At 59.4% G+C, this 113,179-nt stretch carries 112 protein-coding genes, 2 tRNA genes and 1 pseudogene (1 of these 115 cut by a window edge); 59 read left to right on the forward strand and 56 right to left on the reverse strand.

The window, feature by feature from the left end; genetic code table 11:
* The 5 genes from AC2FJ6_RS08815 to AC2FJ6_RS08835 all read left to right on the forward strand — a co-directional run.
* Positions 1-307 (forward strand): hypothetical protein (locus AC2FJ6_RS08815; RefSeq protein ID WP_496668847.1); only part of this gene is annotated, 307 nt, incomplete at its 5' end.
* Positions 308-531: 224 nt separating this feature from the next.
* Positions 532-1,287: a 5-oxoprolinase subunit B family protein gene (locus AC2FJ6_RS08820; RefSeq protein WP_496668849.1), complete on the forward strand. Its 756-nt coding sequence runs from the start codon at positions 532-534 to the stop codon at positions 1,285-1,287.
* A complete protein-coding gene (locus AC2FJ6_RS08825; RefSeq protein WP_496668852.1) occupies positions 1,284-2,282 on the forward strand; it encodes a 5-oxoprolinase subunit C family protein in 999 nt (332 codons plus the stop codon). The genes AC2FJ6_RS08820 and AC2FJ6_RS08825 overlap by 4 nt, the downstream gene beginning before the upstream one ends.
* A 13-nt stretch (positions 2,283-2,295) precedes the next feature.
* Complete coding sequence (locus AC2FJ6_RS08830; protein ID WP_170775806.1) at positions 2,296-3,057, forward strand: LamB/YcsF family protein; 762 nt, start codon at positions 2,296-2,298, stop codon at positions 3,055-3,057.
* Between the two features lie 150 nt (positions 3,058-3,207).
* A complete protein-coding gene (locus tag AC2FJ6_RS08835) occupies positions 3,208-4,455 on the forward strand; it encodes a hypothetical protein (protein WP_170789808.1) in 1,248 nt (415 codons plus the stop codon).
* Positions 4,456-4,540: 85 nt separating this feature from the next.
* On the opposite strand, the gene AC2FJ6_RS08840 is transcribed toward AC2FJ6_RS08835, so the two are convergent.
* Together AC2FJ6_RS08840 and AC2FJ6_RS08845 are read right to left on the reverse strand one after the other, a co-directional pair.
* Positions 4,541-5,920 (reverse strand): D-alanyl-D-alanine carboxypeptidase family protein, encoded by a 1,380-nt coding sequence (locus AC2FJ6_RS08840; protein ID WP_170775802.1) that lies wholly within the window; start codon positions 5,918-5,920, stop codon positions 4,541-4,543.
* Positions 5,921-6,201: 281 nt separating this feature from the next.
* Complete coding sequence (locus AC2FJ6_RS08845) at positions 6,202-6,903, reverse strand: HAD family hydrolase (RefSeq protein ID WP_170775800.1); 702 nt, start codon at positions 6,901-6,903, stop codon at positions 6,202-6,204.
* Positions 6,904-6,997: 94 nt separating this feature from the next.
* Here AC2FJ6_RS08845 and clpS point away from each other — a divergent pair, with 94 nt between their 5' ends.
* The 4 genes from clpS to hemF are packed head-to-tail and all read left to right on the forward strand — an operon-like array spanning position 6,998 to position 10,053.
* Positions 6,998-7,339 (forward strand): ATP-dependent Clp protease adapter ClpS, encoded by a 342-nt coding sequence (clpS, locus tag AC2FJ6_RS08850; protein ID WP_170775798.1) that lies wholly within the window; start codon positions 6,998-7,000, stop codon positions 7,337-7,339.
* A gap of 24 nt (positions 7,340-7,363) precedes the next feature.
* Positions 7,364-8,329 carry a class I SAM-dependent methyltransferase gene (locus AC2FJ6_RS08855; RefSeq protein WP_170775796.1) on the forward strand — a complete coding sequence of 322 codons (966 nt, stop codon included), beginning with the start codon at positions 7,364-7,366 and terminating at the stop codon, positions 8,327-8,329.
* Positions 8,330-8,366: 37 nt separating this feature from the next.
* The gene (locus AC2FJ6_RS08860) at positions 8,367-9,164 is read left to right on the forward strand and encodes an SDR family NAD(P)-dependent oxidoreductase (RefSeq protein WP_170775794.1); all 798 of its coding nucleotides are present in this window, start codon (positions 8,367-8,369) and stop codon (positions 9,162-9,164) included.
* A 4-nt stretch (positions 9,165-9,168) separates the two neighbouring features.
* A complete protein-coding gene (hemF, locus tag AC2FJ6_RS08865) occupies positions 9,169-10,053 on the forward strand; it encodes an oxygen-dependent coproporphyrinogen oxidase (RefSeq protein ID WP_170775792.1) in 885 nt (294 codons plus the stop codon).
* 2 nt (positions 10,054-10,055) lie between these two features.
* On the opposite strand, the gene AC2FJ6_RS08870 is transcribed toward hemF, so the two are convergent.
* The 5 genes from AC2FJ6_RS08870 to modA all read right to left on the reverse strand — a co-directional run bounded on the left by AC2FJ6_RS08870 (position 10,056) and on the right by modA (position 13,802).
* Positions 10,056-10,463 (reverse strand): hypothetical protein, encoded by a 408-nt coding sequence (locus tag AC2FJ6_RS08870; RefSeq protein WP_170775791.1) that lies wholly within the window; start codon positions 10,461-10,463, stop codon positions 10,056-10,058.
* Between the two features lie 31 nt (positions 10,464-10,494).
* Entirely contained in the window at positions 10,495-10,908 is a 414-nt protein-coding gene (locus AC2FJ6_RS08875; protein ID WP_170775789.1) for a hypothetical protein, read from the reverse strand.
* A 126-nt stretch (positions 10,909-11,034) separates the two neighbouring features.
* The gene (gene modC / locus AC2FJ6_RS08880) at positions 11,035-12,132 is read right to left on the reverse strand and encodes a molybdenum ABC transporter ATP-binding protein (RefSeq protein ID WP_170775787.1); all 1,098 of its coding nucleotides are present in this window, start codon (positions 12,130-12,132) and stop codon (positions 11,035-11,037) included.
* Positions 12,129-12,821, reverse strand: coding sequence for a molybdate ABC transporter permease subunit (gene modB / locus AC2FJ6_RS08885; protein ID WP_170775785.1), 693 nt, complete (start codon positions 12,819-12,821; stop codon positions 12,129-12,131). Before modB ends, modC begins: the two co-directional genes overlap by 4 nt.
* 3 nt (positions 12,822-12,824) lie before the next feature.
* Positions 12,825-13,802 (reverse strand): molybdate ABC transporter substrate-binding protein, encoded by a 978-nt coding sequence (modA, locus tag AC2FJ6_RS08890; protein ID WP_331252156.1) that lies wholly within the window; start codon positions 13,800-13,802, stop codon positions 12,825-12,827.
* Here modA and AC2FJ6_RS08895 point away from each other — a divergent pair.
* Complete coding sequence (locus tag AC2FJ6_RS08895; RefSeq protein ID WP_170775783.1) at positions 13,801-15,054, forward strand: aminotransferase class V-fold PLP-dependent enzyme; 1,254 nt, start codon at positions 13,801-13,803, stop codon at positions 15,052-15,054. The two genes, modA and AC2FJ6_RS08895, sit on opposite strands and share 2 nt — an antisense overlap.
* Positions 15,055-15,116: 62 nt before the next feature.
* Positions 15,117-15,192: transfer RNA gene (locus AC2FJ6_RS08900), tRNA-Val, on the forward strand.
* A 449-nt stretch (positions 15,193-15,641) separates the two neighbouring features.
* On the opposite strand, the gene AC2FJ6_RS08905 is transcribed toward AC2FJ6_RS08900, so the two are convergent.
* The 4 genes from AC2FJ6_RS08905 to AC2FJ6_RS08920 form a co-directional block, all read right to left on the reverse strand.
* Complete coding sequence (locus tag AC2FJ6_RS08905) at positions 15,642-17,525, reverse strand: amidohydrolase family protein (RefSeq protein WP_170775781.1); 1,884 nt, start codon at positions 17,523-17,525, stop codon at positions 15,642-15,644.
* 70 nt (positions 17,526-17,595) lie between these two features.
* Positions 17,596-18,774 (reverse strand): carbohydrate porin, encoded by a 1,179-nt coding sequence (locus AC2FJ6_RS08910; RefSeq protein ID WP_496668855.1) that lies wholly within the window; start codon positions 18,772-18,774, stop codon positions 17,596-17,598.
* Positions 18,771-19,535, reverse strand: coding sequence for a DUF3299 domain-containing protein (locus AC2FJ6_RS08915; RefSeq protein ID WP_496668858.1), 765 nt, complete (start codon positions 19,533-19,535; stop codon positions 18,771-18,773). The genes AC2FJ6_RS08910 and AC2FJ6_RS08915 overlap by 4 nt, the downstream gene beginning before the upstream one ends.
* A gap of 26 nt (positions 19,536-19,561) precedes the next feature.
* On the reverse strand, positions 19,562-20,959 hold the full coding sequence (locus AC2FJ6_RS08920) for an amidohydrolase family protein (protein ID WP_496668860.1): 1,398 nt from the start codon (positions 20,957-20,959) through the stop codon (positions 19,562-19,564).
* Between the two features lie 143 nt (positions 20,960-21,102).
* Between AC2FJ6_RS08920 and AC2FJ6_RS08925 the strand changes: the two genes are divergently transcribed.
* On the forward strand, positions 21,103-22,107 hold the full coding sequence (locus AC2FJ6_RS08925; protein ID WP_496668862.1) for an AraC family transcriptional regulator: 1,005 nt from the start codon (positions 21,103-21,105) through the stop codon (positions 22,105-22,107).
* A gap of 506 nt (positions 22,108-22,613) precedes the next feature.
* Positions 22,614-23,612 (forward strand): LacI family DNA-binding transcriptional regulator, encoded by a 999-nt coding sequence (locus AC2FJ6_RS08930; RefSeq protein WP_496668864.1) that lies wholly within the window; start codon positions 22,614-22,616, stop codon positions 23,610-23,612.
* Here AC2FJ6_RS08930 and AC2FJ6_RS08935 read toward each other — a convergent pair whose 3' ends face one another.
* Positions 23,613-24,746, reverse strand: a complete 1,134-nt coding sequence (locus tag AC2FJ6_RS08935; RefSeq protein WP_170772348.1) for a Gfo/Idh/MocA family protein — start codon at positions 24,744-24,746, stop codon at positions 23,613-23,615.
* Positions 24,747-24,782: 36 nt separating this feature from the next.
* Entirely contained in the window at positions 24,783-25,886 is a 1,104-nt protein-coding gene (locus AC2FJ6_RS08940; RefSeq protein WP_170772351.1) for a Gfo/Idh/MocA family protein, read from the reverse strand.
* Between the two features lie 127 nt (positions 25,887-26,013).
* Between AC2FJ6_RS08940 and AC2FJ6_RS08945 the strand changes: the two genes are divergently transcribed.
* From AC2FJ6_RS08945 to AC2FJ6_RS08955, 3 genes are read left to right on the forward strand one after another with little or no spacing between them, the layout of a single operon-like run.
* The gene (locus AC2FJ6_RS08945) at positions 26,014-26,982 is read left to right on the forward strand and encodes a PfkB family carbohydrate kinase (RefSeq protein ID WP_170773048.1); all 969 of its coding nucleotides are present in this window, start codon (positions 26,014-26,016) and stop codon (positions 26,980-26,982) included.
* An 8-nt stretch (positions 26,983-26,990) separates the two neighbouring features.
* Positions 26,991-27,827, forward strand: a complete 837-nt coding sequence (locus tag AC2FJ6_RS08950) for a 5-deoxy-glucuronate isomerase (protein WP_170772353.1) — start codon at positions 26,991-26,993, stop codon at positions 27,825-27,827.
* Entirely contained in the window at positions 27,824-28,663 is an 840-nt protein-coding gene (locus tag AC2FJ6_RS08955; RefSeq protein ID WP_170772355.1) for a class II fructose-bisphosphate aldolase, read from the forward strand. Before AC2FJ6_RS08950 ends, AC2FJ6_RS08955 begins: the two co-directional genes overlap by 4 nt.
* A gap of 2 nt (positions 28,664-28,665) precedes the next feature.
* Here the strand turns inward: AC2FJ6_RS08955 and iolB are convergent, their stop codons facing one another.
* The 8 genes from iolB to iolG all read right to left on the reverse strand — a co-directional run bounded on the left by iolB (position 28,666) and on the right by iolG (position 37,661).
* Positions 28,666-29,472: a 5-deoxy-glucuronate isomerase gene (gene iolB, locus AC2FJ6_RS08960; protein WP_170772357.1), complete on the reverse strand. Its 807-nt coding sequence runs from the start codon at positions 29,470-29,472 to the stop codon at positions 28,666-28,668.
* A 48-nt stretch (positions 29,473-29,520) separates the two neighbouring features.
* The gene (locus AC2FJ6_RS08965; protein WP_170772359.1) at positions 29,521-30,702 is read right to left on the reverse strand and encodes a phytanoyl-CoA dioxygenase family protein; all 1,182 of its coding nucleotides are present in this window, start codon (positions 30,700-30,702) and stop codon (positions 29,521-29,523) included.
* Between the two features lie 47 nt (positions 30,703-30,749).
* Positions 30,750-31,649 (reverse strand): myo-inosose-2 dehydratase, encoded by a 900-nt coding sequence (gene iolE, locus AC2FJ6_RS08970; RefSeq protein ID WP_170772362.1) that lies wholly within the window; start codon positions 31,647-31,649, stop codon positions 30,750-30,752.
* Complete coding sequence (iolD, locus tag AC2FJ6_RS08975; protein ID WP_170772364.1) at positions 31,646-33,478, reverse strand: 3D-(3,5/4)-trihydroxycyclohexane-1,2-dione acylhydrolase (decyclizing); 1,833 nt, start codon at positions 33,476-33,478, stop codon at positions 31,646-31,648. The genes iolE and iolD overlap by 4 nt, the downstream gene beginning before the upstream one ends.
* A 79-nt stretch (positions 33,479-33,557) precedes the next feature.
* Complete coding sequence (locus tag AC2FJ6_RS08980) at positions 33,558-34,376, reverse strand: ATP-binding cassette domain-containing protein (protein WP_170772366.1); 819 nt, start codon at positions 34,374-34,376, stop codon at positions 33,558-33,560.
* A gap of 1 nt (position 34,377) precedes the next feature.
* Positions 34,378-35,502, reverse strand: a complete 1,125-nt coding sequence (locus AC2FJ6_RS08985; RefSeq protein WP_170772368.1) for an ABC transporter permease — start codon at positions 35,500-35,502, stop codon at positions 34,378-34,380.
* A gap of 82 nt (positions 35,503-35,584) precedes the next feature.
* Positions 35,585-36,499 carry a sugar ABC transporter substrate-binding protein gene (locus AC2FJ6_RS08990; protein ID WP_237217418.1) on the reverse strand — a complete coding sequence of 305 codons (915 nt, stop codon included), beginning with the start codon at positions 36,497-36,499 and terminating at the stop codon, positions 35,585-35,587.
* A gap of 163 nt (positions 36,500-36,662) precedes the next feature.
* A complete protein-coding gene (gene iolG / locus AC2FJ6_RS08995; RefSeq protein ID WP_170772372.1) occupies positions 36,663-37,661 on the reverse strand; it encodes an inositol 2-dehydrogenase in 999 nt (332 codons plus the stop codon).
* Between the two features lie 173 nt (positions 37,662-37,834).
* Here iolG and AC2FJ6_RS09000 point away from each other — a divergent pair, with 173 nt between their 5' ends.
* Positions 37,835-38,026 carry a hypothetical protein gene (locus AC2FJ6_RS09000; protein WP_170772373.1) on the forward strand — a complete coding sequence of 64 codons (192 nt, stop codon included), beginning with the start codon at positions 37,835-37,837 and terminating at the stop codon, positions 38,024-38,026.
* A gap of 41 nt (positions 38,027-38,067) precedes the next feature.
* On the opposite strand, the gene AC2FJ6_RS09005 is transcribed toward AC2FJ6_RS09000, so the two are convergent.
* The 3 genes from AC2FJ6_RS09005 to AC2FJ6_RS09015 form a co-directional block, all read right to left on the reverse strand.
* Positions 38,068-38,144 (reverse strand) — tRNA-Arg (locus AC2FJ6_RS09005).
* Between the two features lie 21 nt (positions 38,145-38,165).
* Positions 38,166-38,642 carry a GNAT family N-acetyltransferase gene (locus AC2FJ6_RS09010; RefSeq protein WP_170773050.1) on the reverse strand — a complete coding sequence of 159 codons (477 nt, stop codon included), beginning with the start codon at positions 38,640-38,642 and terminating at the stop codon, positions 38,166-38,168.
* Position 38,643: 1 nt separating this feature from the next.
* Positions 38,644-38,955, reverse strand: coding sequence for an ETC complex I subunit (locus AC2FJ6_RS09015; RefSeq protein ID WP_170772375.1), 312 nt, complete (start codon positions 38,953-38,955; stop codon positions 38,644-38,646).
* A gap of 153 nt (positions 38,956-39,108) precedes the next feature.
* Here AC2FJ6_RS09015 and uvrB point away from each other — a divergent pair, with 153 nt between their 5' ends.
* Together uvrB and AC2FJ6_RS09025 are read left to right on the forward strand one after the other, a co-directional pair.
* Positions 39,109-41,295 (forward strand): excinuclease ABC subunit UvrB, encoded by a 2,187-nt coding sequence (gene uvrB / locus AC2FJ6_RS09020; RefSeq protein WP_496668866.1) that lies wholly within the window; start codon positions 39,109-39,111, stop codon positions 41,293-41,295.
* Positions 41,296-41,385: 90 nt separating this feature from the next.
* Positions 41,386-41,814 carry a hypothetical protein gene (locus AC2FJ6_RS09025; RefSeq protein ID WP_170772379.1) on the forward strand — a complete coding sequence of 143 codons (429 nt, stop codon included), beginning with the start codon at positions 41,386-41,388 and terminating at the stop codon, positions 41,812-41,814.
* A 121-nt stretch (positions 41,815-41,935) separates the two neighbouring features.
* On the opposite strand, the gene AC2FJ6_RS09030 is transcribed toward AC2FJ6_RS09025, so the two are convergent.
* From AC2FJ6_RS09030 to AC2FJ6_RS09050, 5 genes are all read right to left on the reverse strand, one after another.
* Positions 41,936-42,226 (reverse strand): antibiotic biosynthesis monooxygenase family protein, encoded by a 291-nt coding sequence (locus tag AC2FJ6_RS09030; RefSeq protein WP_170772381.1) that lies wholly within the window; start codon positions 42,224-42,226, stop codon positions 41,936-41,938.
* A gap of 210 nt (positions 42,227-42,436) precedes the next feature.
* On the reverse strand, positions 42,437-42,790 hold the full coding sequence (locus AC2FJ6_RS09035; protein WP_170772383.1) for an MmcQ/YjbR family DNA-binding protein: 354 nt from the start codon (positions 42,788-42,790) through the stop codon (positions 42,437-42,439).
* A gap of 17 nt (positions 42,791-42,807) precedes the next feature.
* Positions 42,808-43,233: an excalibur calcium-binding domain-containing protein gene (locus tag AC2FJ6_RS09040; RefSeq protein ID WP_170772385.1), complete on the reverse strand. Its 426-nt coding sequence runs from the start codon at positions 43,231-43,233 to the stop codon at positions 42,808-42,810.
* Positions 43,234-43,315: 82 nt separating this feature from the next.
* Positions 43,316-43,723, reverse strand: a complete 408-nt coding sequence (locus AC2FJ6_RS09045) for a universal stress protein (RefSeq protein ID WP_170772387.1) — start codon at positions 43,721-43,723, stop codon at positions 43,316-43,318.
* Positions 43,724-43,789: 66 nt separating this feature from the next.
* A complete protein-coding gene (locus AC2FJ6_RS09050) occupies positions 43,790-44,116 on the reverse strand; it encodes an antibiotic biosynthesis monooxygenase family protein (RefSeq protein WP_170772389.1) in 327 nt (108 codons plus the stop codon).
* A 123-nt stretch (positions 44,117-44,239) separates the two neighbouring features.
* Here AC2FJ6_RS09050 and AC2FJ6_RS09055 point away from each other — a divergent pair, with 123 nt between their 5' ends.
* Positions 44,240-44,923: a hypothetical protein gene (locus AC2FJ6_RS09055; protein WP_237215807.1), complete on the forward strand. Its 684-nt coding sequence runs from the start codon at positions 44,240-44,242 to the stop codon at positions 44,921-44,923.
* A 9-nt stretch (positions 44,924-44,932) separates the two neighbouring features.
* On the opposite strand, the gene AC2FJ6_RS09060 is transcribed toward AC2FJ6_RS09055, so the two are convergent.
* The 4 genes and pseudogenes from AC2FJ6_RS09060 to phhA form a co-directional block, all read right to left on the reverse strand.
* Positions 44,933-47,221 carry a glycosyl hydrolase family 28-related protein gene (locus AC2FJ6_RS09060; RefSeq protein WP_496668868.1) on the reverse strand — a complete coding sequence of 763 codons (2,289 nt, stop codon included), beginning with the start codon at positions 47,219-47,221 and terminating at the stop codon, positions 44,933-44,935.
* 129 nt (positions 47,222-47,350) lie between these two features.
* The gene (locus AC2FJ6_RS09065) at positions 47,351-47,752 is read right to left on the reverse strand and encodes a DUF4864 domain-containing protein (protein WP_170772393.1); all 402 of its coding nucleotides are present in this window, start codon (positions 47,750-47,752) and stop codon (positions 47,351-47,353) included.
* Positions 47,753-47,800: 48 nt separating this feature from the next.
* Positions 47,801-49,375 (reverse strand): lysine--tRNA ligase, encoded by a 1,575-nt coding sequence (locus AC2FJ6_RS09070; protein WP_170772396.1) that lies wholly within the window; start codon positions 49,373-49,375, stop codon positions 47,801-47,803.
* A gap of 131 nt (positions 49,376-49,506) precedes the next feature.
* Positions 49,507-50,313 (reverse strand): annotated as a pseudogene (phhA, locus tag AC2FJ6_RS09075) (phenylalanine 4-monooxygenase); the annotation flags it as partial.
* A 102-nt stretch (positions 50,314-50,415) separates the two neighbouring features.
* On the opposite strand from phhA, the gene AC2FJ6_RS09080 reads away from it, so the two are divergent.
* Positions 50,416-50,883 (forward strand): Lrp/AsnC family transcriptional regulator, encoded by a 468-nt coding sequence (locus AC2FJ6_RS09080; RefSeq protein ID WP_170772400.1) that lies wholly within the window; start codon positions 50,416-50,418, stop codon positions 50,881-50,883.
* An 83-nt stretch (positions 50,884-50,966) separates the two neighbouring features.
* Positions 50,967-51,389, forward strand: coding sequence for a tellurite resistance TerB family protein (locus AC2FJ6_RS09085; RefSeq protein ID WP_170772402.1), 423 nt, complete (start codon positions 50,967-50,969; stop codon positions 51,387-51,389).
* A gap of 2 nt (positions 51,390-51,391) precedes the next feature.
* On the opposite strand, the gene dacB is transcribed toward AC2FJ6_RS09085, so the two are convergent.
* From dacB to AC2FJ6_RS09100, 3 genes are all read right to left on the reverse strand, one after another.
* Positions 51,392-52,870 carry a D-alanyl-D-alanine carboxypeptidase/D-alanyl-D-alanine endopeptidase gene (dacB, locus tag AC2FJ6_RS09090; protein WP_170772404.1) on the reverse strand — a complete coding sequence of 493 codons (1,479 nt, stop codon included), beginning with the start codon at positions 52,868-52,870 and terminating at the stop codon, positions 51,392-51,394.
* 66 nt (positions 52,871-52,936) lie between these two features.
* On the reverse strand, positions 52,937-53,557 hold the full coding sequence (locus tag AC2FJ6_RS09095; protein WP_170772406.1) for a nicotinate-nucleotide adenylyltransferase: 621 nt from the start codon (positions 53,555-53,557) through the stop codon (positions 52,937-52,939).
* 32 nt (positions 53,558-53,589) lie between these two features.
* Positions 53,590-54,060, reverse strand: coding sequence for an MOSC domain-containing protein (locus AC2FJ6_RS09100; RefSeq protein WP_170772408.1), 471 nt, complete (start codon positions 54,058-54,060; stop codon positions 53,590-53,592).
* 137 nt (positions 54,061-54,197) lie between these two features.
* Here AC2FJ6_RS09100 and ettA point away from each other — a divergent pair, with 137 nt between their 5' ends.
* The 5 genes from ettA to AC2FJ6_RS09125 all read left to right on the forward strand — a co-directional run bounded on the left by ettA (position 54,198) and on the right by AC2FJ6_RS09125 (position 58,669).
* On the forward strand, positions 54,198-55,853 hold the full coding sequence (gene ettA, locus AC2FJ6_RS09105) for an energy-dependent translational throttle protein EttA (RefSeq protein WP_170772410.1): 1,656 nt from the start codon (positions 54,198-54,200) through the stop codon (positions 55,851-55,853).
* Positions 55,854-55,981: 128 nt separating this feature from the next.
* On the forward strand, positions 55,982-56,578 hold the full coding sequence (locus AC2FJ6_RS09110; RefSeq protein WP_170772412.1) for a hypothetical protein: 597 nt from the start codon (positions 55,982-55,984) through the stop codon (positions 56,576-56,578).
* A 129-nt stretch (positions 56,579-56,707) separates the two neighbouring features.
* Positions 56,708-57,337 (forward strand): hypothetical protein, encoded by a 630-nt coding sequence (locus AC2FJ6_RS09115; protein WP_170772414.1) that lies wholly within the window; start codon positions 56,708-56,710, stop codon positions 57,335-57,337.
* A 404-nt stretch (positions 57,338-57,741) separates the two neighbouring features.
* Entirely contained in the window at positions 57,742-57,948 is a 207-nt protein-coding gene (locus tag AC2FJ6_RS09120) for a cold-shock protein (protein WP_170378838.1), read from the forward strand.
* Positions 57,949-58,108: 160 nt separating this feature from the next.
* Positions 58,109-58,669, forward strand: coding sequence for a L,D-transpeptidase (locus tag AC2FJ6_RS09125; protein ID WP_170772416.1), 561 nt, complete (start codon positions 58,109-58,111; stop codon positions 58,667-58,669).
* Here the strand turns inward: AC2FJ6_RS09125 and AC2FJ6_RS09130 are convergent, their stop codons facing one another.
* Positions 58,670-59,329 carry an arylesterase gene (locus AC2FJ6_RS09130; RefSeq protein WP_170772418.1) on the reverse strand — a complete coding sequence of 220 codons (660 nt, stop codon included), beginning with the start codon at positions 59,327-59,329 and terminating at the stop codon, positions 58,670-58,672.
* 26 nt (positions 59,330-59,355) lie between these two features.
* Between AC2FJ6_RS09130 and AC2FJ6_RS09135 the strand changes: the two genes are divergently transcribed.
* Positions 59,356-60,051, forward strand: coding sequence for an ABC transporter ATP-binding protein (locus AC2FJ6_RS09135; RefSeq protein WP_170772420.1), 696 nt, complete (start codon positions 59,356-59,358; stop codon positions 60,049-60,051).
* Positions 60,048-62,576, forward strand: a complete 2,529-nt coding sequence (locus AC2FJ6_RS09140; protein ID WP_496668870.1) for an ABC transporter permease — start codon at positions 60,048-60,050, stop codon at positions 62,574-62,576. Before AC2FJ6_RS09135 ends, AC2FJ6_RS09140 begins: the two co-directional genes overlap by 4 nt.
* Positions 62,577-62,578: 2 nt before the next feature.
* On the opposite strand, the gene AC2FJ6_RS09145 is transcribed toward AC2FJ6_RS09140, so the two are convergent.
* Entirely contained in the window at positions 62,579-63,025 is a 447-nt protein-coding gene (locus AC2FJ6_RS09145; protein ID WP_170772425.1) for an RrF2 family transcriptional regulator, read from the reverse strand.
* A 94-nt stretch (positions 63,026-63,119) separates the two neighbouring features.
* On the opposite strand from AC2FJ6_RS09145, the gene AC2FJ6_RS09150 reads away from it, so the two are divergent.
* Entirely contained in the window at positions 63,120-63,689 is a 570-nt protein-coding gene (locus AC2FJ6_RS09150) for a gamma-glutamylcyclotransferase family protein (protein WP_170772426.1), read from the forward strand.
* Between the two features lie 143 nt (positions 63,690-63,832).
* On the opposite strand, the gene gltX is transcribed toward AC2FJ6_RS09150, so the two are convergent.
* Positions 63,833-65,158, reverse strand: coding sequence for a glutamate--tRNA ligase (gene gltX, locus AC2FJ6_RS09155; RefSeq protein WP_170772428.1), 1,326 nt, complete (start codon positions 65,156-65,158; stop codon positions 63,833-63,835).
* 218 nt (positions 65,159-65,376) lie between these two features.
* On the opposite strand from gltX, the gene AC2FJ6_RS09160 reads away from it, so the two are divergent.
* Positions 65,377-66,309: an MBL fold metallo-hydrolase gene (locus tag AC2FJ6_RS09160; RefSeq protein WP_170772430.1), complete on the forward strand. Its 933-nt coding sequence runs from the start codon at positions 65,377-65,379 to the stop codon at positions 66,307-66,309.
* A 3-nt stretch (positions 66,310-66,312) separates the two neighbouring features.
* On the opposite strand, the gene AC2FJ6_RS09165 is transcribed toward AC2FJ6_RS09160, so the two are convergent.
* The 3 genes from AC2FJ6_RS09165 to AC2FJ6_RS09175 form a co-directional block, all read right to left on the reverse strand.
* The gene (locus tag AC2FJ6_RS09165) at positions 66,313-67,641 is read right to left on the reverse strand and encodes an NAD(P)/FAD-dependent oxidoreductase (RefSeq protein WP_170772432.1); all 1,329 of its coding nucleotides are present in this window, start codon (positions 67,639-67,641) and stop codon (positions 66,313-66,315) included.
* A gap of 130 nt (positions 67,642-67,771) precedes the next feature.
* Positions 67,772-68,056 (reverse strand): hypothetical protein, encoded by a 285-nt coding sequence (locus AC2FJ6_RS09170; RefSeq protein WP_214646817.1) that lies wholly within the window; start codon positions 68,054-68,056, stop codon positions 67,772-67,774.
* Between the two features lie 231 nt (positions 68,057-68,287).
* Positions 68,288-69,946, reverse strand: a complete 1,659-nt coding sequence (locus AC2FJ6_RS09175; protein ID WP_496668872.1) for an NAD+ synthase — start codon at positions 69,944-69,946, stop codon at positions 68,288-68,290.
* 146 nt (positions 69,947-70,092) lie between these two features.
* Here AC2FJ6_RS09175 and AC2FJ6_RS09180 point away from each other — a divergent pair, with 146 nt between their 5' ends.
* A complete protein-coding gene (locus AC2FJ6_RS09180) occupies positions 70,093-71,550 on the forward strand; it encodes an MORN repeat-containing protein (RefSeq protein WP_170772438.1) in 1,458 nt (485 codons plus the stop codon).
* Positions 71,551-71,552: 2 nt separating this feature from the next.
* On the opposite strand, the gene AC2FJ6_RS09185 is transcribed toward AC2FJ6_RS09180, so the two are convergent.
* Positions 71,553-72,218, reverse strand: coding sequence for an SDR family NAD(P)-dependent oxidoreductase (locus AC2FJ6_RS09185; protein WP_170772440.1), 666 nt, complete (start codon positions 72,216-72,218; stop codon positions 71,553-71,555).
* 286 nt (positions 72,219-72,504) lie between these two features.
* Between AC2FJ6_RS09185 and AC2FJ6_RS09190 the strand changes: the two genes are divergently transcribed.
* The gene (locus tag AC2FJ6_RS09190) at positions 72,505-74,073 is read left to right on the forward strand and encodes a 2-isopropylmalate synthase (protein ID WP_170772442.1); all 1,569 of its coding nucleotides are present in this window, start codon (positions 72,505-72,507) and stop codon (positions 74,071-74,073) included.
* A 153-nt stretch (positions 74,074-74,226) separates the two neighbouring features.
* Here the strand turns inward: AC2FJ6_RS09190 and rlmJ are convergent, their stop codons facing one another.
* Positions 74,227-75,012, reverse strand: a complete 786-nt coding sequence (rlmJ, locus tag AC2FJ6_RS09195; RefSeq protein WP_170772444.1) for a 23S rRNA (adenine(2030)-N(6))-methyltransferase RlmJ — start codon at positions 75,010-75,012, stop codon at positions 74,227-74,229.
* Positions 75,013-75,167: 155 nt separating this feature from the next.
* On the opposite strand from rlmJ, the gene AC2FJ6_RS09200 reads away from it, so the two are divergent.
* From AC2FJ6_RS09200 to AC2FJ6_RS09225, 6 genes are read left to right on the forward strand one after another with little or no spacing between them, the layout of a single operon-like run.
* The gene (locus AC2FJ6_RS09200; RefSeq protein ID WP_039523195.1) at positions 75,168-76,214 is read left to right on the forward strand and encodes a rod shape-determining protein; all 1,047 of its coding nucleotides are present in this window, start codon (positions 75,168-75,170) and stop codon (positions 76,212-76,214) included.
* Between the two features lie 56 nt (positions 76,215-76,270).
* On the forward strand, positions 76,271-77,173 hold the full coding sequence (mreC, locus tag AC2FJ6_RS09205; RefSeq protein ID WP_170772446.1) for a rod shape-determining protein MreC: 903 nt from the start codon (positions 76,271-76,273) through the stop codon (positions 77,171-77,173).
* The gene (locus tag AC2FJ6_RS09210) at positions 77,166-77,702 is read left to right on the forward strand and encodes a rod shape-determining protein MreD (protein ID WP_170772448.1); all 537 of its coding nucleotides are present in this window, start codon (positions 77,166-77,168) and stop codon (positions 77,700-77,702) included. Before mreC ends, AC2FJ6_RS09210 begins: the two co-directional genes overlap by 8 nt.
* Positions 77,699-79,648 carry a penicillin-binding protein 2 gene (gene mrdA / locus AC2FJ6_RS09215; protein WP_170772450.1) on the forward strand — a complete coding sequence of 650 codons (1,950 nt, stop codon included), beginning with the start codon at positions 77,699-77,701 and terminating at the stop codon, positions 79,646-79,648. Before AC2FJ6_RS09210 ends, mrdA begins: the two co-directional genes overlap by 4 nt.
* A complete protein-coding gene (gene rodA, locus AC2FJ6_RS09220; protein WP_480900191.1) occupies positions 79,645-80,784 on the forward strand; it encodes a rod shape-determining protein RodA in 1,140 nt (379 codons plus the stop codon). The genes mrdA and rodA overlap by 4 nt, the downstream gene beginning before the upstream one ends.
* Positions 80,785-80,799: 15 nt before the next feature.
* Complete coding sequence (locus AC2FJ6_RS09225) at positions 80,800-81,732, forward strand: 2-hydroxyacid dehydrogenase (RefSeq protein ID WP_496668874.1); 933 nt, start codon at positions 80,800-80,802, stop codon at positions 81,730-81,732.
* On the opposite strand, the gene AC2FJ6_RS09230 is transcribed toward AC2FJ6_RS09225, so the two are convergent.
* From AC2FJ6_RS09230 to AC2FJ6_RS09255, 6 genes are all read right to left on the reverse strand, one after another.
* Positions 81,721-83,733: a M3 family metallopeptidase gene (locus AC2FJ6_RS09230; protein ID WP_496668876.1), complete on the reverse strand. Its 2,013-nt coding sequence runs from the start codon at positions 83,731-83,733 to the stop codon at positions 81,721-81,723. The genes AC2FJ6_RS09225 and AC2FJ6_RS09230 overlap by 12 nt on opposite strands.
* Positions 83,734-83,791: 58 nt before the next feature.
* Positions 83,792-84,829, reverse strand: a complete 1,038-nt coding sequence (locus AC2FJ6_RS09235) for a HesA/MoeB/ThiF family protein (protein ID WP_170772454.1) — start codon at positions 84,827-84,829, stop codon at positions 83,792-83,794.
* Positions 84,829-85,284, reverse strand: a complete 456-nt coding sequence (dut, locus tag AC2FJ6_RS09240) for a dUTP diphosphatase (RefSeq protein WP_170772456.1) — start codon at positions 85,282-85,284, stop codon at positions 84,829-84,831. Before dut ends, AC2FJ6_RS09235 begins: the two co-directional genes overlap by 1 nt.
* 15 nt (positions 85,285-85,299) lie before the next feature.
* Positions 85,300-86,496, reverse strand: a complete 1,197-nt coding sequence (gene coaBC, locus AC2FJ6_RS09245; protein ID WP_170772458.1) for a bifunctional phosphopantothenoylcysteine decarboxylase/phosphopantothenate--cysteine ligase CoaBC — start codon at positions 86,494-86,496, stop codon at positions 85,300-85,302.
* A gap of 63 nt (positions 86,497-86,559) precedes the next feature.
* A complete protein-coding gene (locus AC2FJ6_RS09250; RefSeq protein ID WP_170772460.1) occupies positions 86,560-87,375 on the reverse strand; it encodes a ChaN family lipoprotein in 816 nt (271 codons plus the stop codon).
* Positions 87,372-88,250, reverse strand: coding sequence for an RNA polymerase factor sigma-32 (locus AC2FJ6_RS09255; protein ID WP_170772462.1), 879 nt, complete (start codon positions 88,248-88,250; stop codon positions 87,372-87,374). The genes AC2FJ6_RS09250 and AC2FJ6_RS09255 overlap by 4 nt, the downstream gene beginning before the upstream one ends.
* Positions 88,251-88,350: 100 nt before the next feature.
* Between AC2FJ6_RS09255 and cobU the strand changes: the two genes are divergently transcribed.
* The 4 genes from cobU to AC2FJ6_RS09275 are packed head-to-tail and all read left to right on the forward strand — an operon-like array spanning position 88,351 to position 91,944.
* Entirely contained in the window at positions 88,351-88,872 is a 522-nt protein-coding gene (gene cobU, locus AC2FJ6_RS09260) for a bifunctional adenosylcobinamide kinase/adenosylcobinamide-phosphate guanylyltransferase (protein ID WP_170772464.1), read from the forward strand.
* Entirely contained in the window at positions 88,869-89,447 is a 579-nt protein-coding gene (locus tag AC2FJ6_RS09265; RefSeq protein ID WP_170772466.1) for a histidine phosphatase family protein, read from the forward strand. The genes cobU and AC2FJ6_RS09265 overlap by 4 nt, the downstream gene beginning before the upstream one ends.
* 58 nt (positions 89,448-89,505) lie before the next feature.
* On the forward strand, positions 89,506-90,387 hold the full coding sequence (locus AC2FJ6_RS09270; protein WP_170773054.1) for a glutathione S-transferase: 882 nt from the start codon (positions 89,506-89,508) through the stop codon (positions 90,385-90,387).
* Between the two features lie 45 nt (positions 90,388-90,432).
* On the forward strand, positions 90,433-91,944 hold the full coding sequence (locus AC2FJ6_RS09275) for a YifB family Mg chelatase-like AAA ATPase (RefSeq protein WP_170772468.1): 1,512 nt from the start codon (positions 90,433-90,435) through the stop codon (positions 91,942-91,944).
* Here AC2FJ6_RS09275 and gshB read toward each other — a convergent pair.
* From gshB to rsmI, 3 genes are all read right to left on the reverse strand, one after another.
* Complete coding sequence (gshB, locus tag AC2FJ6_RS09280; RefSeq protein WP_170772470.1) at positions 91,941-92,873, reverse strand: glutathione synthase; 933 nt, start codon at positions 92,871-92,873, stop codon at positions 91,941-91,943. The two genes, AC2FJ6_RS09275 and gshB, sit on opposite strands and share 4 nt — an antisense overlap.
* Positions 92,874-92,934: 61 nt before the next feature.
* A complete protein-coding gene (locus AC2FJ6_RS09285) occupies positions 92,935-93,306 on the reverse strand; it encodes a YraN family protein (protein WP_170772473.1) in 372 nt (123 codons plus the stop codon).
* 1 nt (position 93,307) lies between these two features.
* The gene (gene rsmI, locus AC2FJ6_RS09290; RefSeq protein WP_170772475.1) at positions 93,308-94,165 is read right to left on the reverse strand and encodes a 16S rRNA (cytidine(1402)-2'-O)-methyltransferase; all 858 of its coding nucleotides are present in this window, start codon (positions 94,163-94,165) and stop codon (positions 93,308-93,310) included.
* Between the two features lie 88 nt (positions 94,166-94,253).
* Here rsmI and AC2FJ6_RS09295 point away from each other — a divergent pair, with 88 nt between their 5' ends.
* Genes AC2FJ6_RS09295 through murJ form a run of 3 tightly spaced genes read left to right on the forward strand, consistent with a single transcriptional unit; the run spans position 94,254 to position 99,743 of the window.
* Positions 94,254-95,426 carry a penicillin-binding protein activator gene (locus tag AC2FJ6_RS09295; RefSeq protein WP_170772477.1) on the forward strand — a complete coding sequence of 391 codons (1,173 nt, stop codon included), beginning with the start codon at positions 94,254-94,256 and terminating at the stop codon, positions 95,424-95,426.
* Positions 95,386-98,205, forward strand: coding sequence for a [protein-PII] uridylyltransferase (locus AC2FJ6_RS09300; protein ID WP_496668879.1), 2,820 nt, complete (start codon positions 95,386-95,388; stop codon positions 98,203-98,205). Before AC2FJ6_RS09295 ends, AC2FJ6_RS09300 begins: the two co-directional genes overlap by 41 nt.
* Positions 98,202-99,743, forward strand: a complete 1,542-nt coding sequence (gene murJ, locus AC2FJ6_RS09305) for a murein biosynthesis integral membrane protein MurJ (RefSeq protein WP_496668882.1) — start codon at positions 98,202-98,204, stop codon at positions 99,741-99,743. Before AC2FJ6_RS09300 ends, murJ begins: the two co-directional genes overlap by 4 nt.
* Here the strand turns inward: murJ and AC2FJ6_RS09310 are convergent, their stop codons facing one another.
* The gene (locus tag AC2FJ6_RS09310; protein WP_496668884.1) at positions 99,744-100,430 is read right to left on the reverse strand and encodes a rhomboid family intramembrane serine protease; all 687 of its coding nucleotides are present in this window, start codon (positions 100,428-100,430) and stop codon (positions 99,744-99,746) included.
* 86 nt (positions 100,431-100,516) lie between these two features.
* Here AC2FJ6_RS09310 and trpS point away from each other — a divergent pair, with 86 nt between their 5' ends.
* The 13 genes from trpS (at position 100,517) to AC2FJ6_RS09375 (ending at position 111,986) form a co-directional block, all read left to right on the forward strand.
* Entirely contained in the window at positions 100,517-101,545 is a 1,029-nt protein-coding gene (trpS, locus tag AC2FJ6_RS09315) for a tryptophan--tRNA ligase (protein WP_170772485.1), read from the forward strand.
* Between the two features lie 59 nt (positions 101,546-101,604).
* Positions 101,605-102,468, forward strand: a complete 864-nt coding sequence (locus AC2FJ6_RS09320; protein WP_170772487.1) for a branched-chain amino acid aminotransferase — start codon at positions 101,605-101,607, stop codon at positions 102,466-102,468.
* A 60-nt stretch (positions 102,469-102,528) separates the two neighbouring features.
* Entirely contained in the window at positions 102,529-102,984 is a 456-nt protein-coding gene (locus AC2FJ6_RS09325) for a universal stress protein (protein ID WP_170772489.1), read from the forward strand.
* Positions 102,985-102,993: 9 nt separating this feature from the next.
* Entirely contained in the window at positions 102,994-103,587 is a 594-nt protein-coding gene (locus AC2FJ6_RS09330; RefSeq protein WP_170772491.1) for a 2-hydroxychromene-2-carboxylate isomerase, read from the forward strand.
* 69 nt (positions 103,588-103,656) lie between these two features.
* Positions 103,657-104,220, forward strand: a complete 564-nt coding sequence (locus AC2FJ6_RS09335) for a NifU family protein (RefSeq protein WP_170772492.1) — start codon at positions 103,657-103,659, stop codon at positions 104,218-104,220.
* Positions 104,210-104,797 carry a tRNA (adenosine(37)-N6)-threonylcarbamoyltransferase complex dimerization subunit type 1 TsaB gene (gene tsaB, locus AC2FJ6_RS09340; RefSeq protein WP_170772494.1) on the forward strand — a complete coding sequence of 196 codons (588 nt, stop codon included), beginning with the start codon at positions 104,210-104,212 and terminating at the stop codon, positions 104,795-104,797. Before AC2FJ6_RS09335 ends, tsaB begins: the two co-directional genes overlap by 11 nt.
* Entirely contained in the window at positions 104,794-105,207 is a 414-nt protein-coding gene (locus AC2FJ6_RS09345; protein WP_170784863.1) for a GNAT family N-acetyltransferase, read from the forward strand. Before tsaB ends, AC2FJ6_RS09345 begins: the two co-directional genes overlap by 4 nt.
* 158 nt (positions 105,208-105,365) lie before the next feature.
* Positions 105,366-106,364: a BMP family lipoprotein gene (locus AC2FJ6_RS09350; RefSeq protein ID WP_170772498.1), complete on the forward strand. Its 999-nt coding sequence runs from the start codon at positions 105,366-105,368 to the stop codon at positions 106,362-106,364.
* A gap of 86 nt (positions 106,365-106,450) precedes the next feature.
* Positions 106,451-107,980, forward strand: coding sequence for an ABC transporter ATP-binding protein (locus AC2FJ6_RS09355; RefSeq protein ID WP_496668887.1), 1,530 nt, complete (start codon positions 106,451-106,453; stop codon positions 107,978-107,980).
* Positions 107,981-107,983: 3 nt separating this feature from the next.
* On the forward strand, positions 107,984-109,078 hold the full coding sequence (locus AC2FJ6_RS09360; protein ID WP_496668888.1) for an ABC transporter permease: 1,095 nt from the start codon (positions 107,984-107,986) through the stop codon (positions 109,076-109,078).
* Entirely contained in the window at positions 109,078-110,046 is a 969-nt protein-coding gene (locus tag AC2FJ6_RS09365; RefSeq protein ID WP_170772504.1) for an ABC transporter permease, read from the forward strand. Before AC2FJ6_RS09360 ends, AC2FJ6_RS09365 begins: the two co-directional genes overlap by 1 nt.
* A gap of 249 nt (positions 110,047-110,295) precedes the next feature.
* Positions 110,296-111,216 carry a sulfite exporter TauE/SafE family protein gene (locus AC2FJ6_RS09370; RefSeq protein ID WP_170772506.1) on the forward strand — a complete coding sequence of 307 codons (921 nt, stop codon included), beginning with the start codon at positions 110,296-110,298 and terminating at the stop codon, positions 111,214-111,216.
* Between the two features lie 2 nt (positions 111,217-111,218).
* The gene (locus tag AC2FJ6_RS09375) at positions 111,219-111,986 is read left to right on the forward strand and encodes a TIGR02186 family protein (RefSeq protein WP_170772508.1); all 768 of its coding nucleotides are present in this window, start codon (positions 111,219-111,221) and stop codon (positions 111,984-111,986) included.
* Position 111,987: 1 nt separating this feature from the next.
* On the opposite strand, the gene AC2FJ6_RS09380 is transcribed toward AC2FJ6_RS09375, so the two are convergent.
* The gene (locus AC2FJ6_RS09380; protein WP_170772510.1) at positions 111,988-112,716 is read right to left on the reverse strand and encodes an SDR family oxidoreductase; all 729 of its coding nucleotides are present in this window, start codon (positions 112,714-112,716) and stop codon (positions 111,988-111,990) included.
* Positions 112,713-113,179: the end of an ATP-dependent DNA helicase gene (locus AC2FJ6_RS09385; protein ID WP_170353500.1), read on the reverse strand. The gene runs 1,066 nt beyond the window's last position; the window shows 467 of its 1,533 coding nt (coding positions 1,067-1,533); the start codon falls outside the window, past its right edge; the stop codon is at positions 112,713-112,715. Before AC2FJ6_RS09385 ends, AC2FJ6_RS09380 begins: the two co-directional genes overlap by 4 nt.

A 113,179-nucleotide genomic window follows, 5' to 3' on the forward strand; every position in this document is an offset into this window, starting at 1 on the left:
CCAGAGCCAAAAACCAGACCGTTGCGCCAATCCCTCAGCGCGCCCGCCTAAACCTCAACCTCAGATGCCCCCAGTCTATCCTGAGCGTCTCAACCGTCTTTCCAGTCCGTCAGCACCGTCTCCAGCGCCCCAGCACCGCCTCAGCAGCGCCGGTGAAGGGGGTTCTAAGGTTTACCGATGGCCTCTGCAACAGCAAAATGACAAAAAGCGAATTTTTTTTGCGAAACTCTTTTTCTTTTATATTTCACAAGCACTTAGGCTGCACTTCGATGACGGAAACCTGCGTCCACCCATCGCAATCACCTAAGTACGCAAACGGCGAACCTCCAATCCAGTCTATATATAGTGGATGATACCTGTTTGGCCACAATAACCCCCGAGTCGAAGGGTGGATTCGACTCGGAATCCGCCCACCCAAAACCAAGTGGACCGCGCCAAAAAAACCAATTTCAACAGAACAGCCCCAGCTTAACCTTGCGCAATCTGACCTAATGGGGTCAGGTCGCAGTCAGGATAAGCGCGCATCATGAAATGACCTCGAAATACGCTGACACTTTTCCCTGTATTCGCACCGTTGGCTTCGACGGGCTGCTGATCTCATTTGCAGATACCATGGCTGAACCTTCCAACAGGGCGGCATTGGCATTTCGGGGGGCAATCGATGCGTTAAACTGGGCCGGCGTTCTTGAGACATCGGCCTCATTGGCGTCGGCCTATGTTCGGTTTGATCCGGCCGTGCTGCCGCATTCTGACATCAAGGACTGGTTGACACACCTGTTAGCACAAAAGGACTGGTACAAAGCGGCGATGCCTGCGGGTCGCAGGCTTTGGACCGTCCCTACTGTTTATGGTGGTGAGCTTGCGCCGCAATTGGATGACGCCGCCCAGGCCGCTGGTCTGGAACCGGCCGAGGCTGTGCAGCGCCTCAGTGCCACGCGGGTGCGGGTACTGACCATTGGTTTTGCCCCTGGGCAACCTTACCTCGGGCCGCTTGGACCGGAATTCAACATTCCGCGCCTCAAGGATCTGACCCCTATGGTGCCTGAAGGTGCGCTGGTTCTGGCCATATCGCAATTCGTTCTGTTTTCGGGGGCTACACCCACGGGCTGGCGGCATGTGGGGCAAACGGCGTTCCGATGCTTCCGTCCAGATGCGCCCGACAGCTTTGCCCTAAGACCCGGTGACGAGATGCAATTCGTTCCCATATCTGCCGATGAGTTGAACGCCATCCGCGCAGTCAATGGAGACGGGATGGGCGGCGCGACGTGTCAGGAGATCGAAGGATGAGCCTGTCAGTTCTGCGCATCGGTCCCGCCTGCACCATACAGGATCAAGGCCGCACTGGATATCTGGATCAGGGCCTGTCGCGTTCGGGTGCCGCGGACATAACGGCCCTTCACGAAGCCGCGGCGCTGTTGGCGCAAAGCACGGATTTGGCCGCGTTGGAAATGGCCGGAATGGGCGGAGACTTCGAAGCCACTCTAGGCACTGATATCGCCCTGACCGGTGCACCGATGCAGGCCAGCATTGATGGCAGTCCGGCCATGTGGAACGCCTCGCACAGGTTGGAGCCAGGTCAACGTCTGTCCATTGGGGCGGCCACGCAAGGCACGTATGGCTACCTCCACCTGAGCGGCGGGATTGATACGCCTCTGTTTCTGGGGTCTCGCGCGGCCCATCTGACCGCCAAGGTCGGACGGGCCGTTCAGGCCGGTGATCAGTTGCCTGCCAAAGGCGGGGCTGGACGAGCGGGTATGAAGCTGCGGCCCGATGATAGGTTTTCCGGGGGGCGTCTTCGCGTTTTGGCCAGCTTCCAGACTTCTCTGTTCGATCAGGACACGCTGGATCGGTTCGCGCTGACCAGTTTCCAGCGGGGCGCGCGAGCGAACCGGATGGGGATGCAGCTTGAAAGCGCGGGCGAGGGCTTTGCCGCCAATGGGCAGCTCAATATCCTGTCCGAGGTTATTACTCCCGGAGACATTCAGATGACCGGCACGGGCAATCCTTTCATCCTGCTCCCCGAATGTCAGACAACGGGCGGTTATCCCCGTATCGCGACCGTACTGCCTTGCGACATTCCCCGCGCGGCGCAAACCCCGGCTGGGGGTGAGATACGGTTTGAGTTTGTGTCTCTGGAAGAGGCCATCACCCTGCACGCCGCCTATTTGGCCGATCTGGCGCAGCTGCCCGGCCGTGTTGAGCCGATGGTTCGCGATCCGCACGACATCCCGGACCTTCTGTCTTACCAGTTAATCGGCGGAGTGATCTCAGCCACCGAATAAAGGAGAATTGCCGATGCCCAGCGTCGATCTGAATGCGGATATGGGGGAAAGCTTTGGCCCCTGGAAGATGGGCGATGATGACAGCCTGCTGAAGATCATCACCTCGGCCAATATCGCATGTGGCTTTCATGCAGGCGACTGGGATGTGATGGCGCAGACGATGACGCTGGCCGCAGAAAACGGCGTTGGGATCGGTGCGCATCCCGGCTTTCCCGATCTACAGGGCTTTGGTCGCCGCAACATGAAAATACCACATGCGTCCTTGCGCAATCTGGTGCGCTATCAACTGGGGGCCGCGTTGGGTATGGCGCAGGCGGTTGGTACCAAAGTCCGGCATCTGAAATTGCACGGCGCGTTGGCCAATATGTGCTCGGTTGATGTGGATATGGCGCGCGCCTGCTATCAGGGTGCGTTGGACGTGGACCCCGATATCATCATCATGGTGCTGGCCGTCACCAAGCAAGAAGAGGCCGTGCGCGACCTTGGCTGCAAATGGGTCGGAGAGATTTTTGCCGACCGCGCCTATAATGACGACGGAACGCTGGTGGATCGAAGCTTGCCCGGCGCTGTCATCCATGACCCCGACCTAGCTGGCCCACGCATCCTGAACATGGTGCGCGAAGGGGCCATCATCACAGAATCCGGCAAACGGCTAGAAACTTCGATCGACACCATCTGCCTGCACGGAGATGGCCCAACGGCAGTGCAAATCGCAGCCTCGGCGCGCGAAAACCTGATTGCAGGCGGGGTCGAGGTGACGAAGTTCATCCGCTGATCAGATTGGCTTAAGACGAAGCGGCTACACCCTTAGTGTTGCCGGGGTCAGTTTCAGCCCCTAGCATGACCACAAGTCCATGTTCTGAATACCACAATCCCGGCAACACCCTGCGCCGCCTTTGAGGCGCAGGAGCAAGGAGATAGCTTAATGTCTTTCGACCTGATGTCTTACCAACCGCGCGGCGACAAGAAAAACTCGGATTTTTTCACCGAATATCTGCCCAAAATCTACGAACGCCGCACCAGCTCGGGCGTTGCCGATCTGGTCGGGGCGATGAAGGCAATCGTGATACAGGTGGAAACTGATGCGCTGTTTGACACTCTGGTCGAGCTCTACGTGATGACACCCTATCGCCACACGGCCAGCTATCTGGGGCACACACATAAATTCTCTGTCCTGCACTCGCATCCCGACTATCCGGCGCTGGTTGTGATGGCGCCACTCAATCCATCGTTCGAAGACTTTATCCCCCGCATCAACCGTATGTATCCGCTGGCGCGGAAGACCCCGCAGACCCGCTATGTCGGAGAGGTTTTTGCCGCTTCCGACCTGACTGCGCTGACCCAAACGCTACAGGATCAGAATATTCGATTCGAATATTCTGGGGACACCGAAAACCCGTTCTACACGCTGGATGGCCTGCGCTTCACAACCCCGTCGGATTTCACCTGCAACCGGGTGGGCTATTCGACGCTGGATTTCAACGACACCGACAGCCTGGGCCTAGGCGACCGGATTTTGCTGAGCGACGACGAAAAAGCCCGTCTGGATCAGGCCGCCGCATTTGGTGCGGACAGCAAGATTGCACCGCTGATGCTGGGCATTGACCACCTCGCCACGCGGGTTCTGGCCGGCGAGCGTGAGGACGCGATCCTCGAATTTCTGACCATGGTGCCCTACTATTTCTGGGGGGCGTACAACATCTCTGAGATGAATTCGTCCACCAATGTGAACCGAAACCCAAACGTAGATGACGACAAGAAATCGCCTGCCAAAGTGTTCACCGCCAACAACACGCCGTCCTTCGTGAATTCCTTCGCCAAGCTGCCGATGCCGACCGAGGATTTTGTCCGCAATTTCGGCCGTCGCCTGCATCACATGGCGGTCGAAGTTCAGGATGGCGATCACGGCGCGGGTGAAAAGAACGTGGATTTCGTGGTGAATACGCTCAAGGATAAGGGCGTGCCATTTCTGGCCCATGTGGTGGGTGAATGTAAGGATGATCCGAACCTTAAGCAGATCTTCTCGAAACACTCGAAAAACACGCTGCTGATCACCGAATATATCGAACGTTGCCACAAATATGATGGCTTTTTCACCAAGGATAATGTCGCCGCGCTGACCGCCGCGGCCGGGCAGGATGAGCAATATCAGCACGGCCATGTGTTCGACTGAAGCGCTGATGTCTTGTATAAAGCGCCAAAAAAAGGCTGCGAGTTTCCTCGCAGCCAAATCCAACCAGGAGAGAGAATGTCGGGTCTTATGACGGCCCGATCATGAAACAGGTGACGTTGCGGGCCTGCAGCCTGCGGCACGCCAGATCGGCCTGTTCGCGGGTCATGCCCTGAAACGTCGCATCGAAGCCGCGCGCGCTTTGGTTCACTTTGCGCAACGTGCCTTCCAGAGTGGTCATTTCCGCCAGAGCGGTTTTCAACAGCACCTTCTCGGCCTCGTATCGCGTGGTATAGCGGCCCACATTCACACCCCACAAATGTCCACCCGAGGTAGACAGACGGGTGACGATTTCGGGCTCGGGTTCTGGCTGAACATTCGGGTCGGTCGAGGCCAGAACCAGGCTATCCGGGCGCGCTGCGGGGCGCGGTGTGTCCCCCGTTGGAGCCTGCACATCCGCCTGCGCGATGGCTGCGGCGATCCCATTCTGGATGCGTGCATCATGCTGCGCAGCCGTGGCGGCGACGGCCCCGGCCAACTGCACAGTCGCCGCGCTTGGGCGTACAACCGGACGCAGGCTGGTGGTCGGGGCACCGACCAGACGGGCAACCTGCACATTCAGGCCCGCATTGCCCGCATAAGCCGGACGCGAAGGCTTGCGAATGGGCGCGCGCGACGGGGCGCGGCGGAAGCCCATATCCAGCAATTCTGCCACTTTGGCATTGCGCGATGCACCCGATTTGCCGCCAAAGACGGTAGCGATGATCCGTTCATCCTTGCGCTTGGCCGAGGCCACAAGGTTGAAACCCGCAGCCCGCGTGTAGCCGGTCTTGATCCCGTCCGCGCCTTTATAGGCGGCCAAAAGGCGGCGGTTCGTATTGGGCACCGTCTTGATCCCGGCATCGGTCGAACGACGTGAGAACAGGTTGTAATATTGCGGATAATCATACAGCAGATGCCGCCCCAGCGTGGTCATGTCGCGCGCCGTGGACAGGTGGCCCGACTCGGTCAGGCCATGGGCGTTCTTGAAGGTCGTGCGGCTCATACCCATCGCTTTGGCGGTCCGGGTCATGCGGCGGGCAAATGCCGCTTCGGAGCCGCTGATGGCGATCCCGATGGCCGTCGCCGCGTCATTTGCGGATTTCACCGCCGCCGCGCGGATCAGATACCGGAAAGCAATTCGCTGTCCCGAGCGCAAACCCAACTTGGACGGAGGCTCTGCAGCCGCCGCTTTGGTTATGCGAACCTGCGTGTCCAGCTCAATCTCGCCATTCCGAACGGCCTCGAACGCGATATAGAGCGTCATCATCTTGGTCAGTGACGCAGGGTGCAGCCGGGTGTCGGCATTGCGCGAATGCAGCACCTCGCCGGTGCGTGCGTCAATCACCATCGCTGCATAAGGCGCGGCGACAGATTGCACCGGCACCAAGGAAAGCAGCCATACGAATGCTATAAGAAATAAGCCCATTCGGGCCGGAACTGTCCGCCGAACCTGCACGATCTTTGCCTCTGTCTACCTCGGGCCGCCGGGTTTTCCCGGTCAGCAAATCATTTATTTTATTGCCCACCAGCGTAACACAGAGGTCGCGCGAAAGAAACCGAAAGCTGGCTAAATCGTCGTTTGTTTCAAGGCGTGTCGCACCACAATATGTAGAACAGAACCACCGCGCACCCACTAGATCAGCGCCTGACGCAGCGCCTCCACGCCCCTTGGCATCAATTTTTTGTAACTGGGGCCATTCGGCAACATCAGGAAAACGTGTTGATGAACCCCGACAGCTCCCCAAGATCCCGCAGTTCTTTGTAGCGCTGTGAGGTGGATGGGACCTCGGCTTCTTCGATCTCCCATATCAGCCCGTGGGGCACATAGACGCCCCAACACCCAGCCTGAATCGGGGCGACCACATCGGACCGCATCGAATTGCCAACCATCATCGCATGTTCCGGCCCATCCCCGTGACGCGCGAAAATTTCGGTGTATGTCCCCGCGGTCTTTTCCGAAACGATCTCGACCTCATCAAACAGTTCGCCCAAACCTGATTGGGCCAGCTTTCGCTCTTGGTCGATCAGATCACCTTTGGTGATCAAAACAACCTTGTGAGTCGTCGCGACAGCCTCGATCGCTTCGCGGGCATGGGGCAGCAATTCGATAGGGTGGGCCAACATCTCTTGCCCGGCTTCGATCAATTGGCGAATGACCGAGGCAGGCACTCGGTCTTCCGTCACCTCAATGGCTGTCTCGATCATCGACAAGGTGAAGCCTTTGATTCCATAACCATAATGGCGGATATTACGCTTTTCAGCGGCCAGAAGGCGGTCCATCAGATGATCCCGCTCGGCGTGATCTACCAGAAGGTCGGCGAAATGCGCCTGTGTCAGTTGAAAGAAACGCTCATTGTGCCACAACGTGTCATCAGCATCGAACCCGACGATGGTCAGCTTGTTTTCCATTGCATTTGCGTCCTGCTGGCTCTTTTCTCTGGCCCCTTGGACGTTATATAACCGCTCAGATAAACCGAAGCCTGAATCGGTATAGGTGCGCGCAATGTTTGAAAATCAATGGACAATGTCTGACAAATCGGATGACGAGGGTGGCTCGTCTGTCCTGGTCGAGACGCGCCCAAAGACCAAACGCCCACCGCTGTACAAAGTCCTTCTGCTGAATGATGACTACACCCCGATGGAGTTCGTGGTTCATGTGCTTGAACGTTTCTTCGGCATGACCCACGCGCAGGCGTTCGAGATCATGCTGACCGTGCATAAGAAAGGCGTCGCCGTCGTTGGCGTCTTCAGCCATGAGATTGCCGAAACCAAGGTGGGTCAGGTGATGGATTTCGCCCGCAGGCACCAGCACCCCCTGCAATGCACCATGGAACGCGAAGAGTAACCCTACTCTTCCCGTAAATCGCTGATGTCCCCTCGTCTTGATCTTGCCTTGAACAGCGGCCTTGCGCTGTCACAGCCGCTGACTGTGATCGGTCCGACACCTACCCACGACCTGTCCGCGATGCCGCGCGACGCGCAGGTGGTGCAGTCGTTCAAACCATTCCACGACCATTTTGAAGCGCAGGGGTTTGACGTCACACCCGAGGCCAGACATGCGTGTCAAGACGCGGTAATCTTTCTGCCCCGCGCCAAGTCACTGGCCCGCAGTCTTGTGCAACAAGCCTGTTTACGCGCCGAGGGCTTAATCGTTGTGGACGGAGCCAAAACCGACGGGGTGGACAGCCTGCTGAAGGACATTCGCAAACGCGTTCCAGTCGAAGGGCCGATTTCCAAGGCGCATGGCAAGATATTCTGGTTCACCTCCGATCCAGCGGCGTTCGCCGATTGGGCTGCGCCCAAGTCGCAAGTGGTGGACGGGTTTAAAACTGCCCCTGGTGTGTTCTCGGCGGACGGAGTTGACCCGGCCTCTGCGCTGTTGCTGGACGCATTGCCCGCTAAACTAGGCGCGCGGGTGGCTGATCTGGGCGCGGGCTGGGGCTTCCTGTCCGCAAACCTGCTGCAAAAACAAGGGCTGCGCAGTCTGTATCTGGTTGAGGCAGACCACATCGCCCTGACCTGCGCCAAGACAAACGTCACCGACGAAACGGTATCGTTCCATTGGGCGGACGCCGTGACGTGGCGTGCGCCCGAGGGGCTGGACGCGGTTGTTATGAACCCGCCCTTTCACACTTCGCGCAGCGCAGACCCCGCGCTGGGTCAGGGCTTTATTCAATCCGCTGCGCGCAATCTGGCGAAGCACGGAGAGCTGTGGATGGTGGCCAATCGCCACCTGCCTTACGAAACAACTCTGAACGACACATTCGCGCGTGTCGAAGAAGTGACCGGAGACAATCGGTTCAAGGTGTTCCACGCCTCTCGCCCTCGGCGATGATCCCGGTTAACCTGCGCGCAACTCAGGGAGGTTCCGCATGTCCTTTTCCATAACAGGCAAGACCGCCATCGTGACCGGCGGCGCCAATGGCGTTGGCCTGGCAATCGGTCGGCATTTTGCGGATGCAGGCGCCAATGTGATGTTCGCTGACATGGACGAGAAGCGCCTGGCCGAGGAACTGGGCGAACAGGCCGATGACAGCAACATCCGCTTCTTCGCGGGCGATCTGCGTGAAAAACTGACCATTGCAAACCTACTTTCGGCCACGATAGACGCCTTCGACCAAGTGGATATCCTGATCAATGGCTCACGGCAGGTGATCCCGTCGGACCCGCTGGATACCGATGATGACTCGGTCAAAACCTTGCTGAATCAGAACCTGATGCCTGCTCTGCGTCTCAGCCAGGTTGTGGCCAAGCGCATGATCAAACAGGCCGGTGACGGCGACGCGCCCGCCGGATCGATCATCAACCTTTCCTCGATTGCCGCACGCCGTACGCACCCGGACCTGATGGCCTATTCGGTCTCGACCGCCGCGTTGGATCAGATGACGCGATCGTTGGCCGTGGCCTTCGCCCCGCATCGCATCCGCGTAAACTCGATCGCGTTGGGGTCTGTGATGAGCGCCTCGTTGCAGTCCACGCTCAAGGAAAACCGCGATTTCCGCGATGATATCGAGAAACACACGCCGCTGGCACGCATTGCCGCCCCGACCGAATTGACCGAGACGGCGCAGTTCCTGGCCTCGGACGCGGCAGGGTTCATCACCGGACAAATCCTTACCATTGACGGCGGTCGCACCCTGCTAGACCCCGTCGCAGCCCCGGCCCACTAAGCTTATGTTCGAGATCGAAAAATCCACCGCCTCTGCCTGGTTCCGCCAACTGCGCGACGACATTGTAGTCGCGTTTGAAGCGCTGGAAGACAGCCACGACACCGGCCCCTTTGCCGCAGCTCAACCCGGCCGGTTCGAGGTCAAGGAAACCAAGCGCCATTCGGATGATGGGTCAGACGCGGGCGGAGGATTGATGTCGGTCATGCGCGGCGGTCGTGTGTTCGAGAAAGTGGGCGTCAACGTCTCGACCGTTTACGGCACGCTGGGCGAGCGAGCGCAGCACGCTATGGCAGCGCGCAAGGGCATTCCGGGCATGACCGAGGACCCGCGGTTCTGGGCTTCGGGCATTTCGCTGGTGGCGCATATGCAAAACCCACATGTCCCGGCGGTTCACATGAATACCCGAATGTTCTGGACCCCGCATGCCTGGTGGTTCGGCGGCGGGTCGGACCTGAACCCGTGTATCGAATATGAAGACGACACCGCCCATTTCCACTCCGTCCAAAAGGCGCATCTGGACCCGCATGGGCCGGGACATTACCCGCGCCTCAAAGAGTGGGCGGATGAGTATTTCTATATCCCCCACCGCAAACGCGCACGCGGTGTGGGCGGGATATTCATGGATGACTATTGCACCGGCGACTGGACGGCGGACTTTGCGTTGACTCAGGATATCGGCCGCGCGTTTTTGCCTGCCTTCCTACCGCTTGTTGAAAAGCGCCGGGTGCAGGGGTTTGATGACGCAGACAAAAACACCCAGTTGGTGCATCGCGGACTCTATGCGGAATACAACCTAGTCTATGATCGGGGCACCAAGTTCGGGCTGGAAACCGGCCACGATCCCGATGCTGTGCTGATGAGCCTGCCACCTTTGGCAAAGTGGGTTTGAGGTCAGAACCCAAACTCCAGGAAATTGTCAAAGCAATACCCCTGCGCCGAGGCTGCCGACAGATTTTCGCCCACACGTTTGACGGTGACGGAATAACTCGTGCTGGTATCCGCGCCCTCCGGCGGCGTTAGGGAGAACTGCACGGTGCGGGTCTGTTTTTCGTAGGCGCGGTAGATATAGATGCGCTGGGTCGCCTTGGTTCTGAGCGTCCGAATAGCATAATCGCCAATACCACACCAATAGGCCACCGGCGCCGACGTTCCCCGCGTCGAGACTTCGTAAACGCCATTGCCCTTGTCTGCCACATTGATCCGAATGGCCGGGTTCAACCTGAACCCCACCCCAACAGCCTGTGCCAGGCCCGGCACTACAATAGCGATTGCCACAATCGCCGCTTTCCATGATGTCATCTGCGTCCTTAATCGGGCCGAATTGGCCGCGCTATTTCTTCCTTCGGAAATCAATAACGCTATCATAGCACAGGTTTTCGGCCCGCGACGCAGATAAGTTTTCCCCCACGCGGTTAACAGTGAGCGAATAGCCAGGGGTCGTGTCGATGTCCGCCGGAGGATCGAACGAGAATTTGACGGTGCGCGCACCCGGCACATAGGCTTCGGCGATGTAGATACGCTGAGTTCTTGCCTTGCCCAAGGTCTGAACCGCGTAGTCCCCAATACCACACCAATAGACCGGGGCCGACGAAATGCCGACAGGTTCCACCCTGTAGACGCCACCCTCCTCAGGCGTGACAATCACTTGGAACGTGGGGAAAATCCCCACCCCCGGTCTGTTTGACTGCGCGGTCGCGGACCCTGCGACGACGACCAGAAAAATCGCGGCCAGAATAGCTTTCACGAAAATACCTCCGTCCTAAAGGCCTGATGCCACTGGGCTTAGGTCCATAAGACGAATTGAAATATTTAGTTACAAGCGCACGCTTGACCACGATTGCGTTACCCGATTGATAACAAAAGCCAGAGGTTAGCTTTGATTCACCCGTCCGCCCACGTCATGCGGGGCAAGCGCAACTGTCTTGATGACCGCATAACATTGCATCCCGGTTTGCAGACCCAGCGCATCGACCGAACGGCGCGTGATGCGGGCCAGAACCGGACCGGCAGTGGTTTGCAGCGACACGATAGCGCCCGGCCCGTCGCCTGCGCGGATCGTGTCGACCGTGCCAGACAGCACGTTCAGGGCCGAAAGCCCCTCGGGCGGTTTGTTCGACAGGATGACCTCTTGTGCTGGGATGCGGATACGCAGGGTCTCGCCAATTTGATGCGGAATACGCGGCAGAAACAGGCTGGCCCCACCCGCATCCAATTCCGTGAGGCCATCCACATGGTGCTTCGACACCCGAACCTGCAACACCGCGCCAACCGCCCGGATACCCGCAGGCGCAACCGACGGGTCGGCCAGAACCTCGGAGGCTGGTCCGTGGCGCACCGCCTTGCCGTCCTGCAAAGCAACGACCGACGTTGCCAGCCGCGCGACCTCAGCCGCAGAGTGGGTGACGTAGAGGATTGGGACCGAGACCTCATCCCTGAGCCGTTCGAAATAGGGCAGAATCTCACCCTTGCGCGCATCATCCAGAGCGGCCAGAGGCTCGTCGGCCAGAATAAGGCGCGGGCTGGCCAGCAAGGCCCGGCCAATCGCCACGCGCTGTTTCTCACCCCCCGACAGACCCGCAGGGCGGCGGTCCAGCAGATGGCCGATACCCAGCATCTCGATCACTTTGTCCGGGTTTTCACGCCGCGCGCCCTTGGGTGCGAACCAACGCCCGTAGGACAGGTTCTGGCGCACGGTCAGGTGGGGGAACAAGCGCCCTTCCTGAAACACATAGCCCAGGCGGCGTTTATGCGGTGGCAGCCACAAGCCCTGTTCGGTGTCAAACAACTCCCACCCGTCCACGGACACGCGGCCCGAGGCGGGCTTCAGCAACCCCGCCACGGCATTGACAACCGTGGTCTTACCCGAACCAGACCTCCCGAACAGAACCGTCACACCCGAAGGCGCATCAAAGCTGAGATCCAGCTTGATATGAGGCAGATCGTGCTGCAATCGAACGGATAAGCTCATGACCCGGCCACCCTTGCCGCAACGCGACGACCGATGAATTCCGACAGCAAAAGCGCGCCCATGGCGATGATGATCGAGATCACGACCAGTCGGGTCGCCGCCGCCTCACCGCCCGGCACCTGAAGGAAGGCATAGACCGCCGATGGCAACGTCTGGGTTTGTCCGGGGATGTTCGAGACGAAAGTGATCGTGGCACCAAATTCGCCCATCGCCTTGGCAAAAGCCAGAATAGCGCCCGCTATCACGCCCGGCAGGATCATAGGCAGAGTGACGGTTGCGAAAACCATCAGACGCGAGGCGCCCAGCGTTGCGCCGGCCTGTTCCAGCTTTGGGTCAACCGCTTCGATCGACAGACGGATCGCGCGCACCATCAGCGGAAAGGCCATGATGCCGGCGGCCAGCGCAGCGCCGGTCCAACGGAATGCGAAAACGATGCCGACCTCCGCCATCACGCGCCCTAGGGGTCCCTGCAGCCCAAAGGTCAGCAACAGCAAATACCCGGTGACAACCGGAGGCAAGATCAAGGGTAGATGCACCAGCCCGTTCAATACCTGCCGCCCCGGAAACCGCCAACGTGCCAGCGCATAGGCCACGAATATCCCAAACGGCAGCGTCACTAGCGTCGCCCAGAATGAAACGCGCAGCGACAGTCGCAACGCCTCAAGCTCATCTGGTCCCAGCCAACCCATGCGTTACTGGCCCGGCAGGGAAAATCCCTGCCTCTCGAACACCGCCTGCGCGGTCGGGGATTGCAAGTGATCCAGAAAAGCTTTGGCCTTTGATCCCGCTATTGCGGTCAACGCGGCTGGATAGATGATAGGAGGATGCAAGTCGTCCGGAAAAGTCGCCATGACGCGGGCCCGGTCCTCGACCGTAGCATCCGACCGATAGACGACACCCAAAGGCACCGCACCTGCCGCGACAAGGGCCAGCGCCGCGCGCACATTATCAGTCTGCGCCACCTTGCCCTGCACATCGTCCCACAGGCCCAAATTGGTCAGAGCCGCTTTGCCGTAAATCCCGGCGGGCACCGCATCGACCAGCGCCATGGCCAGATGCCCGTCTTCTAATGCCGCCAGCAGATCAGTCTCGACCGCGAACCCGTTCAGCCCTGGGACCGTTGGGCCACCAATCAGAACCAACCTATTGCCCAGCAGATCAACCCGTGATCCGGGCGCAATCAGGCTGCCCTCCTGCAACACATCCATCCACTCGGCATTCGCCGAGATGAACAGGTCTGCCGGAGCGCCCTGCTGAATCTGGCGCGCTAGAACCGAAGAGGCCGCGTAGGACACCGTGACCTCTTGCCCGGTCGCGTCCTCGTACTGGATGGCGATTTCGTCCAACGCGTTTTTCAGGCTGGCGGCAGCAAAGACCAGAACGCCGTCGGCCCCCGCACGCATCGGGGTCAGCATCAGGACGCAGAAAGTGAAAACCGTGACCAGCGCCCGGCGCAGATGTGACAGGATCATTCCCAGCCCGCCCGTTAGATCAACATCCCCTCGGGGATATCTGAGGCAACAGGGCGCACGCAAGTACCGATGCACTTCGACCCCGTCCAGACGCCCGAAATTACGCACAAAAAAGGCGGTGCCGTGTCGCAAAGAGGATTGATCTGCCCGACCGCTGGAAGGATGCTGCTCTGAGCCACAGAACAGGACCACCGTCATGCTGCACACTACTCCCGGTCTGATTGACGCGATCCGCGCGCGCTTTGCCCATGTTGAAACCTGCCCGTTTCAAGGGCCCCGCATCTTCTTTGAAAACGCAGGCGGCGCGCTGACGCTCAATTCGGTGGTACAGACCTCGGCCAAATTCGCCGCGATCCCCGACAATCAGGGCCGCGACAACGTGGCTAGCCATGCGCTGGTCGATATCATCAATACAGCCAAGGCCGATTTGTCGGTGTTCATGAATGCGTCTTCGGGTCAGTTCTTTGTGGGCGAAAGCGGGACCGAACTGCTGTTTCGGATGATCCGCACCGCCTGCGTGAACGCGCCCAAAGGCAGCAAAGTGATCGGCAGCTCGATTGAGCATCCCGCTAGCCGCAGCGCCGCCCGACGCTGGGCCGATATTGCTGGGCTGGATTATGTCAACGTCCAGCACGATGACGAAACGGGGCTGGTCACCGCCGACGCCTACCGCGCCGCAATGACCCCCGACGTCCGTGTGGCCACGATCGTTCACGCGTCGCCCGTGACCGGTATGGGTATGAACGTTGCCGCCATCGCGCAGGCCATCCGCGACGTCTCGCCTGACTGTTTCATCATTGTCGACGGTATCCAGCACGCAGCCCATGGGCAGTTGGATATCGACAGCTACAACGTCGACGGCTATGCGATTTCACCCTACAAAGTGTTCTCGCGTCACGGCTATGGCATTGCCTGGACCTCGGACCGGTTGACCGCCCTACCCCATGACCAGTTGATCGACGCCCCCTCAGACGGGTGGGAGTTCGGAACCCGCGACACCGGCTCTTACGCCACCATGTCCGATGTCGTGGCCTATTTCGACTGGCTGGGCGCGCAGGTCTCGAACGCCACGGACCGCCGAGCAAGGATCGAGGCCGCGGGCCGCGCCATCCACGCCTACGAAACCCATCTGACAAACACCATGATCAAAGGCACCGGCAACCTGCCCGGCCTGCGAGATATGGAGCATATCTTGGTCCTGGGCGGCGCAGATAATCCCGCGCGCGAAGGGTTGGTGTCTATCGTGGTGCACGGGAAACCCTCGGCCGAGGTCGTGACCCGCCTGAACGATCAGGGAATCCGCACCCATATCCGCAAAGCCGATCACTACAGCGGCAACGTTCTGACCCCGCTGGGCTTGAACGACTGCATCCGTATATCACTCTGCCACTATAATACCGAGCTGGAAGTGGCCCAACTGCTGGCCGCACTCAAAGAGATGACGGACTGATCAAAGAATTTCTGTCCAACCCTCTTGCGCCCGCGCGCAGGCTTGGCTACATGCACCGTCACGGGTGATTAGCTCAGTTGGTAGAGCGCTTCGTTTACACCGAAGATGTCGGGAGTTCGAGTCTCTCATCACCCACCATCCTTCCCCACAATGTATCAAGGTCTTGCGCGACTAGTGCCTATTGTTGTGCTGCGCGAAAAACTGTTTCCGCTGCGCTTAGACAAAAAAGCTGTCTCCAACACAGGAGAGATAGGCCATGGCAACAATCATAAAACGGCCTACCGAAAAGTGGCAGGCGACGGTCCGGAACGACGGCAATCCCGATCCAAGACCTTTCAAAAGCGTGCTGATCCGGCGAAGTGGACGTGAGAGATTGAGGTGCGCGCCAAGGAGGGTCGTTCACGGAGACAAACAAAGCGATCATTCAGCCGCGTCGCAGCATTCGGCACATTGGGCTCAGAGTGGTCATTCTGATCTGACGGGCAGCTGCCATGCGGACAAAGCTACCCAAAGCTGATTGGTTGCTGATGATCGTTCTCCATTCTAAAGCAGACTTTGGTTTTTTCGCTACTCCGAGGCTCCGCGAATTAGTTTGCTCTTCGTTGTTCTGACTGACTGGGTTTGGATCCGCCTGTTTTGGACGTCATGGCCTTCGCGTAGTCGCGTTTTGCCTGCGCAGGGTCCTCGAAGCGAGCATGTACGACGCAAAAGAATAGGGTACTGTCATCTCGTCCGTTGCGAGGTGTGAACCAATCAAAGGGATCGCTCGGCTTTACCGATGCAGTCTGATTGGTTGGCGAAGTCGCAGGTGCGACACTGGCTTCACTGTTTGAAATGTCATCAAGCAGTGTTGGTCGGGCAGTGCCAGTATCCGGCGTAAGAATACCCATGATCTGCTCGCGACCAGCCGGAACAAAGCGCCCGCTTTCTTCAACTGGAAACCGGATTGGCTGCCCAGCATAAACATCTCGTTGGACTTCGCTATTCCTGACAACAATCGTGCCGTGAACAAGCACATACGGAATGCCTTCTGACGGAAGGCCTTGCTGACCCAGAGTATAGTTCGCTTTTTCGGTCACAGTCTCCGGATCAAAGATCGTGATGTCTGCGACCATGCCTTCCTGCATACGCCCACGCACCTGCATTGCACGCAAACCTGTGTCGCCCAATCGCTTCGCGTGTATGTAGCTTAGCTGTGTGAGCGTAAGCATCAGCGGCACATTCGCTTCGCGGGCCAATCTGAGGACAAGCGCGTGGCTGCCTGCTGACCGAGGATGCCCGGCATAGTCTTCGTAGGGTGCATCCCAACTCATCAGATTGCCCTCAATATCCAACCCGGCCATACCGTCGCCCGAGATGCCATAGCCTGCGATAGTGATCCAATCATTGAGCCATTGCTCTCTCGGAGGGCTAAAAACAATGGCTGTCCGTCCCGGTTCATTCTCGGCAAAGCTCAAGAACTCGTCTTTGGTCACAAAGCGATCGAGTTGGGGATCAAAGATAGTGTCTTCGTATTTGTACCCCATCGAGCCTTCCCAATTTTCGGGGGCGATGATGGAGGCTCCGTAGTTTCCCGATCCGGCGGTCCAGGGATAGTAACTGGACCAGACGTTATAGCCTTGGTCGCGGGCCATCTGGAGTTTTTCCTGATTTTCCCACCACCCATAATCGTTGTCGTGATGAATGTGCAGCGGCGCGTCGAGCACCATCGCATTGACTAGGATTTCGTTGACGCCGGTCTGTGTCTCAGTGGGTGTCGAGGCACTGGGATGAAACCGGTGATGCACCGAAGTTAAACGCCCGTAACGCGCCGCAGCCCGCTGTGCTTCGAACATCTCGTAGGTTGTGATGCCTTCGCGGGCGTAGCCGATGGTCGATCCCACGCCGAGTGCTCCAAGACGTAGTCCTTCATCCAGTTGGGCAGTGATTTCGTTCATCTGCTCGCGGTTGCTTGGAACCGACGACCACCCTTCGACGCCGTCTTCCACAGATTGTGCCCGCAGTGCGAAAAAGTTCCGGAAGTCTATGTCCCCACCTTCCAGCACAAGGCCGTCATGCACCCGCATCCGCGCGAATTCTTGTCCAACGACCGTGCCATAGTTTGCCTGCGTCACGCCTTGGCGCGCTGCGTACCAGTCGTCGATATTCGCGGCCCCGACCTCAAAATCCATTTGCGTCGTAACACCGTCACGAAGGTTGACCTTGATACCCCAAGGATCCAGCCCGTGTTGTTCAAGGTCGATAAACCCGGGCGCCACAACGTGCCCTGTCGCATCGATGGCTTCGCTGCCGCCGATGTCTTCGTCGGTAATCGCAGTGATCCAGCCGTTGCTTATTCCAACATTAGCGATCTGGTCGAAACCGGTTTCCGGATCCATTACCCGACCATTGAGAATGACCACGTCGTACGTCTGCGCGACACATAAGGTCGAACACACAGACAATGTCCCAGCCAGAAACAGGGTACGCATGGTTAAGTCCTTTCTTTGGTCAGCAATTCAGGATGTTTCGTAAATTCTTGGCGTCTGCTTTCGCGACACATCAGAAAACGACCCGGGTTCTGAGGCTGAACAGTGTAATGCTGTCCTGCATGGGATTCAGCAGAGGGTTGGAAACGTATTGCAGGGACGGTGTGATCTGCAGCCCGGGCGAGATTGAAAACCGGTAGAAAGCTTCGAGCGTGAACTGGTCACCGTCTATGCCTCTTGCCTCGGCCCAATTCAGGCCCAGACCGGCCAGATCGGTATTGCGGCCATAGTAACCCAAACCGGCAGAAACCGACCGGTCATAAAGAGCGGCGGTCCGTCTTGAGGCCCCTGCCCGAAAGAATGGCATCCACCTATTGTCAACAAACCATGCAGCAGAGAACGCAGCGCCGTAATCTTCCGCTCGACTGCCATCGTCAGCCGCATCCGCATGCCAGAGGGTCAGATGGATATTGTCGAAGTAGATGCGATCAAAGCCGGAAGTGTAACCAAGCTCGAGTGACTTGAAGAGATTGCCGTCGCTAAACACATCAAAGTTTGGATCGGACGGGTCGGCGTTTGCGTCTGATACGCTGGCAACGGCGTAGAGGTTCTCGCTCAGCTTTACCCCACCGGCAATACCAAGGCCTTGGTTGGGCGTGTTAATTGTCGGGTTGGTATTGAAAGACAGGTTTTGAAAACCGCTATAGGGGCTTACCAACCCGTAGATATCCACAAAGTCCGTTACATCAATCTGCCCGACTTGCAGCGTCCACGACCCATTCTCGGCCCTCTGGGTCCAGAAAAGGTTAGTCAATAGCAGACCATTGTCGTTGAAGGCTGTTCCCGTGATCGAAAGCGCTCCGCCATCCAGCCCAAGAAACTGCGGAGCAACGTCAGTGTAACTGTGCCGGTCTTCGATCTTGAATGTTAGAGAGCCCCGTTCAGTTGCCTGCCAACTGCCGTAGAGGCGTGCAATTCCACTTGCCGCTTCACTGGCTCCCAGATCAGCGTTCGTGGTTTGACCCAGCGCCAAGTAATCAATGTTGAACCGAAACCCGCCCTCAGCCAGTCGGTCTTTCCACTCAAACCAACCCGGCGCGATGTTGCGCGGAAAATCGGAACGGTATCGTGGGTCGGTCAGGCCGTCTCCGGGCTCTAGATCAGCTTCGACCGAAGATGGGCCGGATAGTCCCTGAGCCGACGCTGCGTCAGCAAAGGCAATGCTCAATGCGGCAAACAAAAGTCTTATCATTCAGGCGCCCTTGCTCCGCCGGTCTTGCGATTTCCCGCCGCCCGGATGCGATCAGCGGCTCGCTGCTTCCATTCCAGCCTATCTGCTTCAGTTTCCAGAGTTTCGACACGTTCCGTCTCTAGCTGGAAGGTCGCATTCATCGGCATGAGACCATCCACAACCATCATATTTTGAACGTAAGGATCGATAGTCAGCTTACCGGTCAGCCGAACGGGTTCGTGGACATAGCTGGGCGTCCAGTCCCCGTTCAACCGCACGCGGATCATCTGGTTCGGCGGAGGTGGAGGCATATGACTGCACATCCCTCGTTCCGGCACTAAATACGCGACAGGCCGCCCGTCCGGATCATTCGGAGCAGGAATGGCAAAGCCCGCCAGTGTGATTGTTTGGCCGTCTAATTCCGGATTTCCGTTCGTGCCAGCCTTTCTTCGACGTTCCGTTACCACCTCTCGCTGATCGAGTAGCCAGTCGACATCAATTCCATCAGACGCCAAGGCATCCTCAGTCTCGGTCAAAAGCATTTGCCACTTTTGCCGCTCGTCTTCACTGCCATCATTCTGCTGCAGCCTGCCACGCAATCGCACGACGTAGAGGACATCGTCGAATTGTTCGGGACTGAGATCACGGTAGGGGTCTTCAAAGATCTGCGAGGATGGGTCCGGCAGGTCTGCCCAGTCCAACGCGGTATCGGGCGTCGCCATGGCAGACTGTCCACACCAAACCAACCCTGCCAATACTACGGTGCGAAACACATAGTGCATAGATGCTCTCCGGCTCTTTAGAGGTGTCAATCCAGTGTGTTTTTGTAGATGACGCCGTCCTTCATGATCAGGCGGATCGTCTCGGGGCTTTCGGGCCTCGGGTCGGCACCGAACCACTGATCGCCCGTACCAACGACCGAGAAATCTTCGAGCGGGTTACCGTCGATAAGCAGGATATCCGCATAGGCACCTTCTTCGATCACACCCAGTTTCCCGGCGGTATACGGGTTCATGAAGTCACCCGACAAAGCGACCACCTCGCCACCTGTCGATGTCAGCGTGACCATAGATGTGTAGGGCCCGAAAAACTCGTTGTTCAGGTGTTTTTCATAGGCAATCTGGATATTGCAGGCCTCGACCGAACCAACACAGTCGGTCTGGAACCCTCGCTTCACCGGACATTCCTTCATATTGTCGATGTAGCCTGCAAACGTGGCCGAAGCGGACTTGGCTTTGGCAAGGCTCGACGGGACGTTTGCTACCGCTGGAATATCGAGCAGTCCGGGATCGAAGGCCGTCAGGTTGGTGGTGATATACGCCCCTTTTTCGTTCATGATTTGGGCAATTTCACAGTCAAACGAAAAGCCATGTTCGATGGACATGACACCTGCGTCCAGCGCACTCAGGATCGCTTCCTTGCGATAGGAATGCGCCATGACATAGCTGCCGTATTCATTGGCCACTTGCACGGCGGCCCTGATCTCCTCGGGCGATCCAGCCAGCAATTGCCATGGGTCGAAGGCCGAAACGACACCCCCGGATTGCATGAACTTCAACTGAGTCGCACCCATGCGGAAGTTGTTGCGCGCGAACCTGTAAACGTCGTCCACTCCGCTCACCTCCTGCGCCAAGTTCAGACGGCTCATGTTTGTCTCTGAACCCGGAGGAGCGGTGAAATTCGCAAAGTCAGCATGACCGCCGCGCGTTCCGATAAATGCACCGGACGGAAAGTAACGCGGTCCGTCAATTTGGCCTGCGTCAATTGCGCGGCGTAACCCGCCATTGGCCCCACCCGCGTCCCTGACTGTGGTGAAGCCCTGCATCAAATACATCTCGGCCATCCGCGCACCGTGTATAGCAAAGTCTTCCCACGTTGTGTTGGCCTCCATCGCGGGCAAGGTTGGCCCCATCAGCATCAGGTGCGCGTGCAGTTCGATAAACCCGGGGGTCAGTGTCCGTCCCTCTCCGTCAATGACTGCGGCATTGGGGGCATCAATCGCATCGGTTGAGACGGCTTTGATCAAGTTGCCCTCGACCAGAACGCTCGCATTTTCGATACGCTGTTCATTCACGCCATCGAAGACATGCACGTTAGTAAACAGCGTTTGGGGTTCTTCCTGATCCTGAGCCTGGGCGGACGCTGAAAAAGAAAGACCGGCAGCGGCGATTACCGCCAAGTAAAGCGACATTCGTAGACCGGACATAGGTACTCCCTTCATATTCTTGTTTTACCAACTGTAGTCCGGAAAACTTTACCGCGGTTGCCAGTTTCGAATTATAATGTTCGAATGTGATAGTAAAAATGGCCACTGAACAGCGCATTCAATCCTAGAAAAAGGTGACGAGATTGCCTTTCAACACCACCTCTCAAGAGCATAGCGAGGGCTTTATTCGCCTCTCTTTGGCTGCCCCGTTTTTGCAGTATCTCATCGACCGCGAGATCGATCCGCAACCAGCTTTGGATCAGGTCGGGTTGAAGGCCGAACTGTTGTCTGACCCATCCGTGTTCGTTCATTCAGAGTTGGTCTACGGGTTGGTTAATACCTTCTCAGAAGTTTCAAGGGATCGGTATCTTGGACTGAATGTTGGGGAGACGTTTGACCTGCAAGCATGGCCACCTTTCGCCCAGGCCTTGCAATCGACAAAGACATTATTCGAGTTTTTTACCCGATTTGTCCGGCTTGTGCCGCAGGAATCCAATTCCGTGCGGCACAGCCTTGTCATTGAAGCGGACAAAGCGACCTATCGTATCGAAAGGCAGCAAGAACCGACTGTTCCACCCGTTCAGGTGACCGGCTTTGGAGCCGCAATCTATGTACGCCTATTGCAGACCGTCGTCGGCGATTCCTGGGATTCTTCGCGCGTGCGATGGGAAAGCAGATACATCAATGGTCTACCTATCGACTATAAAGGGATCGAGGTTGGCTTGGGAACCTATCCCGGAATGCAAATTAGCTTTCCTGTGGAATGGTTGTTTTTGCACCATGTCTCTGAGTGTACTGGCAAACCCGTAGCCTCACCGCGACAAGATGAAGAAGTAACCGTGGTGGCAGCTTTGCGATCTGTTTTACGTGACAAGCTAGATGAAACCGATTTGGGACCAAATGTAGTGGCTGGGTTGCTGGGGATACAGCCGGAACGGTTTCTGAAGGCCCTTCAGCAACAAGGCACAACGCTACCCCGCGAAATCAAGCGGCTTCGTGTCGATGTGGCAAAGGAGCGCCTAAAAGAAGACCAGATGACAATTGCAGAGATCGGTCTGATGCTCGGCTATTCTGACAAGTCCCATTTCACTCGCTTTTTTCGAGGTCAAACCGGAATGACACCGACCAAGTTCCGCCTTGGTGCATAATTGCTGGACTGCTTTTCCACTACTTTGCAAGTGGGGACCAACAAGTATTCGCAACACATTTTTTGAAGCCCCTATCTTAGGATCGCAGTGGGACAATTTCCCCATAGCCCCTATGGCAGCTTTTACAGTGCTACGCCTCCGCTTCAGCAAACCTCTGACTAAGTTCGATCGGCAGCAAATCTGATTGAAGCAAGTTGTCATGCGCTATTGAACCGTTGGGAAAACGGTGCGACCTCCAAGCCACTGACAACGCAAGGCATCTCTCCAAGATAGCACTGGTCGCGGCAGAGGAAAACAGCACCTTATTGCACGTGCGGTTTGAGTCAAAACGCTTCGTTGGCTCCGAGTTTGCCGGAAGGCCGTGTCTTTTATCACCCACCATCCCCTCAATCCATGCCTGCGGCGATGCGACCTTGTTGCAACCGATTGCAAAATGGGTGCAACGGGGCATAGTATTTGCCCATGAAAATGTCGAATACCACCTTGCTTGCTCACTGGCCCCGTTCATGAGTGTCACGCTTAAAGACGTTGCCGCACTTGCTGGGGTTTCGCGGTCCGCCGTGTCGCGCACCTTTACCGAAGGCGCGTCGGTTTCTGCCAAAACCCGCAGCAAAGTCGAAAAGGCTGCAGCCGAGCTGGGCTATAGCCCGAACGCGCTGGCCTCCAGCCTGACCACCGGGAGGACCAAACTGATCGGGCTGATCTCGAACAACTTCCACAACCCGATCTTCCTGGAGGTATTTGATCAATTTACCCGCGCCCTGCAAGAACGCGGCTTGCGCCCGTTGATCGTGAACCTGACGGATGAGACCGAGCCCGCAAACTCGGTCAGAATGCTGCGGCAATATTCGGTGGATGCCGTCATTGTGGCCTCATCTACCTTGCCGCCCAGCTTCGCAAAGGCGTTTCATGATGCGGGCGTTCCGGTGGTGCACACATTCGGACGGTCGGCCACCTCGCCCGAGGTTCATGTAGTCGGGATCGACAATGTCGAATGTGGGCGAATGGCGGCGCGGGAATTGCTGGCGCGGGGATATCGGCACATCGGCTATCTGGGCGGCCCCAAGGATGCGACATCGGCGATGGATCGCTATCACGGTTTCATGGAAGAGGTTGAAAAACACCCAAACCTGAAAGTCTCACATTCTTTCGCGACAGGATATTCGTTCGAGGCTGGCCGCGCCGAAATGCTGCGCCTGCTGGCCGGCACCCCGGCCCAAGGGTATTTCTGCGGCGACGACATCCTGTCGATCGGTGCGCTGTCGGCCCTGTCCGACCACAGCCTGCAACCCGGCAAAGATATTGGTATCATTGGTCTGAATGATATGGAGATGTCGCGCTGGGAAAGCGTCGATCTGACGACGATTCACCAGCCGATCAAGCAGATCATTACCGCGTCTGTCGATCTGGTCGAAGAGATGCTGAAAGACCCCGAGCGTTACCCCGAGGCCCGTATCTTTCCCTGCCGGGTGATTGAGCGGGGCACATTGCGCCCCCGCCCCTAATCAGCGAAACATTGGCGGGCGCGCGTCGGTCCAGGCACCATGATTCTTGGACGACGCGACCGCCGCGTGAACGGCGGCAATCGACCGCACGCCGTCGGCGGGGGTTGGCAGCCCGTCTCGGACCTCTCCCTGAATGGCATCGGCCAGATCGCAGTATATATTGGCCACCGCCAGCGGGAATCCTTCGGGGTGAGCAATCGCTACGCGCGACAGGCGCTGCGCGTCGTCATGCAACCCGCCTTCGCCTTTTTCGATGATCTGCGTGCGCCCTCCGACCGGGGTATAGACCAACTGATTGGGCTGCTCGGACGCCCAGCGCAGACCTCCGGTTTCACCAAAGACCTGAATATCGAACCCGTGCTGTCGCCCGATAGCCACAGATGACGTCCACAGCCGACCAACCGCGCCGCCCTCGGTGCGGAAGTTGATCATGGCGTCATCCTCCAGCTCACGGCTGACGATGGTCGAGGCCATGTCGGCAGACAGGGTTTTTACCTCATCGTCGCTGATGAAGCTTGCCATGTGCAGCGCGTGGATGCCGCAATCGGCGAACTGCCCGGATACGCCCGCCATCGCTGGATCATAGCGCCAGCGCACACGAGGGTTATCCGCGTCGGTCGCGTCACCGTGGTGGCCATGGCTGAAATTTGTCACTACCAGACGCACCTTGCCAATATCGCCCGCCCGCACCATCGCACGCGCCTGCCGCACCATCGGATAGGCGGAATAGCAATAGTTCACCGCGCAGATTTTGCCCGAGGCTTTGGCCACACGCACGATCTCCTCGCCCTCTTCCACGGTCATTGTCATCGGCTTCTCGCATAAAACGTGGAAACCGGCCTCGAGAAAGGCTTTGGCGATCTCGAAATGGGTCGCGTTCGGGGTGGCAATCGTCACCAGATCAATTCGGTCGGGGCGGTCTTTTTCACCAGCCAGCATCTCTTGCCAATCGCCATAGGCACGGTCCTGCGCCACGCCCAGACGCTGCGCATATTCTCGCCCGACTTCTGGGCGATGGTCCAACGCGCCTGCGGCGAATTCAAACATCCCGTCGGCCAGCGCACCCAACCGATGGGCGGGCCCGATCTGACTGCCCTCGCCGCCACCAATCATGCCCCATTTCAGCTTTGCCATGATCTTAGTCTCTCTGTTATCTTGTCGTTTGTTCGGTCAGAATTGACTGACGTCCTGCCATTTCCGCTGGTCCGAAGACGCAAGCACCGCCGCCAGAACACGGTTCACCTCATGCCCGTCGCGGAAGGTCGGCCAGATATTTTCACCCGTGTCGATGGCGTGCAGAAAATCCTTCGCCTCGATAATGATCTGGTCCTGATAGCCAGTTCCATGGCCCGGTCCCTGACAGAAGGGTTCATAATCCGGGTGCGCGGGTCCGGTCAGGATCTTGGTGAAACCCCGCGACGCCTCGGGGCCTTCCCGGCGATACAGCCACAGGGCATTCTGATCCTCTTGATCAAAGCGGATCGCGCCTTTGGTTCCCGTGATCTCATAAGCATAACCCATCTTTCGTCCCGTCGCGACGCGGCTGAAATAGAGGTTCCCCATGACGCCGTTTTCGAACCGGCACATCATCTGGGCATGGTCGTCATTCGTGACCTCTCCGCCCGGCCTGTGCCGGTGGACGGTTTCCACATCGGCCATCACCTGCGTGATCGGCCCGATCAGCGCCATCGCACCGTTAACCATATGCGGGGCCAGATCACCGATCGTGCCGTTTGCCATGCCCGTCGTGCGCCAGGTCGCCGGGGCCTGAGGGTCGGCGTAGAAATCCTCGGTATGTTCCCCCCGAAACCAGGTGACGTCGCCGATCTCTCCATCCGCGATCAACTGCCGTGCATATTGGCTGGCAGGTGTTCGGATATAGTTGAAGCCAACCATGTTGATCGCACCCGCTGCTTCGGCGGCCGCCACCATTGCGTGGCTGTCCTCCAAAGACGCACCCAAGGGTTTTTCGCACAGCACCGGCTTGCCCAGCGCAAAGGCCGCCTCGGCGATCTGGCGATGCGTGGACTGGGGCGAGGCGATCACGACCGCCTCGACCTTTGGGTCGTTGACCAGCACCTGCCAGTCATCCGTCGCACGCGCGAACCCATAGGCTGCGCGATAGCGTTCCGCACTGGCAGGGGTCGAGGCGCAGATCACCTCGAGACGCGGGCGTAAGGCTGTGTTGAACACGGCGCCAACAGCGGCCATCGCAACTGAATGGGCCTTGCCCATATAGCCGCCACCGACGATTCCAATTCCGATTTCAGGCATTTGCAACGGCTCCGAACAATATATTTGCAACCGGTTGCAAAATCAGTATCGTGAGAATCGACTTAACGCAAGGACCAACGATCCCTGCACGCCCCTTTTCGCCGGAGGACAAGACGTGAGCGCTTTGATGGATGGGATCAAAGGAAACCGATTTGCCGTTTTCGGACGCGCAGGCATGGATATGTTTGCCGACCCCATCGGCACCAAAAGCGAACATGCCGAAACCTTTCGCGCCGATCTGGGCGGCTCATCCGCCAATATCTGCGCCGGGTTGGTCAAGCTTGGAAGCCAGGCGTCGCTGATCACTTCGGTCTCGGATGACGCGGTGGGGCGGTTCTGCCTGAACCGGCTTGCGCACTATGGGGTGGATACCTCGTTCATTCGCGTGATTGGCGGTGAATATCGGATTTCGCTGGCGGTCTATGAAAGCTGTGTTGAGAATTTCCAGAACGTCATCTACCGCAACGGCGCGGTCGATTTCCAAGTTACCGAAGAGGATATGGACCGGGTGGACTATGGCCGATTTACCGCCGCGATTTCAGCCGGAACAGTCTTTGCCGCCGAACCCTCGCGCAGCGCGACGTTCCGCGCGTTCGACAATGCGCGCGCCGCCGGGCTGCCGATCATCTTTGACATTGACTACCGACCTTATAGTTGGCCCTCGCCCGAAGTGGCCGCTGACGTGCTGTCCCGCGCGGGCGAAGCCAGCGATCTGATCGTGGGCAATGACGAAGAGTTCGGATTCATGGCCGGCGGTATCGAGAAAGGCTTTGCTAAAGCTCAGGAATTGGCCCGCAAGCCGGGGCGCGTCGTCATCTATAAAATGGGTGAAAAGGGTGCGATCACGCTGGCGGATGGGCAGGAATACAAAACCGGCATCTATGCTGTTGACGCCATCAAACCCGTGGGCGCAGGCGACAGTTTCATGGCCGGTTTACTGGCATCGATCGCGGCGGGCCATTCGTTGCGCGATGCGGTGATGCGGGGCTCAGCCTGCGCATCGGTCGTGGTCTCGCAACCCGGCTGTGCGCCCGCCATGCCCACCACGGCTCAACTGGACGCCTTTCTTGCGTCCCACCCCGGTCCAACGACCTAGGAGGTCCCATGCATATCGCTCCATTCGATAACCAGAACAAACCCATCGTGGATGTCGACGATCCGACGGTGCCGCTGAACTATTTGAACATCGTCAAACTGAAAAAGGGCGAGGCGTTCGAATACCAGGTGCCCGGCTATGAGACCTGCATCGTGCCTGCTACCGGTAGTGTCGATATCGAGGTCGAGGGCGTGCAATTCCCCGCGCTGGGGAACCGGGGCGAGGATGTCTGGGACGGCGAACCCCAAGGGGCCTATATCCCCGTAGGTGCCAAGGCACAGATGGTCTGCGTGTCGGACAGTGCTGAGGTCTTCGTGGCCGGTGCCAAATATGACAAGGTGCTGGACCCGTTCGATGTGCGCGAACATGACCTTGTGCAATATGGCAGTGACGACACCAAAACCCATCGCAAGATCAAGCACATTCTGGGTCAAAAGCAGCACGACAAAGTGGGCCGTCTGTTGGTGAGCGAGCTGTTCACCGTCGGTCAGGGCGGCTGGTCCGGGTTCCCCAGCCACAAGCACGACACCAACCGCCTGCCCGATGAGACGCGGCATGATGAGACCTATAATTTCCGTTTCAAACCCAACTGGGGCTCGGGCCTGCAGATGTTGCAGCGCGAGGATAACGAACCGGGGGATGCTTATCACATCGTCGATGGCTCGACCGTTTGCATTGATACAGGGTATCACCCCTGCTGCGTCCTGCCGGGCTATGAGATGTATTATTTCACCATCCTTGGCGGTCTGACCCAGCGGTCTCTGGTGCAGTATTTCCAGCCCACCCATGCCTATCAGATCGAGACGATTCCGGGCATCAAAGACATGATCGCCAAGTTCAAATGACCCTCGTTACGCTTAAAGACGTCCTGCAACCGGCCTACACGCGGGGTTATGCCGTCGCCGGGCTTGTGACGCTGGGATGGGAGGACATGCGCGCCTATGTGGCCGCGGCCGAGGTGGAAAACGCCCCGGTTATTCTGCAGGCGGGCCCAAGCTGTCGTGAGCACACCCCCTTGCCCGTTCTGGGCAAGATGTTCCGGCATCTGGCGGAAAATGCCTCAGTCCCGGTCGTTGCGCATCTTGATCACGGTTATACCTATGAGGACTGCAAAATCGCACTGGATAGCGGCTTTACCTCGCTGATGTTTGACGGCTCGCGCAAGCCCTTGCAGCAGAATATCGACGAGACCGCTGCCATCGCCGAAATGGCCCATGCCGCAGGGATTTCCTGCGAGGGTGAGATTGGCTTTGTCGGCTATTCCGGGGGTGAGGGGTCAAACGGAACCGACCCTGCCGAGGCCGCGCAATTCGCCGTGCAAAGCGGTGTCGACGCGATGGCAATCTCGGTCGGCAATGTGCATCTGCAACAAGACAAAGAGGGCGGGCTGGATGAGGCCCGTATCGCCGAAATTGACGCGTTGACCGAGGTGCCGCTGGTGATCCATGGTGGTTCGGGCGTGCCGGTCGAGCAACGCGCGCGCCTGGCCCGCGAGACGTCGATCTGCAAGTTCAACATCGGAACCGAGCTGCGCATGGCCTTTGGCACCGCCATGCGAGAAGCAGTGAACCGCGACCCTGAGCGGTTCGACCGCGTGACCATCCTAAAAGAGACCCATGACCCGGTCGAGGCCGCCGCCCGCACCGTTATCCGCGCTTTTGGCGCGCCGCCTCAGCGCTAAGCTCAGGCGTCGCGTTCCATGATCCATTCGACCTCAGGGGCCGGGACAAATCGCCATTTGCGCAAGGGCCCGGCCATGACGTTCAGGTAATACATCTCGAACCCATAGGGCGCGCCACAGGGGTGGTGGCCGCGCGGGACACAGACCACGTCGCCATCTGAAACGGCCATGGTTTCATCCAATTGGCCGTCATCCGTGTAGACTCGCTGAATGCCAAACCCGTTGGCGGGGTTCAGGCGGTGATAATAGGTTTCTTCCAGATAGGTGATGCGGGGATAGTCATCCTCGTCATGGCGATGGCTTGGATAGGATGACCAGTTGCCGTTTGGCGTAAAAACCTCGGTCACAAGCAGGCTGTCGGCGTAGTCTTCCGCCTCCATCGCGATGTTGTTAATATGGCGCGTGTTGGTGCCCTTGCCCCGTTCAGTCAAAGTAATGCCGTCCGGCCCGATACGACGCGCTTGATGTCCGCCTTGACCGGGGGCGGAACACACGGCCAGAACGCAATCAGTTTCCGCAACCGCCTGCCAATCGGTCCCGTTGGGCAAATAAAGGCAATGCGGAGGGGTCTTTTCAAACACATCCATCCGGTCGCCCAGCACGCCCCAATCCTGCCCCGCCCCGGTGATCTGCGCCTTACCTTCGACCATGACCAGGATGACCTCGCGATCACCGGTCACCTCGGAAGCTGTGTCGCCCGCGCGCAGATGGTAGAGGCCAAACCCGACATAGCGCCATCCGGCATTGGCCGGGGTGATGTCATGCACCTTTCCGCGCGTGCCGAAGGGTTTTTTCAAAAGGTCCGCCATCTCGTGTTCTCCGTGTTGGACGGGCACGTTCGCCCACCCGATATTGCCTTATGCTGCCTGACGGGTTTCCAGCGCTGCAAGCGCTTGTGCCAGCTGTTCTTCTGTCCACCCTTCGGATACCGCGCCGCGCAGGATATCAGCTTGGCTGGCCGGGGCGTTCCCGCCAACCGGTGGGTCCGTATCCAGATTGGTTGGAAACGGATACCCCTCGGCAGTGGCCGCGATGGCCGCGTCCAGCTCTAGCCTCGACAGATCGCCACGCTGCTTCAGCGACACCAGCGCCGGGAACGCCCTCAGCGACATGGCACGTCGATCTATGGCCTCCATCGCGCGCCCAAAGGCTGAAGAGACCTGGAGCAGGTTTGCCATCCTGTTGATATCCGCGCTGCAGTTCTCGCCCGCCGCATGAAACAGCGCCGGGTTGAAGAAAACAGCGTCACCTTTGTCCAATGGCAACTGGATATAGTTGGCTTCGAAATGGTCGCGATGCGCCTCATCGTGAAACGCGAGATAGCCCGGTGCATAAAGCTGCGAAAACGGCAACAGCTTGGTCGGGCCACTTTCGACCGGCATATCGCAATGAGCCACCGCGCCCTGCAAGGTCAGAGTCGCTGTCACCAAATGCGCATGCCCCGGATACCGCGCGGCGCTTTCGGCGCTTTGAAACCCCAGATGGTAGTCCCGATGCGCTTGCTGTGCCTTGCCACCGGGGCGGACCTGATTGACTTGCGCAGTCATCTGATAATTCGGACCCAGCCAGGCCTCACACGCGGCCGCAATCGAGGTGTTGCCGAAGTAAAGCGCAAAACCTTCGGGATCCTTCATGCATTGCTTTTGCAGCGCATTCCACACCCGGTCATTGGCACCCGAGGCCGCAAAGTGATCGCCTTCGCCTGCCCCACCTTCGCGCTCTTCGTCGATGATCTGTTGAAACACCTCCGTCGCCCTGTCTATCACGGTGGTATCCGCATAAGCACCTTTCAGCGCGATCACCCCGGCCGAGCTGTTCAACACCTGCCCCCATTCCGCAAGCAGAACTTGACGCCGCGCGCCATCCTCTAGCGCAGGCCGCAGGGCACTCATGTCATAAACGGGTACGTTCTTTTTAATGCCCGCCGCATGCGGCACCGCTGACGCCTGTAGGGCCTGAGAGGTCAACACCTTGAATTCATCCAGATCACAGGATTCCCGGTCAAAATATCCGACATATCCAAGCTCTTGGCTTACCATGATTTTCTCCTTTCTCATGGCTTCGGTGTTGCCCATCGGGCGGTGAGTTATGCAGTGATCGTCAGCCCAGCCTCCCCACAGACGTCGACAATGTGCTCGTAACCCTTCTTCGAATATTCGTAAGGTGGCGCTTTAGCGGGGTCCTGTTCGGCCTCGACCACGATCCAGCCGCTGTAATCCATCGTCTTCAGCGCGTTTGCGACGGCTTGAAAGTCGATGCAGCCGTCGCCGGGCACGGTGAAGGACCCAGCAATGACGGCATCCAGAAAGCTGCGATTGTTCTCGCGCGTATCCTGCACGACCTGCGGGCGGATATCCTTGAAATGGACATGGTGCACCCGGTCGCCCCAGCGGTTCAGAGTGGCCATCACATCGCCGCCCCCAAACAACAAATGGCCGGTATCAAAGCACAGCTTCACCTCGGGGCCCGACCCCTCCATCAGCCAGTTCACGTCATCTTCGCTTTCGATGATCGTGCCCATGTGATGGTGATAGGCCATGGGCATCCCCTGATCCGCCATCCACTTGGCCAATTCGGTGATCTTGGCGGCGTAGGCCAGAACTTCATCCTTCGACAATTTCGGGCGGCCGTTCACCGGCGTTCCGATCTGACCCTGAACGGTGTTCGAGCATTCGGCGTATACGATACAGGGGCTGTTCAGCGCCACGAATTGTTCGACCTGTTCGCGTACGGCCTCACGTTCGGTGCCAAAGTCATTCACCAGCGACGCGCCCGAGCACCAGCCACCGCAAAGCGCAATGTCATTCGCCTCAAGATAGGCGCGCAGACCTTCGGTATCGCCGGGCATCCGCTGGCCGCGTTCGACGCCGGTATAGCCAATCTCACGCGACTCCTTCAGCGCCTGCTCCATGGTATAGGCAGCCGTCAGATCCGGCAGATCATCATTCTGCCACGCGATCGGAGAGATTCCGATTTTCACGCTCATTTGGTGTTTCTTTCCTTGATCGCCAACTCGTAAGCCGCGCGTTTTTCGTTCACTTCAGGGCGGATGCTGACCTCGGGCACCGCCACTTCCCACCAGGTGCCACCATATTCGGTCGAGGGGTAGGGATCGGTGTCGATGACAACCACATAAGGCCCCTTGATATCGGCGCGTTTGGCAAGCGCGTCCTCGAGCTCGGCAATCGAGCCGACCTTGACCGAGGTCGCACCCATCGCCGCCGCATGGGCGGCAAAGTCGATATTGGACGGGTTCTCATGCACAGCATGGTCCAGCAGGTTGTTAAATTCGGCCCCACCGGTGCCCATCTGCAGGCGGTTGATGCAGCCAAAGCCCCGGTTGTCGGTGATCACCACGGTGAAGGACACGCCCATCATCGCGGCCGAGGCCATCTCGGAATTGGCCATCATATAGGTGCCGTCGCCGGTAAAGCAGATCACGTCGCGCTCGGGCTCGGCCATCTTGATGCCCATGGCGCCCGCGATCTCATACCCCATGCAGCTAAAGCCGTATTCCATGTGGTAGGCACCGGGACGCGGGGCTTTCCAAAGCTTGTGCAACTCGCCCGGCATGGTGCCAGCCGCGCACATCACCACCGTATCGTTATGCGAGGCGCGCTGGACCGCGCCCACAACCTGCATATCCGTCGGCAGCGCGTTCCCGTCGCCAGGCGCGTCCGTGAGCTTATCGACCTTGCCGTACCAATCGGCCTTGAGCCTGTCCGAGACCGGATCGGCGCGATAGCCTTGCAGGGCAGTGCCCAACTCCTCCAACCCCACGCGGGCGTCAGATTGCAACGGGATCGCGCCGTGTTTTTCAGCGTCATAGGCGTTGGTGTTCAGGCACACCATCTCGCGATCCGGGTTCGAGAACAGGCCCCATGATCCGGTGGTGAAATCCTGCAACCGCGTCCCTACTGCCAAAACCAGATCAGCTTCAGCGCAGACCTCATTGGCCGGTTCGCCCCCGGTCACGCCAACGGGGCCCAGGTTCAACGGATGGTCCCAGGCCAACGCGGACTTGCCCGCCTGCGTTTCGGTGACGGGAATGTTGTGCATTTCAGCAAAGCTTTGCAACGCTTCTGTGGCATCCGAATAGTGCACGCCGCCCCCGGCAATGATCACCGGCCGTTTGGCCGCCTTGAGCGCCGCCGCCGCGCGGGCCAGCTCACCTTCATCCGGGCGGATGCGGCGCTGATACCAGACGCGGGGCTCAAAGAAGCTTTCGGGATAGTCATAAGCTTCGGCCTGCACGTCCTGACAGAAGGACAACGTGACCGGCCCGCAATCGGCGGGGTCCGTCATGGTGCGGAACGCCCGCGGCAGAGCGGTCAGCAGGTGTTCAGGCCGAGTGATCCGGTCGAAGTAACGGCTGACCGGGCGGAAGCAGTCATTGGCACTGACCGTACCGTCGCTGAAATTCTCGGGCTGTTGCAGAACCGGATCGGGCCCGCGCGTCGCAAACACATCACCCGGCAACAGCAAGACCGGCAGCCGGTTCACATAGGCCAGCGCCGCCGCCGTCACCATATTCGTGGCTCCCGGCCCGATCGAGGACGTCACCGCCATCGTCTGCCTCCGCCGCTTTTGCTTGGCATAGGCAATCGCGCAATGGGCCATGGTCTGCTCGTTATGGCCACGATAGGTGGGCAGGCTGTCTTTGACAGCGTGCAGCGCCTCGCCCAACCCGGCGACATTGCCGTGGCCGAAGATGGCCCAGACACCGGCGACAAAGGGTTCGCCGGCCTCGTTCATCTGCGCGCCAAGATAGCGGACCAGAGCCTGCGCCGCGGTCAGTCGGATTGTCTTGCTCATTCGTGTTTCCTTTCAACACAAGGCCCTTATGGGCGATCCGTTGAACTTCAGTTTTGCCAATATGCGTGACGGGGCCGTGTCAGACGGTCCCGCCCAGCGACCCTTCCAGTTCAGCCAGTTCCTGTCCACCGGCCATGAGGTCCTGCAACTCTTCGGGCGAGATTTCACCGCGTTCAGCAGTACCGAGCGTCTGTCCCCTGTTTAGCACGGTGAACCTGTCGCCAACCGCTAAGGCGTGGCGCACGTTGTGGCTGATAAAGACCACGCCGACCCCTTGACTACGCACCTTGTCGATTGTGGCCAGAACGTTCGAGGTCTGACGCACCCCAAGGGCTGAGGTCGGTTCGTCCAAAATCAGAATCTTCGCGCCGAAATGCACCGCACGGGCGATGGCAACCGTCTGGCGTTCCCCCCCTGACAAGGTGCCGACCGCCTGATCAGGCCCACGCAGGTTAATGCCCATCTTACGCATCTCCTCCATAGTGATCTCATCGGCCAGTTTTTTGTCGAAGAAGTTGATGCCTGCGACTTTCTTCGTCGGTTCATTGCCCATGAAGAAGTTTCGGCTGACGCTCATCAAAGGGATCATGGCCAGATGCTGGTGCACCGTCGCAATCCCCGCCGCAATCGCATCGCGCGGGTCTTCGAAATGCATCGGCCTGTCTTCGAAAAAGATCTCACCCGCCGTTGGTTTATGCACCCCTGACATGGTCTTGATGAAGGTCGATTTGCCTGCACCGTTGTCGCCCAGCAGGCAATGACACTCGCCCGGTTTAAGATCAAAGCTGACCCCGGCCAGAGCGATCACCGAGCCAAAGTGTTTCTGGATATCGACCATCCGAATGATTGGAGCCTGCGCCTGCGCATCGCCGTGATGGAACTTGGTATCTTCGGTCATCTCAGCGTTCTCCTGTGATGATGCGGCGGATATAGGTGTTCAGGATCACCGCGCCCAGCAAGATCACACCCAAGAACACCCGGAAGAGTGAGCTTTCGACTCCCGCAAAGAACAGCCCCTGCTGCACCACGCCAAAGATCAGCGCGCCCAGTGCCGCACCCAAAACCGAACCATAACCGCCAGTCAGCAGCGCACCGCCGATGACCACAGCGATGATCGCCTCAAACTCTTTCAGCAGCCCGCGATCCGCCCCGGCTGATCCGAACTCCATCACCTGACAGGTGGCGAAAACGGTGGCGCAGAAGGCGGTGAACATGAACATCAGAATCTTGACTCGGTTCACGGGTACACCAGAATTCCGCGCCGCCTCGGCATCGCCGCCCGCAGCAAAAATCCAATTGCCGAACTTGGTCTTGGTCAGAAGGATGTGACCAAAGAGGATGATGGCAAGCGCCCAAATGATCAGCATCGGAATGCCGTCGACCACAGGCTGACCGGCACGCGTACCGCGCTCGAAGGTCTCGATAATGCCCGCATCACCCAACCAGACGAACAGACCCTGCCCGACCTTGCCACCAAAGACTGCAGCCAGCCAATCGCCCTCGGCCACGTCGCGAATGCCACCTATGATGGTTTTACGCTCAATGGTTTGGGGCAAGTAGATGGTGAAGCCACGCAGAATGAACAGAAAGGCTAGCGTTACGATAAAGCTGGGCAATCCCGTGCGCACAACGATGTAGCCGTTAACCGCACCGATAAAGATACACAGCGCGAAGGTCACAATGATCGCCATCCAGACCGGCCAACTGAGCGTGACCGAGAAGATTGCGATCATCATCCCCGCGAACCCGATCATCGAGCCTACGGACAGGTCAAACTCACCTGCGATCATGAGTAGGCAGGCGCCCACGGCGATGATCATGAATTGGGCCGAGACAATCGACCAGTTCATTACGCCCTGCGCGTTGAACATGCCGCTGTCAAAGGCAAATAGCAGGAAGAATGTGAAGACGGCAACGGTGCCGACCATTCCGCCCAACTCCGGACGGATCAGGGCCTGACGCAACGGCGAGATCTCTTTGACCCGTTCGTCGCCGCCCGCTGCGGATTGCGCTGATTCAGCCATAGGTGCCTCCCCTCGCGCGCTTTAGAATGTTTAGAATAGGTGGGGTGCGGACGCAGCGTGAGCGTCCGCACCGATCAGAAGATCAGCGGTATTCGCCCGCAAACTCTTCGATTTTTTCAAGCCCGTCTGCGGTCACGAAACCGGGGCCCGAGTTGATGTTGTTGCCCGGCAGAACGCCATAGCGGTGGTAGTTGGCCATCACGACAACCGGCAGATAGGCCTGAAGGAAAGGCTGCTGGTCGATACCCCACTGGATCACACCGCTTTTGATGCCTTTGACGATCTCACCACCCAGATCGAAGGTGCCGAAATAGATGTCACCGGCCATGCCGTTCTCTTCCAGCGCCAGAATGGTCGGATCAGCCGAGGTCGGCCCCAGCGTCAGCACGGCATCCGTATCGGGATTAGCCGAAAGATAAGCCAGAACGCGGTTCTTGATCTCGGCCGGGTCCTGACCAGCGTCGATCATCTGCTCACCCAGTTCGATCCCCAGACCGTCGGCAAAACCCTGACACCGCTCCTGGCTGGAGGGCTGTACGATATAATGGTTCACACATAGGAACGAGCCGATACCGTCGCCCTTGGCGCGCAGACCGGCGGCGTAGCCTGCGTCATATTCCGGCTGGCCGACATACATCAACGCACCCACTTCGCGCGCCTTTTCCGGCGTGCCGGTGTTCATGATGATAACGTCGATGCCCGAATCCACGGCAGCTTTGATCGGGCCTTCCAGAATGTCGGGGTCCGCCAGCGTCGTGATAATCCCGTTCGGACCCGAAGCAGCGGCCTGATCAATGATCCGCGCCATGTCGGCCAAGTCACCGGTAGGCGGATTGCGATATTCAACCTCGACACCCATCTGCTCGCCCGCCAGAGCGATACCGTTCTTGATGGTGTTCCACCAGCTGTCACTGTCCGGAGCGTGGCTGACCAGAATGTACTTCTCGCCCTCGGCCGCAGCGCCAGTGACGCCCGCGAACGCAACGGCGCTGGCCATCAGCACGCCTTTTACAAACTTCTTCATTTCCATTCCTCCCAATAGAACAGTCAATCAGTGTGCCGGGTTTGCCCGGCCATTCGGTTAAACCGAATCTCCTCTGCCCCGGTTCGGCACCGGGCTTTCCTCAGTTTGAGGATATCCGGCAATTTTGCAACCGGTTTCAAAACACATCCTCCAAAGCGACCGGTTGCCCGGTTTTTGCCGAGCGGGTCGCAGCCTCGGCCATTGCCAAGGCGGTCACGCCATCCTCCAACGTGACGGGCATCGCCATGCCGGTTTGCACCGCGCCGACAAACGCATCCCATTCGGCCCGGTAGGCTGGCATGTAGCGCTCCAGGAAAAAATACGTTGGCTTTGCTCCAACCACGCCATCGACCGTGGATTTGACGACCGTGTTTTCCAGAACGTTATGGGCCTGAAGCAACCCAGCGGCCCCAAGCAATTCAACCCGCTGATCATAACCATAGGCTGCACGCCGCGAATTCTTGATCACCGCGATGGCACCATTGGCGTAAGTCATTGTGGTTACAGCGGTATCCACGTCTCCAACAGCCCCGATTTCGGGATCCACAACCGAGGATCCAACCGCAGAAATCGTGATCGGCGCCTGCCCCATCAGGTAATTCGCCATATCGAAATCATGGATCATCATGTCCCGAAACAACCCGCCAGAGGTTTTGACATAGCTGACGGGCGGCGGAGCTGGATCGAAAGAGGTGATCGATAATAACTCGGCCTTGCCGATATCTCCGCTGGTGTAAGCCTGCTTCAAAGACGCGAAACTGGGATCGAAGCGGCGATTGAACCCGACCATCACGGGCTGACCCGTTGCGGCCGCGACCTGTTGGCAGGAAATTGCCCGTTTCAGGTCCAGATCAACCGGTTTCTCGCACAAAACCGCCTTTCCGGCACGGGTCGCCGCTTCGATCAGGTCCGAATGGGTGTCCGTCGGTGACGCGATCAGCACCGCATCAATCGCCGGGTCATTGATCACCGCCTCGGAGGTGCATGCCTGAGCCCCATATGCGCTTGCCAGAGTTTCGGCGGCCTCGGCCACAGCGTCAGACACGGCGCTCAACTTGGATTGCGCATGCCCGGCTATAGCCTCAGCATGAACACGGCCAATCCGTCCCGCGCCAATCAATCCGACGTTCAGCATGAGGGTTCCTCGAATCTTTATTCCACGCCACAGTGTTGGTTTTTGCAACCGGTTGCAAGAATTTTTTTGCTGTTGCGTATTCCAGTGTCAGCACCCGGTTCGACCGACAGAGGATTTTTCTTGGGTTTCATGATAAGATGCAGCCCTGTTTGCGAGTTCCGGGGGGTGTTGCAATGGTTGAATATGGAATTGCCACGGGTACGGTTGGCGGTTCTGTCGGCGGTGGCGGTGGCTACCGCGGCGGAGGTGGTGGCGGAGGGTCGAATATCTCGTACTGGGTCGGATATTTCGAACAGAACCCCGAGATCATGATCGCCGCACTTGTCGGCATCTTTCTGGTCGCGCGGTATGTTCTGGCGCGGTGATCGCGCGATGCTCGGGCCCGTCGGGCCAAACCGGTGAGAAATGGCGATCCCTGAAGGACTCGAACCCTCAACCTGCTGATTAGAAGTCAGCTGCTCTATCCAGTTGAGCTAAGGGACCGCTGCGCCCTTCTTGCGGTTTTTAAGCGCGGGGTTCAAGGGCCAAGCGCATGAAGGCACTGTTTGGGTCTTCGGAGTAACCAAAGATTGGGCCGCAATAGGAATAGCCCAGCGCCTCGTACAGCTTACGCGCCGCGTCATAGTCGGGCAAATGGGCTGCCCCGGTTTCCAGAACCAGTGCCTGCATCCCTTCAGACCGCGCGACATCCGACAGATGGGCCATCATGGCGCGCGCCAGACCCCGGCCGCGCGCCGCTACGACGACATGCACGGATTTAACTTCGGCCGTGCCATCCGGCAATGCCTTGAGCGCACCACAGCCGATGGCCTGTTCGGCGTCAAACATCGCCCAGAACCGGATACCAGGCCCCGCAAGGCCGCTGGCATCCATCGTATGATTGCTTTCCGCCGGTCCAGCGGTTTCACTATGGGCAAAATGCGCCTCAATCACCGGGCGCAGCGCGTCCGATGTTGGGTCAGCTTCGCGGATGTCGATCAATTCAGTGCGTCCAGGGTGCGCGCCGGTTGGTGGCGAAATTCTCACCATATCCACCTGCTCGAACGTTGGGTTTGCGCTTGTGCGGCTCGGTCACCTGCGCATCAATTCCGTGGTCCTTGGCGTAATCCAACGCCTCTTCCTTGGTGTCGAATTTCAGGCGCACCTGAGTTTGCGTGTCGCTGGAGGACGTCCAGCCCATCAACGGATCAACCTCACGCGACGAAGCAGGGGCATACTCCAGAACCCACTTGCGGGTTTTGGCCATCCCCGAGGTCATCGCATTTCGCGAAGGCTGGTAAATCCGTGCGCGCATGTCGCCTCTCCGTACTCACTTGGCTGGGCATGTTTATGCGTCAGAGCTGCTGCGTGGACAAGTCCGTAAATGTCGCAACTTGGTGTGATTGAAATGGCCTCTTGAACAAGAACAAAAACAGATCAAAATCAGGCTCGAAAGGAATCTCCCCTTATGGCCTATGCACATTCCGACAAGACCCAGCTGACTGCCGAAGACGTCCGCGCCCGCCTGAAACTGGAAGGCGGCAAGGCATTTGTCATGCATACCGATTTTTCCCCCGCAGGGGATCAGCCAACGGCCATCAAGGAACTGGCAGGCGGCGTTCAGGATGGCGAGCGGGATCAGGTTCTACTAGGCGCGACCGGCACGGGCAAGACCTTCACCATGGCCAAGGTGATCGAAGAAACCCAGCGTCCCGCCATCATCCTTGCGCCCAACAAGACGCTGGCCGCGCAGCTCTATGGTGAGTTCAAGGGGTTCTTCCCCGAAAACTCGGTCGAGTACTTCGTCAGCTACTATGACTACTACCAGCCCGAGGCCTATGTTCCGCGCAGCGACATATACATAGAAAAAGAATCCCAGATCAACGAACAGATCGACCGGATGCGCCACTCGGCCACCCGCGCGTTGTTGGAGCGTGATGATGTGATCATCGTGGCATCGGTGTCTTGTATCTACGGCATCGGCTCAGTCGAAACCTACGGGGCGATGACGCAAGACCTGAAAGTCGGTAGCGAATATGATCAGCGGCAGGTGATGGCAGATCTGGTGGCTCAACAATACCGCCGCAACGACCAGGCGTTTCAGCGTGGGTCCTTTCGGGTTCGTGGGGACAGCTTGGAGATCTGGCCTGCCCACCTTGAGGACCGTGCGTGGAAGCTGTCATTCTTCGGTGAAGAATTGGAACAAATCACCGAGTTTGATCCTCTGACCGGTGAGAAAACTGATACGATGGAGCAGATCCGGGTCTACGCAAACTCGCACTACGTGACGCCGAAGCCCACGATGCAGCAGGCGATCATCGGCATCAAAAAAGAGTTGCGCATCCGGCTGGACCAACTGGTCGGCGAAGGCAAATTGCTGGAAGCCCAGCGACTGGAACAGCGTACCAATTTCGATCTGGAAATGCTTGAGGCGACCGGCGTTTGCAACGGGATCGAGAACTACTCGCGCTATCTAACCGGCCGTGCGCCGGGCGAACCGCCCCCGACCCTGTTCGAATTCATCCCCGACAACGCTATCGTGTTTGCCGACGAATCTCACGTGTCTGTCCCGCAGATCGGCGGCATGTACCGGGGCGACTATCGTCGTAAATTCACACTGGCCGAACACGGGTTCCGCCTGCCGTCCTGCATGGACAACCGCCCCCTGAAGTTCGAAGAATGGGACGCCATGCGCCCACAATCCGTCTTTGTTTCAGCCACCCCAGCGGCGTGGGAGCTGGACCAATCGGGTGGCGTTTTCACCGAACAGGTCATCCGCCCTACCGGCCTGCTGGACCCCGAGGTCGAAATCCGCCCCGTTTCGATGCAAGTGGACGACCTGCTGGATGAGGTGCGCAAGGTGGCCGCCGATGGCTTCCGCACGTTGGTCACGACCCTGACCAAACGCATGGCCGAAGACCTGACCGAATACCTGCACGAACAGGGCATCAAGGTGCGCTACATGCACTCGGATATCGACACGATCGAACGGATCGAAATCCTGCGTGACCTGCGGCTGGGAGCCTTCGACGTGCTGGTCGGCATCAACCTGCTGCGCGAGGGGCTCGACATCCCCGAATGCGGGCTGGTCGCCATTCTGGACGCCGATAAAGAAGGGTTCCTTCGGTCCGAGACCTCTCTGGTCCAGACCATCGGCCGCGCCGCGCGGAATGCCGAGGGCCGGGTTATCATGTATGCCGACAAGATCACCGGTTCCATGGAACGCGCGTTGAATGAGACCAACCGCCGCCGCGCCAAGCAGATCGCCTATAACGAGGAACACGGCATCACGCCCGAGACCGTGAAGAAGAATGTCGAGGACGTTCTGGCCGGTCTCTATGAGGGCGACGTCGACATGAACCGCGTCACCGCCACCATCGACAAACCGATGCACGGCGCCAACCTTGAGGCCCATCTGGACGGGTTGCGCGAACAGATGCGCAAAGCCGCCGAGAACCTTGAATTCGAAGAGGCCGCCAATATTCGGGATGAGATCAAACGTCTGGAGGCGGTCGATCTGGCCGTCGCCGACGACCCCATGGCGCGCCAATGGGCGGTCGAGAAAGCGTCCGAGGATGCGGTGAAATCGCGTGGTCGGTCAACGGCTGGACGTCCGGGGCAACGCGGTGGGAATGTGAAGCGACGGAAGCGTTAGACTGTTGGCGACGCAATACAAAGTTGCAGCACATGGCGTTGTTTGCTTCAGCCGCCTTGCCTAACCGCATTCCGTGGCTAGGTTCAAAGTATGCGAGCCGTTCTGATATCACTGATCCTTAGCACGCCTGCCTTTGCGTGGGATGCAACCGTTGGTCAAATTTGCACGCTTTCGCACGAGACTGACGCAGCGAAAATATTTCTCACCTACGACCCGTCTAAACCGCTTTATTCAATCACCGTGACCCAAACGAACTCTGTTTGGAAACAAGCCCCGTGGTTTGCAATGCGTTTTGAAGGCTCGTCACCGATCGAGATTTCTACATCGCGCCATGTTCTTTCCAATGGCGCAGCGTCTTTGACCGTCACGAATACGGGCTTCGGAAACGTGCTTGATGGGTTGGAGTACAACCAAATAGCCTACGCATTCACGCAGGATCATGTGGCCACATTCTCGCTGGACGGCGCTGCTGACCCAGTGCGGGTTTTTCGCGAATGTGCGGGAGCACAACTATCCTAAGTCATCCGGAACGCAACCATCCCTGACATAGATTTCATCGCGTTTTCACGGCAATGTGGACTAAGTGAGCAAATCTCAATCGGTTTGAACCCGAGCGAGTTTTTCTCGCTCAGGTCAGCGTTCACCCCTTATCCCAATGGGCAATCACATCATACCCAACCGGCGTCGGCGGGCCTTCCATGAATTCGGCGAAATGGCCCCATAGCTCGGCCACTTTCGGGGCATTCGCGTTCGAGGTCGCCTCGCTCTCGACCACCGAGATTACATAGCCCGAGCCGTCTTCGTTCATCACATTTGTAAAGCTATGCATGCCGGGCATGCCCATGATTTCTGACTTCAACGCGTTCATTTTCGCCGTCGCGGCCTCGCGCGTGCCTGGCTTCATTTTGAATTGAGTAATACGTGCAAACATGACTTTCCTCCCTCGTCTGGCGAAATTGCCGCAGGGCGCGATCAAAGAACTCTCGCCGCGCAGAAGGTAGCATGGCAGGCAAAAATCTCGTATTGATACTTACGAATTCAGCACATTTTCAACCACGCGCCTTATCCGAGCATGCTGACTGACACTCCAAAGTTGCAACCCAGCGCATAGAACTGAGATGTTGCGGGGCTGGCGCGTAGGTTAAACGCCCAACTCCGCCCGTACCTTCTTGGTCAGCTTCGCCACCACCAGATCATAGGACGTCACGATATGCTCGCGCAGCGAGGCGTCGCTCATCCCGCGTTCCTCATAGACCTGCAACCACTTCATCCCGCGTGAGGCCAGATAGGGCGCGGGGCGGATGCCGGGGACGTCGCTCAGGACCTCAAACGCCAGATCGGTGGCCTTGAAGGTAACGGCGTCGCGCCCCTCGTGCCAGCCGCAGATCGCAAACACCTTGCCGCCCACTTTCCACACATCCGCATTGCCCCATTGCACCACATGGGTTGTGGCTTTGAGATTGGCGCAGAACGCGTTGAATTCGTCTCGGGTCATCGCCATTGCCTGGAAAACTAGGGTCGCAGAAATTTGGCACTGCCGACGGAGCGCTCGGCCGGTTGAGCCACTTGCGGGGTTTCGGTCACGGCCGGGGTGGTAAGACGCGGGGCCGAACCGCACGCCACGCCATCCCCGTCAGGGTCGTTTCGCAGGTGATAACCCGGCTCACCAGCGTAGTACGGGCCGGGGATCACTTTGACTGCCGTCGCGCATCCAGCCATCGCGATCAGGTGTAGCATAGCCTCTTCCTGCTCAAACTCCGAGGTGCGCAGGTAGACGCCCAGCGCGATCCCCGCAGTCGTTACTGGCAGCATGAGGACCATCAACAGGATGCGAACGGGCGACAAAGCCCGTTTGCGCAGTGCCTCGGCGCGTCGAACACGTGCCGGAGCCTTGGGATCGGTAAAAAGCGAGCGCGGCTCGGATTCGTTTGTCGACATGGCCAAAGACTAACGCCGGTTTATGTCAAAACCGAGGCCCAAAAGATGGTGGCCAGAGTGATGGGAGCAGAAATCCGCGCCGCTAACGGACGACATGAACCGCGCAGGACGCGTGCCGGACCACATGGTTGGCCGTCGATCCCAACAGAAGGTCCTGCATCCCCGGACGATGCGACGCCATGATGATCAGGTCGGGCTTATGTTCTTCGGACCAATCCAGAATGGTGCGCCCGGAATGCCCTTCGACAACCACACCTTTGGCATTGGGAAGTTTGGCGGCCAAGCTGTCCAATTCGGTTTGCAGAGCCTTGCGGGCTTCGCGCAGATATTCGGGCGGCATATAGGAAATCGCGTAGTTCGGGATATGCTCGACCACATGCAGCAGCGTGACCTGTGCATCCGGGGTTGCCAACACCTTGGCCAGTTTCAGCGGGCCGGAAATATCCCGCTCGGCATCAAAGGAAATCGGGACCAGAATATTGTGATACATGATGCGCACCTCCGTTCATTTCGCGGTCAGGATGCGCCAATTCGCAAGGCACGGCTTTGATTTAGGTCACGATCCGCTAAAAGTTTCGGCAACATCATACATCACCGGTTCAAAGCTTTTGCACAGCTCGTTGATCTTGCGATTCCGGTCGCGCATTTCCGGGGTGCGCAGCATCGCCAGAAAATCCTCGCGCCGTTCCCATTGCGAGTAATTGGCGATCCGCGTCTGAGCGTCATTGACATGCAGCCCCGCCGCCACAAAGCCGGGCTGCTTCGAGATGAAATCGGCATAGGCGTCAGTCAGCGCCTCAAGCAGGTCTTGACAGGTACCGGGCGTCATCTCGAAGGTCGTGATCACGGTTTGGACGCTGGTGTTCTTGGCAATGTTCGGCATCTGGAATCTCCTGTTATTGAGCCCAGCCTAGCATAGGATTTCCAAAGGTCCCGCCTTTGTTGGCGAATTCAGCACTTTGCCACGGCAGCGGGAATTCGTCATTTCACTAACGATCCGTTAACCATGCTGACCGATGCTGCGCCTATGTACCGGGTTCTTTACCTTTTGTTCATCATGCTGTTGGCCTCGCCTGCGTGGTCGGGCGCATGGCTGCGCGGCAAGGATTCCGCTTTTTCGGCGGCATCGGTGACGGTGTTCAAGGAACCCGACCAGGGGTATGACTATGCATCCGCGCTTTATGCCGAATGGGGTGCTCAGGACAATCTGACAATTGGGTTCGATTTTGAAGAGAACCGAGACCTCTACGGTCATGCGACTGTCTTTGCCCGCATCCCGGTTGCCGATTTGCAGCAAAAGGGGCGGTTTGCCGCAGAGTTCGGGGTTGGTGTGCATCACCGCTATCGTGGAGCATGGGCGCTGTACAAGGCAACCCTGTCCTATGGAAAGGGGTACTCGACCGGATGGGGCAATGGCTGGGTGGCCCTGGATGCATCATTGGAATACCGCACCCACGACGCGCTCTATCGCAAACTGGACCTGACAACGGGCCTGAATTCAGCGCGGCTGATCAACCCTTTGCTTCAGGTCGAGACCGCTTATCGCAGCGGAAGCTCTCTGTTCTGGCGGGTCCGGCCGTCGGCCATGATCCGGTGGCAGGACAGCCCGACAACCTGGGTTCTGGGGCTGGAGCGGAAAGATGCCCGCAATGACACGGGCATCAAACTGGCAATCTGGTCCGAGTTCTGACGCCGCCGCTCAGCGCTCCATTCGGATGATGGTCGAGACTGATCCGCGCAAGGATTGCGCCCAGCGCAGGTTTATAACGTCCTTCCCGCTGCCCTGTTCCAGCTCCACATAAGGTGTGTCGTGGATAGTCCCGCCAAAAGAGTTCTTCAATGGACCCAACACCGTAACCGCGTCACACCCGCGGGCTTTTCCGCCAAATGGAAGACGCGCTTGCGACCCAATACTCCAGACCGACGAATTCGAGCTTTGCGCGTGAACCAGACGCAGCGGGTTTTCAACCTTGGCCGAGATGCCATGAAACGTGTTGTCCCTGAAACTCACGTTCAGATGCGCGAAATGGTTGAAATCCGCGAAAGTCGTATCCACCCGCTCGGCTCGGTCGATCGCGCCGTTGATGGAGCGAAATTTGTTCCCAGCAACAACGACACCATTCAGGAAATGGCCAGGCCCGTGCGGCCGAATGACAATATTGCTGAACCAGGGTGCGACCTCGTTACAATAGAATATATTGTCGGTTATGGTCATCGCGCTGAACGAAAATCCCGCCGTGTACGCCGGATTGGCGTCCCGCTCATTAGTCCACTGCAAAAAGCAATTATCGACATAGTTCTCGGAAATGGTCGAGCTGTTATAGGTCCCGATCATAACCAACCCGGCGCTGCGCACGCCCTGAGCAATGCTGTCGCCCTGGAAGAAGTGGTTGCCCAGCACCAGGTTGTTCGTCCCACCCAGAACGGCAAAATGCAGGAACCTGACAGCACGATTGTGGCGCAGTTTGATATCATTCGCTGTCGCGTTCAGGGCGATGGATCTGCGATCCGAGACGTTGAAAGACTCCTCAGCCGACAGGAACTGGCAATTGTCGATCAACATCCCCTGACAGCCGGTACCGATTGAAGTAATCCCGCGATCCTTCGGACGGCTGACAAAGCAGTTGGTAATCGCAAATGTACTGCCAGACGGTGCCAGACGGATGCCGCTGCATCGCCCGTTGCACTGAAACTCGATCTCTTCCATGCCAAATTTGCGCAGGGTGCTGAAACCCATGAAGTCCAGCAGGTACTTGAACGAAAAAAACGAGAACGACTGCGTGCCCGCCGCATCATAAATCGGGGCGTTCAGAGTGATTTCGCCCGCACCAACATTCTTGGACCGCACGTAAATCTCGCGCCCGACACCATTGCCCCCTACCAAGGACCCAACCGGAATATTCGCAACATTGGCGACATTGGTCAGCCGAGTCGGATCGGATGGGTTGTAGGTTGCGACCGAAGTGAAGGTCTCGGTATCCCAGGCTGCATTGTCTTTGACATCGAACTGGCCATTGCGAATGACGCGACGGGTGGAGAAACCACTCTGCCGGTTCGGAACGGCTGCGGCCATGTCAATCGGGCCGTTTACCGATATCTTGCGTCCACCCATGTCCAGGGATTCATGGTCCGCATTGTTCAACAGCGCCTGAAATGCCTTTTTAAATGCCAACTCCTCATCCCCGAACGCGGTGATATAAGCTGGCAGGTCGAAATTCTTGGTCAACAGCAGCATCTTATCGTCAGGCATCGTGACGGTGCCCTCAAACTCGATCTCGGACGCGATGGTGGTATTTTCAGTCAGCAGGTAAGTGCCTTCAGACACAAAAACCCGGCGTCCACCCGCAGCCTGGTCCGCCGCGACAAAGGCGGACGTGTCATCTGCAACCCCATCACCGACCGCGCCAAAATCGCGTACATCCACAAGGCTAATCATGTCGCGCAGAAAAACACCGGTCACATCCGTGATCTCGATATCATCCACCCGCACGATCGAGCCATTCGCTCCGATCAGATCAAGTCCGAAATGGCCATAAATCGCGGTCACGCCCCAGGGCATATCCACGCCGGTGCGCTGCCCCGCCCCGACAATCGCGGTGATTTCATGGACGGCGCCATAGCCCGACAGTTGGGTTGCGGGGCCTTGCTCGATCACCCCATCCAAATGTGTCTCACCCGCGCCACCAGCCCAGGCCGCGATCCGAACCTCGGGCAAAGGCCCGCTGATTGCCTTCACCCGCGCCTTGATCTGAAGATAGCACCCCGGCTGCAACGGGGTCTGCCCCATATAACGCAGCTTTTGCGTGGCGCTGACTTTGAGGATTTCAAGGCAGCCGCCGAAATCCGCATCCGCCGGAACAAAAGCGCCGGTGCCCGAGCCTTCATAGGTCGGCGAGCCGGGCGTTCCGTCGCCGCTGGACCAGACGTTCAGGCCGTTTGCAAAAGCAGGCGGCATGAACACGATGCCGTCGGTGATTGCCTTATTCATAGAAATCCCTTTCCCAATCGCACCCATCAGCGCGCATTAACCCAGGGCTCGGGGCCACCCCGAGCGCAAAAGCCTGAGTACAGAAAGGGTGTTAATCGCTACTCATGTCACCGTGACGGTGGTGTTGCGTCACGCCGCGGGGTCCGAGTTGCCCAGCAACTGCACGCCATTGATCTTCCAGCCATTTTCTAACTGAATCATCTGATAATCCAGAATATGAGTTTGTCCGGCACCATCAACGATCAGTACCTTTTGCCACAGCGCGCCCGCGATCTCGCGCAGTTCCAGAAACCGAATATCAGCGGGTCGCCAGACCATAGGATAGCCGTTGCGCACCATGTTCCCGAAATTCTCGGGCGTGCGGAAAATGCTCTGGATGTTGGGGCTTGCAAAGGTAAAGGCGGTGGCGAAATCATCCGCTTTGAACGCCTGTATCTGCGCCGCGATATTGGCTTCGATCTCGGTGCTTTGGGCAAATGCACCCGTGGCCAAACCGGCACTCAACGAAAGGGCAAGCAAGATACGACGCATGGGGCTACCTCCTTTGGCAAGGGTAGCCCCACATCATGTCAGGTCAAATCAGGCCAGCTCTCCGGTCAAAGCCTTGTCGATCAGCGCAATCGTTTCGGGCACACCGTAAAGGGCAATAAACCCACCAAAGCGCGGCCCTTGCGAGGCCCCCAGCAGCACCTCGTAGAGCGCTGTGAACCATCCGCGCATCGGGTCGAATCGCTCGCGCCCGATGGAGTAAACCACTGATTGCAGCGCCTCGTCCTCAAGCGGACCATCATAGGCTTGCAACGCGGCCTTCAACGCTTCCAGTGCCTCACGTTCCTGATCAGTCGGCGCGCGGTGCTGTCGGGTGGGTTTGACGAAATCGTTGAAGTAGCGCACCGCAAAGCCCGCCGCCTGATCCAGATCGGGATGCGTTTCTGCGGTCGCCTCGGGCGCATAGCGGCGGATGAAACCCCACAGCGCTTCTTTGTCCTCGGCACCAGACACTGATGCAAGGTTCAGTAGCATCGCAAACGGCACCATAAGCGTGGATGCAGGCACGTCACCGCCATGGATATGCCAGACCGGGTTGTTCAACTGCGCCTTCAATTCCTGCCCCGGATAGGCACGCAATTGCTGGTGATACTCATCCACCGCCTTGGGAATGACGTCAAAGTACAGACGCTTGGCTGTTTTGGGCTTTTGGTACATGAAATACGACAGGCTTTCCGGCGCGGCATAGGTCAGCCACTCTTCCATCGACAAACCATTGCCCTTGGACTTCGAGATCTTCTGCCCCTGCTCATCATTGAACAACTCATAGCTGAGCGCTTCGGGCGGCTGCTTGCCCAGCGCCCGGCAGATTTTCGACGATTGCGTGACGGAGTCGATCAGGTCTTTGCCGGACATCTCATAATCCACGCCCAGCGCGGCCCAACGCATGGCCCAGTCGGGCTTCCACTGCATCTTGACGTTGCCGCCCGTAACCGGGATTTCGACCCTTTCGCCATCAGGCTCCTGATAAACAATCGTGCCCTTAGCCACGTTGCGTTCAAGCGTCGGCACCTGCAGCACATGACCGGTTTTCGGGCTGATCGGCAGGAAGCAGGAATAAGTCTCGCGCCGCTCGGGCCCGAGGGTCGGCAGCATGATTTCTTGTATCTTGTCGAAGCGCTCCAGCGCGATCAGCAGCGTCTCATCAAACTTGCCGCTGGTGTAGTAGTCTGTGGCCGAGGCGAATTCATACTCGAACCCGAAACTGTCCAGAAAATCGCACAGCATCGCGTTGTTGTGCTGCGCGAACCCTTCATGCGTGCCAAATGGATCGCGGACTTTGGTGAGCGGCAGATGCAGGTCTTCTTTCAGCTCGTCCTGCATCGGCACATTGGTCGGAACCTTGCGAAAGCCGTCCATATCATCCGAAAAGCAGATCAGCTTGGTCGGAATATCGCTGATCTGTTCAAACGCATGCCGTACCATCGAGGTCCGGGCGACCTCGCCAAAGGTGCCGATATGCGGCAGGCCCGACGGGCCATAGCCGGTCTGGAACAGAACATATCCCTTTTCCGGCGCACCTTGTCTGTAGCGTTTGAGGACCCGGCGCGCCTCTTCGAAAGGCCAGGCCTTGGACGACATCGCGGTTTCACGCAGTTCAGACATGTTCTCAGGTGCTCCATCGGGAAATACAGCGCCGGACGCCCTTTGCGACCCGACCGACCCCTCCTATTGTGCCGGTGCAGCATGAGTCAATAAAGCGCGCTGTTTTTCTGAGCGGAAACCCCGGTTGCGGTTTATTCGGCTGCCGTCACTTTCGGCGGGAACTTGTTCGGCAGCAAACCCATTCGCTGCGCCTGATGCACATCGGCCAGCAGATCCCGATCGGCAGCGGCAAACAGCTCTTCGGGATCGTCCAGCACGAAATATCCCATCTGATGCATGTCGATCCGATACGGCGTACGCAAGATCGTCATCACGTCGAACGGGTCCCGGTCGGGTATGTCACTTTCCACGGCATAAACCAGCTCTGTAGGTGAAGACGCCAGCCCCGAGCCCAGCGCCTTGATCTGCCCATCCTGACGGCGCAATCCGAATTCAATCGAAAACCAATACAACCGGATCAGCCAGGCATAATCTTTATCCCTTGCCTCAACCCCGGCCTTGCCGATCGCATGGCTGAAAGCCGCAAAACGCGGGTCGCTCAGCAGGGGCGTGTGACCGAAGATTTCGTGAAAGATGTCGGGTTCTTCAATATAGTCAAAATCCTCGCGCGACCGGATGAACGATGCAGCAGGAAAAACCCGGTCCGCGAGCATGCCAAAAAAGGTCTTGAACCCGATCAGCGCCGGAACCGGCTGAACGCGCCACCCGGTCAGGTCCAGAAGACGCTCGGATATATCCGCGCAGGACGGCACGTGGGTCTTGGGCATCTCCAACCGCTTCAACCCGTCCAGATATTCCCGCGCCATGTAGCGCTGCACATTTTCCTGCTGCGCCGCATAAAGGTCCGCCCAAACCGCATCCTCTTCGGCGGTATAGACAATATGGCCGCGCGCGTCGGCCTGCTTGGCCACGTATTTGGTGGATTTGGGCATGGAACGTCCTCCTTGATAGAATTTTAGCCCTTACTCGTGGTAAATTTGACTTAATGGCGTGAGGAATTGCTGGAGTTTTGACCCAAACATTTCAATAATGCGCCAATCATGACCCAAATCCTTCAACCCGCTGACATCGCTATCCTGCAAGAGCTTCAGTCAGACGGACGCCTGTCCATGCAGGAGCTTGCCGACCGGACCGGGCTTTCGGCCTCGCAATGCTGGCGGCGCGTGCGAGATCTTGAGGCATCGGGCATCCTCGCAGGCTATGCCGCGCGCGTGCCCGCAAAATCGGTGGGGCTGAATGCGATCGCCTACGTTCACATCGCGTTGAAAGACCACCAAGAGGACAGCATCGCGTCCTTCCTGCGCCTGGTTGAGACCGAAGCCCAGATCGTCGAATGCGCCTCGATCACCGGGGATCACGATTTCATCTTGAAGGTCTACGCGCGCACCCCCGAGGACCTTGAACATTTCATCATGCAACGCCTGTTGAAATCCGGCCTTGTCCGCGACACACGCAGCAATTTCGTACTGCGCCAGACCAAAACGCGTGGGCCGTTGCCCATCCTGTGACGCTTTGGCCGCCGAAATCCGTTGAACCCGATCCCGGTCCCTCCTATCGTGCGCGTTCAGAACAGCTCTATCAGGACCACGCCATGACCGATCAAGTGCCTCACCCGATGTCTCCGCAGGATTGCCTTGTTGCGATCATGGTGGCGATCTCAGCATCGGACGAAACCATTCGCACGGCTGAACTGGTCAAAATCGAAGCGGCTGTGAACATGCTGCCGGTCTTTGCCGAGTATGACATCGACCGCACCCGCCGCGTCTCGCAGATCGTGTTCGACCTGTTCGAACAAGAAGACGGGCTGGATGCGTTGTTTGGTCTGATCCGGGAAAACCTGCCCGAGCGGCTGAACGAAACCGCCTATGCCCTGGCTTGCGACGTGGCCGCGGCGGACGGATCCCTGGCCGAGACCGAACTGCGCCTGCTGGAAGAAATCCGTTACGAGTTGAACGTCGACCGCCTGCACGCCGCTGCAATTGAACGCGGCGCACGGGCACGTCACACCACCTGATCCTAGCTGCCGCTCAGCGTGCCCCAGCGTGCGATCAAAGCGCGCTGCAACCTGCGCGACCGCGCATTCCAACTGCGTGCGCCCGCCGGGCGTTCCCGGTTCGCACGCGGGATCGTGGCCCGGTGGTCGACATCTGCTGTGAAGATGGCAAAGGCCAACTCGGACCCGTCCGGCGTGGTGATGAATCCTCCCAAACCCGAGACGAAATTCAACGTCCCTGTCTTGGCGTCCACCTTGATCGGGTGGTCTTTGACGGGTCTTCCCTGACTGTCCAACAACCTGAAATTCTTCAATAAAGGCCGCAGCGCTCCGGCTTTCTGCGCTGCGATCAACGCCTTGACCAGATCACCCGGCGCGACCCGAGACGCATCCCCCAGCCCCGAATGATCAACCATCTCAATGCCGTTGACCCCATATGCCTCGGCGGCCCAGCGATTCATTTCGTCGGCCGAGTCTTGCAGGGTGTGCAGATCGGCACCACGCGCCTTGGACGCCGTCATGCCCACCAATTCCGCCGTCACATTGGTCGAATATTTCAGCATTCCCCGCAAAATATTGTCCAGCGTTTCACTAAAATGCGTGACCAGAAAACTGCCCTGAGGGCTTTCGTTCGTCACCTGCACACGGTCCAGCACAATCCCGTTCGACCGCGCCAATGTCCGAAACACATCCCCGGCGTAGAGCGCCGGTTTGCGCACTGGCAACCACCGGGCGCCCCCTTTGCCCAACGCCCCGCGCGCAACGGTCCATCGGTCTTGCCGCGCGCTTGGCTCATAGGTGTAGATCGGGGCTTTCCTGCTTTCGACTCGCATAGTTGCCACATCTACAGCCGGCTTGTAGCGCGCGCTTCGGGCATCCATCGTCACGGTATAATCCGTGCCTTCGCGCTTCCATTCAAAGTGAACCCTGTTGAAGTTCAATGCAATCCCGCTCAGCGCCGGGCTGTATCCCAGATGATCCGGCTGACCGGCATCAATGCTGAACACATAGGGCAACGCCCCGTCATAAACCTTGAACGCGCCGCGCACCTCGGTGATTCCGGCCTCTCGCAAATTGGCCGCCATTGTGGCCAGCGCATCCGTATCCAGCAGCGGGTCACCGCCGCCGACCAGAATAAGATCTCCGTTCAGAATGCCATTCTCGACCGGCCCATTCGCGATCAGTTTGGTTTCAAAGCGATAGTCTGGCCCCAGTACGTCCAGCGCATAAAGCGCGGTCAGAGCTTTCGCCACACTGGCCGGAGGCAACCCGAGATCTCCGCCCACCGCCTCTAACTCGACACCGGTCTTGACGTCGGCCACGGCAAAAGCCACTTCGCCCCGCAGCCCGGCCGATTGGATCAGCCGTTCGGCCCCGTTTTTCTGTGGTCCACGGATCTGAGGCCGCAACGAAACCAAGGGCGCATTCGCCAGCGCAATGCCGGGGGCCACAACCGCCCCAAGGCTTGCAAGAAAACCACGTCTTGAAAAACGATCAGCCATGGGTCAATAAAATCCCAGAGGGTTCAGGCAAACAACCAGTCAAAAAGGATTATGTGCGCACGAAGGTTATTCCGGCAACACCCCATTTGCCCAGATGCCGCGATTGCGAAGATCAGTTGAACTGACGTCAACCATCGGCATGTTGACGAAACACCATGCCGGGGCCTCGGCCCGCCCCAGCAAATGCCGCGCCTGCCCGTCGATCCTGTAGCTGGAATAGACCCGTGCCGCCGGCGACATCCGGGCCGAGATGCGATCTCCCGGCCGCGCGACCACGCCCACCGGGATGCTGTCCATGATCAACCGCCAGTCTTTCCAGCGATGAAACTGCGCCAGATTGTCAGCCCCCATGAGCCACACGAACCTGACCCTCGGGTATAACCTGCGCAGCGCCGCCAACGTATCCGCGGTCGCGCGCGTCCCCGTCAGAGCCTCGATATCCGTCACCTCGACCCTGGGATGCTGCATCACATCCCGCGCCGCCTGCACCCGCTGGGACATGGGTGCAGGCCCGCGCTCCTTCAACGGATTTCCCGGAGATACGAGCCACCACACGCGATCCAACCCAAAGGCCTTCATCGCCTCACGCGTGACATGCACATGGCCCTGATGCGGCGGATCAAATGATCCCCCGAACAGCCCAATCACCTGACCGGGCCGCGCATATGGTATCGCGTAACGCTCCATACCCTGCTGATGTTCAGAACTGGGACGGCTTGTCAATCAACCGGCTGCACGACATCACCCAACCTAACCCATCCGGGTTTGACGACCTCAGCGCACCACCCCCCATGGCCGCGCACGGCGGAATAGCCACCTTTACCAAACGCTTCCTCCATCCGGCTGCACGGCGCACAGATCACGGTAAAACGCAAAATCGCCTCGCCCACCTGCACCTCACGTCCTTTGAGCGCAGCCAGATTGATTCCCGACACGACCACGTTGCGCCGTAAGACTTCAGGGGTAACAGGCCCCTGCCCCAGATAAGAGCCAATCGCCACCAGATGTTCTTGTTGGATCAAAGTCACCGCTCGCTTGCCCGCACGGGCGCGGTCTCCGTCCAAACCATCGGCGGAGATCATAACGGCATCGACCGGTTGAACCTCGACCCTGCGATCAGGTCGCAGACCAATCCATTCCAGCCGACCCGGCTTGGCCCATCCTGCAATCAGTGCCGCCAAATCCGCCATGCTTCCCCCTTTGCTACAATCGGACAACTACCGCCGCACATCCGAATGCAAAATTCACAAAACCACCAGCTTGCCCCGCCCGCCCCGCTTGGATATCAAGCGGATCAACCCAATTTCCCCGACCCAGAGGACGCGACATGGCCGCCTATCAATATGTCTACCACATGCAGGGTGTCTCAAAGACCTATCCCGGTGGCAAGAAGTGCTTTGAAAACATCCACCTGAGCTTTCTGCCCGGCGTGAAAATCGGTGTTGTCGGCGTCAACGGCGCGGGTAAGTCGACGCTGATGAAGATCATGGCCGGCCTCGACAAGGATTTCACCGGCGAGGCCTGGGCGGCCGAAGGTGCCAAAGTCGGTTACCTTCCGCAGGAACCAAAGCTGGACGAAACCCTGACCGTGCGCGAAAACGTCATGCTGGGCGTGGCGGAAAAGAAGGCGATCCTCGACCGCTATAATGAACTGGCCATGAACTACTCGGACGAAACTGCCGAGGAAATGGCCAAGCTTCAGGATGAAATCGACAGCCAGAACCTCTGGGATCTGGACAGCCAGATCGACGTCTCGATGGAGGCGCTGCGCTGCCCGCCGGACGATGCCAACATCGCCAACCTTTCGGGTGGTGAGAAACGCCGCGTGGCGCTCTGCAAGCTGCTGCTGGAAGCGCCCGACATGCTGCTGCTGGACGAACCAACCAACCACCTGGACGCCGAGACCATCGCCTGGCTGCAACAGCACCTGATCGACTACAAGGGCACCATCCTGATCGTCACCCACGACCGCTATTTCCTGGATGACATTACGGGATGGATCCTCGAACTCGACCGTGGTCGTGGCATTCCCTACGAGGGCAACTACTCCGCATGGCTGGAACAAAAAGCCAAACGGCTGGAGCAGGAGGCCCGCGAGGACAAATCCAAGCAGAAGACCCTGCAACGCGAGCTGGAATGGATGCGTCAGGGTCAAAAGGCCCGTCAGGCCAAATCCAAGGCCCGGATCAACGCTTATAACGAGTTGGCTGAGCAGTCCGAGCGCGAAAAACTGACCCGCGCCCAGATCGTCATCCCCAACGGCCAGCGCCTTGGCGGCAAGGTGATCGAGGTCGAGGGCCTGTCGAAGCACATGGGCGACAAGCAACTGATCGAAGGGCTGGACTTCGCTCTGCCCCCCGGCGGCATTGTGGGCGTCATCGGCCCCAACGGTGCCGGTAAATCGACCCTGTTCAAAATGCTCACCGGTCAGGAACAGCCCGACAGCGGCACCATCACGCTGGGTGATACGGTCGAGCTGTCCTATGTCGACCAGTCCCGCGACGACCTGAAAGACAACGACACCGTGTGGGAGGCGATCACCGGCGGCGCCGAGATCATCCAATTGGGTGACGCGCAGGTCAATTCCCGCGCCTATTGCTCGTCCTTCAATTTCAAGGGCGGCGACCAGCAGAAGAAGGTCTCGCTGCTATCGGGTGGTGAGCGCAACCGCGTCCACATGGCCCGACTGTTGAAAGAGGGCGGAAACGTCCTGCTGCTCGACGAACCGACCAACGATCTGGACGTCGAAACCTTGCGCGCGCTGGAAGACGCTCTAGTCGATTTCGCCGGCTGCGCCGTTGTGATTTCGCACGACCGCTTTTTCCTCGACCGCATCTGCACGCATATTCTGGCCTTCGAAGGCGACGCCCATGTGGAGTGGTTTGAGGGCAACTTCGAGGATTACGAAGAGGACAAAAAGCGCCGTCTGGGACCGGACGCGCTGGAGCCTAAGCGCTTGAAACATAAGAAGTTCGCCCGGTGAGAACCCGAACTTTCAAACGTGTGTTCCAATCGCTGTTTCAGGCGATTGGACGCATTGCACCGTTTGGAAAGACATCGGACCGCGACCATTGCGTCATAGTCGCAAGCAACGGTCGATCCGGAAGTACCGTGACTTATCTTGCTCTCAGCAAGGCACTTAGAAAAAGAAACCCTTCAGCGGCAGAACGCTCGGCCTTCGTTGCTCGTCTCAGGGACGCCGAATTCAAAGCCCCGTTCGTCTACAAAACCCATGATTTTCCGCAGGCGTTGTTAGAGTGGCCAGCCGATACCAGAGTGGTTTTTTGCTTCGGTTCCACCAAAGATTCGGCCTTTTCCGTCTATTCGGCAAAAGAACGGTATGGGGAAGATTGGATCCGACAGCATTTTTATCACCTTCATGCGACTGGCGAATACTGCGATCTGTTTCAGCGGGATATTCTGCAACAAGCCAAGCAGATAAAAGAATGGGCCGTATTTGAGGACGTCCCCGTTTTATGTGTTCACTATGATGCGATATGGGATCATCAAAGCGACATATCGGAATTTACCGGCCTGAAAATGAAGCTTCCGAAACGTGAACAGCGCGCGCCCAAAGAGATTCCGACTGAACTCAGGTCGGCGGCAAGCCAAGTTTACGATTCGATTGATGAAATTGTCGAAGAACTGCCAAGGTGTTTTATAGCATCACCCAAATACGCTGATATTGTCGCCAAGCTTCCGGTTTAGATGCAAAGCGGAAGGCCAGCGCAAACCCGCTAGCTCGGGCGATCGATGACGCCCCTATTCGCTTGCTTTTGAAAGTTCCGAGTAAGAACCTGCTAAGGTTTAAAGGTATTTGTTGGGAAGGGTAGGCAAGTGACGCGTGAAACAGGGGTCTGGCATAGCCAGGTTATGCTCGACTCAACGTTGATTAAACCGTTCACATCAGATCAGGTATTGAACGAATTGTCGGCAGCTGGAGTAGTCGGCAAGAAGAACTTAGAGGGTTTTGTTCAATCTCCCGACGTGTTCCCAGATGCGATTTTTGGGAAGTACCCGAACCAAAAGCTGAAAGCGCAACCCGATATTTTCTTCGGGCCATATGGCTTGGTTGTGTCCCGCGCGGTTGCTGGTGTTCTTCGGGAAGCGGACCTTGGGAAGACGCAGCTTTACCCATTGAAACTATGCCAGCACGATCGTGTGACTCCAGTTGAGGGGGAGTATTTCACTCTGGCATTGGGAGAGCAGAAAACAGCACTTGTTCCGAAGCAGTCGAAAGGAATCGAACTCTTAGGGAACACACCTGAAATCTGGATGAACTTGGGAGGTAAACCGGATGATTTCGATTTCGTTGTGTCGGGTGACGCTTTGGACGGGTCGGATTTGTGGATTGATCCCCTCTTGCACCGAAGCCTTTTCCTCAGCGACCGTCTTGTCAAAGCGCTGAGGGCCGCAAAGCTCACACGCCGCTTCGGCCTGAGCAAATGCAAGGTTATCCCAGCCTAGACCATTATAGCGACAAGACTGGCGTCTCGGGTCGAGAATAAGACAACAGCGCCTGCAATGCAGACGTTTTCCGGTGTGTTTCGGGATTTGAAAGTCAAGATTTCCACGCAAACGTCTTATGCTTCAACCGCTTGGGCCTGAACGCGCCCGATCCCAGACGGTGCTTTTTGACCTTTTCGCAATCCTGAAGTTGCCCTCGAACCATTCCCGTCGCGGTTTGTACCAATTGCGGTACACAAGGACGATCACCCTTGCCACATCCCCACACCAATGCCATATCCAAAGGGCTAACGTTTTTCTATTTCGACCTACTGTCTCCTTTTTCGGCGCTCAGTCATTCGATCCAGACTACGACGCCAGGCTGCCGCAAATCCGTGGGCAGCAACAAACAGGAGAATACGGATATGCCCGCAGGCACCGTTAAATGGTTCAACACCACCAAAGGCTACGGCTTCATCGCACCCGAAGATGGCGGCAAAGACATCTTCGTTCATATCTCGGCTGTCGAACGCTCGGGCCTGACCGGTCTGGCAGACAACCAGAAAGTCACCTACGAGCTGCGCTCGGGTCGTGACGGTCGCGAAAGCGCCGACAATATCGAGCTGGCGTAAGCCGGTCCAAGGGCAGGGGTATCCCCTGCCCTTTTGCCAAGCTGCGCGGCGTTTTCAGCGCAACATCACATTTCAGTTACTCTTCGCCTCCGCTTGACCGGATCAGCTATCATCCCGACACTATGGTGATGATTTTCCTGTTGTATTGAAGAGACCCGATATGTTCACACGCCGCACGTTCCTGACGGCCGCCGCCGCGACAAGCCTTGTTCCGCAAGCGGCGTCTGCCAAGACGAAGACAGCCGAATACGACCCCACGCCGCAATATGTGCGGATCAAGAAAGAATTCCTGCCGGGGCAGTTGCTGGTCGTTCCACGCTCATTCTACCTGTATTTCGTGACCGAGCCGCGCAAGGCCATCCGCTATGGCTGCGGCGTTGGTCGGGCCGGGCTGGAATTCACCGGCACCGCCACGATCGACGTCAAGAAAGAGTGGCCCACCTGGCGTCCCACGAATGAGATGATCGAGCGCGAGCCCGTCACCTATGCACGCTTCAAGGATAACGACTATGTCCAACCGGGCGGAGGCGACAATCCATTGGGCGCCCGCGCGCTGTATTTGTTCCAAAACGGCGTAGACACTTATTTCCGCATTCACGGCACGACGCAGCCCAGCACCATCGGAACCGCCGCCTCGAATGGCTGCATTCGAATGTTGAACGCCCATGTCATCGACCTGTACGCGCGGGTGCCGATAGGAACCGTCGTGACTGTGATCTGATTAGTCCGACGCTGCTTGGACCAGTTCCACCACATAGGGGCCGATTTCGGCGACGATCAAAGCCACGCCCTGGGCGTTGGGGTGGATGCCATCGGGTTGCATATAGGTGCGGGCTGCATCGGGATCGCCGTCTCGGGTCAGGCCGGCGAAAAAACTGGGCGCATAGCCGGATTGGTACCCAGCGGCCAGTTCGGGATAGATCGTATCGAAGGCCGCTTTGTAGTCGGGCCCGTAATTTCCCGGTGCCTGCATCCCAACCAACAACACATCCACCTCTGACGCACGCGCGGCTTGCATGATTTGCTCAAGATTGGCCCGCGACACAGCCGGATCGATCCCACGTAACAAGTCGTTCCCGCCCAAAGCCACGATCATGCCATCCACATCCGGCGTCAGCGTCCAGTGAACCCGCGCCGCGCCGCCGGCGGTGGTATCCCCTGAAACTCCGGCATTGATCAGGCGCACATCCACGCCCTGATCCTGTAACCAACGTTCCAGCTGAGGCACAAACCCGTCCTGTGCGGGCAGCCCGTAACCCTGTGTCAGCGAATCCCCCAATGCAGCAATCACGACCTGTTCGGCTGTGGCGGCAATACCGCAAACTGCAAACAGGCAAGACAACAAAGCCTTGCGCAATATCCGAACCGCTCCATATCCCAAAAGAACGCCTCCGTGTGGATTGACCTATGACGACACCTGTTCTTTCTCTCCAAGATGCGGCTTTGTCGCTGGATGGCAATGCCGGACGGGTGAAAATCCTGCATGGTATCACTCTATCGGTTCAAAAGGGCGAGACTTTGGGCCTTGTTGGCCCGTCTGGGTCCGGCAAATCCTCATTGTTGATGCTGATGGGCGGGTTAGAGCGTGCGACTGGCGGCAAGATCGAAGCTCTGGGGCGGGATCTGACTGATTTGGACGAAGACAACCTCGCCCGGTTTCGACGTGACGCGATGGGCGTTGTGTTCCAGAATTTCCACCTGATCCCCACGATGACTGCGCTGGAAAATGTCGCCACGCCGCTGGAATTGGCGGGGCTCCGGGACGCGTTTGACCGGGCCGAAAGTGAACTGGATGCGGTCGGCCTATCGCATCGGCGCGATCACTATCCTGCGCAGCTTTCGGGGGGTGAGCAGCAGCGCGTGGCACTTGCGCGCGCATCGGCTCCGCGCCCGCAGATCCTGCTGGCGGACGAGCCAACGGGGAATTTGGATGAAACCAACGGGGCCGCGATTGTTGATCTGCTGTTCGACCTGCGCGACCGTCACGGCGCGACTTTGGTTCTGGTCACGCACAGTCACAGCCTTGCACGCAGATGCGACCGGGTTGTCCGGTTGCGCGATGGGCGTATTGCAGAAGATATCCAGCAAGAGGCCGCGGAATGAGCCTGCGCCTCGCCGGACGTCTGGCGCGGCGCGAACTGCGCGGAGGGCTGCGTGGCTTCCGCGTGTTTCTGGCCTGCCTCGCGCTTGGTGTTGCCGCCATCGCCGCTGTCGGGTCCGTGCGCCAGGCCATCCAGACCGGACTAGCGCAGGAGGGCGCCGCATTGCTGGGTGGCGACGCCCAATTGGAATTTACCTATCGCTTTGCCACTGAAGCCGAGCGCGACTGGATGGGCCAAGTGGCCTCTGCCGTCTCAGAAGTCGTCGATTTCCGATCAATGGCCGTCGCGCGGCAAGGCCATACCCCGGAGCGTGCGTTAACGCAGGTCAAGGCCGTGGACGCGGCCTATCCTCTGGTCGGAACACCAGTGCTAGACCCCGATATACCGCTGCCCTCTGCGCTTGACGGGGCTGACGATCTGCCCGGGGCCGTCATGGACCCTTCACTGATCGACCGGTTGGGTTTGTCTGTAGGCGATCGGTTTTCTCTAGGCACGCAAGAGTTTCTGCTGACCGCCGCGCTGATCCATGAACCGGATGGGGCTGCGGATGGATTCGGTCTGGGTCCGCGTACTCTGGTACGCACGCAGGATTTGCAAGCGTCTGGCCTGCTAGCACCGGGCACCTTGTTTTCCACCAAATACCGGCTGGATCTACTGCAATCGGTAGACCTTGCAGAACTGGCGTCGCAGGCAAACACAACGTTCGACGGCACGGGAATGCGCTGGACAGATGCGCGAAACGGCGCGCCGGGCATCGCCGAATTCGTCGCCCGTCTCAGTGCCTTTCTGGTACTGGTCGGGCTTTCGGGTCTGGCCGTGGGCGGCATTGGCGTATCGGCCGCGGTATCTGCATTCCTCGCCCAAAAGACCGAGACAATCGCAACCCTGCGCACACTGGGCGCAGACCGCGCAACGATCTTTCAGACCTATCTGATCCAGATCGGCATTCTCTCGGGTATAGGCGTCCTGCTAGGCATTGCTCTGGGCGGGCTGCTACCGCTGGCGCTCGCCCCGCTGATCGAGGCCCAGCTTCCCATCCCAGCCGTCTTTTCGCTGTATCCAGAACCGCTGGCCGAGGCTGCGCTCTATGGTGTTCTGACCGCCTTTCTGTTTACCCTCTGGCCCTTGGCCCGCACCGAAGAGGTCCGCGCTGCCACCCTATTTCGGGACGCGCTGTCATCGGCCCGCGCCCTGCCTCGCCTGCGCTACATCGTTGCCACCGGGGTGGGGCTGGCGCTGCTGATCGCGTCGGCGGCGTGGTTCAGCGGGTCTGCCCGCCTGACGCTCTGGACGGGCGGCGGGCTGGTTGGCGCGCTGATTCTTCTCTCGGTCGCGGCGATGGCAATTCGTAGACTGGCCCGATACGGCGCGCGCCCCGCGCGTGGACACCCGGCGCTACGCTGGGCCTTTTCCGCCATTTCCGACCCGCGCGAGGGTGCGTCTTCGGTTGTGTTGTCGCTGGGTCTGGGCCTGTCCGTTCTGGCCGCCGTTGGGCAAATCGACGGCACCCTGCGCAATGCAATATCCGGCAATCTGCCAGACGTCTCGCCCTCGTATTTCTTCGTCGACATTCAGAAGGACCAAATGTCCGGCTTTTCCGAACGTCTTGAAACCGACCCTGCCGTCACCCGCGTCGAAAGCGCGCCGATGCTGCGTGGCATCCTCACGCAGATCAACGGCCAACCGGCTCGTGACGTCGCCGGGGACCACTGGGTTCTGGACGGCGACCGTGGCGTAACCTATTCCGCAGCACCCCCGCAAAACACCCGCGTCACCGCCGGAGAATGGTGGGCAGATGACTATTCCGGTACCCCGCAAGTCAGCTTTGCCGCTGAAGAAGCGCAAGAGATGGGCCTGAAACTGGGCGACACCCTGACGGTCAATATTCTGGGGCGCGACATCACCGCTGAACTGACCTCACTGCGCGAGGTTGATTTCTCGACGGCGGGGATTGGGTTCATCATGTCCATGAACCCATCGGCCCTTGCCGGAGCCCCGCACAGCTTTATTGCCACTGTCTATGCCGAAGAGCCCGCCGAAGCCGCAATCCAACGCGATCTGGCTGAGCAATTTCCCAACATTACTGCTATTCGCGTCCGCGACGCCATCGACCGAATCTCGGGGCTGTTGGCAGGGTTGGCTGCAGCCACATCTTATGGCGCAGGTGTATCGCTGCTGACCGGCTTCCTTGTCCTAATCGGCGCAGCCGCCGCAGGAGAGCCCGCCCGCAGGCGTGAAGCAGCGATTCTGAAAACACTGGGCGCAGACCGCGGTCGCATCCTGCTGAGTTTTGCCCTGCGCGCAGCCCTACTCGGCGCCGCTGCGGGCGCGGTGGCCCTGCTCACCGGCATATTGGGCGGATGGGCAGTGGCGACCTATATCTTCGACACCGATTTCAGCATCATCTGGGGTTCGGCGCTGGGAATTATTGTCGCCGGCCTCCTCGTGACCCTCGGTGCAGGCCTGTTCTTTGCACTGCGCCCGCTGGCGGTTCGACCGGCCCGCATCCTGCGGGCCAGCGACTGAACTTACCGAACGCAAGCAACCGGCTGCAAGATTTGCAGCAACTGGTCGTTGTCACAAACCAAAGCATCCAACGTGATGTCATCCAGCGACGCATAGAAAACCTCGGCCGCATCCTGCAGCGCAAGGCGCAACCGGCAGGCATCGGTCAAGGGGCAGGTATTGTCCGCATCCGCAAAGCACTCGGCCAACGGCAGGTTGCCCTCGACATGACGAAACACCGACCCGATGCGAATCTGCTCGGCAGGGCGCGCCAGGGTCATGCCGCCATTTCGGCCTCGCTGTGTGCTGAGATAGTCCAGCTGACTCAGTTGATTGATCACCTGCGCCAGATGGTTCTCCGAGATATTGCACACTTCGGCAATCTCGGATTTGGTCACAAGCCGGTCCTGATGTGCAGCGCAATACATCAGCAAGCGCACCGCGATATTCGTCCGTTTGGTAATGCGCATGATCGCCTCCCAAATTTCAAGATGCGACCTTATTGCATGTCCGGCTAAAAAGCGGTTTGACATACATCAATCGGCGGAAAAGGACGCGGCACAGATGGCAGACCCCTATTTCTTTGGCTATGGCAGCCTGGTGAACCTTGCTACCCACGATTTCCCCGATCCCCGCCCTGCGAAACTAAAAGGCTGGCGCCGCTCTTGGAGACATACAGACCTGCGCCCGGTGGCCTTTCTGACAGCCATCCCCGACCCCGATTGCGAGATTGAGGGGATGATCGCCCATGTCCCGAAAAACGACTGGGCGGCGCTGGATGAACGCGAATGGGCCTATGATCGCATCCCGGCAACTCAGGCTGTGTCACATACGCTGACCCACGACGTCGACATCGCCGTCTATGCCGTCCCACATGGCCGCCACACCGGGCCCACGAACCACCACCCCTTGGTACTCAGCTATATCGACGTTGTCGTGCAGGGCTATCTGCGCGCCTATGGCGAGGCCGGGGCAGATCGCTTCTTTGCCACCACCGACGGCTGGGAGGCTCCGATCCTGAATGACCGCGCCGAGCCCCGCTATCCGCGACACCAGCAGTTGAAACCGCACGAGACTGAATTCGTGGACTCCCGCCTGCAACAGTTGGCTGCGAACATCGTCCATGCCTCATAGCAAAAGGCCGAGGTCAAACCCCGGCCCTTCTTCTGTTCAAAAATTCCTCCGCCGCAGGGTGAGTGGCGTCCGGGAAACTGTCCGATAGGCAGTTTCAGCTCCAAACGGGTGGAACCCCGGTCTGCGTCAAGAGGCGCGTTCCTTCACCCTCGCGCGCGGATCACCTGAAGCAATGGCAAAAGCGCGGCCATCTCGGGCCCACGCTCCATCCCTGTCAGCGCCTTGCGCAGCGGCATGAACAATCCCTTGCCCTTCCGGCCTGTGGCCTCTTTGACAGCCTTGGTCCAAACACCCCAGGTCTCGCCATCAAACGGCCCTTCGGGCAGCAATGCCACGGCTTCGGTGATGAAGTCACGATCGTCTTCGTCGATCAGCGGCTCTGCCCCATCGCGGCACAATTCCCACCAACCCTGCAGATCGGCCAGAGTGGTGATGTTCTCACGCGCCATGGCCCAGAAGGGCTCGGCCAGATCTGCTGGGACACCCGCATCCGCAACCGCATCTGCAACATCCGCCAGAGGCAGCGACTGCAGATGTTTCGCGGTCAGCGGGAATAGGTCCTGCACGTCGAATTTGGTCGGTGCTGCGCCGAAACGCCCGATGTCGAATCCGTCTATCAATTCAGCCATGTCCGAACGTAATTCCACCGGATCGGAAGAGCCCAGACGCGCCATCAGGCTTAGCAGAGCCATCGGCTGAACCCCCTGCTCGCGCAGATCGCGCAGCGCCAGCGTGCCCAAACGTTTCGACAGCGCCTCACCTTGCGGGCCGGTCAGCAGCGAGTGGTGCGCAAAGCGCGGGCAAGCGCCGCCCAGCGCTTCAATGATCTGGATCTGGGTCGCCGTGTTGGTCACATGGTCCGAGCCACGCACCACGTCCGTGACACCCATCTCGGTATCATCCACCACGGATGCGATCGTATAGAGAACCTGCCCATCGCCCCGGATCAATACCGGATCAGACACGGAAGAAGCATCAATCGAGATGTCGCCCAGAATGCCGTCATTCCACTCGATCCGCTCGTGATCCAGCTTGAAACGCCACACACCGTTTCCGCGTTCCGCCCGCAGCGCCTCTTTCTCGGCCTCCGACAGGTTCAGCGCAGCGCGGTCATAGACCGGGGGCTTGCCCATGTTCAGCTGCTTCTTGCGCTTCAGGTCCAGTTCGGTCGGCGTCTCGAACGCCTCATAGAACCGACCCATCTCGCGCAGCTTGTCGGCCGCTTCGGCATAGCGATCCAGACGGTCGGACTGACGCTCGACGCGGTCCCATTGCAGCCCAAGCCACTCCAGATCCTGTTTGATCGCATCGACATATTCTTCTTTCGACCGCTCAGGATCAGTGTCGTCGATGCGCAGGATGAACGTACCGCCAGCCTTGCGGGCGATCAAATAGTTCATCAAGGCGGTACGCAGGTTGCCCACATGGATGTAACCGGTGGGCGACGGGGCGAAACGGGTGGTTGTCATAGGTGTCTCCTGTTGGCGCGGCTCTTGTCACAGGATGGGCGTTTTGTCCAGCCGTGGGCAAAGGCCCACCAAGGAACTCAAACATGGCCAACACACAACCTAAACAAAAATTCACACGTATTGTTCAACAACGCACCCCATATCTTGGGTCTATAACCTACCAAGAGACGCGCACCGGCCTAGCTTTGAAGCTGGCGTTCTGACAGGGAGACTTAGATATGACCATCAATTTGACGCGCAGAGCGGCCTTGGGTGCCGCAGCCACACTACCTTTCGCTACAGCTGCGACCCCGCTTTTGGCTGCTGGCACCGAGACCAAAGCCAACTCGACCATCGCCAAATCGTACCACCTCGGTGATTTCACGGTCACGACCCTGTTGGATGGCAGCCTGCCCCGCGATGGTGCCAAGGAGATCTTCGGCGGTGGCGCATCGGATGAAGAATTTGCCAAAGTATCCGCCGACAACTTCATCCCTGCAGACAAGGCGCAGTTCTTCTTTACACCGACGCTGGTCAATACCGGGTCCGAACTTGTTCTGTTCGACACCGGGCTGGGTCAGGGCGGTATTCAGGCGGCGCTGGCAGATGCAGGCGTCACCCCCGATCAGATCGACGTTGTTGTGATCACCCACATGCACCCCGACCATATCGGCGGCATGACCACCGACGATGCACCAACCTTTGCCAATGCGCGCTTCGTGACCGCCGCACCGGAATATGACTTCTGGGCTGCACAGGATGCAGGCAACCGCGTCGGTGATCTGGTTGCCGCCAAAGTGACCCCGCAGGCCGAAAAGATGACCTTCCTAACCGATGGCGGAGAAGTCACCTCGGGCATCACCGCCGTCGCCGCCTATGGGCACACACCGGGCCACACGGTCTATCACCTGGAAAGCAATGGCCAGCGTTTGGTACTGACCGCCGACCTTGCCAACCACTATGTCTGGTCCTTCGCGCACCCTGAGTGGGAGGTCCGTTTTGACATGGACAAAGCGGCCGCGACAGCAGCGCGCCGCAATGTTCTGGGGATGCTCGCCGCCGACAAGGTTCCGATGATCGGTTACCACATGCCCTTCCCCGCCGCTGGCTATGTCGAGACCCGCGGCGACGGGTTCCGCTTTGTCCCCGTCAGCTATCAGATGGCAGGCTAAGCTCTAGTATCCTGGGTCCGGCCGCACTTTTGAGCCATCCGTAAAACGGGACAGGCGGAAGGCGGCCGGATCGACACAGGGTTCGACCCCTGTGACCAGATCGGCCATCAACCGTCCCGCTCCGGGACCGATGCCGAATCCGTGGCCGGAAAAACCGGTTGCGACGAACATGCCCGGAATTTCTTCAACGCCCGAGATTACCGGAATTGCATCCGGCGTCACGTCAATCATCCCTGCCCAGCTTTGCACCAGCTCGGCGTTCTGCAACGCGGGTACTCCCTTTTTCGCGTTCGACCACGCCCGCCGCAGCACCTTGCCAGACGGCTCAGGGTCCAGAACGCGACACTGTTCGAACGGAGTGACATCCGTAGGCAACCATTTCCGGTCCTGCTTGGCTTCAATGGCCCACCGTTTCGACCACCGAAATCGCAGCGACCGCCACTCCTGCCGGAATGCGGGCAGGAACCACCATGCCAACCGAAAGCTGTCGGGCACGATATCAACCGTGTTTTCATGGCCGGACGCGATCGTATAGCCGCCGTCAGCGCGCTTGCGCAGGGCGAAGTCATCGGACCACAACGCCGCCTCGGGCCCCTCGACCGGAGAGGTGCGCAGTACCGTGTTCAGTACCTTGAGTTGTGGCAAGTCAATGCCTGCATTCCCCGCAAACAAACGGGACCATGCCCCACCGGCCAACACCACGCGATCACAGGCGACACGACCGCGTTCAGTGAAAACACCCGCAATGCGCCCGCCCTGGACGTCAACACTGCGCACAGCGCAAGTGGTCATCAACACTGCACCCTTGTCACGCGCCGCCTCGGCAATGGCGGGGGCTGCCCATTGCGGTTCGGCCCGGCCGTCGCGGGGCATGTGCAGGGCACACTCCAGATCGGTCCGATGACTGGGCAGCAAGCCGTCCAGTTCTGCACCCGACACCATCCGAGCGCCAGTCTGCAACCCATCGACATGTCGCGCCCAACGTTCAAGATTTTGCGCATCCCGCGCGCCGGAGGCGCCAAACAGGATGCCTGACCGCGTAAACCCGGTTTTCCGCCCGATCCGCGCGTCCAGCCCGTCCCAAATCTGTTGTGCCACGCACATCAACGGAATTTCGCGCGGGTCACGCAGCCCCAACCGCACCCATCCCCAGTTGCGCGAGCTCTGTTCGCCTGCAATCTGGCCTTTTTCGCACAACAGGACCGAGACGCCCCGTTCGGACAGCTCCAATGCAGTTGCCGCGCCGATGATTCCGCCCCCGATCACGACGACGTCTACCACTTTGGGAAGTTTCAGATCAGGTTCAACGGGGGTTGGTTTGGGGCCGGGCATCAACCGCTCATACTGCATTCTATGAAACGCAATGAAGGCGCGGGATTGGGCCCAAGGCAATACGACATTCGGCGCAGATCACAGATTTAAACGACCTGTGTCAATCACGCCATTTTCGGGGATATTCAGACTAAGCCACACCGCATAGTTCGGCCCATTTCTGACGCAGAACCTGGGTAAAGCCGACAACCGGAGTCTCGGCTTCATCCTCCGCAGCTTCGGGCAAGGACAGGTCAACATCGACCAGTTCTTCGCGCAACTCGGTAGGCGTAACTTTGGGCAGAGGCGGCTCAGCCGCGCTCAGAATACCGGCGATGGCGGCATCCACCTCGGCTTCGTTCAGATCCTGCCCCTTGTCTGCCATTGTCTTCCACGGCGGCGGAGCATGAAGAGGTTTGTCATATTCCTCATACATAGCGATACCAAATCGTTAACACAGACACCCGATCTCGGATGTGTCACAACCGCCCCAGCTGGGGCGATAATCAAGCAAAAATGTGTCGGAAAAATGGCGCGCGCCCAAGCAAGCCCTTGAGAAAACATCATCTTGCAACCCATCGCACGACGGATTGCAGACAATGCCACCCTAGACGCGGCATTGATTACTGATACGATACGATCTGCAGGCGCCGCAGCGGCAGGCGACTCAGGACGGGTCGCGCCAGCGATTCACGATCGGATACCTGCGATCCAACCAGAAAGCCCGGCTAGTCAGCCGCGTTCCGGGGGCTGACTGGAACCGCTTGTATTCGCTGATATAGATCAGATGCTCAACCCGGCGCGCGGTAGCGGCATCAAACCCGGCCTCAACGCAATCCGCGACCGAGCCTTCGCCGTCGACCAGAATTTCAAGGATTGCATCCAGCTCGGGATAGTCCGGCAGGCTGTCGCTGTCTTTCTGATCCGCCCGCAATTCCGCGCTGGGGGGCTTGTCGATGACCGAGGGCCGAATGACCTCGCCCTCCGGCCCCATCATCCAGTCGTGGTGGTTTTCATTGCGCCAGCGGCAGGTCTGAAAGACACGGGTTTTGTAAAGGTCCTTGATGGGATTGTACCCGCCATTCATGTCGCCATAGATCGTGGCATATCCCACCGCGACCTCGGATTTGTTCCCGGTGGTCAGCAACATCTCGCTAAACTTGTTCGAAATCGCCATCAACAGTAGCCCACGCAAACGCGACTGGACGTTTTCCTCGGTCAAGTCTGGGTCACGCCCGGCAAACAACGGGGCCAAAGTGTCCGTCACGGCGGCGCGACTGTCCGAGATAGGCACGTAGTCATAGTGCACGCCCAGCGCCTTGGCGACAGCCTCTGCATCGTCCAAGGAACCCTGACTGGTATACTCCGACGGCAACATTACACAGCGGACATTCTCGGCCCCAATCGCATCAACCGCAATCGCCGCGACCAAAGCGGAATCAACCCCGCCCGACAGACCAAGCAGCGCCTTTTTGAACCCGGTCTTCCCCATATAGTCGCGCAAGGACTGCACCATCGCGCGATAGTCCTGCTCCCATTCATCTGGCTGAGGCGCGACCTTGGCCGTAACGATCCGCCACCCCTCATCGCCCCGCTCAAGATCGATATGGGTAACGGCCTCGTCAAACACAGGCATCCGAAAGGCCAGCGCGCCGCCGGGGTTCAGGCCAAACGTGCCGCCGTCAAAGACCTGATCGTCCTGACCGCCAACCATGTTGAGGTAAATCAGCGGCAGGCCGGTCTCGACCACGCGCGCCACCATATGATTGAGGCGCACGTCGTATTTGTTGCGGAAATAGGGCGAGCCATTGGGAATCAACAGAAACTCGGCCCCGGTCTCTTCCAGAGTTTCCGCGACATCCGGGTGCCAGCTATCCTCGCAGATCGGGCTGCCTATCCGCGTATTGCCCACCGAATACGGCCCGCCCAACGGACCGGAATCATACAGGCGAACCTCGTCAAAGACCGTTTCATTCGGCAAGTGATGCTTCAGTACCTTGCTGCCGATCTTGCCACCCTTGAGGATCAGATAGGCGTTGTACAGGTTGTCATCCTCGACCCATGGCCCGCCGATCGCCAGCGCCGGGCCGTCAGCGCATTGGGCGGCCAATGCCTCGACCGCGGCCATGGCGGCGCGGTGAAAGCTGGGCTTCATCACCAGATCCTGCGTGTTGTAGCCAGTGATGAACATCTCGGGGAAGGCAATCATATCGGCACCTGCGTCGCGCGCCTGTTTCCATGCCGCGACGGCCTTGGCCGAGTTGCCCTCGATATCCCCTACTACAGGGTTGAGTTGCGCCAGAGTGATGCGGAAACGGTCGGCCATGGTGCCCTCTTGCCCTCGTCAGTTCTTATGCCATTTACCAGATCGCACCGCGAGGAAAAGGCAAATGCGGCAAAACCCGTTGCCCTGCCCCCGGCGGTATCTTAGTTTTGCGCTGTAGAACAACCACCGGCAGGCAGGAAAACCCTATGAACGTCATCCGCACCTCAATCGCCGCTACCGCGATGGCCCTGTTGGTCTTGCCCGCCAGTGCGCAGGATGGGCAGGTCATCATTGCGGATGATGAGGTTGGCGGCGTCTACGAAGGCACTTTCCTGAACGGGCTGCGGCACGGCATCGGTACTTATCGCCTGCCCGACGGCTTCGAATATGAGGGCGAGTGGTCTGAAGGCGAAATTCAAGGCCAGGGCATAGCCCGCTATGCGAACGGGTCAATCTATGACGGCGCTTTCGCAAAGGGTCAGCCGGAAGGGCGCGGCCGGATCATCTATCCCGATGGCGGCAGCTACGAAGGCGAATGGTCTGATGGCACGATCAACGGGCAAGGCACTGCCACCTATGCCAATGGCGCGCGCTATGAAGGCGGGTTCAAACAGGCGCAGTACCACGGCAAAGGAACTCTGACCGACCCCAGCGGATATATCTATGAGGGCGACTGGGTTGAGGGCGCGAAACAGGGTAAGGCCAAGATCACCTCGACCCAGGGCAGCGTTTATGAGGGCGACATCGACAATGGTGTGCGCCATGGACAGGGTACGCTGACAGTGGCCGACGGCATGACCTATACCGGGGACTGGGTGCAGGATCGCATGACCGGCAAGGGGCGCATGGTACAGGCCAACGGTGACGTCTACGAAGGCGATCTGGTCGACGGGCGGCGTCAGGGCAAGGGCAAGGCCACCTACGCCAATGGCGCGACCTATGAGGGCGACTACACCGATGACCGCCGCCACGGCAAAGGCCGCTTCGTAGGCACCGACGGTTTTGAATATACCGGCGAATGGCAGGACGGGCAGATCGAAGGCTTTGGCGAGATGACCTATCCCGACGGTTCCACCTATGTGGGTGACTTCAGCGCCGATCTGCCCCATGGCAAGGGGCTGCACACTTACCCGGACGGGATCATCTACGAGGGCGACTGGATCGCCGGTATCTTCGAAGGCTCCGGCAAGGCAACCTACCCCAACGGCGTCGTGTATTCGGGTCAGTTCAAAAACGGCCTCAGCCACGGCACCGGCGTTCTGACCTTTGCCAACGGCTATAAGTACGAGGGCGATTGGGCCGAAGGTGCCCGCCACGGCAAAGGGCGCGCCAGCTTCCCGGATGGAACCGTGTACGAAGGAGAATTCGTCGATGGCGTCCGCGAAGGGCTCGGCACGATCACCACTCCGCGTGGGTTTACCTATACCGGCGATTGGGCAGGTGGCAAAATCAGCGGCACTGGTATCGCCACCTATGCCACAGGCGACGTCTATGAGGGTGGTTTTCTGGACAACAAACGCCACGGCGACGGAACCATGCGCTATGCCAACGGCCAAGAAGAATCAGGCGTGTGGGAAAACGGTGTCCTACCGGGCAAAACCGCCGCCGAGCCCGAGGCTGCACCGGCCGAAAACACCACATCCGACGCGCCTTCGGACGGCTAGGTTCACCAAGGCACCGGCTGCCCGGCCCAATCGAAAAAACCACCTGTATCGTCCGGGGCCAGCGCCTCGATCACTGACAGCAAATTCTGCGCGGCTTCGTCTGGTTCAACGGTCGCGTGGCGTCCTGCGTATTTTCGAGTGAACTCAGTGCGCACCGTGCCGGGATGCAGCGAAACGCATACCGCCTGCTTGTGTGTCCGCGCCAGTTCGATCGCCGAGGTGTGAACGATCTGATTCACAGCAGCTTTGGCCGCGCGGTAGCTGATCCACCCGCCCAGACGGTTGTCGCCAATCGACCCGACCCGCGCCGACAGCACCGCCACGACGGCCCGCCGGTCCCGCGGCAACAACCGCGCAGCTTGTGCCAAAACCAAAGCTGGCCCCACCGCGTTCAAAGCAAACTGATCCATCATCGCCTTGGCTGACAAAGCGCGGATCGTCTTTTCCGGCTCAGCCCCGTTGATTTCAAGCGCACCAGACGCAACGAAGATCAGGTCATAGGGTCCTCCAAGCGCTGCCAGAGCAGTACTGACGGTGTCTGGCTTGGTCAGGTCAAACCCAACCGAAGACCGGGACAAACCTGTTACCGCGACCGATTGTTTCTCCAACCGCCTACAAAGCGCCGATCCGATCCCGCCCGACGCGCCAATGATGAGTGCTTTTTTCATAGCCGATCACCTAGCAGCCCAAGCGCTTACTTCAACGCATCGCAAAAAACGTCCCTGCGCGTGTAAGACCTGTAAATTCCGTCTTTTCATTCGCGTTCCGCTCTGTATAACCTCAATCCCATGATCAACCACGCAGATATCCTTGTTGCCGACACCGCCCTTCGCGGTACGTGGCTGCGTGGCCTACTGATCCTAATCCGCCTCTGAGCGTGCCATCCGGCGCGCCCGCTCAGAGGAGGACGCCCGCGCGCCATAGGCTTTAGGACAGAAGAAGAAAGAGATTCCCATGACCAACGTGACCGACCAAGACCGCGTCTTGATCTTTGACACCACTTTGCGCGACGGCGAACAAAGCCCCGGCGCAACCATGACCCATAACGAAAAGCTCGAAATTGCCGAGCTGCTGGACGAAATGGGCGTCGACATCATCGAAGCAGGCTTCCCCATCGCCTCCGAAGGTGATTTCAAGGCCGTCAGCGAGATTGCCGAGCGGTCGAAAAACAGCCGCATCTGCGGTCTGGCCCGCGCCAATTTCGCAGACATTGACCGCTGCTGGGACGCCGTGAAACACGCACGGCAAAACCGCATTCACACCTTCATCGGCACCTCTCCGCTGCACCGCGCCATTCCGAACCTGACGATGGACGAGATGGCCGATAAAATCCACGAAACGGTTAGCCACGCGCGCAATCTGTGCGACAACGTGCAGTGGTCACCGATGGACGCCACGCGGACCGAGTGGGATTACCTGTGCCGCGTGATCGAGATTGCGATCAAGGCGGGCGCGACCACGATCAACATCCCCGACACGGTGGGTTATACCGCGCCGGTGGAAAGCGCCGACCTGATCAAGCGCCTGATCGAGACCGTACCGGGCGCGGATGAGGTGATCTTCGCCACCCACTGCCACAACGACCTCGGCATGGCGACTGCAAACTCGCTGGCCGCCGTCGCGGGCGGAGCGCGACAGATCGAATGTACCATCAACGGTCTGGGGGAACGCGCGGGCAACACCGCGCTGGAAGAGGTCGTCATGGCACTGCGCACCCGCAATGACATCATGCCGTGGCACACGGGTATCGACACCACTAAGATCATGCATATCTCGCGCCGTGTGGCGACGGTGTCGGGCTTCAACGTGCAGTTCAACAAGGCGATTGTCGGCAAGAACGCCTTTGCGCATGAAAGCGGCATCCATCAGGACGGGATGCTGAAGAACCGCGAAAACTTCGAGATCATGCGCCCTGAAGATATCGGTTTGTCCGGCACGTCTTTGCCCCTGGGCAAACACTCAGGCCGCGCGGCCTTGCGTGACAAGCTGGAAACCTTAGGCTTTGATGTTGGCGACAATCAGCTGAAGGACATCTTTGTTCGGTTCAAGGATCTGGCCGACCGCAAGAAAGAAGTCTTTGACGACGATCTCATCGCGCTGATGACCATGGATGAGCATGACGACTATCTGCAACTGGTGTCGATGAAAGTGACTTGCGGCACAGGCGGTCAGGCGGAATCGACGGTCGAACTTGAGATGGACGGCAAGGACATCATCGCCACAGAACACGGCGATGGGCCGGTTGATGCGACCTTCAAGGCAATCCGTGCGATCTATCCCAACAAGGCGCATCTGCAATTGTACCAAGTGCACGCGGTGACCGAAGGCACAGACGCCCAGGCCACAGTCTCGGTGCGGCTGGAAGAGGATGGCATGATTGCAACCGGTCAATCGGCCAACACCGATACCGTCGTTGCCTCGGCTAAAGCCTATATCCACGCGCTGAACCGCCTGATCATGCGACGCGAAAAGGCCGGTCCGGGCGCGGATGCACGTGAGATCAGCTATAAGGACCTGACCTGATCGTCTGAAAGCGCAGAGGCTCCCGCACCCGCGGCGGCCCGGCTTCGCCGACCCTTCTTGGGTTTTGGGCCCGGCAGCGCGCCTGCGGCGCGCTGCCGGGCCCAACTCGATTGACGGCATCTTTGATGCTGGCAATCGGGGCGGGAGGGCTTTCTACAACCGCTCAAACAAGGTGGATAGGCGCATAAACTCGTCCTGAATGCCAAACGGTGCGTTCACAATGAACATTCCCGACCCGATCATACGATGCCCCTCGCGCGCGGCCGGAAAGCGCACCTCGTGGCATGCTGCTTTGGGCAGGGTTTGCGCCCGCAGCGCCGCAATCATCGGCTTGTGTCGCCCATCGGTCAAGATCGGATACCACAACGCGATGACCCCAACATTCCACTTTCGGTGCACCTTGGAAATGAACCCCGGCAGGCGGTCATATTCCGATTTCACCTCATAGCTTGGATCGATCAGCAGCAAACCCCGCCGAGGGGTAGGCGGCAGCAATGAATGCGCCAGCGCATAGCCGTCCTGCTTGTAGACCTTCGCTCCGAACCGCGAAACGGCCAGTGAGAGCGCCTCATATTCCTGCGGATGCAGTTCAGCCAGATGCAAACTGTCGTGATCACGCAGCAAATTGCCCGCAATCAGGGGCGATCCCGCATATGCCTGCGCCCCGTGCGTTGCCTGAACGCTGGTCAACGCCTTCGACAAAGGATGATCAGCACCAAACCACCCGTCACGCCGCGCGCGCTCAATTCCTGCAGCGGCCTCGCCGGTGCGGACCGCTTCAGCAGCGTCCAGCTTGTACAAACCCCGCCCCGAATGAGTCTCGACATAGGTCAGGGGTTTGTCCTTGCGCGCCAGATAATCCAGCATCCACGCCAGCAAAGCGTGCTTTTGCACGTCAGCCAGATTTCCAGCATGGTAAATATGTTGATATGAGAGCATGTTGCCTTCTAAAGTCCCTATCAATAAGGCGGAAAGGTGCTGATTGACGCGGAATCAGCCCTTTTACCGGGCGAGATGGCACCCTATAAGACATCCGTCCCGGAACCGTCGAGTCGCGGGCAGTGGTAATTTTGACGAACGGGATCATTAAAAACATGGGAATCTTTGGCAATCTGGGCGGCTTGTTCACAGCGGACATGGCCATCGACCTTGGGACAGCGAACACGCTGGTTTATGTCAAAGGGCGCGGTGTGATCCTGTCGGAGCCTTCGGTTGTCGCCTATCACGTCAAGGACGGTGTCAAAAAGGTGCTGGCCGTCGGTGAAGACGCCAAGCTGATGCTGGGCCGAACCCCCGGCTCGATCGAGGCGATCCGTCCGATGCGTGAAGGCGTGATTGCTGATTTCGACACTGCTGAGGAAATGATCAAGCACTTTATCCGCAAGGTGCATAAGCGGTCGACCTTCTCGAAGCCCAAGATCATCGTCTGCGTCCCACACGGTGCGACCCCCGTAGAAAAGCGTGCGATCCGTCAGTCGGTTCTGTCGGCAGGTGCGCGCCGCGCGGGCCTGATTGCCGAACCGATTGCAGCCGCCATTGGTGCAGGCATGCCGATCACCGACCCGACCGGCAACATGGTCGTTGATATCGGCGGCGGCACCACCGAGGTTGCGGTTCTGTCGCTGGGCGACATCGTCTATGCGCGCTCGGTCCGCGTGGGCGGAGACCGAATGGATGAGGCGATCATCTCGTATCTGCGCCGTCAGCAGAACCTTCTCGTGGGCGAATCCACCGCTGAACGCATTAAGACCACCATCGGCACTGCCCGGATGCCTGACGACGGTCGTGGCCAGTCGATGCATATCCGGGGCCGTGACCTGCTTAACGGCGTACCCAAAGAGATTGAGATCAGCCAGGCTCAGGTCGCCGAGGCTCTGTCGGAACCCGTCCAACAGATTTGCGAGGCGGTAATGACAGCATTGGAAACCACACCGCCCGATCTGGCCGCCGACATCGTGGACCGGGGCGTGATGCTGACCGGCGGCGGCGCGCTGCTGGGCGATCTGGACCTTGCCCTGCGCGAACAGACTGGTCTGGCTGTGTCGATTGCCGATGAAAGCCTGAATTGTGTGGCTTTGGGCACCGGCAAAGCGCTGGAATATGAAAAACAACTGCGCCACGCGATTGACTACGAAAGCTAAGGCGCGCACCCTTTCGGGGTGAAAACTCGGGCAAGAGCAGCACGGGAAGGTAACCTGTGGCAAACGACCGATCACAGCGCGATGAATACACGGCCCCTCTGCGCCGCCTGCTGTTGGGGATCGTGGTGCTGTGTCTGCTGGGCATCTTTCTGGTCTGGCGCATAGACAGCCCTCGGGTCGAGCGGTTTCGGGCGCAGGTGGCGGACCGCGTGGTGCCGTCGATGGAATGGGCGATGGTGCCAGTCACCGCAGTTGTAAACCTCGTCCGCGATTTCCAAAGCTATCAGCGGCTGAGCGCACAGAACCAGGAGCTGCGCAGCGAATTACGCCTGATGAGGGCCTGGAAAGAGGCTGCGCTGCAGCTTGAACAGGAAAACGCGCGTCTGCTGGACCTTAACAATGTGCGGCTTGACCCTCGCCTGACCTATATCACCGGGGTTGTGATGGCCGATAGCGGCTCGCCCTTTCGGCAATCAGTGTTGCTGAATGTGGGCGAACGGGACGGCATCATGGATGGCTGGGCCACGATGGACGGGATCGGCGTCGTCGGTCGTATATCCGGCGTTGGCCCCGATACGGCGCGGGTCATTCTGCTGACCGATGCGTCCAGCGCCATTCCGGCAACGATCCAACCTTCGGGTCAAACCGCGCTGATCACTGGCGACAACACGCCCTCGCCCGCTGTGGAATTCCTGGAAAACCGCGAACTTGTACGACCGGGTGATCGGGTCGTGACCTCGGGCGACGGCGGCGTGTTTCCTGGCGGCTTGCTGATCGGACAGATCGCCGCTGACCCCGGAGGGCGCTTACGCGTGCGCCTGTCCGCCGATTTCGAACGACTGGAGTTTTTGCGCGTGCTGCGCTTCCATTCCGCGCCACGTATCGAAGATTCCGGCGATGTCGTCGGCCCAAGACGCCCCGAAGCCGCCCTGACCCCCTCGGAAGTCGGCGATGGATAATCAGACCACGCAGCTTTGGGCCAAACGCGGCTTGTATCTGTTTCTGGCCCTTCTGATCCTGTTTTTTCATCTGCTGCCACTGAACGCGCGGCCAGATCGCTGGCCCTTTCCTGATCTGATCATTGCGCTGACATTTGCCTGGGTGTTGCGGCGTCCCGAGTTTGTGCCCATCCCTCTGATCGCGGTGGTGATGTTGTTGGCCGATCTGCTGCTGCAACGTCCTCCGGGTCTGCTGGCCGCGCTGGTTGTGATGGGCGCGTCCTATCTGCGCAACGCAGCACCCGGCTTACGTGACGCCGGGTTCATGGGCGAATGGACCAGCGCCGCCGTCGTCATCACGGCTGTTTTTGCCCTCAACCGCGTCATTCTTGCTATTCTGTCCGTGCAACAGGCAGCATTGGGTCCGGTCGTGATACAAGTGGTTCTGACGATTGCGGTTTATCCGCTGATTGTTCTGCTCAGCCAGAGCGGATTCGGCGTGCGGCGGGTTTCGAGCTCGGAGTCCGGCGCAGTAGGAGCCCGCCCATGAAGCCACGCAAGCAGAAATCGCAGGGATTGGCCTATAAAAGACTGCCCCGCCGCGCCTTTGTTCTTGGCGGGTTGCAGGCCGTGTTTATTGGCGGTCTTGCCGCACGGATGCGGTATATGCAGGTGGATCAAGCGGATGAATACCGCCTGCTGGCCGAAGAAAACCGCATCAACATCCGCCTGATCCCACCGACACGCGGTCGGATTTACGACCGCAACGGGCAGATCATCGGACAGAACTCGCCCTCTTACCGGATCGTGATGGTGCGCGAGGATGCGGGCGACGTAGACGCCGTTATCGCCAGACTGTCTGACCTAATCCCGCTGACCGATGATGAGATCGAGCGCGCCAAGACCGAGATGCGCCGCTCGGCCCCGTTCCTGCCGGTCACGCTGGCCGATCAGGTCACGTGGGAAGATATCTCGAAAGTCGCCGTCAACGCCCCCGCCCTGCCCGGTGTCACGCCCGAGGTCGGCATGACACGACAATATCCCAGATACGAGGACTTCGCCCATGTCGTTGGCTATGTCGGCCCGGTCAGCGACTATGACCTCAGCCAGATCGAAGATCCCGAACCCGTGCTGCGCATACCTCGGTTCCAGATCGGCAAGGTCGGGCTAGAGGCCAAACAGGAAATCAGCCTGCGGGGTAAGGCCGGGGCCAAACGAGTCGAGGTCAACGCCACTGGCCGCGTCATGCGCGAGCTTGACCGGCAGGAAGGTACCGCCGGGGCCGATCTGCAACTGTCTGTCGATGCCGATCTGCAGCAATACGCGCAGGCACGTCTGGCGGGCGAAAGCGCCGCTGCGGTCGTGATCGACTGCGAAACCGGCGATATCCGGGCGATAAGTTCAGCCCCCAGTTTTGATCCCAACCTGTTCGTGCGCGGCATCTCGGTCGCGGATTACCGGACCCTGACGCAGGACAATTACCGTCCGCTGGCCAACAAGACCGTGCAGGGCACCTACCCGCCGGGATCGACCTTCAAGATGATCACCGCCATGGCCGCGTTGGAGGCCGGAGTGATCGGACCATCGAACACCGTCTATTGCCCTGGCCACCTGAAGGTTGGCAGCCGCCGGTTCCATTGCTGGAAACGCGGCGGGCATGGCACAGTCGATCTGGAAACCTCGCTCAAACGCAGTTGCGATGTCTATTACTATGACGTGGCCCTGCGCACGGGGATCGACAAAATCTCGGACATGGCTCGGACTTTTGGGCTGGGCATCAAGCATGACATACCGATGTCCGCCGTGGCCGCCGGGCTGGCGCCCAATCAAGACTGGAAGCGGCGTGTGCATGGGCAGGAATGGCTGGTGGGTGACACGGCCAATGCCTCGATCGGTCAAGGGTTCATGCTGGCCTCGCCGCTACAACTGGCCGTGATGACCGCACGGATTGCGACCGGGCGATCTGTCTCGCCGCGTCTTGTTCGGTCGATGAACGGGGTCGAGCAACCCTCGGGCGCAGGTGAGCCGCTGGACGTCAACCCGCGTAATCTGGAACAAGTTCGGCAGGCGATGTGGACGGTATCGAATGACCGGCGCGGTACAGCTTATCGCAGCCGCATCATAGCCGATGATTTCCGAATGGCGGGCAAAACCGGCACCAGCCAGGTGCGCAACATCACTAAGGCCGAACGTGCCGCCGGCGTCATCCGCAACGAAGACCTGCCGTGGGAGCGCCGAGACCATGCTCTTTTCGTCAGCTTCGCGCCCTATGACAAGCCGAAATACGCGATTGCCGTGGTGGTGGAACATGGCGGCGGCGGGTCGAAAGCTGCAGCCCCTGTGGCGCGGGATATCATGTTACAGGCGCTCTATAATGGGACGCCGCCATTGGACGCCTATCCGGTGGCCGACCGCGACCGGATCAAGGAGCTGCAAAAGAAGCTTGAAGGCGATCGCCGTCCCAAAGCGCGCCCGTCCGAAAAGGACCGCGCATGAGCTATCTTGAATATACGGTCAAATCTACGCCCTCGGGGTTCCGCAAGTTCTTGTATATGAACTGGCCCCTGACCCTGCTGCTGATCAGCGTGGCCAGTGCTGGGTTCTTGATGCTGTTCTCGGTCGCAGGCGGGTCATGGACCCCTTGGGCCGAACCGCAGATGGAGCGGTTCGGGCTGGGCCTGACGGTGATGTTCATCATCGCGCTTGTCCCCATCTGGTTCTGGCGCAACATGTCGGTTGTGGCCTATCTGGGCTCGATAGGCCTGCTGATCGTGGTCGAGCTGTTTGGGACGATTGGCATGGGCGCACAGCGCTGGATCGACCTTGGCTTCATGCGCCTGCAACCGTCCGAGGTGATGAAGGTCGCCCTTGTGATGGTGCTGGCCGCCTATTACGACTGGCTGCCCTCGCACAAAACCTCGCGCCCGCTATGGGTGATCCTTCCGGTGATCCTGATCCTGATCCCGGTGTTTTTCGTGCTCAAACAACCCGACTTGGGCACCTCGATCCTGTTGCTGGCCGCAGGGGGTGGGATGATGTTTCTGGCTGGGGTCCACTGGGCCTATTTCGCCGCTGTCATCGCCGCCGTGGTCGGGCTGATCGCAACCGTTTTCAACAGCCGCGGAACCGAGTGGCAGTTGCTCAAGGACTACCAATTCCGCCGGATTGATACCTTTCTAGACCCCTCCACCGACCCGCTGGGCGCGGGCTATCACATTACTCAGTCCAAAATCGCGCTGGGATCAGGTGGTTGGAACGGGCGCGGCTTCATGCAGGGCACGCAATCGCGGCTGAACTTCCTGCCGGAAAAACATACCGATTTCATCTTCACCACATTGGCCGAGGAGTTCGGCTTTGTCGGTGGCATTACCCTGTTGATCCTTTATGGCCTGATCATCGTGTTCTGTCTGGTGACGGCGTTGTCGACCAAGGACCGGTTTTCGTCGCTGGTGACGCTGGGCATCGCGCTGAACTTCTTCCTGTTCTTCGCGGTGAACATGTCGATGGTGATGGGACTGGCCCCGGTCGTGGGTGTGCCCCTGCCAATGGTCAGCTATGGCGGCTCGGCCATGCTTGTCCTGATGGCGGCCTTCGGTATTGTGCAAAGCGCGCATATCCATCGTCCTCGCTGATTTGAAAGGCCCCCGATGCCCGTGAAAGTCCTGTTTTCCGCGCGCCCCGAATTGTGGCCCGTGTATGAACCCCTCTTGTCAGACGGCTTGACCAATGCGGGGGTGGATGCGGCAATCGGAACGCAGATGGACCCGGATCAGGTCGATTACGTGGTCTATGCGCCAAACGGTGGGCTATTGGACTTCACGCCGTATTCGCGGCTGAAGGCCGTGCTCAGCCTGTGGGCCGGGGTCGAAAGCATCGCAGATAACGCGACCCTAACCGTTCCCCTCGCTAGAATGGTGGATTTCGGCCTGACGCAAGGCATGACCGAATGGGTGGTCGGCCACGTGCTGCGATACCATCTTGGAATGGACCGCCATATCACTGTTCAGGACGGCACATGGACACCCGAGGCCCCACCGCTGGCCCCTGAACGCACCGTCTGCATACTGGGCCTTGGCATGTTGGGCGAGGCATCCGCGCGGGCACTTGCTGTATTGGGTTTCAACGTCACGGGCTGGAGTCGGTCGCCCAAGGACATCCCCGGTGTCACCTGCCTGCACGGCGAAGACGGGCTACGCGCGGCGCTGACCACAGCTGAAATCGTCGTTCTGCTGCTGCCCGACACACCGGCGACCGAGAACCTGTTGAACGCGGAAACACTCGCCCTGCTGCCTAAGGGCGCATGTCTGATCAATCCGGGCCGAGGCCCTCTCATCGACGACAGCGCCCTGCTGGATGCGCTGAACGCCGGACAAATCGGCCACGCCACGTTGGACGTGTTCCGGGTTGAACCCTTGCCAATCGACCACCCTTATTGGGCGCATCCGAACGTGACGGTCACGCCGCATATCGCCTCGGAAACGCGGCCAGTGACAGCCGCGCAGGTGATCGTTGAAAACATTCGACGCGGTGAGGCGGGTGAACCCTACCTGCACCTCGTCGACCGCGCTTTAGGCTACTAGCCCGCGCCCTTTCAGCAACGCCTCGACCCCCGGCAACCGGCCCCGGAAGGCCAGATACAGGTCTTCGGCCTCGCGGGAGCCACCGGTGGACAGGATGTTTTCCTCCAGCGCCTTGGCGCGGGCGGGGTCAAATGCGCCTCCAGCCTCTTCAAAGGCGGCGAAGGCGTCGGCGTCCATGACCTCGGACCACATATAGCTGTAATAGCCCGAGCTATAGCCGTCGCCGGCAAACACATGCGCGAAATGCGGGGTGGCGTGGCGCATTCCGATGGCCGGGGGCATTCCCAGACCCTCCAGCACCTTTGCCTGTTTCGCCATCGGATCGACGGGGGCCGCACCGTCGTGGAATTCCAGATCAACCAGCGCCGAGGCGACATATTCGACCGTCTGAAACCCCTGATCGAAATTGGCGGCCTTCAGCACCTTGTCCAGCATGTCTTGCGGCATCGGCGCGCCAGTATCGGCATGGGTGGCGAACTCGGCCAGAACTTCGGGCACTTCCAACCAGTGTTCGTAAAGCTGGCTGGGCAGTTCCACGAAATCGCGCGCCACTGATGTGCCCGAGATGCTTTCATAAGTCACATCTGACAGCATCTGATGCAGCGCATGGCCGAATTCATGAAACAGTGTCCGCGCATCATCATAAGACAGCAGTGCCGGATCGCCCTTGGCGAAGTTGCAGACATTGATCACGACCGGAGCTTGCACCGTAGGAAACTTGGCCTGCGACCGCAACGCGCTGCACCACGCGCCGGATCGCTTGGAACCCCGCGCGAAGTAATCCCCGATGAACACCGCGATATGCTGACCGTTGCGCGTGACCTCCCACGCGCGGCAATCGGGGTGGTAGAGCGGTACGTCCAGCGGCGCGAACTCCAACCCGAACAGGCGGCTGGCGCAGGCAAAGGCGGCCTCGATCATCCGGTCCAGCTGCAAGTAGGGTTTCAGCGCGGCCTCATCCAGATCATGCTCGGCCTTGCGGCGTTTCTCGGCATAATAGCGCCAGTCCCACGCGGCCAGTGGGCCATTGACCCCATCCGCCTGCATCAACTGCGTCAGGGTCTCGGCATCCGCATCCGCGCGGGCCTTGGCGGGCTCCCACACTTGCATCAGCAAGTCGCGCACCTTGTCCGGCGTGCGGGCCATCTCGGTTTCCAGCTTGTAGGTGGCGAAATTGTCATAGCCTAGCAGCTTGGCCCGTTCTTCACGCAGGGCGAGGATTTCGGCGGCGATCTCGCGGTTGTCTGTCTCGCCACCGTTGGCGCCACGCGCGGTCCAGGCCTTATACGCCACCTCGCGCAGATCGCGACGGGGCGAGAATTGCAAGAACGGAACGATGATCGACCGCGACAAGGTCACAACCGGGCCGTCTGCGCCCTTTTCCTGCCCGGCGGCGCGGGCCGCATCGACTACGAAATCGGGCAGACCGTCCAGATCATCCTCGGACAGGGGCATGAACCACGCGCGCTCATCCGCCAGCAGGTTCTGGGTGAAGGATGTACCCAGCGAGGCCAGCCGCGCCTTGATTTTCTGCATCCGCGCGTCTGCATCCCCGGTCAGGGCCGCGCCCGCGCGCACAAAGCCCCGATGGGTCAGCATCAGAACCCGCGCCTGTTCGTCGGTCAGGTTCAGATCATCCTTTCGGTCCCATAGGTCGGCCACCCGCTGAAACAGCGCTTTGTTAGAGGAAATGCCCGAGAAATGCGCCGCCAGCTTGGGCGAGAAGTCACGCTGCAGCTCTTCACGCGCCGGGTTGCTGTCGGCCCCGGCCACGGTAAAAAAGACGGACAGGACCTTGTCCAACTGCTCACCCGCGGCCTCAAGCGCCTCGACCGTGTTGGCAAAGCTCGGCGCGTCGGGGTCGCCTGAAATCGCGTCGATCTGCGCGTTGTGGGCCTGTAGGGCGGCGTCCAATGCGGGGGCGAAATCGGTGTCGGCAATCGTGTCGAAGGGCGCGATTTCAAACGGTGTGGTCCAGTCGGACAGGATCGGGTTGGTCATGAAACTCTCCTTTGAGCACAACCTAGGAACACGAGGTGGAATGATCCAGTGCGCGCGCTCACTTACCGCAAATCGGACAATCGGCGCGGCGTGAAAGGGTGATCTTGCGGCTTTCCCCATAAAGCGCGTCATAGATCAGCATCTCACCGCGCAGAGCCTGCCCAGCCCCGGTGATCACCTTTATCGCCTCCACCGCCATCATCGAGCCCACAACGCCGGGCAGAGGGCCAATCACGCCAGCCTCGGCGCAGGAAGGCGCCAGCCCTGGGGCCGGAGCCTCTGGGAATATACACTGATAGCAAGGGGCATCATGGGCGGGATCAAAGACGCTCAGCTGCCCTTCCCATTGCGACAGAGCACCCGAGATCAGCGGCTTGCCCAGCGCAACCGCCGTGCGGTTGGCCAGATAGCGAGTGTCGAAATTGTCAGTGCCATCGAGGATCAGATCGAAATCGGCAAACAAATCCTGCGCGATCTCATCAGTCAGACGGCGGTGGTAAGGCAGCACGATCACATTAGGGTTTTGCGCCTGCATGGCCTGCTGCGCCGAGAAAACCTTGGGCATCCCGATATCCGCGTCGCGGTGTATGACCTGACGTTGCAGATTGGCATTTTCGACCTCGTCATCGTCGATAACACCGATGGTCCCAACCCCGGCGGCAGCCAGATATTGCAGCGCTGGCGCGCCCAGCCCCCCGGCACCGATAACCAGCACACGGGCCTGTTTCATCTTTTTCTGACCCGGCCCACCCAGTTCCCGCAACACGATATGGCGGGCATAACGTTCCAGCTCGGTTTCAGAGAATTGGTCGGATGGCATGGCGGACTCCTTCGTGGCGGGCGTCGCGCGGTTGCGTAACGCTTTCAGCACCCTTCCATAAACCAGAACCAGAACCGCGAAACCAGCCAGGATCAGCCACATCGCCGCAGAGCCGCCAGTCGCCTGACGCAAGGGGTGCCCGTCCGGTAGAACCAGCTGCGCCGTGATCACGCCCAACAGCAACACCCCGACGGATGTCATCCGCGCGGTGCGCGACACGCCAGCCAGATAGCCAACGCCCCACAGCCCGGCAGCCAGAATGAAAACCAACAGCATCAGCCGCGCCCGGTCGAGCCGAACCCACCCGCGCCGCGTTCGGTGTCGCTGAGCGTATCGGCCGTTTCGAACGTGGCCTGCACGACCGGGGCCACGACAAGCTGCGCAATACGTTCGCCGTGGGTGATCTCGAACACCTCCTGCCCGGCATTCAGCACGATCACACCCAGCGGGCCGCGATAATCGCTGTCGATCGTACCCGGCGTGTTGGGTAGCGTGATCCCATGTTTCAACGCCAGCCCGGACCTTGGACGCACCTGCACCTCATAGCCATTCGGGATTTCGATCCGCAGGCCGGTGGGAACCAAGGCGCGCTGTCCGGGGTTCAGCGTTATCGACGCTCCATCCGGTAGGTTGGCTCGAACATCCGCGCCCGCCGCACCAGTGGTTTCGTAGGACGGCAACGGTACTGAGGGGTCAGAGCCGTCCTCGCGGATCACGCGAATTGCAACCATCTTGTTTCCTTTCCCTCACGCGGTCAGCGCGTCGGCGATCTTGCGCGCCAACCGCTCGGCCACAGCGTCCTTGCTCATACGTGGCCATTCTTCGGCCCCTGCGTCCGAAATCAACGTGACCGTATTCTCGGACCCGCCCATGATGCCGGTGGCGGGACTGACATCATTGGCCACAATCCAGTCGCACCCCTTACGCGCGCGCTTCGCGGTGGCGTGTTCGATCACACTATCGGTCTCGGCGGCGAAGCCCACGACCAGCGCGGGGCGACCCGTTTCCAGATGCGAGACGCGTTTCAGAATGTCGGGGTTTTCCGCAAATTCCAGCGCGGGCAGGCCGTCGCGGGTTTTCTTCAGCTTCCGGTCCGAGGCGCTGGCCACCCGCCAATCCGCCACAGCCGCCGCAAACACGCCCGCATCCACGGGCAAGGCGGCGTCCACCGCATCCGACATCTGTTGCGCGGTCTCGACCGCAACCACCTGTACGCCTTGGGGCGGAGCCACATCCGCCGGGCCGGTGACAAACACCACCTCGGCCCCCAGCGCGGCGAGCGCCCTCGCCACCGCCGTTCCTTGCGCGCCCGAGGACCGGTTGGCGATATAGCGCACCGGATCGATAGGTTCATGGGTGGGGCCCGAAGTGACCAGAATACGCTTGCCCTGCAAGGGGCCGCCGCCCAGATGCGCCTCGACCGCAGCAACGATTTCAAGCGGCTCGGACATACGACCGGGGCCGTACTCGCCACAGGCCATGTCGCCCTCGTTCGGGCCAACAAAGCGGACACCATCCGCCTGCAGTTGCGTCAGATTGCGCTGCGTCGCGGGGTGATCCCACATCCGCACATTCATCGCAGGGGCACACAGAACTGGCGTGTCGGTCGCCATCAGCAGGGTCGAGGCCATGTCGTTGGCCAGCCCGCTGGACATTTTGCCCATCAGATCGGCAGTGGCCGGGGCAACCACTACAAGATCGGCAGAGCGGGAGAGTTGGATATGGCCCATCTCGGCCTCATCGGTCAGATCGAAAAGATCGCGATAGACCTTCTCTCCGGCCAAGGCAGACACGGACAAAGGGGTCACGAATTCCTCAGCCGCGCGGGTCAGAACCGGGGTTACGGCCGCGCCGCGTTCGCGCAGGCGGCGGATGAGATCCAGCGATTTATAGGCTGCGATGCCTCCGCCGATGATCAGCAGAATTCGTTTCGATGCCAGCATGTTCAGCCCTTCCCGTCCCGGTCGGCCCTGACATTAGGCAAGCAGGCCAGACAGTTCCAGCGGTTAATTCTGCGTCTGGAATGCCAGACAGGGATCTTCGCGTTCGACCGAAGGGCTGTCGATCACCGCGTCAAACTCGCCTGAGATCGCGCCATCCTCGGACTGCCCCAACACAAAGACTTTCAAACCAGGGCGCAGCCGGGACGTGAACGTCGGAATCCCGCGATCCTTGCGGGCATGCCCATTGCCGGTGATCACAGCAATCGGCCCGCCTGTTTCGTCATCGGCACGCAAGATCGAACGCGTCAGAACCGCGTCGCGCAAACGTTGGATGGCCACCATCTGAGGCAGCGCCTCTTGCGGGAGCGCATCGCAATGCGCCGCCAGTTGATCTGCCTCGCGTTCAGCCTGATCCGCAGCCGAAAGAGGCACGGTCAGCCCATAGCGCGCCGCATCCGCGCCCAGCGCCGTGGCAGCACCCCGTTCCATTGCAGCGCGCGCCGCCGCACGGGGAACCATCGCCCCATAGACCGGCGCATCGGTAGCCTGAAAGACCGGGTAATACATGCTGAGGGACGGCCACCCCATCTCGGCCCATTTCAGGATACGGTCCAATTCCTCGGGGTTGGTCGCAGCTTTCTGAGCCAGCCGTTGCGCGCCCTCTTCGGTGACCATTTCCCAGACCACGGCCGAGGGGTTGATGATCTCCAACGCCTCTTTTTGGACTATGTGATGCTGTGGGTTGTCGTGGATTTCACCCAAAATCACTACATCCGCCGCGCGCATTGCGTCGGCAACATCATCAGGAATCAGTCCATCGGCCCGGCCTACACCGGCTGTAACTACAAGCGCGCACAGCAGAATCGCAAACTGTCTCATGCGATGAAGTGTTGCACCTCGCGCGATTGCGCTTCAAGGTTCTTGCGCATTTTGACGAAAGCGGCGGCTTCTAGCTGACGCACACGCTCTTTCGACAGACCCAATTCCTGACCCAGACTTTCCAATGTCCGCGCCGGTTCCCGCAATTTGCGTTCGCGCACGATGAACTGCTCACGATCGTTCAGGGATCGCATGGCAGTTACCAGCCATTCACGCAACTGCGCGGTGTCATGGCTGTTCTCGACGGTTTCGGCGGCCTGCTCGCGCTCATCCTCCAGCGCGTCAATCCACTCGCGCCCATCCTCATCCGCAGATTGCACCGCATTCAGCGAAAAATCTGATCCAGACAAACGACCTTCCATCATTTCGACATCACGAAGAGGAACACCGATTTCGGTAGCGATCATCTGATGAAGCTGGTGCCTGTCCAATTCCATTCCTTCAGTCGCGGCTTCACGTTCCAAACGAGCCTGCACTCGGCGCATATTGAAAAACAGCGACTTCTGCGACGATGTCGACCCGGTGCGCACCATCGACCAGTTGCGCATCACATAGTCCTGAATGCTGGCTTTGATCCACCAGACCGCATAGGTCGAGAACCGCACACCCCGGTCCGGGTCGAATTTGTCGGCGGCTTTCATCAGGCCCAAACCGGCCTCTTGAATCAAGTCATTCATCGGCGCGCCATAGCGTTTGAACTTGGCCGCCATAGAGATCGCCAGCCGCATATATGCGGTGATCAACCGATGCAGCGCCTTTTCATCGCGGTGGTCACGCCACGCATAGGCCAATTTCAATTCGGTCTCCGCGTCCAGCAATTCGGCCTTCATTGCCTGCCGTGACATCGAAAAATCGTTTGCGTTATCCAGTGCCATGGAAACCTCCCCTTTTCGCAGGCGCACCCCGGCCTTGCCTTGCCGACCTATGGTCGATACGCAGAACGAAACCGGGTGGATCACATGGAAGGTAAGAATAGTGTATCCGGATTTAACCTTTGTGATAGGCGGAGCTGCCTCGGGCAAGTCTGCATTTGCAGAACAACTTACTGTTTCAACAGAAAAAAGCCGCATTTATCTGGCGACATCACAAGTGTTTGATGACGAGATGCACAAAAAGGTGAAGCGGCATGTCGCCCAGCGCGGCGATGGCTGGACCACCATTGAGGCCCCGCTGGACCTGCGCCCGTCGCTGGCCACGCTGGACAAAAGCCAAGTTTGCCTGATCGACTGCGCCAGCATGTGGCTGACCAATCACCTACTGGCTGACAACGATCTGGATCAGGTGCAGGCGGACCTTTTGGATGCTCTGGCCGGATGTCGGGCCCCGGTCATCGTCGTCTCGAACGAGGTGGGCCAGGGCATTGTCCCCGACAACGCCCTTTCCCGCAGGTTCCGCGAGGCGCAGGGAAGGCTGAACATCGCGCTGGCGGCGCAGGCCGATCTGGTGGTGCAGGTCACGGTGGGCCTGCCCTTGGTTTTGAAAGGGCAGCTTCCATGACCCGGCTGCACCTTGTCCGCCATGGGCCGACCCATGCAAAAACCATGGTCGGCTGGTCCGACCTGCCCGCTGACCTCAGCGACACAGTGGCGCTCCAGCGCTTGCATGACCATCTGCCGTCTGATGCGGTTGTGATCTCGTCCGACCTGTCCCGCGCCGCCGATACGGCTTCGGCCATTCAGGGGACACGCACCCGCCTGCCCCACCACCCCGACCTGCGCGAGATCAATTTCGGCACTTGGGAGCTGCGTGGGTTCCGAGAGATTGAGGCCGAAGACCCCGACCTCGCCTTTGCTTATTGGGACAATCCCGGCGACGTGCGCCCCCCGGATGGCGAAAGCTGGAACGAGGTGCGCGCACGGGTGGATGCCGTGATCGACCGGCTGATGGCCGATCATACAGGGCACGATCTGGTCGTGGTGGTGCATTTCGGCGTGATCTTGACGCAGGTGCAGCGCGCGCTGGACGTGACCGCGCAAGAGGCGTTCAGCCACAAGATCGACAACCTCTCGGTCACGGAACTGACTCATCACGGGGATCGCTGGTCGGTCGGGCGGATCAATCACCTGGCGTGATGCACCTGCGCACAATTCACTGATTTACCGCCGCGTCATGCCGCGCCATTCTGTCCACATGACTTATGATCTGTTTATCGGGGACCGCCTGTTTTCCAGCTGGTCCATGCGCGGCTGGCTGATGCTAGAACGGTTCGGCCTGCCTTACAAAGCCCATATGATCGGCCTCTATTCCGGCACCATGGCCGAGGATATGAAGCCACTCGCCCCCGCCCGTCTGGTGCCCGCCTTACGCCTGCCCGACGGGACGGTGGTGGGCGAAAGCCTCGCCATGGCCGAAACGCTGGCCGAACGCCACCCCGAGGCCCGATTGCGGCCTGCAGATCCAGCCGCCCGCGCCACCGCGCGCTGGTTATGCGCCGAGTTGGTGGCCGGGTTCACCGCCTTGCGCGGCGAATGCCCGATGCAGTTGCACCATTGCTGGACTGGGTTTGAACCATCGGCCGATACACTGCGTGACCTTGATCGGATCGAGACCCTTTGGGCGCATGCTCGCAGCGTATCCGGGGCGGTCAGCGGCCCACTGTTTGGGGACTATTCCCTTGCGGATGTGTTCTACACACCCGTGGCCGCGCGGATTATCGGCTATGGCCTGCCCGTTTCGGACGCAAACCGAACCTATTGCCTTGAAATGCTGTCTGACCTGTCCGTCCGCCAATGGCGCGCGATGGGATTGACTGTGTCCTATGACCCCTTCCCCTACGCACTGGGATTGGCAACACAACCCTGGCCAGTCGGCTCGCCCGTAGCCCGCGTTGTGGACGCAGGCCCCTCGGTCAACGCCATCTGCCCCTATTCCGGCGACACTGTGACGGATTTCCTTGAATTGGATGGCCGCATTTGGGGCTTCTGCAACCCGTTCTGCCGTGACAAAACCGCCGCAGATCCGGGCGCGTGGCCGAAATTCTCTGCCATGGTCGCAGGCGTTAACGATTCCTAAACCGCCTGCGTGCCAGCAACGACCTGTTAACCAAAAAGGTCGTTCATGGTCGCCCGCTCTCACACCGTCGCTTTCCAAGGAGTCGAGGCCCGCCCGGTCGAGGTGCAATGCGCCGTCTCGCCGGGCCTGCCCGCTTTTTCCATCGTCGGCCTGCCCGACAAGGCCGTGTCCGAGGCCCGCGACCGCGTGCGCAGCGCGCTCAGTTCCATGGCCATCGCGCTGCCGTCGAAACGCATCACCATCAACCTTTCGCCCGCCGACCTGCCGAAAGAGGGCAGCCATTTCGACCTGCCCATCGCCGTCGCGCTGCTGTCTGCATTGGAAATAATCCCTCCCGATGCTGCCGAAGACGCGGTTTCGCTGGGTGAGCTGTCATTGGACGGATCGCTCGTACCCGTCGTCGGCGCCCTGCCCGCCGCCATGACCGCCGCCGCCGAAGATCGCGCACTGCTGTGTCCCAAGGCCTCCAGCGCCGAGGCTGCTTGGGTCGATGCTACACAGGTTATCGGGGCCACATCACTAGGCGATGTGGTGCGGCACTTCTCGGGTCAGGCACCCTTGTCGGCAGCCCAACCCGGCGAGGTCAGCCTTGCGCCCAGCGCGCGCGACCTGCGCGATGTGAAAGGGCAAGAGCGGGCCAAACGCGCGTTAGAGATCGCCGCTGCCGGGCGGCATCACCTGATCATGATCGGCACACCTGGGTCGGGCAAATCGATGCTGGCCGCGCGTCTGCCGGGAATTCTGCCGCCTCTGACCCCATCCGAGGCACTGGAAACCTCTATGATCCAGTCGCTCTGCGGATTGCTTGACGAAGGCGGGATCAGCCGCACCCGCCCATTCCGAGAACCGCATCACACCGCCTCGATGGCTGCGATTGTCGGCGGTGGTCGAGGCGCGAAACCCGGTGAGATTTCCTTGGCTCATAACGGGGTTCTGTTCATGGACGAATTCCCTGAATTTCCACGCACCGTTCTAGAAACCCTGCGCCAACCGATTGAAACGGGCGAGGTCATGGTGGCCCGCGCCAATGCCCATGTGAAATACCCCTGCCGCTTCATGCTGGTGGCCGCCGCCAACCCCTGCAAATGCGGCTACCTAACCGACCCTGCCCGCGCCTGTTCCCGCGCGCCGGTCTGTGGCGAGGATTATCTGGGCCGCATCTCTGGCCCGCTGATGGATCGGTTCGACTTGCGGATCGAGGTGCCTCCGGTCGGGTTCACCGATTTGGACCTGCCGCCTTCTGGGGACAGCTCCGCCACCGTTGCCGCACGGGTCGAAGCCGCACGCGCCGTGCAGGCTGAGCGGTTCGAGGGCATGGAGCCCCGCCAGAACGCGGATATGGAGGGCAAGCTGCTGGAAGAGATCGCCGCACCCGACGCCGAAGGCAAAGAGCTGTTACTGAAAGCCGCGGAACGGTTCGGCCTGTCGGCGCGCGCCTATCACCGCATCCTGCGGGTCGCGCGCACCATTGCCGATCTTGAGGGCGCGCGGGATATCCGCCGCCCCCATGTGGCCGAGGCGCTGAGCTTTCGTATCAGCGCCCGGGCGGCGTCTTAAACCTTGGCTTCAATCGCCTGCCAGATTTTTTCAGCGATGTTGACACCGTCGAACCGTTCCAGCTCCTGAATGCCGGTGGGCGAGGTCACGTTGATCTCGGTCAGGTAATCTCCGATCACGTCGATGCCGACGAAAATCTGGCCTTTTTCCTTCAGCAAAGGACCAATGGCGGCGCAAATCTCCAAATCCCGGTCGGACAGGCCAATCTTTTCAGGGCGACCGCCCACATGCATGTTCGACCGCGTCTCGCCCTTGGCTGGCACGCGATTGATTGCGCCAACCGGCTCACCATCCACAAGGATCACACGTTTGTCGCCGTTGCTTACATCGGGCAGGAACTTCTGAACAATCAGCGGCTCGCGCGAGAAACCGGTGAACAACTCATGCAACGAAGTCAGGTTGCGGTCGTTGGCATCCAGCCGGAACACGCCCGCACCACCATTGCCATAAAGCGGCTTGAGAATGATATCGCCATGCTTTTCCTTGAAAGCTTTGATTGTCTGCAGATCGCGCGCAATCGTTGTCGGTGGCGTCAGATCGGGGAAATCCAGCACCAGCAGCTTTTCGGGGTAATTGCGTACCCAGAACGGATCATTGACCACCAGCGCCTTGCCCTTCAAACGGTCTAACAAATGCGTCGAGGTGATGTAGTGCATATCGAACGGTGGATCCTGCCGCAGCCAGACCACATCGAAATCGGCCAGATCAACCTCACGCTCAGGCCCCAGTTCAGCCGGGTTTCCTGCCACACGCTGCACCGTCATGTCATGGCCGCGTGCTTTTATGCGCCCTTCCTGATACGCCAACTGATCCGGTCCGTAGAAAAACAGCGAATGCCCACGTGCCTGCGCCTCTTCGGCCAGTCGGAATGAGCTGTCTGCATTGATATCCACGGCCCCGATTGGGTCCATCTGAAAGGCGATTTTCATGGCGTGTCCCTCAGTTTCACGCCAGATACATGGCCCAGCGAGCCCGAGGGTTCAATGGGGGTCAGGCTTGCCCAAAGGCGTTTTCAACGATTTTGACTGCGCCAGTTGCATCCACCAGCGCTGCGTCAAAGCGCACATTCGTCAGTTGTCCTGCGGGTTCATTTTCCAAAAACTGTGAAGCAGAGGCGCAGATCCGTTTCATCTGACGCTGGCTGATCCGTGCCGCAGCTCGGTCAAAACTGCTGCTTTTCTTAACTTCAATGAACACAAGGCAGTCACCATCCCGCGCGATCAGGTCAATCTCCCCTCCGGCCCCGCGCCAGCGGCGATGTGCGATGGAATAGCCGCGACGTTCATAGTCCGTAGCCACCTGCAATTCAGCGGATTGGCCTGCCTGATAAGAAACTGAACTTCGAATAGCGCGTGCGGACATGTCATCTCTTTCCCAACTTCAGAGCCTTTTGATAGATCGGGCGACGTGGCAGTTTGAACATATCCGACACCAGATCTGCCGCATCCCGAACCGAATGGGTTTCCAAGGCTTCCTTCAAAGCCTGTTCTACGTCCAATTCGTTAACAGATTCCGAATGCCCGCGATCCACAAGCAGGACAATTTCGCCTTTGACAGTCTGTCCGCTTAAATCAGCGGCCAACTCGGCCAGAGTTCCGCGTTTCACTTCCTCGAATTTCTTGGTCAGTTCCCGGCACATTGCCGCTTGTCTTGTGTCACCCAATACTTCGGCCAAGTCCGACAGGCAGGCCGCAACGCGCTTGGGTGATTCGTAGAAGATCAGTGTGCCCGGCACATCGCGCAGCACCTCGATCCTTGACTTTCGCGCGTTCGACGTGTTGGGCAGGAATCCAGCGAAAAAGAAGGCATCCGTGGGCAGGCCAGCAAGCGTCAGCGCCATCAAAGCCGCCGAGGGACCTGGGGCGCAGGTGACGGTGTGCCCCGCTTCGGCCGCCTGGCGGCCAAGGTCATAGCCCGGATCGGCAATCAAAGGCATCCCGGCTTCGGACGCGTAGGCCACCGAGCTGCCATCCGCCAGAGCTTGCAGAATTTTCTGTCGCGCGCCAGCGCCGCTGTGATCGTGATAGGCCAGAATACGACGGCCTTCCAGCGGAACACCGTGTATCTCCATCAACCGGCGCAGGCTGCGGGTGTCTTCAGCCGCGATCACATCTGCCGAGGCCAACACGTCCAGTGCCCTGAGCGTAATGTCGCGCGCCGTGCCGATCGGAGTGGCAACAAAATACAGGCCCGAGCCCAATCTAACTTTTTGGTGATTCAAAGCTGGACCCTCACAGCGTGACGTTTATTATCGCGGCCTAACAGAATGGCGGAGCATCAAGCCGCTGGGACAGGGAGTTTTCTTTTAGATGTTTAGCGTTTGCAAGCCCGTTCGCAAACTGGCGAAATCCGCCATCGCATTGGCAACCGCGGCGCTTTTGACCGCCTGCGTCCCCGGCGGAACCGGTGGTGGCCCCTCGATCAACACGTCCAAACCTGTTCCCGTGGCCCTGCTGGTTCCAGCAGGTTCAGCGAATTCGGGTGACGCAGCGCTGGCCCGTAGCCTGGAAAACGCGGCCCGCCTGGCCATGGCGGACTTGCAGAATGTGCAAATTGATCTGAGGGTCTATGACACGCAAGGCAACTCGGGCACAGCCTCGGCTGCGGCGCAACGTGCGGTGGCCGAGGGGGCCAAAATCATCCTGGGACCGGTTTATGCGCAGGCCGCAAACTCGGCCGGTTTGGCGGTTTTGAACAACAACGTCAATGTCCTGTCCTTCTCGAACAATACAAGCATCGCAGGTGGCAATGTCTTTGTTCTGGGTCCGACTTTTGACAACACGGCCAACAGGCTGGTCAATTTCGCTGGATCGCAAGGCAAGAACGGAATGGTCATCGTACATTCCAACGATGCCGCAGGCCAGTTGGGCCAATCCGCAATTGCCCGCGCGCTGAGCACCAGCCGGGTGAACAATGCGGGCACGGTCGGCTATGACCGGTCGCAACAGGGTGTGATCAACTCGGTGCCGACGATCAAGGCAACCGTCGATGCCGCAGGCGCGGATTCGATCATCCTGACAGCGACCACAGCGGGGGCTCTGCCGCTGCTGTCCCAGCTTTTACCCGAAGCAGGCGTGTCGCCGGCCATAACGCAATATATTGGCCTGACCCGCTGGGACATCCCGGCACAAACACTAGAGCTGCCGGGTGTGCAGGGGGGCTGGTTCGCATTGCCCGACCCTGCCAAGGCGCAAGCCTACCGCCAACGTTATAACAACACCTATGGCGAAGCGCCTCATCCGATCAGCGGGTTGGCCTATGACGGTATTGCCGCGATCGGCGCTCTGGTCAGTCAGGGAAAAGCAGACGCGCTGACGGCTTCGGCCCTGACCCAGAATGCCGGTTTCCAAGGTGTCGGCGGCATCTTCCGCCTGCGCCCCGATGGCACCAATGAACGCGGTCTGGCAGTCGCCACGATCCAGAATAAACAGGTAGTAGTGATTGACCCTGCCCCACAAAGCTTCTCTGGCGCCGGTTTCTGATCGACCGGCCCTGACGCTGACCCCCAAGGGTGAGCTGATTTGCCCGGCCGAAGATATTTTCGACAGTGCCGCCGTCATGGCCGATCTGTCGGAGGCCTTTGAAAACACCGCAGATAACAGCGCGCGGCGATCCGAGACTGTGCGCGTCCTGCGTGCCGCGCAAAAGGCTGGGCGTCAGGCCATTGCCGACGCGTTTGCCCAGCGCCCGTTCGACGCGCGCCCTTTAACCCATTCCTACACCTATCTGACCGATGGGCTGGTCTGTACGGCGATGCAGGTGGCCAGCCAGGATCTGCACCCTCTGGCGACGCCAACGCAGGGCGAAAGGATCGCGGTTCTGGCGGTGGGCGGCTATGGCCGGGGTGAAATGGCCCCGTCCTCGGATGTCGATCTGCTGTTTCTGACCCCCTACAAGATCACCGCCTGGGCCGAGAGTGTGATCGAATCCATGCTGTATATCCTGTGGGATCTGCGGCTGAAGGTGGGGCATTCCTCGCGCACGATCAAGGACTGCCTGCGGCTGGGGGCCGAGGATTTCACCATCCGCACGGCGATGCTGGAACAGCGCTATTTGGCTGGTGAAACGACACTGTCAGATGAACTGAACACCCGCTTGCGGGATGAGCTGTTCATAGGCAGCGAACGGGCCTTTATCGAAGCCAAACTGCAAGAACGCGACGCCCGCCACAAGAAGCAGGGCCAGCGTTATATGGTCGAGCCCAATGTCAAAGAGGGCAAAGGCGGTCTACGTGATCTGCAATCGCTCTATTGGATCGCCAAGTATATTTATGGCGTGCAGGACGTGGCCGAACTAGTGCCGCTTGGCCTGTTCACACCGGATGAGTTTAACACATTCGTGCAGGCCGAAGATTTCCTGTGGGCCGTGCGCTCGCACCTGCATCTGGTCACTGGGCGCGCAACTGAACAACTGACCTTTGATATGCAGGTCGAGGTGGCCGAGCGCATGGGATACGAGGATCGCGCCGGTCGCCGGGCGGTCGAGGTATTCATGCAGCGCTATTTCCGCGAAGCAACGAAGGTGGGTGAGCTGACCCGTATCTTCCTGACCAAGCTGGAAGCCACCCATATGAAGGGCGCCCCTCTGCTTGAAAGGATCTTCCGCCGTCGTCCACGGGTCAAACCGGGCTACAAGGTGGTACATGGGCGTCTGGACGTGGCGGATGCCGACAAGTTTCTGGCCGACAAGCTGAACCTGCTGCGCCTGTTCGAAGAAGGGTTGCGCACGGGGATGTTGATCCACCCCGATGCAATGCGGCTGGTCAGCGCCAATCTGAAGCTGATCGACGACGACATGCGCGAGGACAAGGAAGCCCAGCGCATCTTTCTTGATCTGATGTTGAAACACGGCAACCCCGAACGGGCCTTGCGCCGGATGAACGAGCTGGGGGTCCTGTCGGCCTTTATCCCGGAATTCGAGCACATCGTCGCGATGATGCAGTTCAACATGTATCACAGCTACACGGTAGACGAGCACACCATCCAGTGCATCGTGAACCTCGCCCAGATCGAAAGGGGTGAACTGGTCGAGTCACTGCCGCTGGCCTCTTCGATCCTGAAAGAGGGGGTGAACCGCAAGGTTCTGTATGTCGCCCTGCTGATCCACGATATTGCCAAGGGACGGCCCGAAGATCACTCGATCCTCGGCGCACAGATGGCCCGCAAAATTGCACCTCGGCTTGGGTTGAACAAGGCTGATGCGAAAACGGTCGAATGGCTGGTGCGCTATCACTTGCTGATGTCCGACATGGCGCAGAAGCGCGATATTTCCGACCCGCGCACAGTGCGCGACTTTGCCAAGGCGGTGAAAACGGTCAAGCGGTTAGACCTGCTGACTGTCTTGACGGTCTGTGACATCCGCGGCGTCGGCCCGGATACCTGGAACAACTGGAAGGCCACCCTGCTGCGCGCCCTGCACGCGGAAACCAAACGCGCGCTGGAGACCGGGATGGAAGACCTCAACCGTGCCAATCGCGGGGCTGAGGCGAAAAAGACCCTGCGCGCCGAATTGGCCGATTGGTCCAAAGCTGACCTGAAAACCGAGACCGGGCGGCATTACGACCCGTATTGGCAGGGCCTGAACCTCTCGACCCATGTGGAATTCGCCGAGATGCTGCAAGCGCTTGACCGCAGCGGCGACGCGGGCGCGATGGAAATCCGCCTGCAACCGGATGAAGATCGCGATGCCACTCGCGCCTGTTTCGCCATGGGCGATCATCCGGGTATTTTCGCACGGATTGCCGGGGCTCTGGCACTGGTTGGGGCAAACGTGGTCGATGCTCGAAGCTATACGACCAAGGATGGCTACGTGGCGGACGCGTTCTGGATCCAAGACGCAGATGGCAGCCCGTTCGAAGCCAGTCGCCTGCCACGCCTGACGCAGATGATCCACAAAACGCTGAAGGGCGAAGTTGTGGCGCGCGACGCGCTGAAATCTCGTGACAAAATCAAGAAACGCGAACGCGCCTTTAACGTGCCGACACATATCATCTTCGACAATGACGGGTCTGAAATCTATACGATTATCGAGGTCGATACCCGCGACCGCCCCGGTCTGCTCTATGATCTGGCGCGCACGCTGGCCGCAGCGAATGTCTATGTCGCCAACGCGGTGATCGCGACCTATGGCGAGCAGGTGGTGGACACGTTCTATGTCAAGGATATGTTCGGGCTGAAATACCACTCCGAAAGCAAGCAGCGTGGGCTTGAGGCCAAGCTGCGCAAAGCCATCACCGAGGGCGCCGAGCGCGCGGAATCATGAAGCAGATCCGGCTGTTCTCGGGCCTGTTCACGGTCGGGTTCTGGACCCTGGCCAGTCGGATATTGGGGTTTCTGCGGGAAATCCTGCTGACGGCTTTTATCGGGCCGGGCCCGGTGATGGACGCCTTCGTGGCCGCCTTCCGCCTGCCCAACATGTTCCGCCGCTTCTTTGCCGAAGGTGCGTTCAACGCGGCCTTCGTGCCGATGTTTTCCAAACGGCTGGAAGGGGACGAGAACGCCGAAGGATTCGCACAGGATGCCTTCAACCTGCTGGCCGTGGCCGTTTTAGCGCTGGTTGGGCTGGCGATGGTGTTCATGCCCGCACTGGTCTGGATAACCGCCGAAGGGTTCTATGGCGACGACCGGTTCGATCTGGCCGTGGATTATGGTTACGTAGTTTTCCCCTACATCCTGTTCATGTCACTGGCAGCACTGTTTTCGGGCGTTCTGAACGCCACGGGCCGCTTTGCGGCCGCTGCCGCAGCGCCCGTTCTGCTGAACATCTTTGCCTGCACCGCCATGATCGCCGGAGCCCTGTCGGGCGGCGAAGTCATCCGCTGGCTGATCGCCATCATCCCCTTGGCCGGTGTGGCGCAGCTTGCGCTGGTCTGGGTCGCGACCGAGCGCGCGGGTATCCGCATCCGCCCCGGCCTGCCGAAACTCAGCCCCGAGATGAAGCGAATGGTCCGCATCGCCGTCCCCGCCGCGCTGGCGATGGGGGTGACGCAGGTCAATCTGGTGGTGGGGCAGCTTGTGGCCTCAAAAACCGAAAACGCGGTCAGTTGGTTGTTTGCCGCGGACCGGCTGTATCAACTGCCCTTGGGTGTGGTGGGCATCGCCGTTGGAATCGTGTTGCTGCCTGACCTGTCCCGCCGCCTGCGTGCGGGTGACAAAGACGGTGCCCGCAACGCCTTTTCCCGCGCCGGAGAGTTCACGCTGCTGCTGACCCTTCCATCAACCGTGGCCTTTGTGATCATGCCGATCCCTCTGGTCTCGGTCCTGTTCGAGCGTGGCCAATTCACCGCCGAGGATACCGCCGCCACCGCGCTGGCCGTGGCGATCTATGGTATCGGCCTGCCTGCTTTCATGCTGCAAAAGCTGCTGCAACCGCTGTTCTTCGCGCGCGAGGACACAAAATCTCCGTTCCGCTATGCGGTTGTGGCGATGGTGGTGAATGCGGGGCTGGCCTTTGGGCTTTATCCGCTGCTGGGCTGGATTGCGCCTGCGATTGCGGCCTCGGTCGCCGGGTGGGCCATGGTCGGACTGCTGGCGCTGGGCGCTCGTCGCATGGGCGAGGAGGCGCGCTTTGATGACCGGTTCAAACGCCGGGCATGGCGGATCGTGGCCGCATCGCTTGGGATGGGCGTTGGCCTTTTTGCCGCGCTTTCCCTGTTCGGGTGGGCATTTCACCTGCCAGGCTGGCGTTATGTGGCACTGTTGGCCCTCATCATCGGTGCGGCAGCGTTGTATTTTGTGCTGGGCCACCTTCTGCGCGCCTTTGAAATCACCGAGTTCAAAAAGGCACTGCGGCGGTCCTGATCAATCGCGGCGGATACCCCCAATGATCCTTGTCCAACCGCCGGGACCAACCACAAATGACAGAGCAAAGCCTGTAGCGAACCCGCCCAGATCCGCCACCCAATCCAGCGTTCCGCCAAAAAGCAGGCCAAACACAAGTTGGATGCCCATCAGAACCGCGATCAGACTGAACGCGCGCGACTGGTTCTCACCGACGAGCGACAGCTTGCGCCACAAGATCCACGTGAACGCGCCGATCAGGCCGTAGACCGGAGGGAACCCTCCCACCAAGGGATAGCGCGGGTCCAAGAGCAGTGCATAGACCAGCGCACCGCCAATGCCCGAGACAACAAAGATCACAAGCATCGCAACACTGCCAAAAACCTCGGCCACCATCTTGCCCATGGCCAGAACAAAAACACAGACAAAGACCGCCTGCGTGAAATTGGCCGAGACAAACGGGTAAGTCACAAAGCGGATCAGGTGTTCAGACGGCCAGCGCCCGTTTTTCATCATCCAATCGAAAATGTCCGGCGAAAACGCGTAGTGCTGCAAGGCATCCAGCCGCCAACCAATCGCTCCTGGCCCGCCGACCAAACCACGCGCGCCCAGCATGAAGATCACCTCGATCCCGAAAATGAACAAGACCAGCGCCACCACCACGGGCGGCAAAGGGTTCACGGCGGGTGTATAATGCTCACTGCTCATTGGGCTGGCCTTTCGCGGCTGTTGACGTCCCTTTGCCTCATGGGTAAGCGACGGGGGCTGATTTTTCCAGACGGGAGTTCCCTTCGATGACCGACACCCAGTTCACACCGCGCGTGTTTTCCGGCATCCAGCCGTCGGGGAACCTGCACCTTGGCAACTACCTGGGTGCGCTCAAGCGGTTCGTGGATATGCAGGGCGACGATTTTGAGACCATCTATTGCATGGTCGATCTGCACGCGATCACCGTCTGGCAGGACCCCGCCCGCCTGCGCGAAAAGACCCGCGAGGTTTGCGCAGGCTTTATCGCTGCTGGCCTGGACCCGGAAAAATCCATCCTGTTCAATCAAAGCCAAGTGCCCGAGCACACGCAACTGGCCTGGATTTTCAACTGTATCGCCCGGATGGGTTGGATGCAGCGGATGACGCAGTTCAAGGATAAGGCCGGCAAGAATGCGCAGAATGCCTCACTGGGTCTGTTTGCCTATCCGGCGCTGATGGCGGCGGATATTCTGACCTATCACGCGACGCATGTGCCAGTGGGTGAGGATCAGAAACAGCATCTGGAACTGACCCGCGACATCGCCATCAAGTTCAACCATGACTATGGCGTAGAGTTCTTCCCTGTCACCGAACCCGTCATCGGCGGCCCTGCCCCACGCGTGATGAACCTGCGGGACGGGTCGCGCAAGATGTCGTCCTCGGACCCTTCGGATATGACGCGAATCAACATGACCGATGACGCCGACACGATTGCCAAGAAAATCCGCAAGGCCAAGACCGACCCCGATGCTCTGCCATCGGAAGTGGATGGCCTGTCCGAACGTCCCGAGGCGCGCAATCTGGTGAATATATACGCCGCGCTCAGCGACCAGACTGCCGAGCAGGTTCTGACCGAGGTTGGCGGCAAGCAGTTTGGCGAGTTCAAACCGATGTTGGCAGAGTTGGCCGTGTCGAAACTTGGCCCGATCTCGTCCGAAATGGCCCGCCTGATGGGCGAAGAGGCCGAGATTGATCGAATTCTGGCCAATGGGGCAGAAAAGGCGCGCGCTGTTGCCGCCCCGATCCTACAGCAAACTTACGAAATCGTGGGCATGGTTGGCGCAAAACAGGGCTGATTGCTCTGGACGTTGCCGCAGCGTCTTCCTAGGTTTGCCGCAAAGCTTGGGAGGGCGTCATGGCAGTCGGCAAGAATATTCGCACCTATTTCGAAGGTCAGTGGCATGACGGGGATGCGCCCATCATGCGGGCAGCCGATCACGGCGCTTGGCTGGGGTCGTCCGTCTTCGATGGAGCCCGCTATTTCGACGGTCTGGTCCCCGATCTTGAGGCGCACTGTGCCCGCGTGAACCGCTCAGCCGAGGCTTTGATGCTGACGCCGTTTGTGACCACCGAGCAGATGGCCGAGATCATCCGCGAAGGGCTGGAAAGTTATGCGCCGGACGCAGCGGTTTATATCCGTCCGATGTATTGGGGCATCGACGGCGACCGCACGGCGATCGTGCCGCTGGAGAACAGTACGGGCTTCGCGATTTGTCTGGAAGAGATTCCAATGGCGCCCGAATCTGCGTCGGTGACACTGGGCTATACGCGCTTCCGTCGCCCGGTTCTGGAGTCGGCGGTTGTGAACGCCAAGGCAGGCTGTCTCTACCCCAACAACGCGCGAATGTTGCAAGAGGTTCGGTCCAACGGTTTCTCAAACGCGCTGGTCGCGGATGCGTTGGGACATGTGGCTGAAACCGCGACCGCCAACATCTTTATGGTCCGGGATGGCGAGGTGCTTACCCCCACCCCGAACGGCACCTTTCTGGCCGGAATCACCCGCGCGCGCCATATCGAAAACCTGCGTGCAGACGGTGTGACCGTGCACGAAGCGATCCTGAGTTTCGAGGATTTCCACAAAGCTGATGAGGTCTTCATGACCGGCAACATGAGCAAAATCACCCCGGTCACGGCGCTGCAGGATACGCAATATCAGGTCGGGCCTATCGCCCGCCGTGCGCGCGAGTTGTATTGGGATTGGGCTGCCAGCACGCGATAGGCTTCGGTTGCCAGCGCGCATCAGGTCGGGCATGATCGCCCGAAATGAATGAGGACACCCATGCGTAAGTTCCTGGTGGTTTTGGATGACAGCCGCGAATGTCTGAACGCAATGCGTTTTGCAGCTATGCGCGCGGCGCATACGGGCGGTGGCGTGACGATCCTGTCGGTCATTCCCCCCGATGAGTTCAACCACTGGATCGGCGTGGCCGAAGTGATGCGTGAAGAAGCCCGTGAACGTATCCACGCCCATTACGAGGTTTTTGCCAAGTGGATGCGTGACAAACAGGGCGTCGACCCCGAATTGGCCATTCGCGAAGGCGACCCCGTGCCGCAGATCATCGAACACGTGCAATCCGACCCCGAGATTGGCGTACTCGTTCTGGGTGCAGGTGTCGAAAAGAAAGGGCCCGGCCCGCTGGTCACGCAACTGACCAAGAACTCGGGCAGCCTGCCAATTCCGATCACTATCGTTCCGGGTGACCTGAGCAAGGAAAAGCTGGAAGCGATTACCTAAGGGTCAACCATGACGCGCAGCATTCAGTTCTGGTTCGAGTTCGCCTCAACCTATTCCTACCTCAGCGCGATGCGGATCGAAGACGCCGCAGGTCGCCATGGCGTTAAGGTCGATTGGCAACCCTTTCTGCTGGGGCCGATCTTTGCTGCGCAAGGTTGGAACGACTCGCCTTTCAACCTCTATCCCGCCAAAGGTGACTACATGTGGCGTGATATGGAACGGCTGACAACGCAACGCGGGCTGCCGTTCCAGCGTCCCTGCGTGTTTCCTCAGAACGGTTTGAAAGCAGCGCGGTTGACACTGGCGATCAAGGATGCGGCCCCAAAGGCCAAGTTTGTGCGGGCGGTCTATTCCGCAGAGTTTGCGGACGGTCAGAATATCGCCGACGATGACGTACTTGCCGGTTGCTTGAGCGCGGTTGGGTTGTCTGCGGGTTTCATAGACCAAGCACAGGACCCGGCGATCAAGGCGGCCCTGATCGAACAGTCCAAAACCGCGCAGGCCAAGGGGCTGTTCGGTGCGCCCAGCTTTCTGGTTGGGGATGAGTTGTTCTGGGGCGATGACCGTCTGGACGATGCGATAAAGTTGGCGACTGAAATTTAGAATCGTTCCAAATCTTGACTTCCCGCGCGTGGACCCGCATATCAGGGACAACTGAAACGGAGCCGCGCCATGTTCATCCAGACCGAATCCACGCCGAACCCAGCCACCCTGAAATTCCTGCCCGGCCAGACCGTGCTGGAGGCTGGAACTGCAGACTTTCCATCGGCAGACGCGGCAGAGAAATCACCTCTGGCCAACCGGATTTTCACCGTCAGCGGTGTGACTGGCGTGTTCTTTGGCAATGATTTCGTGACCGTCACCAAATCGGAAGACGTGCAGTGGGACCATATCAAACCAGCTATCCTTGGCGCGGTGATGGAGCACTACCAATCCGGCCAGCCGGTCATGGCCGCGGATGCAACGACGGAGTCGGGCCACGCAGAACATACCGGCGAAGACGCCGAGGTGGTCAACCAGATCAAGGACCTGCTGGACAGTCGTGTGCGCCCTGCAGTGGCTCAGGATGGTGGTGATATCACCTTCCACGGATTTGACCGCGGCGTTGTCTATCTGCACATGCAGGGGGCCTGCGCGAACTGCCCGTCCTCGACCCTGACACTGAAAATGGGGATCGAGAACCTGCTGCGTCACTACATCCCCGAAGTGACCGAGGTACGCCCTGTTGCCGTCTGATCCGATCATTCTGGCGTTTGACACATCGGCCGCGCATTGCGCGGCCGCTTTGTTAGGCGGGGACCAGTTCGTCGCAACCCGCGTTGAACAGATGACACGTGGCCAGGCCGAACGTCTGATGCCCCTGCTTGAGGAACTGCTGGCCGAGGCAGACTGCACATGGCAGGATCTGTCGGCCATCGGCGTCGGCATCGGCCCGGGCAATTTCACTGGCATCCGCATATCGGTATCCGCCGCACGTGGCCTTGCATTGGGCTTGGGCATCCCTGCGGTCGGAGTCTCGGGGTTCGATGCGCTTGCCGATGGCGCAGAAGACGCGGTTCCCGCCATTCGCGCGCCCCGCGATCAGGTCTATGTTGCGCCTGCTGGTCACTCGCCCGCTCTAATCCCGCTTGATCGGGCAGAATCACTCGGCGCGCTGGTCTTCAATGACGACGCTGAATTGCAGGTCCGTGGCATCGCGCATGTGACCCGACAGAGATGGCAGAGCAATGACGGCCCTCCGGCCCCGCTGTATGTGCGGGCCGCAGACGCCGCTCCGTCCAAGGACCTGCCTCCGGTCCTGCTGGACGAATGACCCCCCGCGCCTTGGCCAGCATCCACGCGGCGGCCTTCACGCAGTCGCGACCGTGGACCGAGGCCGAATTCAACGACCTTTTGCAGAATCACTTTACCCATGTGGTTGGAAACGAACACTCTTTCGCACTGATTCAGGTCATCGCAGACGAGGCCGAACTGCTGACAATAGCGACCCGCCCTCAAATGCAGCGTCAGGGATTGGCACGGACGCGGATGGAAGAATGGCACGCTTTGGCTAAAACTTTGGGCGCGACGCGAGCTTTTCTGGAAGTGGCGCAAGACAATGCTGCGGCAATTTCCCTGTATGAAACCTGCGGCTATCGCCCCTGCGGATTGCGACGGGGCTACTATGTGCGCGAAAACAATCAGAAAATTGACGCCGTTGTGATGGAATGTGACTTGACCTGAACGACGTATCAAATTTTTTTCGACCAGTTGGTCAAAAATCAGTTGACCCCGGCTGTTGCAAACGGCCTTAATTCCCGCCATCACAACAGATATGCTCGCTCATAGTGGGTGAACGGGGCTATCTTGGCCCCGACCGACAATAACAACGGGAGTAACAAATGACCCTGATGAAATCCTTGATGGGCGCCGCCGCAGCCGTCGCACTGACCGCAGGTGCGGCCCTGGCTGAACCGGCCCTGATCTTCGACCTGGGTGGTAAGTTTGACAAATCGTTCAACGAGGCCGCCCATAATGGCGCGCAGCGTTGGGCCGATGAAACCGGTGGCAGCTATCGCGAGATCGAACTGCAATCCGAAGCCCAGCGCGAACAAGCTCTGCGCCGCTTTGCCGAGGCCGGTCTGAACCCGATCATCACCATGGGCTTTGCCATGGCCGATCCGCTGTCGGCTGTTGCGGGCGACTATCCCGACACCAAATTCGTCGCAGTTGACGTGAACTGGCTGGACGCGCCCAACGTGCGTCAGATCGGCTTTGCCGAGCATGAGGGCTCGTATTTGGTTGGCATGATGGCAGCGATGGCGTCTGAATCTGGCACCGTTGGTTTCATTGGCGGCATGGACATCCCGCTGATCCGTCACTTTGGCTGCGGCTATGCCCAAGGTGCCAAAGCTGTGAACCCTGACATTGAAGTTGTTGCCAACATGACCGGCACCACCCCTGCAGCCTGGAACGACCCGGTGAAGGGCTCGGAACTGACCAAGGCGCAGATCAGCCAGGGTGCTGACGTGATCTACGCAGCCGCAGGCGGCACCGGCGTGGGTGTTCTGCAAACCGCTGCCGACGAAGGCATTCTGTCGATCGGCGTGGACAGCAACCAGAACCACCTGCATCCGGGTAAGGTACTGACTTCGATGCTGAAACGCGTGGACGTCGCCGTTTATGACGCGATGAAAGCGGGTGAGAACCTTGAAACCGGCGTCTTCGCCATGGGTCTGGCCGAAGAAGGCGTAGGCGTTGCCATGGACGACAACAACGCGTCGCTGGTCTCGGACGAGATGAAAGGCGCGGTCGACAAGGCGCGTCAGGACATCATTGACGGCAATGTCACGGTGACCAGCTATTACGAGAACGACAGCTGCCCCGCACTGCAGTTCTGATATCGCGCGGGCGGGGGTTTAGCCTCCGCCCGGCCTCCTACCCTGCCGCGCGCCATGCGGCCTTTTCGGCAATCTGAGGACAAGACATGAGCGTCCCCGCCATTGAGCTTAAGGGCATTTCCAAAGCCTTTGGGCCGGTTCAGGCCAACAAAGATATCTCGATCAGCGTCACTCCCGGTACGATCCATGGGATCATCGGCGAAAACGGCGCGGGCAAATCCACGCTGATGAGCATCCTCTACGGCTTTTACAAGGCCGATAAGGGCGAGATCTGGATCAACGGTACCAAGACCGACATCCCGGACAGCCAAGCCGCGATTGCAGCGGGCATCGGGATGGTGTTCCAGCATTTCAAGCTGGTGGAAAACTTCACCGTTCTGGAAAACATCGTTCTGGGCGCCGAGGACGGAGGGCTGCTGGCCCCCTCGCTGTCCAAAGCGCGTAAAGAACTGAAAGCGCTGGAAGAAGAATACGAGCTGTTCGTCGACCCCGACAAGCGTATCGACGAGATCGGCGTGGGCATGCAGCAGCGTGTCGAAATCCTCAAAGCCCTGTATCGCAAGGCCGAAATTCTGATTCTGGACGAACCGACCGGGGTTCTGACCCCGGCCGAGGCCGATCAGTTGTTCCGCATCCTCGACCGGCTGCGGTCCGAGGGCAAGACGATCATCGTGATCACCCACAAGCTGCGCGAGATCATGGAAAACACTGACACCGTCTCGGTCATGCGGCGTGGCGAGATGACGGCCACAGTCAAAACCGCCGATACCAACCCGCAGGAACTGGCCGAGCTTATGGTTGGGCGCAAAGTGCTGTTGCAGGTGGATAAACTGCCCGCAAAAACGGGCCAACCCGTGCTTGAGATCGAAAATCTGAGTGTCACCGATGGTGCGGGTGTTGAGCGGGTCAAAGGCATCGACCTGACCGTCCGCGCGGGTGAAATCGTGGGGATCGCTGGGGTTGCCGGAAATGGCCAGTCCGAATTGCTTGAGGTTTTGGGCGGGATGCGTCCGGGTCAAGGCACGATCCGCCTGAACGGCGCACCTTTGGCGCTGAGCGGGGCGGGCTCGGATGGTCAGACACGCCGAGCGCAAGGGATTGCGCATGTACCCGAGGACCGCCAGCGCGAAGGCCTGATCATGGACTTTCACGCGTGGGAGAACGTGGCCTTCGGCTATCACCGCGACCCGGCCTACAAGCGGGGCCTGTTCATGGACAACGCCGCCCTGCGCGCTGATACCGAGGCCAAGATGGAAAAGTTTGACGTCCGCCCGCCCGATGGCTGGCTTGCGGCCAAGAACTTCTCGGGCGGGAACCAACAAAAAATTGTCGTAGCGCGCGAGATCGAGCGGAACCCCGATCTGTTGCTCGTCGGTCAGCCAACACGCGGCGTGGATATTGGCGCGATCGAGTTCATTCACAAACAGATCGTCGCCCTGCGCGATCAGGGCAAGGCGATCTTGCTGGTTTCGGTCGAGTTGGAAGAGATCTTCTCGCTGTCTGACCGGATTGCGGTGATGTTTGACGGACATATCATGGGCGAACGCCTGCCCCATGAGACGGATGAAAAAGAGCTGGGCCTGCTGATGGCCGGTGTTGCGGGAAAGGCCGCGTGAAGCATGGATAAAATGCCCAAATGGGCCGATGTCGTTCTGATCCCGCTGATCAGTCTGGTACTGGCCGCAATCCTCTCGGCGCTGGTGATCCTCGCCATCGGAGAAAACCCTATCGAGGCCGTGAACCTGATGGTCACCGGCGCGCTGGGGTCGACCTATGGCTGGGGCTATACGCTGTATTACGCGACCAATTTCATGTTCACCGGTCTGGCCGTAGCCGTGGCCTTCCACGCGCGCCTGTTCAACATCGGCGGTGAAGGTCAGGCCATGCTGGGCGGTCTGGGCGTCGCCATGGTGTGCCTCTATATCGACTGGCCACACTGGAGCATTGCCCTGCTGGCCGCCTGTGTCGGATCGGCCCTGTTCGGTGCCATGTGGGCGGCAATTCCCGCCTACCTGCAAGCCAAGCGCGGCAGCCACATCGTAATCACCACGATCATGTTCAACTTCATCGCGGCAGCTTTCCTGAACTATATGCTGGTCAACGTGATGCGCCCGCAGGGCTCGCAAGACCCGGCAACCGCACGCTTCCCCGAAGCGGTGCATCTGCCAACATTCCAGTCCATGTTCTCAACCGCCGAGAATGCTCTGTTCCGGGGCGCGCCCGCGAATATCTCGTTTTTTGTGGCCTTGCTGGCCTGTGTCGCGGTCTGGGCGCTGATCTGGCGCACGCGGCTGGGCTATGAAGTCCGCGCCTACGGCCATTCGGAAACCGGGGCCGTCTATGCCGGGATTTCCCCGGTGCGCATAACCATTGTCGCCATGCTGATCTCGGGCGGATTGGCCGGAATGATGGCCATCAACAACGTCATGGGCGAGGCAGAGCGTCTGGTCCTGAACTCGACCGAGGGCGCAGGGTTCATCGGCATCGCCGTGGCGCTGATGGGGCGGTCGCACCCGTTCGGGGTGTTCCTTGCCGCGATCTTGTTCGGGTTCCTTTATCAGGGTGGCGCAGAACTTGCGCTGTGGACATCAATCCCGCGCGAACTGATCGTGGTGATTCAGGCGCTTGTGATCCTGTTCACCGGAGCGTTGGACAACATGGTACGGATGCCGCTTGAAAAGCTGTTCCTGAGCCTGCGGAAAGGAGCGCAGTGATGGAGGCCTTCGTAACTCTTATCCAAGTCCTCGATTCGACCATCCGACTGGCAACGCCGCTGCTGCTGGCTTGTCTGGCGGGGCTCTATTCGGAACGCGCGGGCATCTTTGATATCGGGCTTGAGGGCAAGATGCTCATGTCCGCCTTCTTCTCGGCCGCCGTGGCCGCTGTGACCGGCTCGGTCTGGCTGGGCCTTCTGGCTGGGATCGGGGCTTCACTGATCCTGTCGGCCTTGCATGGCGTTGCTTCGATCACGTTCCGAGGCAATCAGCTGATCTCGGGTGTGGCGATCAACTTCCTTGCCTCGGGGATGACCGTTCTGGTCGCACAAAGTTGGTTCCAGCAGGGCGGGCGAACCCCGTCCCTTTTCGGCGGGGGCCGGTTCGAGCCGATCAACTTCCCCTTTGCCGACGCGTTGAGCAGTGTGCCTGTCATTGGGCCAATTTATTCCGAGTTGCTTTCAGGGCACTCGATCCTCGTCTACGTCGCTTTCCTGATGGTGCCGCTGACGTGGTGGATTCTGTACCGCACCCGTTTTGGCCTGCGTTTGCGGGCCGTGGGCGAAAACCCGGCCGCCGTTGATACGGCCGGGGTCTCGGTCGTGGGACTGCGCTTTGCTGCCGTGGCTATTTGCGGTGTTCTGTGCGGGATCGCGGGCGCCTATCTGGCGACCGCCCTGCAAGCCGGCTTCGTCAAAGAAATGACCGCCGGTCGCGGGTTCATCGCACTAGCCGCGCTGATCTTTGCCAAGTGGCGGCCCTGGCACGCGATGGGCGCCTGCCTGCTATTCGGCCTGCTTCAGGCAATTGCGCTGCGGTTCCAGAATATCGACCTTGGCGGTGTCATCATCCCTGTACAGGTCATGGACGCGCTGCCTTATATCCTGACCGTGGTCATTCTGGCCGGGTTCGTCGGCAAGGCTGTACCTCCCCGCGCGGGTGGCGAACCCTACGTGAAAGAGCGCTGATAGGTCCAGTTTCAGGATTCCTTTCAGTCCTTTTTGCTGCAGAGCGGCATGTAGAGTTGATTTTACATGCAGCACCCGCTCTAAAGAGGTATGCGAGTGTTTCCTGTGATAGCTGTCCTTGGAAAAAAGCCCACTGTGGCCGGTTTTCTGCGGATTGCCTTAGCGGGTCCCACCCGGCTTCCGTCATTTTCTGTTGAAACGAGCTTTGCGGCGTTGAACGGCGCATCTGGCCTCAAGTACTAGTTTATCATGCAGATTTACCTTCCCATTGCCGAAGTTTCCGTCAACGCCTTTCTGCTGCTGGGACTCGGGGGCATGGTCGGGATTCTATCCGGCATGTTCGGTGTCGGTGGCGGGTTTCTAATGACGCCGCTGCTGTTCTTCATAGGCATCCCCCCAGCTGTCGCCGTGGCGACCGAAGCAAACCAGATCGTCGCCTCGTCCTTTTCCGGGGTGTTGGCTCATTTCAGACGAAAGACCGTCGACCTCAAGATGGGGACTGTTTTGCTGACGGGGGGCTTAATGGGCGCGGCCCTTGGGGTGGTGGTATTCAACTACCTCAAAAGCCTCGGTCAGGTCGATCTGCTGGTCACACTGTGCTACGTCGTATTTCTGGGCGTAGTCGGCAGCCTGATGTTTATCGAAAGCCTGAATGCGCTGCGCAAGTCTAAAAAAGGCGGGGCCGCGCCCGCAGCGCGCCGTCAGCGCGGCTGGGTCCACGCGATGCCGTTCAAGATGCGCTTTCGCACGTCCGGCCTTTATATCTCGGTTATTCCGCCGGTTCTGGTCGGCCTGTGCGTGGGCGTTTTGTCCGCCATCATGGGCGTGGGCGGCGGGTTCATCATGGTGCCCGCGATGATCTATCTGCTGGGAATGCCGACAAAGGTGGTTGTTGGGACCTCGCTGTTCCAAATCATCTTCGTCACGGCCTTCACCACGATGTTGCACGCAACCACGAACTACACGGTCGATATCGTGCTGGCTGTCCTACTGCTAGTGGGCGGTGTTGTCGGGGCGCAGATCGGGACCGTGATTGGCGCGCGTATGCCGGCTGAGCAGCTTCGGGTTCTGCTGGCCGCGCTGGTTTTGGTGGTGTGCGGTAAACTGGCGCTGGACCTGCTACTGGAACCGTCCGAGCTGTATTCGCTTGGCGCGGAAGGGGGGCATTGATCATGCTGAAACGGCTGATCCTGTTACTTGCCCTCTGCACCACTCCGGCTTTGGCCGAAGAAGAATCCGTAGTGCTTGGCCTCAGCCAAGACCGCGTAGCAATCACTGCAACCTTCGACGGGTCCGAGATCCTGATTTTTGGTGCCGTCAAACGCGAAACACCGATCCCGGACGGGCCTCCGCTTGAGGTGATCGTCGCCGTGGCCGGGCCGTCCAGCCCCGTAACTGTCCGGCGGAAAGAGCGTAAGCTGGGCATCTGGGTCAACACTGACAGCGTTCTGGTCGACCTCGCCCCCAGCTTTTACGCCGTGGCCACAAGCGGGCCGCTGAAGGAAATCCTGTCGGATACCGAGGATCTGAGATACCGCGTCTCGATCGAACGAGCCATCCGCTCGGTCGGAGCCGCGATGCACATCAAGGGCGCGCAGGATTTTGCGGATGCCGTAGTGCGTATTCGCGAGGATGAGGGCCTTTATTCGATCCGCGAAAACACCGTGGCGGTGGATGAGCAGACCCTGTTCAGAACCTCGATCGCCATGCCCGCCGATTTGACCGAAGGCGACTATGCCGCGCGTATTTTCCTGACCCGAGGTCGCGAAGTGATCTCTGAGTTCGAGACAACGATTGACGTGCGCAAGGTTGGGCTAGAGCGGTTCCTCTACAACATGTCCCGCCAACAACCTGTGTGGTACGGGCTGATGTCGCTGGTCATCGCCATTGCTGCCGGTTGGGGGGCATCCACGGCCTTCCGCCTGCTGCGCGAGAACTGATCTAGCCGCGCCCGATATAGGGCATCGTGGTGGCCATCACCGTCATAAACTGCACATTCGCTTCGGGCGGCAAAGACGCCATGTGCAGCACGGACCGGGCTGCATCCTCAACATCCATCGTGGGGTCCGGCTGCTGCCCTGCAGCAAGGGCACTGTCCACAAGCCCTTGCACCATCTGCGTTCGCGCGTTGCCGATATCAATCTGACCGCAGGCGATGCCAAAATCACGCCCATCCAACGACAGGCTGCGTGTCAGCCCCGTGATCGCGTGTTTGGTCGCCGAATAATGCACCGAATTCGTCCGCGGGACATAAGCGGCAATCGATCCGTTGTTGATGATCCGACCACCTTGCGGCGACTGGTGTCGCATGATCCGAAAGGCTTCGCGCGCGCACAGGAACATGCCGTTCAAGTTCACGTTGACGCTTTGATACCAGTCTTCCAGCGCGATCTCATCAATCGTACCGCCGGGCGCAAAGATGCCCGCGTTGTTGAACAAGGCATCCAGCCTGTCCGCCCGGTTGGAAAACGTCCGAAAGGCCCGTGCGACGGCGACCGGATCGGTCACATCTGCCGCCAGCGCGATCGCCTTGGGGTGCCGCTGGGCGATTTCATCCAGCTTATCGGCGCTACGAGCCAACAGGCCGACGATCCAGCCGGTGTTCAGAAACAGCTCGGCTGTGGCGCGCCCTATGCCCGAGCTTGCGCCGGTTACGATGATCGTCTTCATGTCTCTTCCGCCTCCAATGTCAGCGAGGCCGCCGGGACCGCCCGCAGGTCATCCACGCGCAAGGGATAGGTCGGCTTGGCCAAACGGTTCCGCACTACCCAAATCAACCGTTCCTGCGCACGCGTGATGGCCACATAGGCCAGACGTTTCCAAAGGGGCTGCCCCGCTTCGGTTCGGCCCATCCGAGCAGCCGCGTAGATATCGGGTGCAAAGACCTGCACCGTGTCCCATTGCGAGCCCTGCGCCTTGTGGATGGTCACGGCCGCCCCATGCAAAAAGGTCGCGCCCATGCGGGCGGCATAGGGGATGAACGGCTCTTCCTCATCTGGCATTTCGATTTTCACGATCGAGGCCGCGCTGACCTGCGGGTCCTCGGCCCCCATGACGTGCAGGCGCGAAAAACCCGGCTTGCGACCCGGCCCCAGATAAACAACCTGCGCCCCTTTGATCAGCCCGCGCGCCT

This window comes from Ruegeria sp. CDSA089 (assembly GCF_059612205.1).

Bases quoted from the DNA above. Each gene is read 5' to 3' on its own strand.
- AC2FJ6_RS08820 (WP_496668849.1), top strand. From the start codon at position 532: ATGACCTCGAAATACGCTGACACTTTTCCCTGTATTCGCACCGTTGGC.
- AC2FJ6_RS08825 (WP_496668852.1), top strand. From the start codon at position 1,284: ATGAGCCTGTCAGTTCTGCGCATCGGTCCCGCCTGCACCATACAGGAT.
- AC2FJ6_RS08830 (WP_170775806.1), top strand. From the start codon at position 2,296: ATGCCCAGCGTCGATCTGAATGCGGATATGGGGGAAAGCTTTGGCCCC.
- AC2FJ6_RS08835 (WP_170789808.1), top strand. From the start codon at position 3,208: ATGTCTTTCGACCTGATGTCTTACCAACCGCGCGGCGACAAGAAAAAC.
- AC2FJ6_RS08840 (WP_170775802.1), bottom strand. From the start codon at position 5,920: ATGGGCTTATTTCTTATAGCATTCGTATGGCTGCTTTCCTTGGTGCCG.
- AC2FJ6_RS08845 (WP_170775800.1), bottom strand. From the start codon at position 6,903: ATGGAAAACAAGCTGACCATCGTCGGGTTCGATGCTGATGACACGTTG.
- clpS (WP_170775798.1), top strand. From the start codon at position 6,998: ATGTTTGAAAATCAATGGACAATGTCTGACAAATCGGATGACGAGGGT.
- AC2FJ6_RS08855 (WP_170775796.1), top strand. From the start codon at position 7,364: ATGTCCCCTCGTCTTGATCTTGCCTTGAACAGCGGCCTTGCGCTGTCA.
- AC2FJ6_RS08860 (WP_170775794.1), top strand. From the start codon at position 8,367: ATGTCCTTTTCCATAACAGGCAAGACCGCCATCGTGACCGGCGGCGCC.
- hemF (WP_170775792.1), top strand. From the start codon at position 9,169: ATGTTCGAGATCGAAAAATCCACCGCCTCTGCCTGGTTCCGCCAACTG.
- AC2FJ6_RS08870 (WP_170775791.1), bottom strand. From the start codon at position 10,463: ATGACATCATGGAAAGCGGCGATTGTGGCAATCGCTATTGTAGTGCCG.
- modC (WP_170775787.1), bottom strand. From the start codon at position 12,132: ATGAGCTTATCCGTTCGATTGCAGCACGATCTGCCTCATATCAAGCTG.
- modB (WP_170775785.1), bottom strand. From the start codon at position 12,821: ATGGGTTGGCTGGGACCAGATGAGCTTGAGGCGTTGCGACTGTCGCTG.
- AC2FJ6_RS08895 (WP_170775783.1), top strand. From the start codon at position 13,801: ATGCTGCACACTACTCCCGGTCTGATTGACGCGATCCGCGCGCGCTTT.
- modA (WP_331252156.1), bottom strand. From the start codon at position 13,802: ATGACGGTGGTCCTGTTCTGTGGCTCAGAGCAGCATCCTTCCAGCGGT.
- AC2FJ6_RS08905 (WP_170775781.1), bottom strand. From the start codon at position 17,525: ATGCGTACCCTGTTTCTGGCTGGGACATTGTCTGTGTGTTCGACCTTA.
- AC2FJ6_RS08910 (WP_496668855.1), bottom strand. From the start codon at position 18,774: ATGATAAGACTTTTGTTTGCCGCATTGAGCATTGCCTTTGCTGACGCA.
- AC2FJ6_RS08915 (WP_496668858.1), bottom strand. From the start codon at position 19,535: ATGCACTATGTGTTTCGCACCGTAGTATTGGCAGGGTTGGTTTGGTGT.
- AC2FJ6_RS08920 (WP_496668860.1), bottom strand. From the start codon at position 20,959: ATGTCCGGTCTACGAATGTCGCTTTACTTGGCGGTAATCGCCGCTGCC.
- AC2FJ6_RS08930 (WP_496668864.1), top strand. From the start codon at position 22,614: ATGAGTGTCACGCTTAAAGACGTTGCCGCACTTGCTGGGGTTTCGCGG.
- AC2FJ6_RS08935 (WP_170772348.1), bottom strand. From the start codon at position 24,746: ATGGCAAAGCTGAAATGGGGCATGATTGGTGGCGGCGAGGGCAGTCAG.
- AC2FJ6_RS08940 (WP_170772351.1), bottom strand. From the start codon at position 25,886: ATGCCTGAAATCGGAATTGGAATCGTCGGTGGCGGCTATATGGGCAAG.
- AC2FJ6_RS08945 (WP_170773048.1), top strand. From the start codon at position 26,014: ATGGATGGGATCAAAGGAAACCGATTTGCCGTTTTCGGACGCGCAGGC.
- AC2FJ6_RS08950 (WP_170772353.1), top strand. From the start codon at position 26,991: ATGCATATCGCTCCATTCGATAACCAGAACAAACCCATCGTGGATGTC.
- AC2FJ6_RS08955 (WP_170772355.1), top strand. From the start codon at position 27,824: ATGACCCTCGTTACGCTTAAAGACGTCCTGCAACCGGCCTACACGCGG.
- iolB (WP_170772357.1), bottom strand. From the start codon at position 29,472: ATGGCGGACCTTTTGAAAAAACCCTTCGGCACGCGCGGAAAGGTGCAT.
- AC2FJ6_RS08965 (WP_170772359.1), bottom strand. From the start codon at position 30,702: ATGGTAAGCCAAGAGCTTGGATATGTCGGATATTTTGACCGGGAATCC.
- iolE (WP_170772362.1), bottom strand. From the start codon at position 31,649: ATGAGCGTGAAAATCGGAATCTCTCCGATCGCGTGGCAGAATGATGAT.
- iolD (WP_170772364.1), bottom strand. From the start codon at position 33,478: ATGAGCAAGACAATCCGACTGACCGCGGCGCAGGCTCTGGTCCGCTAT.
- AC2FJ6_RS08980 (WP_170772366.1), bottom strand. From the start codon at position 34,376: ATGACCGAAGATACCAAGTTCCATCACGGCGATGCGCAGGCGCAGGCT.
- AC2FJ6_RS08985 (WP_170772368.1), bottom strand. From the start codon at position 35,502: ATGGCTGAATCAGCGCAATCCGCAGCGGGCGGCGACGAACGGGTCAAA.
- AC2FJ6_RS08990 (WP_237217418.1), bottom strand. From the start codon at position 36,499: ATGGCCAGCGCCGTTGCGTTCGCGGGCGTCACTGGCGCTGCGGCCGAG.
- iolG (WP_170772372.1), bottom strand. From the start codon at position 37,661: ATGCTGAACGTCGGATTGATTGGCGCGGGACGGATTGGCCGTGTTCAT.
- AC2FJ6_RS09000 (WP_170772373.1), top strand. From the start codon at position 37,835: ATGGTTGAATATGGAATTGCCACGGGTACGGTTGGCGGTTCTGTCGGC.
- AC2FJ6_RS09015 (WP_170772375.1), bottom strand. From the start codon at position 38,955: ATGCGCGCACGGATTTACCAGCCTTCGCGAAATGCGATGACCTCGGGG.
- uvrB (WP_496668866.1), top strand. From the start codon at position 39,109: ATGGCCTATGCACATTCCGACAAGACCCAGCTGACTGCCGAAGACGTC.
- AC2FJ6_RS09025 (WP_170772379.1), top strand. From the start codon at position 41,386: ATGCGAGCCGTTCTGATATCACTGATCCTTAGCACGCCTGCCTTTGCG.
- AC2FJ6_RS09030 (WP_170772381.1), bottom strand. From the start codon at position 42,226: ATGTTTGCACGTATTACTCAATTCAAAATGAAGCCAGGCACGCGCGAG.
- AC2FJ6_RS09035 (WP_170772383.1), bottom strand. From the start codon at position 42,790: ATGACCCGAGACGAATTCAACGCGTTCTGCGCCAATCTCAAAGCCACA.
- AC2FJ6_RS09040 (WP_170772385.1), bottom strand. From the start codon at position 43,233: ATGTCGACAAACGAATCCGAGCCGCGCTCGCTTTTTACCGATCCCAAG.
- AC2FJ6_RS09045 (WP_170772387.1), bottom strand. From the start codon at position 43,723: ATGTATCACAATATTCTGGTCCCGATTTCCTTTGATGCCGAGCGGGAT.
- AC2FJ6_RS09050 (WP_170772389.1), bottom strand. From the start codon at position 44,116: ATGCCGAACATTGCCAAGAACACCAGCGTCCAAACCGTGATCACGACC.
- AC2FJ6_RS09055 (WP_237215807.1), top strand. From the start codon at position 44,240: ATGCTGACCGATGCTGCGCCTATGTACCGGGTTCTTTACCTTTTGTTC.
- AC2FJ6_RS09060 (WP_496668868.1), bottom strand. From the start codon at position 47,221: ATGAATAAGGCAATCACCGACGGCATCGTGTTCATGCCGCCTGCTTTT.
- AC2FJ6_RS09065 (WP_170772393.1), bottom strand. From the start codon at position 47,752: ATGCGTCGTATCTTGCTTGCCCTTTCGTTGAGTGCCGGTTTGGCCACG.
- AC2FJ6_RS09070 (WP_170772396.1), bottom strand. From the start codon at position 49,375: ATGTCTGAACTGCGTGAAACCGCGATGTCGTCCAAGGCCTGGCCTTTC.
- AC2FJ6_RS09080 (WP_170772400.1), top strand. From the start codon at position 50,416: ATGACCCAAATCCTTCAACCCGCTGACATCGCTATCCTGCAAGAGCTT.
- AC2FJ6_RS09085 (WP_170772402.1), top strand. From the start codon at position 50,967: ATGACCGATCAAGTGCCTCACCCGATGTCTCCGCAGGATTGCCTTGTT.
- dacB (WP_170772404.1), bottom strand. From the start codon at position 52,870: ATGGCTGATCGTTTTTCAAGACGTGGTTTTCTTGCAAGCCTTGGGGCG.
- AC2FJ6_RS09095 (WP_170772406.1), bottom strand. From the start codon at position 53,557: ATGGAGCGTTACGCGATACCATATGCGCGGCCCGGTCAGGTGATTGGG.
- AC2FJ6_RS09100 (WP_170772408.1), bottom strand. From the start codon at position 54,060: ATGGCGGATTTGGCGGCACTGATTGCAGGATGGGCCAAGCCGGGTCGG.
- ettA (WP_170772410.1), top strand. From the start codon at position 54,198: ATGGCCGCCTATCAATATGTCTACCACATGCAGGGTGTCTCAAAGACC.
- AC2FJ6_RS09120 (WP_170378838.1), top strand. From the start codon at position 57,742: ATGCCCGCAGGCACCGTTAAATGGTTCAACACCACCAAAGGCTACGGC.
- AC2FJ6_RS09125 (WP_170772416.1), top strand. From the start codon at position 58,109: ATGTTCACACGCCGCACGTTCCTGACGGCCGCCGCCGCGACAAGCCTT.
- AC2FJ6_RS09135 (WP_170772420.1), top strand. From the start codon at position 59,356: ATGACGACACCTGTTCTTTCTCTCCAAGATGCGGCTTTGTCGCTGGAT.
- AC2FJ6_RS09140 (WP_496668870.1), top strand. From the start codon at position 60,048: ATGAGCCTGCGCCTCGCCGGACGTCTGGCGCGGCGCGAACTGCGCGGA.
- AC2FJ6_RS09145 (WP_170772425.1), bottom strand. From the start codon at position 63,025: ATGCGCATTACCAAACGGACGAATATCGCGGTGCGCTTGCTGATGTAT.
- AC2FJ6_RS09150 (WP_170772426.1), top strand. From the start codon at position 63,120: ATGGCAGACCCCTATTTCTTTGGCTATGGCAGCCTGGTGAACCTTGCT.
- gltX (WP_170772428.1), bottom strand. From the start codon at position 65,158: ATGACAACCACCCGTTTCGCCCCGTCGCCCACCGGTTACATCCATGTG.
- AC2FJ6_RS09160 (WP_170772430.1), top strand. From the start codon at position 65,377: ATGACCATCAATTTGACGCGCAGAGCGGCCTTGGGTGCCGCAGCCACA.
- AC2FJ6_RS09165 (WP_170772432.1), bottom strand. From the start codon at position 67,641: ATGCCCGGCCCCAAACCAACCCCCGTTGAACCTGATCTGAAACTTCCC.
- AC2FJ6_RS09170 (WP_214646817.1), bottom strand. From the start codon at position 68,056: ATGTATGAGGAATATGACAAACCTCTTCATGCTCCGCCGCCGTGGAAG.
- AC2FJ6_RS09175 (WP_496668872.1), bottom strand. From the start codon at position 69,946: ATGGCCGACCGTTTCCGCATCACTCTGGCGCAACTCAACCCTGTAGTA.
- AC2FJ6_RS09180 (WP_170772438.1), top strand. From the start codon at position 70,093: ATGAACGTCATCCGCACCTCAATCGCCGCTACCGCGATGGCCCTGTTG.
- AC2FJ6_RS09185 (WP_170772440.1), bottom strand. From the start codon at position 72,218: ATGAAAAAAGCACTCATCATTGGCGCGTCGGGCGGGATCGGATCGGCG.
- AC2FJ6_RS09190 (WP_170772442.1), top strand. From the start codon at position 72,505: ATGACCAACGTGACCGACCAAGACCGCGTCTTGATCTTTGACACCACT.
- rlmJ (WP_170772444.1), bottom strand. From the start codon at position 75,012: ATGCTCTCATATCAACATATTTACCATGCTGGAAATCTGGCTGACGTG.
- AC2FJ6_RS09200 (WP_039523195.1), top strand. From the start codon at position 75,168: ATGGGAATCTTTGGCAATCTGGGCGGCTTGTTCACAGCGGACATGGCC.
- AC2FJ6_RS09210 (WP_170772448.1), top strand. From the start codon at position 77,166: ATGGATAATCAGACCACGCAGCTTTGGGCCAAACGCGGCTTGTATCTG.
- mrdA (WP_170772450.1), top strand. From the start codon at position 77,699: ATGAAGCCACGCAAGCAGAAATCGCAGGGATTGGCCTATAAAAGACTG.
- rodA (WP_480900191.1), top strand. From the start codon at position 79,645: ATGAGCTATCTTGAATATACGGTCAAATCTACGCCCTCGGGGTTCCGC.
- AC2FJ6_RS09225 (WP_496668874.1), top strand. From the start codon at position 80,800: ATGCCCGTGAAAGTCCTGTTTTCCGCGCGCCCCGAATTGTGGCCCGTG.
- AC2FJ6_RS09230 (WP_496668876.1), bottom strand. From the start codon at position 83,733: ATGACCAACCCGATCCTGTCCGACTGGACCACACCGTTTGAAATCGCG.
- AC2FJ6_RS09235 (WP_170772454.1), bottom strand. From the start codon at position 84,829: ATGCTGTTGGTTTTCATTCTGGCTGCCGGGCTGTGGGGCGTTGGCTAT.
- dut (WP_170772456.1), bottom strand. From the start codon at position 85,284: ATGGTTGCAATTCGCGTGATCCGCGAGGACGGCTCTGACCCCTCAGTA.
- coaBC (WP_170772458.1), bottom strand. From the start codon at position 86,496: ATGCTGGCATCGAAACGAATTCTGCTGATCATCGGCGGAGGCATCGCA.
- AC2FJ6_RS09250 (WP_170772460.1), bottom strand. From the start codon at position 87,375: ATGAGACAGTTTGCGATTCTGCTGTGCGCGCTTGTAGTTACAGCCGGT.
- AC2FJ6_RS09255 (WP_170772462.1), bottom strand. From the start codon at position 88,250: ATGGCACTGGATAACGCAAACGATTTTTCGATGTCACGGCAGGCAATG.
- AC2FJ6_RS09265 (WP_170772466.1), top strand. From the start codon at position 88,869: ATGACCCGGCTGCACCTTGTCCGCCATGGGCCGACCCATGCAAAAACC.
- AC2FJ6_RS09270 (WP_170773054.1), top strand. From the start codon at position 89,506: ATGACTTATGATCTGTTTATCGGGGACCGCCTGTTTTCCAGCTGGTCC.
- AC2FJ6_RS09275 (WP_170772468.1), top strand. From the start codon at position 90,433: ATGGTCGCCCGCTCTCACACCGTCGCTTTCCAAGGAGTCGAGGCCCGC.
- gshB (WP_170772470.1), bottom strand. From the start codon at position 92,873: ATGAAAATCGCCTTTCAGATGGACCCAATCGGGGCCGTGGATATCAAT.
- AC2FJ6_RS09285 (WP_170772473.1), bottom strand. From the start codon at position 93,306: ATGTCCGCACGCGCTATTCGAAGTTCAGTTTCTTATCAGGCAGGCCAA.
- AC2FJ6_RS09295 (WP_170772477.1), top strand. From the start codon at position 94,254: ATGTTTAGCGTTTGCAAGCCCGTTCGCAAACTGGCGAAATCCGCCATC.
- murJ (WP_496668882.1), top strand. From the start codon at position 98,202: ATGAAGCAGATCCGGCTGTTCTCGGGCCTGTTCACGGTCGGGTTCTGG.
- AC2FJ6_RS09310 (WP_496668884.1), bottom strand. From the start codon at position 100,430: ATGAGCAGTGAGCATTATACACCCGCCGTGAACCCTTTGCCGCCCGTG.
- trpS (WP_170772485.1), top strand. From the start codon at position 100,517: ATGACCGACACCCAGTTCACACCGCGCGTGTTTTCCGGCATCCAGCCG.
- AC2FJ6_RS09320 (WP_170772487.1), top strand. From the start codon at position 101,605: ATGGCAGTCGGCAAGAATATTCGCACCTATTTCGAAGGTCAGTGGCAT.
- AC2FJ6_RS09325 (WP_170772489.1), top strand. From the start codon at position 102,529: ATGCGTAAGTTCCTGGTGGTTTTGGATGACAGCCGCGAATGTCTGAAC.
- AC2FJ6_RS09330 (WP_170772491.1), top strand. From the start codon at position 102,994: ATGACGCGCAGCATTCAGTTCTGGTTCGAGTTCGCCTCAACCTATTCC.
- AC2FJ6_RS09335 (WP_170772492.1), top strand. From the start codon at position 103,657: ATGTTCATCCAGACCGAATCCACGCCGAACCCAGCCACCCTGAAATTC.
- AC2FJ6_RS09345 (WP_170784863.1), top strand. From the start codon at position 104,794: ATGACCCCCCGCGCCTTGGCCAGCATCCACGCGGCGGCCTTCACGCAG.
- AC2FJ6_RS09350 (WP_170772498.1), top strand. From the start codon at position 105,366: ATGACCCTGATGAAATCCTTGATGGGCGCCGCCGCAGCCGTCGCACTG.
- AC2FJ6_RS09355 (WP_496668887.1), top strand. From the start codon at position 106,451: ATGAGCGTCCCCGCCATTGAGCTTAAGGGCATTTCCAAAGCCTTTGGG.
- AC2FJ6_RS09360 (WP_496668888.1), top strand. From the start codon at position 107,984: ATGGATAAAATGCCCAAATGGGCCGATGTCGTTCTGATCCCGCTGATC.
- AC2FJ6_RS09365 (WP_170772504.1), top strand. From the start codon at position 109,078: ATGGAGGCCTTCGTAACTCTTATCCAAGTCCTCGATTCGACCATCCGA.
- AC2FJ6_RS09370 (WP_170772506.1), top strand. From the start codon at position 110,296: ATGCAGATTTACCTTCCCATTGCCGAAGTTTCCGTCAACGCCTTTCTG.
- AC2FJ6_RS09375 (WP_170772508.1), top strand. From the start codon at position 111,219: ATGCTGAAACGGCTGATCCTGTTACTTGCCCTCTGCACCACTCCGGCT.
- AC2FJ6_RS09380 (WP_170772510.1), bottom strand. From the start codon at position 112,716: ATGAAGACGATCATCGTAACCGGCGCAAGCTCGGGCATAGGGCGCGCC.